The organism is Saccharopolyspora thermophila, assembly GCF_014646075.1.
Lineage (GTDB): Bacteria > Actinomycetota > Actinomycetes > Mycobacteriales > Pseudonocardiaceae > Saccharopolyspora > Saccharopolyspora thermophila.
Window position 1 is genome coordinate 80,200 of sequence record NZ_BMMT01000004.1, and the last position, 114,201, is coordinate 194,400.

Here is a 114,201-nt window from a genome sequence, read left to right on the forward strand (position 1 = left end):
GTGGTGCGGGAGCCAGCCGCTCCCGCCCCACGACCGTGCGAAGGGAGTCGACGTGTCCGTTGCAGCGGTAGCCGGTCCGGCGTCGCCGTTCGAACTCACCGACGACCAGCGAGCCCTCCAGGAGGCCGCCCGGGAGTTCGCCGCCGAGCAGCTCGCCCCGCACGCCGTCGAGTGGGACCAGACCAAGCACTTCCCGGTCGACGTGCTGCGCGCCGCGGGCGAGATCGGCATGGGCGGTGTCTACGTGGACGAGTCGGTCGGCGGCAGCGGGCTGAGCCGGTTCGACTCGGTGCTCATCTTCGAGGCGCTGGCCACCGGCGATCCGTCGATCGCCGCCTACATCTCCATCCACAACATGTGCGCGGGCATGATCGACCGGTTCGGCACACCCGAGCAGCGGGCCCGCTGGCTGCCCCGGCTGTGCTCGATGCAGCAGCTGGCCAGCTACTGCCTCACCGAACCCGGGGCAGGATCCGACGCGGCGGCGCTGCAGACCCGCGCGGTCCGCGACGGCGAGGACTACCTGCTGACCGGCGTCAAGCAGTTCATCTCCGGCAGCGGCAGCTCCGGGGTGTACGTGGTGATGGCGCGCACCGGCGAGCCCGGTGCCAAGGGCATCTCCACCTTCGTCGTCGAGGACGGGGTCGAAGGGCTGTCCTTCGGGGCCAACGAGAAGAAGATGGGCTGGAACGCCCAACCCACCAGGCAGGTGATCTTCGACGGCGTCCGGGTGCCCGCCGACCAGCGGCTCGGCGACGAGGGCATCGGTTTCAAGATCGCCATGGCTGGGCTGGACGGCGGTCGGCTCAGCATCGCGGCCTGCTCGCTCGGCGGCGCCCAGGCCGCGCTCGACAAGAGCCTCGCCTACGTGCGGGAACGCAGCGCGTTCGGGCGCAAGCTCAGCGAGTTCGAGGCGCTGCAGTTCAAGCTCGCCGACATGGCCACCGAACTGGAGGCCGCCCGGCTGCTGCTGTGGCGGGCCGCGTGGGCGCTGGACGTCGGGGACCCGGGCGCCACCCGGTTGTGCGCGATGGCCAAGCGGCTGGCCACCGACGTGGGGTTCGCGGTCGCCAACGAGGCACTTCAGATCCACGGTGGATACGGCTACCTTGCCGAGTACGGCTTGGAGAAGATCGTCCGCGACCTGCGGGTGCATCAGATCCTGGAAGGTACCAACGAGATCATGCGGCTGATCATCTCGCGGGGACTGCTGGGGGCCTGAGGGCCGCCGCCGGCGGGTGGCAGCGCGAAGACACGGGAGTCGCACCATGACAGAGCCCGAGATCCTGCTGCGCGAGCAGGGATCGCTCGGACGGATCACGCTCAACCGCCCCAAGGCGCTCAACTCGCTGACGCTGGGGATGGTGCGGGCGATGGCGCAGGCGCTGGAGCAGTGGCGCACCGCCGACCACGTCCAGGCGATCCTGATCGACGGGGCGGGGGAGCGGGGGCTGTGCGCGGGCGGTGACGTCCGCGCCCTGCACGACGCGGCCAGGGCCGGTGACGAGTCGCTGGCCGCGACGTTCTGGACGGAGGAGTACCGGCTCAACTCGGCGCTGGCGAACTACCCGAAGCCCGTCATCGGGATCATGGACGGCATCTGCATGGGCGGTGGGGTCGGCATCACCGCGCACGGCTCGCACCGGGTGGTCACCGAGCGCTCCAAGGTCGGCATGCCGGAGGTCGGCATCGGATTCATCCCCGATGTCGGCGGCACCTACCTGTTGTCCCGCACCCCCGGTGAGCTGGGTACGCACCTGGCGCTCACCGGCACCCCCGTGGGCGGTGCCGACGCCGTGTACTGCGGGCTCGCCGACTGTTACGTGCCGAGCGCGAACCTGCCGGAACTCGCCGACGCGCTGAGCTCCGGGGCGGTGGACGAGGTGCTGCGGAAGTTCTCCGAACCGGCCCCCGAGGCTCCGCTGGCCGCGCAGCGGGGGTGGATCGACGCGGCGTACGCCGCCCACAGCGTCGAGGAGATCCTGCGCCGCCTGCGGGAGCGCCCGGAGGAGGCCGCCCGGCAGGCCGCCGAGACGATCGGGCACAGGTCGCCCACGTCGTTGAAGGTGACGCTGAAGGCCCTGCGCACCAGCTACGAGTCGCTGGAGCAGGCCCTGATGCAGGAATACCGGCTGGCCATGGCGTGCGTGCGCATCGGCGACTTCGTCGAGGGCGTGCGGGCGACTCTGGTGGACAAGGACCGCAACCCGAGGTGGTCCCCGTCCAAACTGTCTGATGTGGACGATTCTCGGGTGCGGGAGTTCTTCGAACCGAAGCCGGACGAGCCCGTGCTCTTCGGCTGAGCGGCCGCGGCCTTGACGAGCACCAGCGCAGGAGGGAAATGACAATGGTTGTCATCGGTTTCATCGGGTTGGGCCACATGGGCGGTCCGATGTCGGCGAACCTCGTCAAGGCCGGGCACGTGGTGCAGGGCTTCGACCTGGTCCCGGCGGCGCTCGAGGTCGCCGAGCGGCACGGGGTGAACGTCGTGACGTCGGTGGCCGAGGCGGTGACCGGGGCCGACGCGGTGATCACCATGCTGCCCGGCGGCGAGCAGGTGCTGGGCTGCTACGACGACGTGCTCGCCGCCGCGAAGCCGGGCACCCTGCTCATCGACTCCTCCACCGTGGACGTGGCGGACGCCCGCCGGGCGCACGAGCGAGCCGCCGAAGCCGGTTTCGACGCCATCGACGCCCCGGTCTCCGGTGGCACCGCGGGTGCCGAGGCGGGCACCCTCACGTTCATGGTGGGCGGGTCTGCGGAGAACTTCCACCGCGCCGAACCGCTGCTGGAACCGATGGCGCGCAAGGTGATCCACTGCGGCGGGCCCGGCAACGGGCAGGTCACCAAGATGTGTAACAACCTCATCCTCGGCGCCTCCATGATCGCGGTGAGCGAGGCGTTCGTGCTGGGCGAGCGGCTGGGGCTGTCGCCGAAGGCGCTCTACGACGTGGCGTCGATCTCCACCGGGCAGTGCTGGGCGCTGACCACCAACTGCCCGGTGCCGGACCTGGTGGAGACCAGCCGCGCCAACCACGACTACCAGCCCGGGTTCGCCGCCTCCCTGATGCTCAAGGACCTCAAGCTGGCCGCCTCGGCGGCCGAGCAGAGCGGCACCGACATCGCCATCGGCCGGTTGGCCACCGAGCTGTACCAGCGGTTCACCGACGAGGGCGGTGGCGGCTACGACTTCGCGGCCATCATCAAGTCCATCCGCGAGCACTCCGAGCAGCGCTGAAGTCGAGCACTCCGAGCAGCGCTGAAACCATCGGGCCGATGGCGCGTCTGTCGGCGGGCGTGACGACGTTGTCGGCGGGTGGGTGCGTGGGGTGGCCGCCATTGGGGGCGGGGCCGCGGACGGGGGCCGCTGCGGCGCGCGTACCCTGGCGCTTTGTGTTGGAGTGGCTGGTCGAGTGGTACGACGGCGTCGAGTTGTGGCTCGTACAGCTCGCCTATCCGCTGCAGGTGACGCTCGTCCTGGCGGTCCTGCTGCCGGTCTGCTGGGCCCTGGCCCGGGTGGTCGACCGCGGCATCGACGGCCTCGGCGCGAAACTCACCCGGGTGCACGACGCCGAACCCCCGGTCGGCCGCCAGGACGGCGAGCGGAGCGAGAAGGGAACACCGGCGTGACCTCGCGCAAGCGCATCTCGGTGGCCCTGGTCGGCCTCATCGCCCTCGTCGTCATCGGCTGGTTCGTCCGCGACCACACGGGGCTCGGTACGCAGCGCGCCGTGCCGGGAGCGGAGTCCGGGCTGCCGGTGCGGGAGATGTCCGAGCTGCCGCCCGAGGTCGGCCGGACCTGGCAGCTGATCCTCCGCGGCGGGCCGTTCCCCTACCCGGGCAAGGACGGTTCGGTGTTCGGCAACCGGGAGGGCGTGCTGCCGCAGGAGCCCACCGGGTACTACCACGAGTACACCGTCCCGACCCCGGGCTCCCCCGACCGCGGCGCCCGGCGGCTGGTCACCGGCGAGCGCGCGGAGCTTTACTACAGCAGCGACCATTACGGATCATTTGTGGTAGTCGACCCCGCAGGTTGAGTGCGATGTTTGCGACGAAGTGGGCCAGCAGGCTGCGGAAGGAGCCGACGGTGAGCGAGCTGGAGCAGCCGTCCGCCGACATCACGGCGCGCGAGGCCGTGCAGCAGGCCGAGCAGCGCGGCGCGACCGCGCACGTGCTGGACGGTGCCGAGCTGGTGAGCAAGCGGACCACGCTGGACGGCATCGCGGCGGTGCTGAACTTCCCGGAGTGGGCGGGCCGCAACCTCGACGCCCTCTACGACTGCCTGACCGACCTGTCCTGGCTGCCCGAGGGCGAGCACGTGCTGGTCTGGTCAGGATTCCAGGCCCTCGCCGAGCACGACCCGAAGGCGTTCAGCGGCATCAGCGCGGTCCTGCGCGACGCGGCCGAACACCCCTTCTGCGGCCGGGAGTTCACCGCGGTCCTCACCCGCTCCTGATCGCCCGATAGTGAACGCGGGCGGCTCGTAATACTGGCTCCCGTGCAGAACTGGAGGCAGTATGGCTGTCGTGAACATGGGGGCGGACGAGCAGTACGTACCGATGACCGTCGACGACCTGGAGCGGCTACCCGACGACGGCCGCCGCTACGAGCTGGTCGACGGGAGGCTTGACGTGTCTCCCGCTCCGGTGAGCATTCACTCCCTCGCCGAGACTCGGCTGAGCCAGCACCTCGGGACTGTCGCACCCGACGAGTACGTGGTGCTCCAGGGCGCGGGGGTCGTGTTCAACCCTGATCGGACGCATTACCGCATCCCGGATCTCCTCGTCATCAAGGCGGAGGACTTCGACGATCCGTACCTGGTGAAGCCGCCAGTCCTGGCCGTCGAGGTCGTTTCACGCAGCAGCGTTTTCCGCGACTACAACACCAAGAGCCAGGAGTACGCCAGGTTCGGCATCCAGGCGTACTGGATCGTCAACCCGACGATGGATGAACTGCAGATTAACGAGTTGCGCCTCACCGACGGCGAGTACCGCGAGGTGCAGCAGGTAGGTGGCGAGAACGTCTTCCGGACGGACTTCCCCTTCCCCGTCGACATCGTGCCTCGTTGGCTCACGGTTCCGACCGGTGCGTGGCGCAGGCACATCGGCGGGCAGGACAGCTGAGCCCTACCGCAGGTTTTCCGGGACGCAGGACGGTGTGCGCTTCTCCGCGGGACGCGTGCATGCCTTCCTCTCCTCACCCGCTCCTGATCGCCCGATAGTGAACGCGGGCGGCTCGTAATACTGGCTCCCGTGCAGAACTGGAGGCAGTATGGCTGTCGTGAACATGGGGGCGGACGAGCAGTACGTACCGATGACCGTCGACGACCTGGAGCGGCTACCCGACGACGGCCGCCGCTACGAGCTGGTCGACGGGAGGCTTGACGTGTCTCCGTCGCCAGTGAGCCTGCATTCCCTCATCGAGGCCAAACTCTGCGGTTTCTTCAACTACGTCGTGGCGCCGAAGGGGTACCTCGCATTGCAGGGCGCGGGTATCAACTTCAATGCCGACCGGACTCATCACCGGATTCCGGACGTCGTTGTCATCAAGGCGGAAGAGTTCGTTCGACCGTATCTCGTGCGACCCCCCTTGCTGGTGATCGAGGTCGTCTCGGAGACCAGTGTTTTTCGGGACTACCACACCAAGCCGCGTGAGTACGCCGAATTCGGTATTCCTGCCTACTGGATCGTCAACCCGACGATGGCGGAACCCAGGATCGTCGAGCTCCGGCTGGACGACGGCGAGTACCGCGAGGTTCAACAGGCAACTGGCAAGGACCTCTTCACGACCACCTTCCCGTTCCCAGTCACGATCATTCCTGATCGCCTGCTGCACGCGGACGGACTGTGGAACCTCAGTGGCGAGGAGGACGACTGACCGGTCGTCCGGTCACCGCAGGTTTTCCGGAACCCAGGACGGTGTGCGCTTCTCCGCGAACGCGCGCATGCCTTCCTGGCCCTCCTCGCCCGCGAAGAACTCCGCCGAGAGTTCGAGCATCTGAGCGAACGCTTCGGACATCTTCGCCGGGCGCTGGGCGGTGAGCATTTCCTTGGTCGCGGCCAGGGCCCTCGGGCCGCCGAGGGCGAGCATGTCGGCGTAGCGCTGGACCTCGGCGTCCAGCCGGTCCGCCGCGACCGCGGCGTTGAGCAGGCCGATCTCGGTGGCGCGGTGGGCGTCGAAGGTCTCGCCGGTGAGGAACAGCTCGTGCGCCTGGCGGGCGTTGAGCCGGGGCAGCACGGTCACCGAGATCACCGCGGGCACGACGCCGATGCGCACCTCGGAGAAGGCGAACGTGGCGGTGTCGACCGCGACGGCGATGTCGCAGGCCGCGACGATGCCGACGCCGCCGGCGCGGGCCGGTCCGGCGAGCTTGGCGACCACCGGCTTCGGGCTGGTCCACAGCTGTTCCAGGATCGCCGGGAACTCCTGGACGCCCTGGTTCTGGGCGTCGGCGGAGCGAGACTCCTTGAGGTCCATCCCGGCGCAGAACACCGGCCCGGTGTGGTCCAGGACGATCACGCGCACCGCGTCGTCGGCGATGGCCGCCGACAGGTGCTCCCGTAGTTCCCGGCGCAGCTGCGCGGAAAGCGCGTTGCGGTTGTGCGGGGAGTCCAGCGTGATGGTGGCGATGCCGTTGTTCACTGCGCAGTGCACAAGTTCGTCCATGACAGGCACGTTAACCGCCGTTGACTGACAGCGGCCAGTGAGCCACGTCGCACTTCGCACGCTCAGGTCGGCGGGTAGCGGTCGCCCCAGTCCGGTGGGCGGGGCCCGAACTCCAGGACCGCGTCGTGCGCGAGGCGCTCGATGACCTCGTGCAGCTCCAGTTCCAGCGTCCAGCGCTCGGGGATCCGCGCCGCGCCGACGACCGCGCCGACCAGGCTGCCCGCCACCGCACCGGTGATGGCGCTGTTGCCGGAGTGGTTCACCGCCACCGGCAGCGCCGCGTCGAAGTCGCCGTCGCACACCAGCGCCGCGTACAGGCCGATGCCCAGCGCCTCGGCCGCCGTCGCCCCGGTGCCGATGCCGCGTTCCAGGTCCTCCGGTGCGGCGCTGCCGTCGCGCGCCAACCGGACCGCGGCCGTGATGCGGCGGGTGACGTCCTCGTGCCCGTTGTGTGGTGCGAGCTGGTCGAGCGCGGCGTCCACCGCCGCGCCCAGCGGTTCTCCGTGCACCAGCCGGGACACCACGAAGGCGAGCGTTCCCGCGCTGAGCAGGGCGCTCGGGTGGCCGTGGGTGAGCGCGGCGGTGTCCATGCCGACCTGGAACACCTCCGCCGGGTCGTTGCTCCACAGGGCGGCCGGCACCGCGCGCATGATCGCGCTGCTGTCCGGGGAGTCGCTGACCGGGTTCTCCGGGGTGCCCATCGCCTGCTGGCCCTTGGCGAAGGCGATCAGCGTGCGCATCATGGTGCGCCCCGGGTTGCGGATCTGGAACAGTGCCCGCTGGCCGACCAGCCAGCCGTCCGGTGCGGGGGTGCCGCGGAGGAACTCGCCCGCCGCGCGGGGCCAGCTCAGGTGCTGGGTGTGCAGCCAGCGCTGGTAGGCGTGCTGGATGTGCCGGGTCGGGCTGGTGGCACCGCCTTCGCGGCGGCTGACGTTCGCCCGGATCGTGCCTTCCAGCGAGAACAGCAGCAGTTGCGTGTCGCTGCCGAGCCGACCGGAGGGGTGGCCGGCCGGGACGTAGTCGGTCAGGCCGTCGGCGCCGTGCCGGGACCGGATCTCATCCCAGCTGTCGGCGGCGACGGGCATGCCGAGGGCTTCGCCGACCGCGCAGCCCACCACCGCGCCGACGAAGCGGTCGCGGGACGCAGCCAGCCGCGGCACCGCGGTCAGGCCGGTCCGGTAGTCCGCTGTGGACGGAGCGGTGGGCACGGCGGTGTCGGTCGGCGGGTACCGCTGCTCCCAGGCGTCGGATTCGTCCGGGTAGGGCCCGAACTCCGCTGCCGCGTCCTCGGCGATCCGTTCGACGAGCGAGGTGATCGGCAGCTGCTCCCGCCATCGCGCGGGGATGGCCGTCGGTCCGTGCAGCGCGCCCAGCAGCTGTCCGCAGATCACCGCCGAACTCGCGGGGTCGCCGCTGTGGTCGCTTGCCGCGCGGATGGCCGCGGCGAAGTCGTCCTCGCACGCCAGGGCGGTCCGAAAGGCGATGGCCAGCGCGTCCAGGCCGCTGCGGCCGGGGCGCATCGCGTCGAGCTGGGCCCGGCCGGGCCGCAACCCCGCGGGGCTGAGGCGGCCGAGCCGCACGGCATGCAGCAGCGCCGTTCGCCCGGACTGCCAACCGGTTGCCGCCTGCTGCAGCGACGTGCGCAGCCGGTCTCCGTGCAGCAGCGACAACACCGCCGTCGCGAGCACGCCGGCCGGGATGTGGCCGTGCGCGTGGCCGTGGGTCAGCGCGGCCAGGTCGCCGCCGAGCGCGAACACCGTTCCCGGGTCACCGGACCACAGCGCCGCCAGCGCGCCCAACGGCACGGCGGTGGCGGTGTCGGAGTTGGTGACCGGTCGCTGACGCGAGCCTGCCGGGTGCCCGGCCGCGACGCGGGCCAGCGCGGTGAGCATGGTCGGTTCGTCGGTGGCCGTGGAGTGCAGCGTGGCTTCCCGCACCAGCCAACCGTTCGGTCGTGGGGCGTCGGACCCGCAGTCGGCCCAGGGGACGCCGCGGGTGTGCAGCCAGCGCTGCAGGCCGCGCAGGACCGCGCCGACCGGGTCTCCGTCACCGGCGGACCGGGCCCGGGTGTGCGCCCGGATCAGTCCCTCCAGCGCGAACAGCACGGCGGCCGTGCGTTGCCCGACCCGGCCGTCGAGGGCAACGAACTCGCCGACCGCCCCGCCCAGCAGCATGCCGAGCAACCGGGCCGGTGCCTCGGGCAGCGGTCCGCGTCGGTTCGCCAGGCCGGTCGCGGGCGTCGGCGGCTCGGCTTCGGCGGTGAGCCGGTGCTGCAGCGCCGCGGCCCACAGTGGTCGGGTCGCCGGGTGCCGTCGCCACTGCCGCCAGGTGTCCAGTAACCGCTGCTCCACCGGGTCTCGGCGCCGGCTTTCCCGCCAGGCCCGCAGCAGTGCCCGTTCCGCCTCGTCCACGGGTTATCCGGGGTAGCGCAGCGCCCACTCGGGCAGCGGACCGTAGGTGGAGATCTCGGTCTGCGCGCGGTGCTCGTCGGCGACGAGCCCGGCCAGCACGTCCCGCAGCTCCAGCTCCGCCAGCCACTCCGCGGGGATCTCCCCGGCGCCCCGCGCGGTCCCGAGCAGGCTCCCGCAGATGGCTGCGGTGGCCGCCGTGTTGCCGGCGTGGGTGGCGGCCAGCGACACCGCGTCGGCGAAGGAGTTCGGATGCGACAGCGCCGAGGCCACCGCGATGGCCAGCGCCTCCGGCGCGTTCCAGCCCAACCCGAGCTCCTCGAACCGGGTCGGGGTGGCCGGACCATGGCTGGCGAGCTCGACCGCCGCGCGCAGCCCCTGCGCGGTGTTCTCGGCGCCTTCCATCTGGTCGAGCTCGACCAGCACCGCCTGCACCGCCTCGGCGAGGGTCTGCCCGTTGTGCAGCGCGCACACCAGACCCGCCAGCGCACCGGCGGGCAGGTAGCCGTCCGGATGCCCGTGGGTCACCACGGCGATCTCCGCCCCGACCGAGAGCGCGTCCTGCGGTTTCCCGGTCAGCAGGCCGACCACCGCACCGCGCACCGTGGCGGCCGCCGTGCGGGCCGCGTTCGGCGGGTTGGCGGGCGTGGGTGCCTCGCGGCGGTCGCTGGCCAGCGCGGTCAGCGTGGCCTCGTCGGGGAACCGCTGCACGCGCAACGCCGCGGTCTCGGCCAGCTCGCCGGGCTGCAACCAGGACATGGGCACCCGTGCGCCCTGGGTGTGCGCCCAGTGCTGCAACGTCCGGCGCACCATCGAGGGACGGTGCGCGCTGATGCCCCGCAACACCGAGCGGATGTGCGCGCGGATCAACCCGTCGAGCACGAACGCGGTCTGCTGGGTGTAGGCGGTGGCCGCGCCGCGCCTGCCGAACGCCTCGGCGAACTCGCGCACGCCTTCCGGGTTCGCGTTCAGGATCGTCCGCAGGTCGGCGAACAGCCAGGGCGCGCCGAGCGCGTCGCCGACGGCCGAGCCCAGCACGCAGCCCTCCACCCGCTGCTGGCGGGACAGCTGCACCTGGTTCTCGGCGGCGAGTTCGCCCGCGGGTTCCGCGGCGGCCTCGCCGATCAGCTGGGCCGCGCGCTCCTCGCCGAACGCCTCGACGAGCAGCTTGTGCAGGCCCTGCGTCAGGTCGGCGGAGTTGCCGTCCTCGTTGTCGCGGAACTTCCGCCACGCGGCGAGCAGCCGCAGCTCCTCCTCCGACAGGCCGTCGTCGGCGTCGTCCTCGGCCACCGGCTCGGCCACCGGCGCGGGCCCGGCGACCGGCTCCGCGGCTTCGGCAGGTGCCTGCGCGACCGGAACAGCGGTGTCCTCGACGACCGGTTCCGCGACGGGCTCGGGTTCGGGTTCCGCCTCGACCGGCTCCGGCGCGACCGGCTCGGGTGCCGGAGCCTCGACGACCTCCTGCTGCGGTTCGGCACTGCCCACCGGGTAGCGCTCCAGCCACTCCGCGTCGCGGGGCGGGTTGGCGCCGAACTCGCGGATGGCGTCGGCGGCCAGCGCCTCGATCACCTCGCGCAGCTCCAGCTTGTCGCGCCAGGTCCGCGGGATCGCCGCCGCGGTGTGCGCGGCGCCCATGATGTTGCCGCAGATCGCCGCGGTGGAGTCGCTGTCGCCGGAGTGGTTGGCGGCCAGCACCACGGCGTTGGTGAACGACTCGGGGTGGGTCAGCGCCGCGCACACGGCGATGGCCAGCGCCTGCTCGCCGTACGTGCCGACGCCCAGCACCTGCTCGATGCGCTCCGCCGTCGGGGTGCCCTCGGTGGCCAGCTCGATCGCCCGGCGCAGCGCCGCACCGGTCTCCTCGTGACCGTCCCAGGTGGACAGTTCGGTCAGCGCGCGGTCCACGGCCTCGGGCAGCGACCGACCCGCCAGCAGCTGCTGGACGATCACCGCCAGTGCCCCGGCGGGCAGGTAGCCGCTGGGGTGGCCGTGGGTCAGCACGGCGGTCAGCGCACCGACGCGGAACACCTCGGCGGCTTCGTCGGACCACAGCCCGGCCGGGGCCGCGCGCATCACCCCGGCGCAGCCCTTGGCGTCGTTGAGCCGGTTCGTGAAGGAGCCCTGCGGGTTGCCGTTGGCGTAGCCGTGCAGCGCCTGGATGCAGGTGCTCGCGGGGGCCCGGCGGACGAACAGGCCCTTCTGCTGGATCAGCCAGCCGTCCGGCGGGGAACCGGCGAGCGGGCCGCCGGCCTCCTTCCAGTCGAAGCCCTGCGTGTGCAGCCACCGCTGGTAGGCGTGCTGCACCTGGGTGGTGGGCTCGTCCTCGCCGAAGAGGCGGCGGCGGATGCTGGCCCGGATGAGTCCCTCGAGAGTGAACAGGGTCATCTGGGTCTCGTCGCTGATCGACCCGCCGGGCCGGTGCGCGTCGACGAAGTCGGTCAGCCCGGCCTCGCCGTACTTGCGCCGGATGTCGCGCAGCGAGTCGTCCTCGATCGGGTAGCCCAGGGCGTCCCCGACGGCACCGCCGAGCAGGAAGCCCAGGATGCGCTGCGACCACAGGTCCGCGTCGTTGTCCCCGGCGGGCGTGCTCTCCGCGGCGGTTGCCACGACCGGTTCCGCCGCAACGGGTTCGGGGGCGGGCTGCTCCGCCGGTGCGGCCTCGACCGGTGCCGCGGTCTCAGTCGCCTGGTCCACCGCGGGTGCCGCCTCGGCCGGCTCGGGCTGCGCGGCCTCGTCGCTGCCGGCGAGCGGCACCTGCGAGGTGAAGTCGAGGTCGCCGATGTCACCCGCGATCGGGTACCGCGTGCTCCACGCCTCGCCGGTCGGCGGGGTCGGGCCGAACTCCAGCAACGCGTCCTTGGCCAGCGCCTCGATGATCTCGCGGTGCTTGAGGTCGCGCAGCCACACGCCGGGCAGCGCGCGCGAGCCGTAGCGGGCGCCGACGATGGTGCCGCAGATCGCGGCGGTGGAGTCGCTGTCGCCGGAGTGGTTCACGGCCACCATCAGCGCGTTCGCGATGCTGTCGGTGCTCAGCGCCGCGCACACCGCGATCGCCAGCGCCTCGTGCCCGGCCCAGCCGCCGCCCAGGGTGTCCTTGAGTTCCTCGGGGCTGGGCTTGCCCCTGCGCGCCAGGTCCACGGCCGACTGCAGGGCGCGCTCGGTGTCCTGGTGGCCCGCGTACCGCACCAGCAGTTCCCGGGCCTGCCGCAGGGCGTCCTCCAGCGACTCCTCCCGCAGCAGCCGGTGCACGATGACCGCGAGCACCCCGGCCGGCAGGTAGCCGTTCGGCTTCGAGTAGGTCAGGGCCGCGGTGGCGGCGGCGAGCTCGAAGACCTCCCGCGGGTCGTCCGACCACAGCGCCACCGGCGCCGCGCGAACCACGCCGCCGCAGTCCTGGGAGTCGTTGATGGGCCGCGCGAACGTGCCAGGGGCGCCGACGGAGGCGAACTCGCGGAGCGCGGTGATGCAGCTGCTGTTGGGGGAGCGGACGGCGAACAGGTCGCGCTGCTCGATCAGCCAGCCGTTGGGCTTGGGGTGGCTCATCGCGAACGGGCCGGCGGCCCGCATCCACGCGTAGCCCTGGGTGTGCAGCCAGCGCTGGTAGGCCAGCTGCACCGCGGACAGCGGGCTGGTCGCCCCGGTGGTGCGGACGGCGATGTGCCCGCGGATGAGTCCTTCCAGCGTGAACAGGGCCATCTGGGTGTCGTCGGTGAACTCGCCCGGCTCGCCGCTGCGGTCGTACTCGGTGACGCCCATCGCGCCGAACCGGCTGCGGATCTGGTCCACCGGGTAGAACTCGACCGGCGCGCCGAGCGCGTCGCCGATCGCGCCGGCGAGCATCGAGCCGAGGAAGCGGCGGCCGAACTCGGTCTCGGTCGGATCGGTCTGCGGTTCGGCGGCGGGCGGTGCGGGCTGTGGGGGCGCGGGCGGGGTCGGTCCGGCGGCCGGGGGCTGCGGTGTGGTGCCGGGGACCACGAGCGGCATTCCGTTGGCCGGGGACACCGGCACCGTGGGGGTCTTCGGCGGGACGGCCGCGGCGGCCTTGACCAGCTCCTCGCCGGGCAACCGGGCCTTGACCGGGCTGGTGGGGTTGACCTGGATGTCGATGCCGCCGAGGTGGTGCCCGGCCAGCTGGCGGCCGGTCATCCGCTGCCAGGTGGTCCAGTTCGACGGCAGGAACGCCTCGGAGGTGAACACCTGCAGCTGGCGGCGGCCGGACTCGTGCTCCATGGTGAACAGCCCGCTGCCCTGCGGTTGGGCGAACAGAATCAGCTCGGCGTCCAGCATCGCGGTCAGCAGGGTGTGGCCCTGGGCGTAGCCGGTGGTGGTCAGCTGCAGCGCGCGCTCGACGTCGTTGGTCGGCGCGGGCAGCCGCAGTGCGACGGGGGAGGGCCGGTAGTTCGGGTTCGGCGAGAAGTCGTCGGTGATCTCGCCCTGCTCGTCGACCCGGTAGCCGCCGATGAACCCCCACGGCGGCACCTCGGCGTTCGGATCGGTGAAGATCGGGTCAACCACGTACAGCCAGCTGTTCGGCTGCTTGAGGGCCTGCTCCCGCATAGCCGGCGTGATGACCGGCCGACTCGGCTGCTGCGTGTTCATCTCGCGCTGTTGTCCCCGACTCCTCATCCAGCCTTGCATTGAACGCCCCCACACCGGCGGTCACGTGATAGCGCGAACCTGACGGGTAACGACGTGCACAGGGACCGGCCGGTTCCCGATGCCGACGCCGACTCAAACTCTCTCATGACCACTTGGGGTGAAGTTTAGGGTTCGCGAGAACGACTCAGAGTTAAGACAGCGTTTTTCCGGTCAGGCGCGCGGCTGCTCCGGGCGGACCACAGCGGCGGCGGCACCCGGTGGTCCGATCAGACGGACGAGTCGGCCAGCGCCGCGGCCATCAGGCAGCGCAGGCAGGGCATCCCGGCCGGGCCGTCCAGCGCCTCGGCCTGCCCGGGCATGATGTCGAAACCGCAGTACGCGCGGAGCACCGAGGGCAGCGTGCTGTCCTGCGGCAGCGGGAAGAAGTGGCAGGACCTGCCCCGCTCGCTGCGCGCGTACTCACTGCGCACCCGAGCGATCACGTGCGGTGGAGCGTCCATCTGGCCCCCAGGGAAACCGCGGTCAAGTCGGATCCGGCAGCGACCTGGGAGTCGGGGTGTCCCAGCCGCTGCCGGTCTTCGGTGAACCCAGCTGGATCACACGTGTCACATCATGCCCCGCAGGTTGCCCCCGATCCCGGATCTGTCGACTTTTGGCCACGTCGTGCGCCGCACCGCGGAGTTCTTGTCAGCGGTCCACCGATGCCACCAGGCTGGTGACACCACCCCCCGGATCATGCGTTCGACTGGGGGCGCAGGTCATGCCAGGCCCAGCGACCAGAGCTCTTGATCAGAGCCACGAAAGGTGTTGGGAGAGCGAGCACGGGGTTGGGAGCGCTCGTCACAGGGCGTGGGAGAGGTGTGGGGTCGTCGCGGCGGTGAGGGCTTCGGCGTAGCGGTCGAGGACCAGCTCCGCCACCTCCGGGGCGTCGGCCATCGGGGCCGCGATCAGCGGGTCGGCGGCCGACTCGCGCGCCAGGGCGGTGATCCGGTCCGGGAGCAGGCCGGGCGCCAGGAACCAGGAGGCGACCGCGAAGCGCCGGGCGCCGCGGGCCCGCAGCGCCGCGATCGCCGCGGGCACGTCCGGGTCCGCCGCCGCCGCGAACGCCGCCGAGGTGCCCGCCCACGACGTGCTCGCCCACCACCGCCGCGCCACGTCGGCGACCAACCGGTTCGCCGGGGCGTGCGAGGACCCGGCGCCCGCCAGGACCACGCCGAGCTCCGGGTCGTCGGGCCGGGCACCGGTGTCGGCCAGCCGCCGCCACGCCGCCCGGTCCAGTCGCGGGTCCGGACCGAGCACGTCCGCGACGTGCACCCGGAACCTCGGGTAGCGCCGCTCCGCCTCGGCCACCGCGGCCGGCACGTCGACGCGGGAGTGGAACGCACGGCCCAGCAGCAGCGGCACGACGACCGCGGAATCGTGCCCGTCGCCGTGCACCGCGCTGAGCACGTCACCCACCCGCGGCGCGGACAGGTCCAGGAACGCCGCGCGCACGTCCAGGTCCGGTCGCATCCACCGCACCACGTCCAGCAGGGCGTGCACGGTCGCGGCCGAGCGCGGATCGCGACTGCCGTGCGCGACGGCCACCAGCGGGGTCATCAGCGGCTCAGTCCGACGCGCGGGCATGAGCGGCGTTTCTCCGCCCTCTCATGACGGCTGACCGGCTGCGGATGCCGACTCCGCCAGCGGCGCCAGCGGCACGCCGATCAGCCCGGCGGCCAGCGTGGTGCCATCGGCCGGGTCGATCACCAGGAACGACCCGGTGCGGCGGCTGGCGGCGTACTCGTCCACCGGCAGCGGCTCCGCGGTGCGCAGCTGCACCCGGCCGATCTCGTTGAGCTGCAACTGCTCCGGGCTGTCCACGCTGGACAGTTGCTGCTCGTCGAAACGGGCCGACAGCTCGGTGACGATCGCCTGCACGGTCCGCGTGCCGTGCTTGACCAGCACCCTCGCGCCCGGCCTGAGCGCCTTCTCGGCCAGCCAGCACACCGTGGCGTCGAGCTCGTCGGTCAGCTGCGGGGCGGCGTCGGCGGCGGCGATCAGGTCGCCGCGCGAGACGTCCACGTCGTCGGCCAGCAGCAGGGTGATCGAGTGTCCGGCCGCCGCACGCGGCTTCGCGCCCCCCGGGGTGTCCACCTTGGACACGCGGGTGCGCACCCCGGCGGGCAGCACCACGACCTCGTCGCCTTCCGCGACCACACCGGCGGCGACCTGGCCCGCGTAGCCGCGGTAGTCCGGGTACTCGGCGGTGCGCGGGCGGATCACGTACTGCACCGGCATCCGGAACGGCGCATCGTGCGGGTCCGGCGCCACCGGCACGCTCTCCAGGTGCTCCAGCAGCGACGGCCCCTGGTACCACGGGGTGTTCGCCGAGCGCTCCACGACGTTGTCGCCCAGCAGCGCGGAAACCGGGATGGTCACCACGGAGTCGTCGCGGTAGCCCAGGGCTCTCGCGTGCTCGGTGAACTCCGCGGCGATGCGGGTGAACACCGCCTCGTCGAAGTCCACCATGTCGATCTTGTTGACCGCGAGCACCAGCTGCGGCACCCCGAGCAGCGCGAGCACCGCCGCGTGCCGCCGGGTCTGCTCCACCACGCCCTTGCGCGCGTCCACCAGCAGCACGGCCAGCTGCGCGGTGGACGCGCCGGTCACCGTGTTGCGGGTGTACTGCACGTGCCCGGGCGTGTCGGCGAGCACGAAGGTGCGCTTCGGCGTGGCGAAGTAGCGGTAGGCCACATCGATGGTGATGCCCTGCTCGCGCTCCGCGCGCAGCCCGTCGACCAGCAGCGACAGGTCCGGCGTGGCCAAGCCCCGGTCGGCGCTGGCCCGGTGCACCGCGTCGAGCTGGTCGGCCAGCACCGACTTGGTGTCGTGCAGCAGCCGCCCCACCAGGGTGCTCTTGCCGTCGTCGACGGATCCGGCGGTGGCCAACCGCAGCAGGTCGGTATGCACCGGCAGGGTCACCTCGGTGCCGCTGTCCGGTGCGGTGCGGGTGGTCGTCTCGCTCATTCTCGGGAACCCATTCCTGGATTGGGGAGTGCTCGTTCTGCGTGGCGGTGCGGGTTGCGGAACCTCGGACGCCTGCTCGCTGCCCGGCTACCGTCGATCCCTGCTCAGAAGTAGCCCTCGCGCTTGCGGTCTTCCATGGCTGCTTCCGAGAGGCGGTCGTCGGCGCGGGTGGCGCCGCGCTCGGTGAGGCGGCTGGCGGCGACCTCGGCGATCACGTCGTCCACCGTGTACGCCTCGGACTCCACGGCGCCCGTGCAGGACCCGTCACCCACGGTGCGGTATCGGACGGTCTTGACCACCGGCACCTCGCCCTCGCGCGGCCCGCCCCAGGGGCCCGCGGTCAGCCACATGCCGTCGCGCTGGAACACCTCGCGGCGGTGCGCGTAGTAGATCTCCGGCAGCTCGATCTTCTCGCGCTGGATGTAGCGCCAGATGTCCAGCTCGGTCCAGTTCGACAGCGGGAACACCCGCACGTGCTCGCCCGGCCGGTGCCGTCCGTTGTAGAGGTTCCACAGCTCCGGGCGCTGGCGGCGCGGGTCCCACTGCCCGAAGGCGTTGCGCAGGCTGAAGATCCGCTCCTTGGCACGGGCCCGCTCCTCGTCGCGTCGCCCGCCGCCGAACACCGCGTCGAACCGGTTGTCGCTGATGGCGTCCAGCAGCGGCGTGGTCTGCAGCGGGTTGCGGGTGCCGTCGGGCCGCTCCTGCAGGCGGCCGTCGTCGATGTAGTCCTGCACCGACGCCACCACCAGCCGCAGGTCGTGGCGTTCCACCAGCGCGTCGCGGAACGCCAGCACCTCCGGGAAGTTGTGCCCGGTGTCGACGTGCAGCAGCGGGAACGGCACCGGGGCCGGCCAGAACGCCTTGCGCGCCAGGTGCACCAGCACGGTGGAGTCCTTGCCGCCCGAGAACAGGATCACCGGGCGGTCGAACTCGCCGGCCACCTCGCGGAAGATGTGGATGGCCTCGGACTCCAGCGCGTCCAGGTTGTCCACCTGCGGCGGCGCCCCGGAGGCGTCCGGCAGCTCGACCTCGGCATCAGTTGCGGTCATGTCCCAAACCTCCGGAGATCTCAGCCGTGCAGGCCGCACTCGGTTTTCGCGGTGCCCGCCCACCGGCCGCTGCGCGGGTCGGCGCCCGGCGCGGGCTTGCTGGTGCACGGCTGGCACCCGATCGACGGGTAACCCGCGGGCACCAGCGGGTTCACCAGCACGCCGTGCTCGTCGATGTAACGCTGCATGTCCTCGTCCGACCACGCCGCAAGGGGGTTGATCTTGACGAGTCCGTTGCGCTCGTCCCAGGTGACGACAGGGGTGTTCGCGCGGGTCGGCGCCTCCACGCGGCGCACCCCGGTCACCCACGCCTCGTAGCTGGCCAGCGTGTTGCGCAGCGGCACGACCTTGCGCAGGAAGCAGCAGCGGTTGGGGTCGCGCTCGTACAGCCGCGGGCCCTCCGCGGCGTCCTGCTCGGCCACGGTCTGCGCCGGGTACGCGTTGATGATGGTGACGTCGTAGACCTGCGCCACGGCGTCGCGGGTGCCGATGGTCTCGGCGAAGTGGTAGCCGGTCTCCAGGAACAGCACGTCCACGCCGGGTTTGGCCTTCGCGGCCAGGTCGACCAGCACCGCGTCCTGCATGTTCGAGGCGACGATCAGTTTGTCGCCGAAGGTCTCCACGGCCCAGCGCAGCGCCTCCTCGGCGCTGGCCTCGGCCAGTCGCGGGGCGGCCTCCTCGACCAGTGCGCGCAGCACCTCGTCGCTGCGCCGGGTGCCGATGTTCGTGGTGGTGTCGGCAGTCATGGTTCTCCGTTCCCTCCGAGGGCCAGCCCGACGAGTCGCACGGTGAAGACCCGCCGGCACGACAGACACGTCCACGCCCCGGCGGGTTCGGCCTCCGGCGCGAGGTCCTCGTCACCGCAGTACGGGCAGTGCAACGGCACCGCCCGCTCCGGCTGGCTCACTTGAGGTCGTCCTCCTCGGCCCGCGCCACCCACTGGGCGAAGCGCTCGCCGTCACCGCGCTGCGCCAGGTAGCGGCGCACCAGGCGTTCCACGTAGTCGCCGAGTTCGGCGGAGGTGACCTTGTGCCCGCGGATCTTGCGGCCGAACCCGGCATCCTCGCCGAGGCCACCGCCCAGGTGCACCTGGAAGCCCTCGACCTGGTTGCCGTCGGCGTCGGGCACCATCTGACCCTTCAGGCCGATGTCGGCGACCTGGGTTCGGGCGCAGGCGTTCGGGCAGCCGTTGAGGTTGATCGTCACCGGGGTGTCGATGTCGCCCTGGATGTCGGCCAGCCGCTGCTCCAGTTCGTGGACCAGGTCGATCGCCCGCTGCTTGGTCTCGACGATGGCCAGCTTGCAGAACTCGATGCCGGTGCAGGCCAGCACGCTGCGCCGCCACGGCGACGGGTCGGCCTGCAGCCCGAGCTTGCCCAGATCCGCCACCAGCGAGTCCACCTCGGACTGCGGCACGTCCAGGACCAGCAGGTTCTGCTCCACGGTGGTGCGGACGCGGCGCGACCCGACCCGTTCGGCGGCCTTGGCGACCTCGACCAGGGTCGACCCGCTGACCCGGCCTGCCGGGGCCTTCACGCCCACGTAGTAGTTGCCGTCCTTCTGTGGGTGCACGCCGAGGTGGTCGCGGTGCCCGGTGGGGGTCTCCGGCGCCGGGCCGTCGATCAGCTTGCGGCCCAGGTACTCGTCCTCCAGTACCTGGCGGAACTTCTCCGGACCCCAGTCAGCGACCAGGAACTTCAGCCGCGCCCGGTGCCGCAGCCGCCGGTAGCCGTAGTCGCGGAAGATCTGCACCACCGCGTGCCACACCTCGGGCACCTCGTCCAGCGGCACCCAGGCGCCCAGCCGCACGGCCAGCTTCGGGTTCGTCGACAGGCCACCGCCGACCCACAGGTCGAAGCCCGGGCCGTGCTCGGGGTGCACCACGCCGACCAGCGAGATGTCGTTGATCTCCGGCACGGTGTCCCAGCGCGGCGAACCGCTGATGGCGGTCTTGAACTTGCGCGGCAGGTTCGACAGCGAGCGGTCGCCGATGAACCGCTCCGCGATCTGCTTGATCGCCGGGGTGGCGTCGACGATCTCGTCGGCGGCGATGCCCGCCACCGGCGACCCCAGCACCACACGCGGGCAGTCCCCGCACGCCTCGGTGGTGGACAGCCCGACCGCCTCCAGCCGCTGCCAGATCGTCGGCACGTCCTCGACCCGCACCCAGTGCAGCTGGATGTTCTGCCGGTCGGTGATGTCGGCGGTGTCGCGCGCGTAGGTCTGCGAGATCTCCCCGATGGTGCGCAACTGCTCGGTGGTCAGTGCGCCGCCGTCCACGCGGACCCGCAGCATGAAGTAGCGGTCGTCGAGCTCCTCGGGCTCGATCGCCCCGGTCCGCGCGCCCGGGATGCCCGGCGCGCGCTGGGTGTACAGGCCCCACCAGCGGAAACGCCCCCGCAGGTCGGCCGGGTCGATCGAGTCGAAACCGCGGTGGGCGTAGATCGTCTCGATGCGCTGGCGGACGTTCAGCGGGTTGTCGTCCTTCTTGGAGCGCTCGTTGGCGTTGAGCGGTTCGCGGTAGCCGAGCGCCCACTGGCCCTCACCGCGCGTCTTGCGCTTGCGGGCGGGACGAGCTGGGGCTTCCGTCGGGGGGACCATGTCCGACCTCCGGGACTGGGGCGCGGCGCCGCCGCGTGGAACACCGCCACCGTGGCGGTTCTCACTGATCGGCGTGCCCGGCGCCGACTGGACTTCACGGGTGCAACGCGGCGGCGGGATCAATCCGTGGTGCGGCAGAGCGCGCTGGACACCCGCCGCAGGTCCACGTAGCGGCGGGAGACCAGCAGCAGCCGCGGCAAGGTCGCACCCATGTCGGGCAGCCTGCCACGCACCCACCGGGTGGTCCAACACCATCCGAATGGTGAGACAGTGGGACCGTGCCTGCTCAGCTGCCCACCGGTGAACCCGCCCCGGCCGACGGGGAGCTGCCGCCCGACGCCCTCGCCGGGCTGGGCGAGCGGCCGTTCGGGGTCTACGTCCACGTGCCCTTCTGCGCCAGCCGCTGCGGGTACTGCGACTTCAACACCTACACCGCCGATGAGCTGGGCTCAGCTGCGGATTTCGGTAGCTGGCTGGACGGGCTGCGGGCCGAGCTGGACCTCGGCGCGCGGGTGCTGGCGGCCGGTGGCGGCCCCGTCCCGCGGGCCAGCACCGTGTTCGTCGGCGGCGGCACGCCGTCGCTACTGGGCGCGGCCCGGCTGGGCGAGGTGCTGGCCGCGATCCGCGGCTCCTTCGGGCTGGACGCTGAGGCAGAAATCACCACCGAGGCCAACCCGGAGTCGACCTCGCCGGAGTTCTTCGCCGGCATCCGCGAGGCCGGGTTCACCCGGGTGTCGCTGGGCATGCAGTCCGCCGCCGAGCACGTGCTGCGGGTGCTGGAGCGGCGGCACACCCCGGGCCGCGCCGCGGCGGCCGCCGCCGAGGCGCGGGCGGCCGGGATCGAGCACGTGAACCTGGACCTGATCTACGGCACGCCGGGGGAGACCGACGCCGATCTGCGCGCCTCGCTGGAGGTGGTGCTGGCGACCGGTGTCGACCACGTCTCGGCGTACTCGCTGATCGTGGAGGACGGCACCGCGATGGCCCGCAAGGTGCGCCGCGGCGAACTGCCGATGCCCGACGAGGACGTGCTGGCCGACCGCTACGAGATGGTCGACCACGTGCTGACCGGCGCCGGTCTGGGCTGGTACGAGGTGTCGAACTGGGCGCGCGGCGACGCGGCGCGCTGCCGCCACAACCTCGGCTACTGGCGGGGCGGCGACTGGTGGGGCGCGGGTCCTGGGGCGCACAGCCACGTCGGGGGTGTCCGGTGGTGGAACGTCAAGCACCCGGCCCGCTACGCCGCGCTGCTGGCCGAGGGGACGTCCCCGGCGGCCGGGCGGGAACTCCTCGACGACGAGGACCGCCGCATCGAGCGGATCATGCTGGAGCTGCGCCTGGCCGAGGGACTGCCGGTGGACGTGCTCGACGAACCTGGCCTGCTGGCGGCCAAGCAGGCCGCCGCGGACGGCCTGCTGCGCCCCGTAGCACTCGCGGCCGGGCGCTGCGTCCTGACCGACCGGGGCCGCCTGCTCGCCGATGGCGTCGTGCAACGCCTGATCGGCTGATCAGGCGGGCGAGCTGACCCGAATCCCGTTCGCCCGGGTCGCCTCCGCCAACCGCGCGTCGTAGGTGATCATCACGTCGACGTCGAGGGCGATCGCCGCGCCGAGGTGGATCGCGTCGAGCGAGGGGAGTCCGTTCGGATCAACCCTGCGGGCGAGATTCATGATGTCGAAGTCGAGGGGGTGCTCGGCGACGCCCAGCATCGCGTTGCGCAGATCCTCGGCCACGTCCTGGAACGTCGTGTTCCAGGCGTTGCGCAGGGCGCGCGCCACCTCGGTCCACGCCAGCGAGGTCGACACGAGCAACGCCTGCGCGCGGTGCAGCCGGTCGATCTCGTCGACCAGTGCGTCCGACTCCGCCTCGCGGACGACCCGCTTGATGAGCGCACTGCTGTCCAGGTAGACGCGCATCAGTTGCGGTCTTCTCGGTCGAGCAGATCGATCGTGCGCCGGCCCGCCGGCACCGTCTTCGTCGGAACGACCTTGCGGTAGGCGCCCCTGGGGAGCAGGACCTTGCCCGAGGTGATCAGGTGGTCCCACTCGTGCTGCGGTCCGGCGCCCGGGGTGAGGCCGAGATAGCGGTCCACGGCCTCGCGAAGGATCTCCTGCTGGGAACGCCCCGATCGTTCGGACTCGGCGCGCAGTGCGGCTTCCGCGTCGGCTCGAAGGCGCAGGTTGAGAGCCATACGGCGATGGTACCAATAGTGACGTCAAAGTTGGTACCATCTGCGCCGCATCGTTCTTGTGGCTATCGGCTCCGGTGAGAGAACACCGTAAACTCGATGGTGGTATCGAGGCCCCTGCCGGCCCCCTGGCGGCCCCGGGCCAGAAGGAGGTGGCGCGAGGTGAACGCGGAAGAACGCCGCTTCGAGGTGCTGCGGGCGATCGTGGCCGACTACGTGTCGACCAAGGAGCCGGTGGGATCGAAGGCGCTCGTCGACCGCCACAACCTCGGCGTATCCAGTGCCACGGTGCGCAACGACATGGCCGCGCTGGAGGAAGAGGGGTTCATCGTCCAGCCGCACACCAGCGCTGGGAGAGTGCCCACCGACAAGGGCTACCGGATGTTCGTCGACCGGCTGCACGACATCAAGCCGCTGACCGTGGCCGAGCGCCGCGCGATCCAGTCGTTCCTGGACGGTGCGCTGGACCTCGACGACGTGATGCGCCGCAGCGTGCGGCTGCTGGCCCAGCTCACCCAGCAGGTCGCCGTCGTGCAGTACCCGACCCTGACCCGTTCCACCGTGCGGCACGTCGAGGTGGTCACCATCACCCCGGCGCGGCTGATGGTGGTGCTCATCACCAACACCGGCCGGGTCGACCAGCGGGTGGTCGACCTCGGCGACGTGATCAGCGAGGACGACGTGGCCCGGCTGCGCACTATGCTCAACGGCGCGATGGCCGAGAAGCGGCTGGCCGACGCGTCCGCCGCGGTCGCCGAGCTGCCCGACCAGGCCCCGCCGGACCTGCGCAACGCGCTGGTGCGATTGTGCAGCGTGCTCATCGAGTCGCTGGTCGAGCACCCCGAGGAGCGGATGGTGCTCGGCGGCACCCCCAACCTGACCCGCAACGTCGCCGACTTCCCGAACTCCCTGCGCCAGGTCCTGGAGGCCCTGGAGGAGCAGGTGGTGGTGCTCAAGCTGCTCGCGGCCGCGCGTGACTCGGAGACCATCCGGGTCAGCATCGGCATGGAGAACGAGGCCAAGGAGATGCAGACGACGTCGGTGATTTCCACCGGCTACGGTTCTGATGGGATGGTGCTGGGGGGCCTCGGTGTCGTCGGCCCGACCCGGATGGACTATCCGGGCACCATGGCGGCGGTGCGCGCCGTCGCCGCCTACGTGGGTGAGATCCTGGTCGGTCGGTGACGTCCGCGCGACCGACGACAACTCGTTCAACGAGCAGAGGAAGTACGGAGAAGGTGGCCAGGGACTACTACGCGACCCTCGGAGTTGCCAGGGACGCGACACCCGAGCAGATCAAGCGGGCCTACCGCAAGCTCGCGCGGGAACTGCACCCGGACGTCAACCCCGATGCGGAAGCGCAGGAGCGGTTCCGGGAGGTGACGACCGCCTACGAGGTGCTCTCCGACCCCAAGAAGCGGCAGATCGTTGACCTGGGCGGGGACCCGCTGTCCAACGGCGGCGGCGCCGGTGCCGGGATGGGGGACCCGTTCGCCGGGTTCGGTGGTCTCGGCGACATCATGGATGCCTTCTTCGGCGGCGGTGCGGCCGGTGCCGGCCGCGGGCCGCGCAGCCGGGTCCAGCCGGGCTCGGACGCCCTGCTCCGCCTGGCGCTGACCCTCGAGGAGTGCGCCAGCGGCGTCAACCGCGACATCACCGTCGACACGGCGGTGCTCTGCGACGCCTGCGACGGCGGCGGCTCGCGGGCCGGCAGCGCCCCCTCGACCTGTGACACCTGTGGCGGTCGCGGCGAGGTGCAGTCGGTGCAGCGCTCCTTCCTCGGCCAGGTCATGACGTCCCGGCCGTGCCCGGTCTGCCGCGGCTTCGGCGAGGTCATCACCGACCCGTGCCAGCAGTGCGGCGGCGACGGCCGGGTCCGCGCCCGGCGCACCATCACGGTCAAGATCCCGGCCGGGGTCGGCGACGGCATGCGGGTACGGCTGGCCGGTGAGGGCGAGGTCGGGCCGGGCGGTGGTCCGCCCGGTGACCTGTTCGTCGAGGTCGAGGAGCTGCCGCACGACCGGTTCACCCGCGACGGCGCCGACCTGCACTGCACCGTGGAGGTGCCGATGACGGCCGCCGCGCTGGGCACCGTGCTGGTCCTGGAGACCCTTGACGGCGGTCGCGAGGAGATCACCGTCGAGCCCGGCACGCAGCCCGGCACCGAGCACGTGCTGACCGGTCGCGGCCTGCCGAAGTTGCGCTCCAACGGCAAGGTCAGCGGGCACGGCGACCTGCACGTGCACCTCGACGTGGTGGTGCCGACCCGGCTCGACGAGGCGCAGGCCGACCTGCTGCGCCAGCTGGCCGCGCTGCGCGGCGAGGAACAGCCGGAGCCGACGGTCACCGCGAACGGCAGCGGCAACCGGCACGGGTTGTTCTCCCGGTTCCGGTCCTTCGGGCACCGCTGAGGCCGGGCGTGACGACGCTGCCGGTCTTCTCCGTTGAGCAGCTCCCGGCCACCGGCGAGACCACCCTCGACGGACCGGAGGGCAGGCACGCGGCCACCGTCCGGCGGCTCCGGCCCGGCGAGCAGCTGCTGCTGTCCGACGGCCGCGGCGGGCTGGCGCGCTGCGCGGTGCTGGCGGCGGCCAAGGACTCGCTGCACCTCGAGGTGGCCGCGACCTGGCACGAGCCGCAGCCCGAGCCGCGGGTGCGGCTGGTGCAGGCCCTGATCAAGGGCGACCGCGGCGAACTCGCGGTGGAACTGGCCACCGAGGCGGGCGTGGACGCGGTGGTGCCGTGGCGGGCCGCCCGCTGCGTGGCGCGCTGGGACGACGGGCCGCGCGGCGCGAAGGCGCTGGCGCGGTGGCGCAGCACCGCCGCGCAGGCGGCCAAGCAGGCACGGCGCGCGTGGACGCCGCCGGTGGACGATCCGGTGACCACCCGCCAGCTGGCGGAGCTGGTCCGCGGCGCGGCCGTGGCCCTGGTGCTGCACGAGTCGGCGACCACGCCGCTGGCCGAGGTGGACCTGCCGACCAGCGGCGAGCTGGTCCTCGTCGTCGGCCCGGAGGGCGGCATCACTGACGACGAGCTCGCGGCGCTGGCCGCGGCGGGCGCGCACCCGGTCCGCCTCGGCCCGACTGTGCTGCGTGCCTCCACGGCCGCGGTGGTGGCGCTCGGCGCCCTCGGGGTCCGCACCGCCCGTTGGGCCTGATCGCATCCGGACGCACCAGGTCTGGTGACGGTCCGCGACGAAGATCAAAAATTTTTCCGGACTCGTAGCGCGAAGGTGTTACGGAGAGATACGCTCTGCGGTGCAGAGATCGCGGCGGGCTCCGGCCCGGCCGCACCGGTGCCGCACGGGGCATCGGACCCCAGCACTCGCCGGACACCTCCCCCCTCGGTCCGGCGAGAGCTGCGCCGCAACGGGACAACCCCCAGACCCGGTTGCGGCGCAGCGCGCCGGGGAGCAGCCGCGCTCGATCCGTCGGCCCCCGCGCCTCGGATAACCTTCCGGCATGAGCGACATGGACTCCCTGTTCCTGCGGATCATCGCGCGCGAACTGCCGGCCGACATCGTGTTCGAGAACGACCGGCTGATCGCGATCCGCGACATCAACCCCCAGGCGCCGACCCACGTGCTCGTGGTGCCCAAGAAGCGGTACCGCAACGCCGCCGAACTGGCCGCCGCCGACCCGCAGCTGCTCGCCGAGCTGATCACCACCGCGCACGACATCGCCGCCCAGGCGGGTATCGCCGAATCGGGCTACCGGCTGCTGTTCAACACCAACGCCGACGCCGGGCAGACGATCTTCCACGTGCACCTGCACCTTCTCGGCGGTGAGCCCCTCGGCGGGCTGACCGGAGGCCCGATCAAGGGCTGAACCGCCGAGCGGCCCGGTCCGGGGCCGAGCGGACCGCCCCGGACCGCCGCCCCCACGGACGGCGGCAAACTGATTGCCCGGTGGACTACCATCGACGCCAGGTAGACCTGACCGAACGACCCGCGCCCAGGCGCAGAAAGCAGGCCCGAAAACACGTGGCCGGTATCGCAGCGGGTGGCGCCGCCGCCCAGTCCGGAGAGCAGCCCCAGACCGCACGAGCCCGAGCTCAGTCCAAGGTGACGGTTCCCGACGACGTCGTGCTCACGCTGGTGGGCACCCGGGACGAGAACCTCCGAGTGGTGGAGGATCTGCTCACCGCCGACGTCCATGTCCGGGGCAACGAGGTGACCCTGTCCGGCGACCCCGCGGAAGTGGCCTTCGCCGAACGCGTCTTCGCCGAGCTGATCGCGCTGGTCGGCAAGGGCGGGCCGCTCACTCCGGACGTCGTCCGCCGCAGCGTGGCGATGCTTTCGGCGGACCACAACGAGTCCCCCGCCGACGTGCTCAGCCTGGACATCGTGTCCCGGCGCGGCCGGACCATCCGCCCGAAGACGCTCAACCAGAAGCGCTACGTCGACGCCATCGACCACCACACCGTGGTGTTCGGGATCGGTCCCGCCGGGACCGGCAAGACGTACCTGGCGATGGCCAAGGCGGTGCAGGCGCTGCAGGCCAAGCAGGTCAACAGGATCATCCTCACCCGTCCCGCGGTGGAGGCCGGCGAGCGGCTCGGGTTCCTGCCCGGCACGCTCTACGAGAAGATCGACCCGTACCTGCGGCCGCTGTACGACGCGCTGCACGACATGGTCGACCCCGAGTCGGTGCCGCGACTGACCCAGGCCGGCACGATCGAGATCGCGCCGCTGGCCTACATGCGCGGCCGCACCCTCAACGACGCGTTCATCATCCTCGACGAGGCGCAGAACACCACGCCCGAGCAGATGAAGATGTTCCTGACCCGGCTGGGCTTCGGTTCCAAGATCGTGGTCACCGGGGACGTCACGCAGGTCGACCTGCCCGGTGGGCAGCGCAGCGGGCTGAAGGTCGTGCAGGAGATCCTCACCGGCGTCGACGACGTGCACTTCGCCCAGCTGGACAGCCACGACGTGGTGCGGCACCGGCTGGTCACCGACATCGTCAACGCCTACGACCGCTGGCACGCGCTGGAGGACGCCGAGCGGAACCGCTCAGGGCGGCACAACGGGCAGCGACGGGGACGCGCATGAGCATCGAGATCGCCAACGAGTCCGGCATCGCGGTTCCCGAGGCGTCGATCGTCTCGGTCGCCCGCTTCGCCCTGGACAAGATGAGTGTCAGCCAGCTCGCCGAGCTGTCCATCGTGCTGGTGGAGCTGGACGTGATGGCCGACCTGCACGAACGCTGGATGGACCTGCCCGGCCCCACCGACGTGATGGCCTTCCCGATGGACGAGTACGACTCGGCCCGGCGGCCGGACACTGCCGGGGCCGGCCCGGCACTGCTGGGCGACATCGTGCTGTGCCCGGCGTTCGCCAAGGACCAGGCGCGCAAGGCCGGGCACAGCCTGCTCGACGAACTCCACCTGCTCACCGTGCACGGCGTGCTGCACCTGCTCGGCTACGACCACGCCGAGCCGGAGGAGGAGCGGGAGATGTTCAGCCTGCAGAACCGCATCCTGGCCGACTACCGCGCGGCCCGGGATGAGGCCGAGCGGGCCGCCGCGCAGCGCAACGCCGACGACCGGGTGCTCGGCGCCGTCGGACTGGACCAGCCGGAACCGCCGCCGGGCGGTCCGGTCCCGACCGACTAGGGGAGCCGGCGGTGGTGGTGACCGATTCCACCGCGTTCCTGGTGGTGGCGGTGCTGCTGGTGCTGGCGGCGGGGGTGTTCGCCGCCTCCGAGTCGGCCATCACGGTGGCCTCCCGCGCCCGCGTGGACGAACTGGTCCGCGAGGGCCGGGGCGGTGCCCGCCAGCTCGCGCAGCTGCTCGCCGACCGGCCCCGGCACGTCAACCTGCTCCTGCTGCTTCGGCTGGCCTGCGAGATGGGCGCCACCGTGCTGGTCACGGTGGTGGCGCTGCGGATCGCCGGCTCCGAGGCATGGGCGGTGGTGATCGCCGGGCTGGTGATGCTCGTGGCATCCTACGTGCTGGTCGGCGTCGGCCCGCGGACGCTGGGGCGGCAGCACCCGTACGGCATCGGGCTCAAGGTCGCCGCACCGGTGCGCATGCTGGCCCGCGTGCTCAACCCGCTGACCAGACTGCTGATCCTGGTCGGCAACATGATCACGCCCGGCAAGGGATTCCGGGAGGGGCCGTTCTCCACCGAGGTCGAGTTGCGTGAACTGGTCGACCTGGCCGGCGAGCGCGGTGTGGTGGCCGCGGGCGAGCGCGAGATGATCCACTCGGTTTTCGAGCTCGGCGACACCCTCGCGCGCGAGGTGATGGTGCCGCGCACCGAGATCATCTGGATCGAGCAGACGAAGTCCGCCCGCCAGGCGCAGGCGCTGTGCCTGCGCTCGGGGTTCTCCCGCATCCCGGTGATCGGCGAGAGCGTCGACGACATCGTCGGCGTGGCGACGTTGAAGGACCTGACGCGCGCGGTGCTGGAAAGCGGCGACCAGGTGGGACCGCCGGTGTCGGAGCTGATGCGCCCGGCGAGCTTCGTGCCGGACACCAAGCGCCTCGACGAGTTGCTGCGTGAGATGCAGCTGTCGCGCAGCCACCTGGCCATCGCCGTGGACGAGTACGGCGGCACGGCCGGGCTGCTGACCATCGAGGACATCATCGAGGAGATCGTCGGCGAGATCACCGACGAGTCGGACCTGGAGGAGCACCGGCCGGTCGAGAAGCTCGACGACGGCACGGTGCGGGTCAGTTCGCGGCTGCCGGTGGAGGACCTCGGCGCGCTGTTCGGCGTGCACCTGGACGACTCGGACGTGGAGACCGTTGGCGGGCTGTTGGCGCAGCGGCTCGGCCGGGTGCCGCTGCCGGGAGCGGAGACCGAGATCGCCGGGCTGCGGCTGCGCGCCGAGGGCGGCAAGGACCACCGGGGGCGGATCCGCATCAACGCGCTGCTGGTCCGGCCGGTGAACACGGACAGGGCACCGCTGCGCGGTGCGGATCAGGAGGGAAGCAACACTCGTGGCTGAGCACGTCGAAACGGCCGCCCCGCAGGAGCTGGACCCCGAGGACGCGAAGATCGTCACGCTGGCCCGGTCGTCCCGGGCCCGCACCGGAGCGGCCGAGGGCGCGGCGGTACGCGACACTGACGGCCGGACCTACGCGGCGTGCACGGTCGCGCTGCCGTCGCTGCGCCTGACCGCGCTGCAGGCGGCGGTGGCCGCGGCGGTCGCCAGCGGCGCCGAGGGCCTGGAAGCGGCCGCGGTGGTCACCGATGCGGACGGCGTCGACGCCGACTCGGTGGCGGCGGTCCGCGACCTGGCCCCGGCGGCACCGGTCTTCCGGGTGAACTCCGGCGGCGACGTGGCAGCGGTCGTCCGGCCCTGACACGCGCACGCGATTCCTCCGGGTGAAGGGCACCGGGGACCGGGCAGGCACCCAGGTTGAGGCACATCCGGAAACCCCCGCCGGGGTGGGCACCAACTTCAGGCACATTGGGGAACACCCCGCCGGGGTAGCGCCCTTGACCGGGAAGGGTGGTGCGCCGGGGCGCGAGCGGGCCGGTCACAATGGGGTGGTGACCACCTCAGACGTGCATCGCTCCGGGTTCGCCTGCTTCGTCGGCCGCCCCAACGCCGGGAAGTCGACCCTGACGAACAGCCTGGTCGGCACCAAGGTGGCGATCACCTCCAGCAAGCCCCAGACCACCCGGCACGCCATCCGCGGCATCGTGCACCGGCCCGACGCGCAGCTGATCATCGTCGACACCCCCGGTCTGCACCGGCCCCGCACCCTGCTCGGCCGGCGGCTCAACGACCTGGTGTACGAGACCTGGTCCGAAGTGGACGTGGTCGGGTTCTGCGTGCCCGCCGACCAGAAGATCGGTCCCGGTGACCGGTTCATCGCCGAGCAGCTCGCGAAGGTGGGCCGCCGCACCCCGGTGCTCGGCATCGTCACCAAGACCGACCTGGTCGGCAAGGAACAGGTGGCGCAGCAACTGCTGGACCTGCAGCGGGTGATGGACTTCGCCGACCTAATCCCGGTATCCGCAGTGGATTCCTTCCAGATCGACCTGCTGGCCGATCTGCTGGTCCAGCAGCTGCCCGAGGGACCGCAGCTGTACCCGGACGGCGAGCTGACCGACGAACCGGAGACCACGCTGGTCGCCGAGCTGATCCGGGAGGCCGCGCTGGAGGGCGTGCGCGATGAACTGCCGCACTCCCTGGCCGTCACCGTCGAGGAGATGACGCCCCGCGAGGGCCGCGACAACCTGGTTGACGTGTACGCGGTGATCCACGTCGAACGCGCCAGCCAGAAGGCCATCGTGATCGGCCGCGGCGGCGAGCGGCTGCGGGCGGTCGGTTCCCAGGCCCGCCGCCACATCCAGGCGCTGCTGGGTAGCAAGATCTACCTCGACCTGCACGTCAAGGTGTCCAAGGACTGGCAGCGCGACCCGAAGCAGCTGCGGAAACTGGGGTTCTGATCACAACTTCGCCGCGAATTGGCCGGAACCGACCACGCCCACAGGCCGTCTCAGGTACGTTGCTGGCCGTCTTCGCGTACGGCCGAGGACACATCGGCTTCTGTTGGAAAGTTGAAGGAAGACATGACTAATCCCTATGGCGGCCCGCCTTCCGGACCGAATCCGCAGGACCCCTACGGTCAGCAGCAGCCGGGCGGCTACGGCCCGTCGTCGGGGCCCGTGCCGCAGCAGCCGTACGGGCAGCCGGCCTACGGCCAGCAGCCCGGCTTCGGCGGGGCCCCGCCGAACAACAACATCGGCTGGGGTATCGGCTCCATCTTCCTGTGCTGGCCGTTCGCGATCCCGTCGCTGATCAAGGCCACCTCGGTGCAGAACCTGTGGGCCCAGGGCCAGTACCAGCAGGCCCAGGAGGCCGCGAACGAGGCCAAGAAGTGGGGCAAGATCGGCATTATCGTCGGTGCCTGCGGCTACGGCCTGCTGATCCTGTTCTACGTGATCGGCATCATCATCGCGCTGGCCGCGGCCAGCAGCTACTGATCGAACGGCGCGTTGCGGGCGGTCCCGGGCCGCCCGCAACGGTACCTCTTGGCGGAGGGGAAGCATGACCGAGCAGTCCGGGCCGAACGAGGTTCCGTCGCAGCAGCCGCAGCAGGTGCACCTGCCCGCACCGATGCCGCCGCACTCCTACGCCGCGCAGTTCGGGCTCAGCGCGGTGCCGGTGAACAACAACCTCGGATGGGCCATCGCGGGCCTGCTGGTGTGCTGGCCGTTCGGCATCCCGTCGCTGATCAAGTCCCTGCAGGTCAGCTCGCTGTGGGCGCAGGGGCAGTTCGACCAGGCGCAGCAGGCCGCGGACGAGGCCAAGAAGTGGGGCAAGATCGCCGTCATCGTCGGTGCCTGCCTGCTGGGTCTCTACATCCTCGCGGTCATCGCGTACTTGGTGGTCGTGCTGCTGGCCTTCGGCGCGGTCGCCGTCGCGGGCACATGACGGCGGCACGACTGCGCCCGATGCTGCTCCCGGCCGCCACCGTGCTGGCCGGGTGCGCGGCGGCGGCTGTGGTGCTGGCCGCCGATCCGACTTCCGACGCGGGCTTCCCGCTGCCGCCGTGCCCGATCCGCTGGCTGACCGGTTTGGACTGCCCGGGCTGCGGCGCGACGCGCATGTTCTACAGCCTGCTGCACGGCGACCTGCTGTCGGCGCTGCACTACAACGCGCTGGCGGTCGCGTTCATCCCGTTCTTCCTGTGGACCTGGGGCGGCTGGGTGGTCGGCCGCTGGCGCGGTCGACCGGTCCGTACCTGGGAGAACTGGCGCTGGTCCCCGCTGGTGTGGCTGGTCCTGATCGCCGCGTGGTCGGTGATCAGGAATCTCCCCTTCCCGCCGTTCTCCTCCCTCTACGTCTAGCCGTGCACGGAGTCTTTCGGGGCGCGCCCCGAAAGACCGCGCGATCAGTAGTAGCTCGCACAAACCCTCACGTACCTCGCGATGGAGAACACGACCGGCGGTGCGTTACGAGTTGAGCCAGTCGTAGAGGTCGGGGCCGAGCACCCCGGTTCCCGCGAGAATGAGAAACAGGATGAAGGCGAGCCAGAGGCCGGGCACCAGCCAGCCGACGATGATGCCGACCTTGGCCATGCTGCGGTTGGTGTACCGCTGCGGGTTCTGGTTGATCTCGCGCATCGCGACGTGCCCGAGGATGGCGCCGACCGGCCCGATCAGGATCGCGCCGTAGCAGGTGAAGATCGCGGCCAGGGACACGCACATGGAGGCGATCGCCATGCCGTTGTTGCGCGGTCCCATCGGAACGCCCGGCCCGTAGGGGTACACCTGCGGCGGCTGGTATGGGTTCGGGTTCTGCGGGTCGTGCGGGTAGGTCATCTCTTCCTCTCAGCGATGGGCTCGCGCTCCTGAGACGTCCCCGGAGGCGAACCGGACTCCCGAATTCACGCCTGGACGGCCGGGCGCCGTGCCCGAGGTGCGACGATGGGGGCGTGAGCCTCTACCGGGATACCGCGGTCGTCCTGCGGGTGCAGAAACTGGGCGAGGCGGACCGGATCATAACGTTGTTGACCCGCCGGTACGGCAAAGTTCGCGCAGTTGCCAAGGGGGTGCGCCGGACGACGTCGCGGTTCGGGGCGCGCGTGGAGCCGTTCTGCCACGTCGACGTGCAGCTCTACACCGGTCGCACGCTCGACGTGATCACCCAGGTGCAGACCATCGACGCCTTCGGCGCGCACATCGTCGACGACTACCAGCGCTACACCGCGGCCTGCGCGGTCCTGGAGACCGTCGACCGGCTCGCCGCCGAGGAGGGCGAGCCGGTGCTGCGGCTCTACCTGCTGGCCACCGGGGCGCTGCGGGCGCTGGCCGGGCGGGAACGCGACTCCTCGCAGGTGCTGGACGCCTTCCTGCTGCGCGCGATGTCGTTCGCGGGCTGGGCACCCGCGCTGGTGGAGTGCGCGCGCTGCGGGGCGGCCGGGCCGCACGCGGCGTTCAATGTCCAGGCCGGTGGGGCCGTGTGCGTGCGGTGCCGCCCGCCCGGATCCGTGCGGCCCTCGGCGCACACGCTGCCGCTGATGGAGGCGCTGCTGCACGGCGACTGGGAGACCGCGGAGGCGGCGCCCGGCGCGGTCCGGCGGGAGGCCAGCGGGCTGATCGCCGCGCACCTGCAGTGGTACATGGAGCGGCAGTTGCGTTCCCTGCCGCTGGTCGAGCGGACCGTGCCGGAGCTCATCCGGGAGCGCGCGGGAGACGCGCCCCTGGTCACGGTGGGGGAGGACGTCCCGGGACGGGCGATGGACTGATGGTCGACCCGGGCGAGGACAATGGGTGCCTCACGCCGAGCAGTCCGAAGGAGAACTCGTTATGTTGCGACGCCGTGGGCGGGGCAAGAACGACCCGACCGTGCGGCCGCCCGAACCGCACCCCTCCGGGGCGAAGCCGCCGGCGTTGGCGCCCGAATTCGTGCCCAACCACGTCGCCGTCGTGATGGACGGCAACGGCCGGTGGGCCAACGAGCGCGGCCTGCCGCGCATCGAGGGGCACAAGCGCGGCGAGGCCGTCGTGCTGGAGCTGGCCCGGGGTGCGATCGAGATCGGCGTCAAGTGGCTGTCGCTGTACGCGTTCTCCACCGAGAACTGGAAGCGGAGCCCGGACGAGGTGCGGTTCCTGATGGGCTTCAACCGCGACGTGATCCGGCGCCGCGTGGACGAGCTCGACGCGATGGGTGTGCGGGTGCGGTGGGCCGGCCGCAAGCCACGGCTGTGGCGCAGCGTGGTCAACGAGCTGCAGTCGGCCGAGGTCCGCACCAGGAACAACGAGGTGCTCAACCTCACCATGTGCGTCAACTACGGCGGGCGGGCCGAGATCGGCGACGCGGCGCGGGAGATCGCCCGGCTGGCCGCGGCCGGGAAGATCAACCCGGACCGGGTCGACGAGCGGACCATCGCCCGCTACCTGTACCAGCCGGAGATGCCGGACGTGGACCTGTTCATCCGGCCGTCGGGGGAGCAGCGAACCTCGAACTTCATGCTGTGGCAGTCCGCCTACGCCGAGCTCGTCTTCCAGGACACGCTGTTTCCGGACGTGGACCGGCGGCACCTGTGGCGGGCGTGCGAGGAGTACGCGCGCCGGGACCGGCGGTTCGGCGGAGCCATCGACCGGGCGGCGGTCGGCGCGTCGGCCGGCACCGTCCAGGAGGGCGATCGATGACCCAGGAGGCGGCGACCACCGCGCGACTGCTGACCGCCGCGAAGGAAGCGCTGGAGACCTACCACGACGTGCACGTCGACGACGACGGGGCGTTGACGTTCCGGCACGCCGACGTGCCCTGCGCGGTGCAGGCCATGCAGCTGGCGGAGGGCCTGACGGTGCTCAGCCTGAGTTGCGTCGTCGCCTGGGACCTGCCGGCGAGCGACGAGCTCGCGCAGTCGGTCGCGGAACGGGCCGGGCAGGGGCTGTTCGGCACCCTCGGTGTGGTGCGCACGGCGCGGGGGATGGATGTGACCCTGCGCTACGCCTTCCCGGCGGAGGGCATGACGACGACACCGCTGGGCACCCTGCTGATGCTCGTGGTGGCCACGGCCTCCCAGCTGCGCACCGAACTGCTCACCGAACCCGAGGGCACCTCGAAGTAGCGCTGCCTGGCGAGGTGGCGGGCGCTGGGGCCCGTCACTCCCACGGGGGACCCGCCGGTGTGTCGGCACATGCCCCGCGAACAGCGGTTCCGCGCCGCGGCGCGGGCCGCTGGGGGACTCTTGCGAACGATTATCACTTCGTGCTGGCACGATGGTCGGGTGACCAAGATCGCCGACCCACCGCGCCCCCGACGGCGCGTCGTCACCTCCCTCGAGGTGCTGTGCGCCCTGCTGGTGCTGGCGGTGCTGTTCCAGCAGCAGATCAGCGCCCTGCTGGACGTGCCGGCGCTGCGCACCGGTTCGACGGTCTTCGTCGCGGTGTGCGTGCAGGCGATGCCGTTCCTGGTGCTGGGCGTGCTCATCAGTGGACTGATCGCCGCCTTCGTGCCACCGGAGCTGCTGCGCCGCATGCTGCCGGCCAACACCGCAGTCGCGGTACCGGTCGCCGGTGTCGTCGGCGTGGCGCTGCCCGGGTGCGAATGCGCGTCGGTGCCGGTGGCGCGCCGCCTCATGCGGCAGGGCGTCGCCCCGGCCGCGGCGCTGGCGTTCCTGCTGGCCGCCCCCGCGGTGAACCCGATCGTGCTGGTGTCCACCGCGGTCGCCTTCCCCACCGAACCGCGGATGGTGCTGGCCCGCTTCCTCGGCTCCCTGCTGACCGCCTGCGCGATGGGCTGGCTGTGGACGCGGCTGGGTCGCGCCGAGTGGCTCGCCGAGCGGGCGCTGCGCCGGGTCGAGGCGCACCGCGCCGACGGCGGCCGGTGGGTGGTCTTCGCCGAGTCCGCGCGGCACGACCTGGTCGAGGCCGGGGGCTTCCTGGTGCTGGGTGGGCTGACCTCGGCGGTGTTCAACGTCGCGGTGCCCGCGCAGTGGCTGGAGCCCCTGGCCGGGCAGTTGGTGCTGGGTGTGCTGGTGATGGCGGTGCTCGCCGTGGTCCTCGCGCTGTGCAGCGAGGCCGACGCGTTCGTGGTGGCGTCGATGCCGGGCCTGCCGCTGCTGCCGAAGCTGGTGTTCCTGGTCGTCGGCCCGGCCGTGGACCTGAAACTGATCGCGCTGCAGTCGGGCGCGTTCGGCCGCCGCTTCGCGGCCCGGTTCGCGCCCGCGACGTTCGTGGTGGCGATCGTGTGCTCGGTCGCCGTCGGTGCGCTGCTGCTGGGAGGTGCGTGATGCGCCGGGAAACGCAGAACCTGCTGTTGCTGCTGCTGGGCGGTGCGCTGCTGAAGATCGCGTTGGGCGGCACGTACCTGCGTTACGTCAAGCCGTCGCTGCTGCCGTGGCTGGTGCTGTCCGGCGTGGTCATGATCGGGCTGGGGGCCTTCGCCATCCTGCGTGACGTCCGCGCCGGTGGAGCCGCCGACCACCACGAACACGCCTCGCGCAGCCCGTGGCTGTTGCTGCTGCCGGTGTGCGCGATCTTCCTGGTCGCCCCGCCCGCGCTCGGCTCCGACTCGGTCACGCGCGACCGGGTGGCGGCGCCCCCGCCGCCGCCGACGGAGTCGCTGTTTCCGGAACTGCCCGCGGAGCAGGCCCCGCTGCTGAGCATGTCCGAGTTCGTCACGCGCGTGATCTGGGACGACAGCGGCGCGCTCAACGGCCGCACCGTGCGTCTGCAGGGCTTCGTCGTGCACCCCGCGCCGAACGCCACCCAGCTTGCCCGCATGCGGATCAACTGCTGCGCCGCGGACGCGGCACCGGTCAAGGTCGACCTCGCCGGTCCGGCTGCGGGCCAGGTCACCGGCCTCCCGGCGGACACGTGGATCGAGGTGACCGGCACGCTCCGGCCGGGCTCGGCCACCGACGCCAACGGCCGGGTCCCCACGGTGGACATCACGACAGTGCGGCCGATCCCCACACCGCAGGACACCTACGAGTACTGAGAGCTACCGGCCCTGGGCGGCGCAGTCCGGGCAGGTGCCGACAATCTCCACGGTGTGGCTGACCTGGGAGAACCCGTACTCCTGGCCGATCCGCTCGGCCCAGTTCTCCACCGGCGGGTCGGCGACCTCCACGGTCCGCCCGCAGTGCCGGCACACCAGGTGATGGTGGTGGTGGCTGGAGCACCGGCGGTACACCGCCTCCCCGGACGGGGTGCGCAGCACGTCGACCTCGCCCGCGTCGGCCAGGGTCTGCAGCGTGCGGTACACGGTGGTCAGGCCGATGCCCTCGCCCTGCCGCCGCAGCTCCTCGTGCAGTTCCTGCGCCGAGCGGAAGTCGTCGATCTGGTCCAGCAGGTTCGACACCGCTGCTCGCTGCCTGGTGGCCCGCAGGCCCGGTACTCCGACCGCGGGACGCTCGCCGGTGGTCACGCTGTCTCCGCCTCCTGTCGGCCGTCGGTTGCGATGGAACGTGGTGCCGGACCCCGCGAGCGGGCGCTGGCGATCTCCTCCGCGTGCGCGGCGGCGTCCACCACGATGTGCGCCAGGTGCTCGTCGACGAGCCGGTAGACAACCTCCCGCCCATGCCGCTCGCCGTGGACCACCCCGGCGGACTTGAGCACCCGCAGGTGCTGGCTGATCAGCGGCTGGGCAACGCCCAGCGCGTCGACCAGCTCGTGCACACACCGCTCCGAGGCCCGCAGCTGCAGGACGATCGCGATGCGCACCGGGGCGGCCAGCGCCCGCAGCAGCTCCCCAGCCTCGACCAGGACCCGCTGGTCACGCAGCGGCACCGGACGCGAATCCCGTTCCGGGGAGTGCACCTGCTCCTCGGGATGGTCCAGCTGGCCGGTGTCCGCGGTCGACCGGGAGGACCGGGAATCCGGGCTGACGGCGGGCATCTCGTCCTTTCCGGCGGCCGCAACGCAGGGGCGCGCCTTCATGCGTGGTCACCTGCTGCGCCGGCGGCGGCCCCATGGCACTCGGTCACCGTTTGGCACATGGCCCACCGCGCGGGCGCAGCCCACAACACCCCATCCTACGGGTAGCGGTGGCGGGGTTCGTCACATCGACACCGCGGGCACCACCACCCGACGGTGCGCGGCCCGGGCGACCACGGTGGTCACCGGGCTCGGTACGCTGGGAAACTCCAGCCCGACCAGCTGGTCCCACGTATCCAGTGATGATTTCCGGAGTGAACGTGCCCGCCGACCAGATCGACACGATCGTCAATCTCTGCAAGCGCCGCGGTTTCGTCTACCCGTCCGGCGAGATCTACGGCGGTACCCGGTCGGCCTGGGACTACGGACCGCTCGGCGTCGAGCTCAAGGACAACATCAAGCGCCAGTGGTGGAAGGCCATGGTGCAGGGCCGCGAGGACGTCGTCGGCCTGGACTCGTCGGTGATCCTGCCCCGGCAGGTCTGGGAGGCATCCGGGCACGTCTCCGCCTTCCACGACCCGCTGGTGGAGTGCACCTCCTGCCACCACCGGTTTCGCGCCGACCAGCTCGCCGAGGAGTACGCCGAGCGCACCGGCAAGGAGGTCGCCGAGGACGACCTGTCCGACGTCCCGTGCCCGAACTGCGGTACCCGCGGCCAGTTCACCGAGCCGCGCGAGTTCAACATGATGCTCAAAACCTTCCTCGGCCCGGTGGAGAGCGAGGAGGGGATGCACTACCTGCGGCCGGAGACCGCGCAGGGCATCTTCGTCAACTTCGCCAACGTGATGACCACGGCGCGCAAGAAGCCGCCGTTCGGCATCGGCCAGATCGGCAAGTCGTTCCGCAACGAGATCACGCCCGGCAACTTCATCTTCCGGACCCGTGAGTTCGAGCAGATGGAGATGGAGTTCTTCGTCGAGCCCGGCGAGGACGAGCAGTGGCACCAGTACTGGATCGACGAGCGCATGAAGTGGTACGTCGACCTGGGCATCAGCCGCGACAACCTGCGGGAGTACGAGCACCCGAAGGAGAAGCTGTCGCACTACTCCAAGCGCACGGTCGACATCGAGTACCGGTTCCGCTTCGGCGGCCAGGAGTGGGGTGAGCTGGAGGGCATCGCCAACCGCACCGACTTCGACCTGACCACGCACTCCAACCACTCGGGCGTCGACCTGTCGTACTTCGACCAGGCCAGCAACTCCCGGTACCGGCCGTACGTGATCGAGCCGGCGGCGGGCGTGGGGCGGCCGATGATGGCGTTCTTGATCGACGCCTACCACGAGGACGAGGCGCCCAACGCCAAGGGCGGCGTGGACAAGCGCACGGTGCTGCGGCTGGACCGCCGGTTGGCCCCGGTGAAGGTGGCCGTGCTGCCGCTGTCGCGCAACGCCGAACTGTCGCCGAAGGCCCGTGACATCGCCGCGCAGCTGCGCCGGAACTGGAACGTCGACTTCGACGACGCCGGCGCGATCGGGCGCCGCTACCGGCGGCAGGACGAGATCGGCACCCCGTTCTGCGTGACGGTCGACTTCGACTCGCTGTCCGACCACGCGGTGACCGTCCGCGAGCGCGACAGCATGGCGCAGGAGAGGGTGGCCATGGACAAGCTGGAGGAGTACCTGGCGGTCCGCCTCGTCGGCTGCTGAGGCACCTCGACATCGCACCCGGGTCCGTCGTCCGCGCGAGTGGGCGGCGGACCTGATCTCGTTCCGAGGCGTCTGCGAGGATGCGAACGTGAGTCTTCATCAAGCCCGTCGCGTCCGGGTGCTGGGACGCGCGCTGATCGGTTCGCTGCTGGTGGCCCTGCTGGTGGTGGGCGGCACCGCGTTCCGCGTGTGGCAGGTGGCCCGCGCCGACGACCGCCGACCAGTGGACATCGCCGTGGTGCTCGGCGCCGCGCAGTACCACGGCAAGCCCTCGGACGTGCTGGAAGCGCGGCTCATGCATGCGCTGGAGCTCTACGAGGAGGGCTACACCCGGTACATCGTCACCGTCGGTGGCCGCAGGGCCGGTGACACCTACACCGAGGCGGAGGCGGGCAAGAACTGGCTGACCCGCAACGGGGTGCCTGACGACAACGTCGTCGACGTCGACGTTGGCAACGACACGCTGAGCAGCATGCAGGCCGTCGCGCAGCTGGCGCGCGAGCGCGGCTGGCGGACCGCGCTCATCGTCAGCGACCCCTGGCACTCGCTGCGGGCGCGGACGATGGCCAACGACTTCGGCCTGGCGTCCTGGGCGTCACCGGTCCGGTCCGGTCCGGTCGTGCGGACCCGCGAAACCCAGTTCCGCTACATCGTCCGCGAGACCGGGGCCCTGCTGTACTACCGCCTCACGCACGCGTCCGCGGAGCTGTCCGGCGACGGCCTGGGCTAGAGACCGTTGACGGGCGCCACGGGGCTGCGGACCCCGGCTGCCCCCGCCGAGGTGAGGTGCCGCGTCGGGATGTGGCCGTAGTCTGGGCCCGATGACCTCGCGAAACGGTTACGACGCGCACGATGTCCGGCGGCTGCTGCCGGAGCCGCCGAAGACCGCGGTGCCCGCCGGGGCCCGGTCCGACGACCGGTCCCCGTTCGCCCGCGACCGCGCGCGGGTGCTGCACTCCGCGGCGCTGCGCCGGCTGGCGGGCAAGACGCAGGTGGTCGGTCCGGAGGAGGGCGACGTGCCGCGCACCCGGCTGACCCATTCGCTGGAGGTCGCGCAGATCGGCCGCGGTATCGCCACCGCGCTGGGCGCCGATCCCGATCTGGTCGACACGGCCGGGCTGGCGCACGACATCGGGCACCCGCCGTTCGGACACAACGGCGAGCGCGCGCTCGACGCCCTGGCCGACGGCTGCGGTGGTTTCGAGGGCAACGCCCAGACGCTGCGCATCCTCACCCGGTTGGAACCGAAGTCCGTCGAGTCGGGTGACGTCGGGCGCGGGTTGAACCTGACCCGGGCGTGCCTGGACGCGGCGACGAAGTACCCGTGGCCGAAGCGGCCCGGCGAGGCCAAGTTCGGCGTCTACCCGGACGACCTGCCGGTGTTCCGGTGGCTGCGTGAGGGCGCGCCGGAGGGCCGCCGGTGCCTGGAGGCGCAGATCATGGACTGGTCCGACGACGTGGCCTACTCGGTGCACGACGTGGAGGACGGCGTGCTGTCGGGCCGCATCTCGCTGCGGTCGCTGACCCACGGGGACGAGCGCGCCGAGATCGTGCGGATGGCGGCCGAGCACTTCTGGGGCGACGGCGGCGACCGGACGGAGCTGCTCGACCAGGCGGCCGCGGAGCTGGTGCGCTGGCCGGTGGTGGCGGCCGTGCTGGACTACGACGGGACCTTCCGCGCGCAGGTCGCCCTCAAGCGGCTGACCAGCGAGCTGGTCGGGCGGTTCGTGGCGGCGGCGGTGACCGGCACGCGGGAGCGGTTCGGCCCGGGTCCGCTGACCCGGTACCGGGCGGACCTGGTGGTCCCGGAGTCGGTGGTGGCCGAGGTGGCGGTGCTCAAGGCGGTTGCGCTGCGCTACGTGATGAGCGACCCGCAACGGCTGCGCAGGCAGGAGCGGCAGCGCGCCGCGCTGACCGAGCTCGTGGAGGCGTTGCTGGCGCGGGCACCGGAGTCGTTGGACCCGGCGATGGCGGCGGCCTGGCGGCGGGCGGCCGACGACGCGGCGCGGCTGCGGGTGGTGCTGGACCAGGTGGCGTCGCTGACCGATGCCCAGGCGGTGGCGTGGCATCGAAAGCATGTACGGAATGTGTTCGACCCGGTGTGACATTCATCCGAACGGGGAGAGTTGATCTGGGTTTTGCCGCCAAAATCCTTACTTAGTGTGTTGCTCGGTCCTCCCGAAGCCGACAGCACCAGACCCCGATCCCCGTTCGGTTGTCCGCGCGCAGCGACAACCCGCGGCCCGGCCCCCGAACCCGCCGGGCCGCTAGGAGACCCCGATGCGCAACCGGCACTACATCCAGAAACTCGTCGTCGGCGGCGAGCCGTACGTGAACACCGACAACCTGGCCGACTGGGTCACCGACCTGCGGTGGCAGGACCCGGCCGCCGAGCGGGCGGCCCGCTACATCGCCCAGGAACTCCGCCTGATGGGCCTCTCCGACATCGAGGAATCCCTCCGGTAGGAAGGCCCGCGTCCGCCCCGATCGGGACTGCGGGCCCTCACCTGGAGGGGTGAGGGGTGGTGAGCGCGTGACCGGGCCGCGGCCCGGTCACGCGCTCACGTCCCCACGGCCGCCGTCCGGCTGGCAGACTCGGGATCAGTCCGAGGCACCAACCGACGCGGGAACGGAGCCCAGCGGCCGTGAGCGAACACCACCTCGACTTCAGCCTCTCCCTGCACCGACGCGTCGCGCCGCCGGTGGACCGCTCGTTCTGCTGGTCGCCGTACTCGGTGGCCAGCGCCCTCGGCCTCGCCGCCGCGGCGACCGGCGGCGAGACCCGGCAGGAGCTGGTGACCGCACTGCGCGACGAGCCGGCCGGGCTGCTCAAGCTGCTCGGCGGCGCCACCGAGCTCGACACCAGGAGTCCGGCCCCCGAGCCACCGGTGCTGGCCGTCGCCAACACCCTGTGGGCCCACGAGGACCTGCCGGTCGACGACGCCTACCTCCGCACGCTGCGCGACTGGCCGGGCAGCGCGGTGCGCCACGCCCCGTTCCGCACCGACCCGGAGCGGTCCCGGCAGCTGATCAACGCCGACGTCGCGGAGACGACCCGCGACCTGATCCCCGAACTGCTGCCCACCGGCTCGGTCGACGCCGAGACGGTGGCTGCCCTGGTCAACGCCCTCTACCTGAAGGTGGCCTGGCGGGATGCCTTCGACCGCAAGGCCACCACGGCGCGCACCTTCCACGCCCCGACCGGGGACCGCGAAGTGCCGACGATGCACGTCACCCGCCGCCTCGGCTACGCCGCCGCGGAGGGCTGGCAGCTGGTGAGCCTGCCCGCCGTCGGCGGCGTCGAGGGCGTGGTGCTGCTCCCCGACGACGGCCTGGAGGCGGCGGAGCCGGAACTCGACGCCGCGCGCCTCGGCCGGCTGCTGGCCGCGGCCGAGCAGCAGCGGGTCGAGCTGTTCCTGCCGAGGTTCGACGCCACCGGCGACGCCGAGCTGAGCTCGCCGCTCGGCGCGCTCGGCGTGCGGCAGCTGTTCACCAGGGCCGCGGACTTCTCGCCGCTGACCGACCAGCCGCTGCGGGTGTCGACGATCGTGCACCAGTCGGTGTTGAAGGTCGACGAGGCCGGCCTCGAAGGGGCCGCGGCGACGGCGGTGATGATGCGGCTGACCGCGATCGTGCGGGAACCCGACCCGATCCGGGTCGAAATCGACCGGCCGTTTTTGTTCCTGGTACGCCACCCGGGCAGCGGCGCGCTGTACTTCCTCGCCCGCGTCACCGACCCGAGCTGAGTGGCGGCCGCCTCACCAGGTGAGGTGGCCGAGCTTGTCGGGGTTGGCGATGTCGAAGACCGCGGCCGTCCGACCGTCGCGAACAGCGATCGCCACCGCCCGCGGGCCGAGCCGGTCGGCTGGGGAACCGGGGAACAGCAGGCCGAGGTCGCCGTTGACCAGCACCGGCCGAGCCTGAGCCAGTAGCGTGTCGTCGTACTTCCGCAGGAGGCCGACGATGAAGCGGGCCACCTTGTCGACACCGGCGACCGGGCGTCGCGCGGTGCGGGTCCTGCCGCCGCCGTCGCCGTAGACCACGACGTCCGGGTGCAGCACGCGGGCGATCGCGCCGATGTCCCGGGACGCGACCGCGGTGAGGAACTCCTCCAGCACCCGCTGCTGCTCGGGCAGCGGGACACGCGGCGGCGGCTCGGCCTCGGCCATCGCCCGCCGCGCCCGCGAGGCGTGCTGGCGGGCCGTCGGCACGCTGCACCCGAGCACCTCGGCGATCTCGGCGAACGGCACGTCGAACCCGTCGTGCAGCACGAACGCCAGCCGCTGGTCCGGCGGCAGCTCGTGCAGCACCCGCAACGCCGCGATCCGCAGGTCGTCCTGGTCGGCGACGATCTCGCCGGGGTCCGAGTCCAGCGGTGTCACCAGCGGCTCCGGCAGCCAGGGGCCGACGTACTGCTCGCGCCGCGCCGCCGCCGACCGCATCCGGTCCAGGCACAACCGGCTGACCACGGTGGTCAGCCAGCTGCCGAGGTCGCGGATCTCGTCCCGGTCGGCCGCCACCAACCGGAACCAGGCGTCCTGGACGGCGTCCTCGGCGTCGGCGAGCCGCCCGGTGAGCCGGTAGCCGAGGCCGATCAACCGGCTGCGGTGCTGGTCGAACTCCGCGGCGAGCGCGGCGGTGCTGGCGGTCACGACGGTGATTGTGCCGCACCGGCATGCCACCCGGGCATTGACGATCACGGTGCCCCTAGACTGGACGCGTGGCAGGGAGGATCCGGGAGAGCGACATCGCCGAGGTGCGCGAACGCAACCGGATCGACGACGTGGTCGGTGAGTACGTCGCGCTGCGCAACGCCGGTGGTGGCGCACAGAAGGGCCTGTGCCCGTTCCACGACGAGAAGACCCCGTCGTTCAACGTGCGGCCCAGCCACGGCACCTTCCACTGCTTCGGTTGCGGCGAGGGCGGCGACGTCATCGCCTTCCTGATGAAGATCGAGCACATCGGCTTCGTCGAGGCCGTCGAGCAGCTGGCGGACCGGGTCGGCGTCCAGCTGCGGTACGAGGGCGGCACGCCGGGCCCGAAGCGCGACCGCGGCACCCGGGCGCGGATGGTGGAGGCGCACCGCATCGCGGCCGAGTTCTACGCCGAGCAGCTGCGTTCGCCCGAGGCGCTCAAGGCTCGGGAGTACCTGGCACAGCGGGGTTTCGACGAGGCGGCGGCCGCGCGGTTCGGCTGCGGGTTCGCCCCCGCGGGCTGGGACAAACTCACGAAGCTGCTGCTGTCCAAGGGGTTCGAACTCGACGAGTTGATCAGGTGCGGGTTGTCCAGGGAGGGGCGGCGCGGGCCGATCGACCGGTTCCACCGGCGGCTGCTGTGGCCGCTGAAGGACCTCAGCGGTGACGTGGTCGGCTTCGGGGCGCGACGCCTGTTCGACGACGACCCGATCGAGGCGAAGTACGTCAACACCGCGGCCACCCCGATCTTCAACAAGTCGCAGGTGCTGTTCGGTATCGACCTGGCCAAGCGGGAGATCGCCAAGCGCCGGCAGGCGGTGGTGGTCGAGGGCTACACCGACGTGATGGCCATGCACCTGGCCGGGGTGCCGACGGCGGTGGCGTCCTGCGGCACCGCGTTCGGCGACGACCACATCTCCGTGCTGCGCCGCCTGATGATGGACGACGACTCCTTCCGCGGCGAGGTCATCTTCACCTTCGACGGCGACGAGGCGGGGCAGAAGGCGGCACTCAAGGCGTTCGACGGCGAGCAGCAGTTCGCCGGGCAGACCTACGTGGCGATCACCCCGGACGGCATGGACCCGTGCGAGCTGCGCGAGGCCCGGGGCGATGCGGCGGTGCGCGACCTGGTGGCGCGGCGCCGACCGCTGTTCGAGTTCGCCATCCGCAGCCTGCTCACCGAGTACGACCTGGATTCCGTGGACGGCCGGGTGGCGGCGTTGAAGCGCACCGTGCCGCTGGTCGCCCAGATCAAGGACCCGGCGAGCCGGGACGGATACGCCGCGAAGCTCGCCTGGTGGGCGGGCTGGAACGACGAGAACCAGGTGGTGCGCCGGGTCCGCGAGAGCGCGGGCACGCCGGTGCGCCAGCGGCGTAGATCCCGCCCGAACGAGGCCCAGCAACCGCTGGGCATGGAGATGGACCTGCCGAAGCGCCCGCCACGCCACGATCCGCGCTGGCTGCAGCGGGAGGCGCTGAAGGCGGCCCTGCAGGTGCCGTCGCTGGCCGGGCCGCTGTATGACTCGCTGCCGGAGGAGGCGTTCACCGAACCCGTCTACGCCGAGCTGCACCGGGCGCTGCTGTCCGCGGGCGGCACGATGTCCGGTCTGGGCGGGGCGGCGCTGGTGGACGCGGTGTCGCAGCAGTGCGAGAGCCAGGTGGCGCGCAGCCTGCTCACCGAGCTTTCGGTGGAGCAGCTGGAGGTGCAGTCCGAAGAGGACCCCCGCTACGTGGCGGCGGTGATCGCCCGCCTGCAGGAGCGGCTGGTCAGCAGGCAGATCGCGGACATCAAGTCGCGGGTGCAGCGGATGTCGCCGCTGGAGGACCCCGAGGAGTACAACGCGCTGTTCGGTGACATGGTCGCGTTGGAGGGCTACCGGAAGGCGCTGCTGGAACAGGCGATGAGATCGCTGTGATCTCCTGGCTGCGGCGGCTGGTCGCGCGGCTGGGCGGCACGGGGGACGTGCCGCCGGACTTCCCCGGTGCCCTGGAACCGGACGAGCACGTCCTGGCGGTGGCCAGGACGTCCGAGGGAGCGCTGGTCGCCACCCACCTCGGCCTGTGGCTGGCCGAAGGGCGCCGCGTCGGCTGGCATCTGATCAGCAAGGCGACCTGGCAGGGCGGGGTCCTCACGGTGGTCGAGGCGGAGGAGACCGGCACGGCGGGCGGCGCGGTCCTGCTGCGCGACCGGCCGGGCGTCCGGTTGCCGCTGACCGAGCCCGGCCGCCTGCCCGACGTCGTGCACGAGCGCGTCACGCGCTCGATCCGGTCCCGCCACCACCGGGAACTGCCAGGCGGAGGAGCGTGGTTCGTGCAGCGCAGGGTGCCGGGGCGTGACGGCATCGTCCTGCAGGTGCGGCCCGATCGCGGCACGGACGAGCAGGTCGTCGCGGAGTTCGCGGCCACCGTGGTGGAGAAGCTGCGGCAGGCCAGGGGAACCGACCGCGGCTGAACGCTCGACGGCATCCCGCGCCACATATACAGTACAAGCGTACTGTTGAGGGAGGTGTGGCGTGTGGGACCCGCAGAAGTACCTGTCCTTCAGTGACCACCGCGACCGGCCGGCGCACGACCTGGTGGCCAGGATCGGCGCGAAGACCGCCCGCCGCGCAGTGGATCTGGGGTGCGGCGCGGGCAACCTGACGCCCCTGCTGTCGGCCCGCTGGCCCGAGGCCGCCATCGAAGCCATCGACGCCTCGCCGGAGATGGTGCGGGCGGCGCGTGACCGTGGCATCCCGGCGAGCCTGGCGGACGTCCGCGACTGGAAGCCGCAACCGGACACCGACGTGGTGCTGTGCAATGCGGTCCTGCAGTGGGTGCCGGAGCACGTCGACCTCCTGCGCAGCTGGCTGCCGCAGCTTCCGGCCGGAGCGTGGTTCGCCTTCCAGGTCCCGGGCAACTTCGAGTCGCCGTCCCACGTGGTGATCCGGGAACTCGCGTCGGCCCCGCGCTGGCGGGACCGGGTGAGCGGCGTCCTGCGCGCGGACGCGGTCCGGACGCCGCTGGGCTACGCGGACGCGCTGGCGGACCTCGGCGCGGAGGTCGACGCCTGGGAAACGACCTACCTCCACGCCCTCCACGGCGAGAACCCGGTGCTGGAATGGGTGACGGGCACGGCCCTGCGTCCGGTCCGGGCGGTTCTCGACGACGCCGACTGGCAACGGTTCCGAGCGGAACTGGCGCCGAGGCTGGCGGAGGCGTATCCGCCCCGCGAAGACGGGGTGACCTGGTTCCCGTTCCGCCGCGTCTTCGTCGTAGCACACCGCCGCTGAACTGCGGAAACGCAACGCGGATCAAGAACAGGGGGGTCCCGTGAACGCCCCGGAGCGCATACGCTAAAGTAGTCCACGTCAGCGCGACAGGGCTGACAGGGACAACAACATTCCTCCGTAGCTCAATTGGCAGAGCATTCGGCTGTTAACCGAAGGGTTGCTGGTTCGAGTCCAGCCGGAGGAGCAAAAGCCCCAGGCCAGATGGCCTGGGGTTCTTCTTTTGGGCCGGTTTCGGCCCCGAGGGTGCAGAATCGCGACGCCGCGCCGCTATCGTGAGCGCTTGCGTCCGTCTCGTTACCGGAACGTGTCAGGGGGCGGTGGCCGTTTCGGTTGTTGGCCGTCATCCGTCGGGCTCGCCGTCGTCATAGCGCTGTTCGATCTCGTCGTCGTCCTCGCCGTGCGGGTCGGCGATGCCGGGGATGAACGGCTCGTGGGGATACTCGAAGTCGATGACCTCGATCTGGTCGGCGATGTCCTCGGGCATTTCGTTGTCGGCCAGGATCACCTGGAAGGAACGTGTGATGCTTCCGCGTGCGCCGATCTGGTTGAGGAAGTTGCGGTAGATGCGGTGGGCCAGCGCGCGATCTTCGACGTTGTTGCCGACGTTCTTGCGTGGGGAATCGATGACCAGCAGCATCGGTAGATCACATGGCCCGTAGCTGATGGCGTAGGACATCAGCGCGACGCTGTAGGCTACGGCGACCGCGCACTTGACGCCACCTCCGAGATCGCGGAACGACTGGCCGTCCACCACCGGCAGATACGTGTTGGGGTCCAGCCGTGCTCGCCCGGCGTACCAGGGGAGTTTCTGTTCGCCGATGGCTTTGCGGAACTCCCCGTCCAGCGTCGCGAACAACTGATCTTTGTTGACCACGAGGGGATCGAACTCCTCACGGCGGGCGTGCAGCTCGTCCAACTCGTCCTGCAGCACCAGGATTTCGTCCTGCATGGCCCGGATCCGCTCATGCGGCTCCTGTAACCGGGGCAGCATCCCAAGTCGGGTCCGAATAGCCGCCAAATCAGCGGTGGCTTGGGCGATGGCGTCGGTGAACGGTGCCAGCGCCGCGGCTGAGCGTTGGTCCAGCTCCTGACGCAGCCGGGCCACCTCGGCCTGGGCCTGTTCGGCCTCGGTACGAGCCTGCTCGGCACGAGCCTCAGCCTCGGCCACGGCCTGGGAGGCGTTCTCGCGGGCCGCGCGGTGTTGGGCAGCGTCGGCCGGTTCGAGTGGGGCGAGCGGCTGGGTGCACAGGCCGCAGTGGTTCGGTTCGACCGGTCGCTTGGCGAGGTCGGCCGAGCAGGCCGGGCAGCGCTCAACCGACGCGGTCGCTTGGTGTTGGTCAGCGAGCTCGTGGTCGATCGCGGCGAGAGCCCGCCGGGCCCTGCGCACGTGGGCGCGGTGCTCGTCGACCCGCTTCTCAGCCGCGTCGGCTGCGGACCGTGCGGCGGCGAGTTGTCTGCGCAGGTCCTCACCGGCGGTGTCGGCTGCGCGAGCGTCGGCTCGAAGGCGCGTGAGCCGGGCGACGGCATCTGCCTCGCGGCGTGTGAGCGTCGCCACCTCGGACGCCAGGGCATCTGCGTTGGTGGCCTCGGAGTCGGCCAGGAACTCCTGGAAGCGCCGCACCTTGGTCCTGGCGGAGCGGATCTGCCCCTCGACGCGACGGATGTCGCCCTGCAGCTTCTCCGATTCCGGATTGGTCAACCCAAACAACAGCTCGAACAATGCCCGTCGCCGATCATCCTGGCCATCCGGGAAGAGGATGAACTGATCAAGCGAGTCCTGCGGCAGATACAGGTACCGCAGCAGATCGTCGAATCCGAGCTGCGAGGAAGCACTGCGGCCCAGCCGCACGGCGGCGAACCCACCACGCAGCCCGAGCAGCTCAAGCAGCCAGTCCGACAGGGTCTCCGGGTGGGTGGCGGTGGCCCGGACCGGTAGCCGTTGCAGCAACGTCCCAGCTTGGTCGCGTACTTCGACGAGGTTCTTGCGGCTGCCTTGAGCCCGGCGCAGGCGGACGACCTCGTCCCCGACAAGCGCGGTCAGCTCAATGGCGCGCACGTGACGGCGCATCGCCTTGCGGAACGGGACGTCCCGCCCCAGGCAGTACATGCACGAGTCAAGCAAAGAGCTTTTCCCAGTGTTGACGGGGCCAACGATTCCCAGTACTTGGGCATCCAGGTTTCGCTCATGCCAACCGGTGTCGGTCTCAATTGCGAGTTTGAGAAAGCGCAGCGTGACAGGCACACCATGATCAACGGCACAGTCGATCGAGCTGTTGATCGGCCGTTCGGGCGTCGAATGGTGCGACAAACTGATCAGATCGTCGCTGATGTCGAGGCGGAGTTGGCCGCGGTCGAGTCGGCCGAGCGTGGCGAGCTGTCTGGTCGTGCTCGGCAGGCCGTGCAGTTGACCCGAGCCGACGCCTCTCCGCTGCAGGTCGCCGCCGCCGACGTCATGCTCAACGAGGAGCCGTTGGGCAGGTTGCGTTGTTCAGCGAGGTCGATTCCACGGCAGCGTCGGTGGCTGCGGCGCATTGGCTGCAGGCCGCTGCCGACGTGGTCGCTGAGGTCGCCGACACCGATCCGACTTCCCAATTTGCCTGAACTTGGAAGTGACAAACCCCCAACATTAAGCAAACTTGGTGGTCGGTCTCGGCGATAGGGCTCCCAATTTTAGGCGAACTTGGTAGTCGGTCCGTGCGGTAGAGCTCCGTGGGGTGATGCCCGTGGTCGTGGTGAGTAGTTTTCCGCTGTCTGCGAGCTGATCAACTTCAGTACAGTCCGACGTATGAGATCAATTCGCATTACGGTCACTGCTTTGGTAGCCGCTGTATTCCCGTTGCTCGCCACTGCAGGCGCTTCGGCGGCACCCGGTGCAGGGGTGCAGCCTGTGGCCTCGGGCGCTGGAGTCAGGACACCCGGCCAGATCGCTGACTGCCTCGCCAATCCAGCGATTTCACCGGAACAGGAGGTCGACCGCACCACCGTGTTCCCCAAACCTGGCGTGCCGCAGCAGGACATCGTGCTCAAGTGCGGCAACGTCGAGGTCTTCGGTGCCCGCCACATCCACGCCGGTCACCCGATCAACAATCCGGTGACCTTCGGGGAGTGTTACTCCACCGCACTGGCAGCCGATGAAGCACCAACCCCTGGCTCCAGCCCGGACTCCTTGGAATGGGACTACCAGTACGGTCCCGGTTTGTCGGTGGTGGTTATCACGGACACGATCGATCGCGACGTCATCACCGCATACACGACCGGCCCGAACAGCGCCGACTGGGACGGCTGCGCGGCAGCGATCCCCGGCCCGTGATCACCTCCTGTGGCATACCCGGGTGTTCCGGGTATGCCACACTGATCCACGGTGAACGCATTCCAGTCACGACCAACCGCTGAGCAGATTTCCGCCTTACCAGGCGAGCTGCGCGTCCACGCTGTTGCGGTACCCCGCGACGACTCGATCGCCGAGATGGTGTCCTGGTTCCGCTCCGAGCGCACCAAGGGCGGCGCCGAGCTCGCCGGGTTCCACATCGCCGAGCACCCCGTGTTCGACTGGTTCGCCTCGCGCCGCCAGTTGAACGATCAGGCTCTGATGAGCGCGGTACTGACGCGTCCGGCCGTGCGTGAGTCTCTACCACAGTTCCACATCACCGACCCGCTGACCTACAACCCCCACACCGGTCGATCGCCACGCGGATGGAGCCAGGTGTGGCCGCTGCAACTCCCTGGGGAATGGGCGACCTACCTCGACGCCGGCGGCGTATACACCAGACCGGACGAGCTCGCGCCTGCCGACCGCAACGCCCGTAGCAGCGCCGCACTGAACACTGCCAGGCGCGCGTACACGGCCCTGGTCGGCGACCGCTACCACCCCGCCATCACCGTCTACCGCACATCAGACCCGTGGTGTGCCTGGTTCCCCGGCCTGCTCAACGGCACCTGGATCATCTACGACCTCGACCAGCGCCTGATGTGGCTGCTCGCCATCACCGACACCGACTGACCGTCAGATCGAATCGGGGTCTTGAAGGTTCAACTACTACGATAATGCGCAACACTGATCACGATTCCCAGAACGGAAGGGCGCGGGAAACCGGAATTCAGATCCGTGTGCGATGTCGGACAGGATTGCGGGGATGGTGCTGGCAAGGTCAACCCGGCCACCAGCTACACCGGCACCGGAAGCGACACCAGTTCGCCACGCACGTCGTCGGGTTCCGTCGACCCCACCGGGTCGGTGCCCCCGGCCGGGCAGTCGTCGACGAGTCCGACACCGCAGTCCCCGGCCCAGTCCAGTGCGGCGTGGGCAACCCCGCCCGCAGCCGGACCGACTCCCGCGCCGACGGTCGGAGCGCCAGCCCCAGGATCGGGCGCTGGCCCTTCACTTCCCCCAGGAGCCCGCGGCCGGCACCAACCCCAGTACCCGGTTGGATTTTCCACTGTGGACTGATAGTCAGACACGAAAGCTCCAGAGGTCCTGAGACCGGCACGCGGGACGTCAGGGCAGGGGGGCCGACCACAGCAACCGGGTGCCGCCACTCGCGACACTTTCCACCGTGCACTGCCCTCCGGCGTCGGCGGCTCGCTCGGCCATGTTCCTCAGGCCGCTGCGCTCGACCGAGTCCGGGATGCCGATGCCGTTGTCGGTGACGTCGATGACCAGGTCGTCGTCCAGAGTGACGGTGATCGACAACTCGGTCGCCTGTGCGTGGCGCACTGCATTGCTGACTGCTTCACGGACCACCGCCTCGGCATGTTCGGCGAGCGTCACGGGCACGTCGAGCGGCCCGGACATGCTCACCGTCGTGCTGATCGCGGTGTTGGCCGTCAGCTCGTTGATGACGGTCTGCAGCTTCGGGCGTAGCCGGACCGAGGGTGGCGTGTTGGTGTGCAGCTCGAAGATCGCCGTGCGGACGTCCTGGATCACCTCGTGCACCTGGTTGATGTGTTCGTCCAACCGGTCGGCAATGTCGGGGGACTTCGTCCGGCGGAGGGTGCTCTGCATGGCCAGGCCGGTCGCGTACAACCGCTGGATGACGTGGTCGTGGAGCTCACGGGCGATCCGGTCGCGGTCGGCCAGGACATCGAGTTCCCGCCGCGCGACCTGCCCCTCGGCCTGCCGCAGGGCCAGCGCGGCCTGGTCGGCGAACAAGGAGACGACCAGGAGCTGATGCTCGTCGAAGGCGAGTGCCCCGAGCGCACGCGCCGCCAGCAGTACGCCGGAGATCCTTTCCTCCGCGCGCAGCGGCACCGCGAGTGCGGGGCCGAACTGCACCCCGTGGCCCAGTTCGAGGCTGGGGACGTTGCGGGGGATCCGCTCGTGGAACACCTGGCCAACGGTGGAACGCGTGATCGGGATTCTTTGGCCGGTCAGGGCACAGGCTTCCAGGCCGGCGCACACGGTCACGACGAGCTCGGTGATCTCCGCGGGGTCCTCCTCAGGGTCCTCCGGCACTGCGATCACCGCGTAGTCCGCGTCGGTCAGCTCCAGGGCACGACCGGCGATCAGGTGCAGGGCATCAGTCGGGTCACTGCCTCCCAGGAGCTTCGCGGTCACCTCGCCGCTGGCCTCCAGCAACCGTTCCCGACGGCGGACCTCCTCGAACAGCCGCGCGTTGTCCACGGCGACGCTGGCGGCGCTGGCCAACGCCTGCACCACGGCCTCGTCGTCCTCGGTGAAACTTCCACCGCCGCGCTTGTCCGCCAGGTAGAGCCGTCCGAACACCTCGCCGCGTGCCCGGATCGGGACGCCCAGGAAGGTGCGCATCCGGGGGTGGTGTGGCGGAAAGCCCACCGACGCCGGGTGAGCCGTCAGATCGTCCAGACGCAGCACCTTGCCCCCGTCGATCACCGCACCCAGCAGTCCCAGACCGCTGGGCGGCGATCCGATGCGTTCTCGGGTGGCCTCGTCGATACCTTCGTACACGAACCGGCCGAGCCTGGCGTCCTGGCCAAGCACGCCGAGCGCGCCGTAGCGGGCGTCGACCAGGTTGACCGCGGCGTGCACGATCCGCCGCAGCGTCGCATCCAGCTCCAGCCCGGCCGAGACGGCGAGCATCGCCGCCATCAGCTCGTCCGAGCGATCCCGGATGTGTTCCGCCAGCTCGTGCCGTTCCTCGGCTCCCACGTGCAACTTCCTTACCAGCGCCTCGCCCACGTCCTACCGTCCATGGGCTACCCCCTTTTGAGGGTCCGCCTTGTCCGGTCTCCATCGTGGCATGCGCACGTCAACGCACTGACCAGGGCGCAGGTCGCCCAGGTCAGCTGGTGACGGCGGACCACGGGTTGGTGACGTTGGGCACTTTCCCGACCACGCCCGCGATCTGGAGAGTGAACGCAGGACGCGCGAGGACGAGGGAGGAACGTGTGGTGGACGCTCGCAGCGTTCGGGTGGGCAGTCTGACGGCTGACCAGGTCGAAACGGCCGTGCTCCAGGCTACGGCTGCCCCCTCGTTGCGCAACTGCCAGCCCTGGCTGGTGCGCAGCACGCCACACGGCATCGAGCTCCACGCGGATCGCACCCGGATGGCGCCGGTGGCCGACGGCGACTGCCGGGAGCTGATGCTCGCCTGCGGGGCGGCTCTGATGAACCTGCGACTGGCGATCGGGAGCTTCGGTCGCTACCCCGAGGTGCACACCTTCCCTGATCCGGCCCGGCCGGACCTGCTGGCGGTCGTACTCCCTGGGGGTCCACGCCCCGTGGCGCCGATCGACCGAGCGCTCGCGGCGGAGATCCCACGGCACCGCACGAACCGGCGTCCCTTCGCCCCCGTCCCCGTCCCGGCTCCGCTGCGCAGGGAGCTCCAGATGGCCGCCGAGACCGAGCGGGCATGGCTGGCCATCGTCGACCCGGCACGGTTGTCCGCGTTGCATGAGCTGGTGCGCGAGGCACACCGCAGGCAACTCGACGATGCGCGGTCCAGGGCCGAATGGACGCCCCGGACCGGCGGGGTGCCTGCCCAGTGCGGCGGGCCGCTGGCCGAACCGCAGGACGAGTGGGTCCTGCGGGACTGCAGCGGCGGTCGAGCGGCGCCCGGCGAGCACGTCGATCCGTTGATCGTTGTCCTCGGATCCTTCCAGGACGGGCCCGCTGCGCGTCTGCAAGCTGGGCAGGCCATGCAACGGGTCCTGTTGACCGCCACCGCCGCGGGGCTGTCGGCATCGTTGTTGTCCCAGGTCGTCGAGGTAGCGGCCACGCGTGAACAACTGCGGGCGCTCATCGGTGGCGGGCTGTGGCCGCAGACCGTCCTGCGGATCGGTTACGGCTTACCCGTACCCGCGACACCTCGTCGGGGCGTGGCGGACGTGGTCCTGGTGGACGAGTACGCATCCGCTCGCGGTGGCCGCACGGGATGACCCCGAAGGGCGGTGCCGATCATTCCGCGGTGCGTTGCAACTGGCCCTGCAGACGGGCAGCCAGCACCGCTGCCTGGGTGCGGTTCTTGCCCAGCTTGGTCAGCAGGCGGGACACGTAGTTCTTCACCGTCTTCTCGGACAGGAACATCCGGGCGGCGATCTCCCGGTTGGTCAGCCCTTCCCCGATGTGGCCGAGCAGGACACGCTCCTGCTCGGTGAGCCCAGCCAGCGGCTCCGGCTGATCAGCTTTGGCACGCAACCGCGCGAGCACCGCCGCGGTGGCCCGGCTGTCCAGCAGCGAGCCCCCTGAGCCGACCGTGCGGATCGCCGACAGGAGTTTCGCGCCCTTGATGTCCTTGAGCACGTGACCGGCGGCCCCGGACAGGATCGCATCCATCATGGCCTGCTCGTCGGCATAGGACGTCAACATCAGGCACTTCAGATCGGGGAGTTCGGCACGCAACTTCCGGCACAGCTCCACACCGCTGGCATCGGGGAGCCGGACGTCCAGCACAGCCACATCCGGCCGCAGGGCCGGGATGCGGACCAACGCCTCGGACGCCGAGCACGCCTGACCGATCACGCGTAGGTCGGGCTCTTCGTTGAGCATCTCAGCCACGCCGCGCAGCACGACCTCGTGGTCATCGACGAGGAAAACCGTGATGACGCGCGGCTCCTGGTCCACCTCCGTGTTCACGGGCCCAGGCTATGACCATGCACGACCGGTTTCACCGGGACCAAAGTCATGCCTGAACGGACCGAAGTCACCTCTGGGCGGGCAGTGGGTACGCCGATTGTCGGCGCCGCGACGGCTGGCGGTCCCGCCACGGTAACCATCCAGCCCCAGCGATCCCTCCTGCCACAGCGACAACTCCGGCAACCACCCCGCACGCGGCAACGGCGTGTTCGGCCGGATGGCAATGCCGAACACGCCGCCCTAGCCGCACCCGTCAGCGGCTCCGCTCGAGCGAGTCTGCGTGACGCAGCGTCTTGCCGGTCAAACTGACGTGGGCCTCCAGTCGGAGCCGTTCGCTCAGGTGGGGGTAGTGCAGGTCGAACGCCGGACGCTCGGAGCGGATCCGGGGCAGTTCGAGGAAGTTGTGCCGTGGCGGCGGGCAGGGCGTCGCCCACTCCAGCGAGTTGCCGAAGCCCCACGGGTCGTCGACCGTGACGACCTCGCCGTAGCGGTAGCTCTTGACGATGTTGTAGAGGAACGGCAGCAGCGAGGCGCCGAGGATGAACGCGCCCACCGTGGAGATCATGTTGAGCGTGGTGAAGCCATCGGACACCAGGTAGTCGGCGTAGCGGCGCGGCATGCCCTCGTTGCCCAGCCAGTGCTGGACGAGGAAGGTGCCGTGGAAGCCGATGAAGGTCAACCAGAAGTGCAGCTTGGCCAGGCGCTCGTCCAGCATGCGGCCGGTGATCTTGGGGAACCAGAAGTAGATGCCGGCGAAGGTGGCGAACACGATCGTGCCGTAGAGCACGTAGTGGAAGTGCGCGACCACGAAGTAGGTGTCCGAGACGTGGAAGTCGAGCGGTGGGGAGGCCAGCAGGACGCCGGTGAGACCACCGAAGAGGAAGGTGACCAGGAAGCCCACCGAGAACAGCATCGGCGACTCGAAGGTCAGCTGGCCCTTCCACATGGTGCCGATCCAGTTGAAGAACTTCACCCCGGTCGGCACCGCGACCAGGAACGTCGCGAAGGAGAAGAAGGGCAGCAGCACGGCTCCGGTGGCGTACATGTGGTGCGCCCACACCGTGACCGACAGCATCGCGATCGCCATGGTCGCCCAGACCAGGCCCTTGTACCCGAAGAGGGGCTTGCGCGAGAACACGGGGATGATCTCGGAAACGATCCCGAAGAACGGCAGTGCCAGGATGTAGACCTCGGGGTGGCCGAAGAACCAGAACAGGTGTTGCCACAGCACCACGCCCCCGTTGGCGGGGTCGAAGACATGCGCCCCGAGGTGCCGGTCGGCGAGCAGGCCGAGGCCCGCCGCCGTCAGGACCGGGAAGACCATCAACACCAGGATGCTGGTGATCAGGATGTTCCACGTGAAGATCGGCATCCGCCACATCGTCATCCCCGGCGCCCGCAGGCACACCACCGTCGTGATCATGTTGACCGCAGCCAGGATCGTCCCCAGGCCACCCACGGCCACACCGACGATCCACAGGTCGGCGCCGACACCCGGCGAGTGGACCGCGTCCGACAACGGGACGTAGGCGAACCAGCCGAAATCCGGAGCACCACCAGGGGTGACGAAACCGGACACCGTGATCAGGCCGCCGAAGAGGAACAGCCAGAAGGACAGAGCGTTCAACCGCGGGAAGGCGACATCCGGTGCACCGATCTGCAGGGGCAGCACGTAGTTGGCGAAGCCGAACACACTCGGTGTCGCGTACAGCAGCAGCATCACCGTGCCGTGCATGGTGAACAGCTGGTTGTACTGCTCCTGCGACAGGAACTGCAAGCCGGGTTGCGCCAGCTCTCCGCGCATGAGCATCGCCATGGCCCCGCCCAGCACGAAGAAGGCGAAGGTCGCGACCAGATACATGACACCCAGCTGCTTGTGGTCGGTCGTGCCCAGTGACCGCAGCAGGCTGGTTCCTTTGACGCGCCGGCGCTTCGGGGATGTGCTGGGGGCGATCGGCGTAGGGGCTGTCGCCGTCACGGTCTCTCCTCTTCCACTGTTCCGATGCAGGTCAGTCTTTGTGACAGCGGAACCGGCGGTGAAGAGTCCGGGGTACTCATGATTGGTGACGAAGGTCCTCCCCGAGGCGCCTCCTTTCGGCATCCGCATCGCGGAGTGAAATCGCCCGACACGTGCTCCCGAGTTGCTTCGGTCCCCACGAATGAGGACCTGGGGTCCTAGCCGACAGCGTTCTCGTCGAGCCATCGTGTCCCGGGCTGCCCCGACCAGTGTGCCCGGGTCAGCCGGCGCAAGGACTCGAAACCGAGGTGGAACATGGGCCGAGTGATCGGCGTGGAGGAGTTGGGCCGGTCCAGGCGGCGGTTCCGCGGACCGCTGCTGGCCTGGGGGAACGTGTTCGTCCTGGGGTGGCTCGGCATTGCGGCGCTACTGGTCGTCCTGCACGACGGACTGGGGCTGCCGTGGTGGCTGGCGCTGCACGCGTTGCTGCTCGGTGCCGTCACGAACGCCATCGTGATCTGGTCGGAGCATTTCGTGACGACGTGGTGCCGCGTGCCCGCCCCACCGGAACGCCGGGTGGCGGTGGGGTTGTCCGTGCTCAACCTCTCCGTGGTGCTGGTACTCGTGGGAGTCGTCGCCGACTGGCACTGGGTGTCGGGGACCGGAGCCGGCGGGGTGTCCGTCATCGCGATCGTCCACAGTGTCCACTTGCTACGGATCAGGCGCCGGGCGCTGGCCACGCGGTTCGGACACCTCACCGCCTACTACGCAGCTGCGTCGATGTCGTTGGCCGTCGGGGGAACGCTCGGCGGGAGCATGACCGCGGGCGGCATGGGGTGGTACGACCGGTTGTGGTCGGCGCATGTGCATCTCAACCTGCTCGGCTGGCTCGGCCTGTCGGTGCTCGGGACGTTGTTCGTGCTGCTCCCGACCACGCTGGGCATTCGGGTTCGGCAGGACATGGCCGTCTGGGGGCGCGGCATCTGGTGGCTGCTCGTGACGGGACTGGTCCTGGTGAGCGTGGGTTCCCTCCTGGCCACCACGTGGTTGCTCATCGCCGGACTGCTCAGCTATGGGGCCGGTGTCGCGGCGTTGCTGGTGTCATTGCGCACGGGGGTGCCCCGCCGAGCAGTTCGTCAACCGGCGCCGTGGTTCCTGGTGTGCGCCGTGGGGTGGTTGCTCGTCTCGCTCCTGGTGGAAACCGGTTGGCTGGTGCGCTCGCCGGACAGCCTGTCGCTGGTGATCGACCGGCTGTTGCCGGTATTGGCGGTGGGTTTCGGTGCCCAGGTCCTGGTTGGCGCGCTGACCCAGTTGCTTCCGGTCGTCCTCGGTCGTGGTCCGCTCGAGAGCCGTCGCGTCGCTGCGGTGTTGCACCGCGGCTGGCTGCTGCGGGTGATCGCCGCCAACGTGGGGATTCCGTTGCTCGCCTTCGACCTGCCCAGGCCGGTCTCGGTAGCCGGTTGGGGACTGGAGATCGCCAGCGTCGGTACGTTCGTCCTGCTGGCGCTGTCGGTGGCGGTCCCGGTCGCGCACCGCGGCGGGTTGCCCACCGTCGGTTCGGGAAGTGGCGCCGTGCCCGGGATCGCGGCGGGACTCGCGGTGACACTGGTCGCGGTGTTCTTCGCGGTGAGTGGGGGCGAGCAGCCCGAGGTGGCCGGCCCCGCCCGGACCGTGGACGTCGTGTTGGCCAACATGCGCATCGAGCCCGCCGTGGTCACCGTCGCGGAGGGCACCCATCTCGTGCTCCGGGTGACGAACCGGGACGCCATGGCACACGATCTGCGGTTGGCCAACGGGGCGGCGACCGAGCGGCTGGCGACCGGCGACACGCAACTGCTCGACGTCGGGGTGGTCCGCGGGCCCCTGGCGGGATGGTGCACGGTCGCCGGGCACCGCGCCGCCGGGATGACCATGGAAGTCCGCACCGCTGGGAGCAGCCACTCCGCTGGGCACGGCGTCGAGCGAACCCATCTGCCCAGCGCTGACTGGCGACCGAGGGACGCGACGGTGCCTCCGGCGAACGCGACAGCGGTGCACCGGATCGAACTGCACGTCACCGAGCAGCTACTGGAAGTAGCGCCGGGCAAGCGGGAGCGGCGGTGGACCTTCGGCGGCACGATGCCTGGTCCCACGCTGCGCGGGAAGGTCGGGGACCGGTTCGAGATCACCCTGGTCAACGACGGGAGCATGGGGCACAGCATCGACTTCCACGCCGGTTCGCTCGCGCCGGATGGGCCGATGCGCACGATCGAGCCCGGTCAGCGGCTGATGTACGCCTTCACCGCCGAGCGCGCCGGGGCGTGGCTCTACCACTGCTCCACGGCACCGATGTCGCTGCACCTGGCCAACGGGATGTACGGGGCTGTCATCATCGATCCGCCCGACCTGCCGCCGGCGGCACGGGAGTACCTGCTCGTCAGCGGGCAGTACTTCGACGGTGCCCCGGACAGCGACGCACTGCTGGACAAGATCCGGCAGGGCAGGCCGGACGGCTGGCTCTTCAACGGGATGCCGGGGCAGTACGACCACGCGCCGCTGACGGCCAAGGTCGGCGAGCGCGTTCGGTTCTGGATCATCAACGCCGGTCCATCGGATTCGGTGAGCTTCCACATCATCGGCGGCCAGTTCGACACCGTCTACAAGGAAGGTGCATGGCTGTTGCGCCCTGGGGCGAGCGGCGGGTCGCAGGCGTTGGACCTCGCACCCGCGCAGGGCGGTTTCGTCGAGTTGACCTTTCCCGAACCGGGTCGCTACCCGTTCGTCGACCACGACCTCCGCCATGCCGAGAACGGTGCGCACGGCTTCGTGGATGTGACGCGATGATCGATCTCTGGGTTGCCGTCCGCTTCCTGCACGTGCTGGGTGCCGCGCTGTGGGTCGGCGGGCAGATCACCATCAGCCTCGTCGCGCTGCCGGTCGTGCGCGCGGTGCTGGACCTCCACCACCGTGCCACCGTGTTGAGAGCCGTCGGCAGGCGGTTCGCCCGAATCACCATGGCCGTGTTCGTCCCGCTGCAGATCACCACCGGAGTGCTGCTGGCGTGGCAGGCCGGGGTGACCTGGCAGTCGCTGCTGGAGCCGGGCTACGGCCGTGTTCTGGTTGCGAAGCTCGCCCTGTTCGTGCTGGTCATGGTGGCCGCGTCGGGGCACGGCATGCTGCACCGCAGGGGTTCGCCGAGAATCGCCAAGGCGGCCTCAACGGCGGCCATCGTCGGCTCGCTCGGAGTCGTGTTCCTGGCCACGTGCCTGGTACAGGCGTAGTCAGGTCGATCCTCCACACAGGACTCGTCCGGTTCCGCTGGTTCACCGCCAGCCGGGCCACCCACGCCGCGAGGGCCTGGGCCGGTGTGATACCGGGGCCAGGCCCTCGCCACCTGGAGTCCATCATGGACACCCGCGGCCGCCCTGGGAGCCCCGCGGACTCCCAGGGCGGAAAACGGATCAGTTCGGCGCGGAGGTTTGTTCCTGAGCCAGCCAGAGGTCCGGGCCGAAGACCTCGTAGTGGATGTTCGACGCGGGCACACCGCGCTCCAGCAGCTGTGCGCGGATGGCTCGCATAAAGGGCAGGGGGCCGCAGATGTAGGCGGTGGCGTCCTTCGGGATGTCCAGCTCCTCGAGGTCGACCAGGCCGGTCCGCTCGGCGGGCCACGGCTCGTGCGGCTCCTCGTACCAGACGTGCACGGTGGCGTCGGGCAGCTTCTCGGCGAGCTGTTCCAGGTCGGCCCGGAAGGCGTGCGTGTGCTGGCTGCGGTCGGCATGCACGGCGATGACCCGGCGCGGCGAGGCCGTGGTCGCCAGGTGGCTGAGCATGCTGATCAGCGGCGTGCAGCCGATGCCCGCCGAAATCAGCAGTACCGGGTTGGCACCCTCGTCGAGGACGACATCGCCGAAGGGTGCGCTGACCCGCAGGACGTCTCCCTCGACGCAGTGCTCGTGCAGGTGGTCGGACACCTCGCCGTCGACTCGCTTGACGGTGATCGCCAGAGCGTTGGCCGAGGTGCCGGAGATGCTGTACTGGCGGATCTGGTGGGCGCCGTCGGGGAGCTCGACCTGGACCGAGACGTACTGGCCGGGGCGGAACGGCGGTAGTGGCGAGCCGTCGGCTGGTTCGAGCAGGAAGGTGACGGTGTTCTCGGCTTCCGGGTAGCGGCCCACGACGCGGTACTCGCGCCAGATGTTGCCGTCCGGAGCGTTGGCCTCGGCATAGAGCCGGGTCTCGATGGTGATCAGCGCGTCGGCCATCAGCCAGTAGACCTCGTCCCAGGCCGCGGCGACCTCCTCGGTGACCGCCTCACCCAGCACCTCGGCGATCGCGGCGAACAGGTGAGTGTGGACGATCTCGTACTGGTCCCTGGTCACGCCGAGCGAGGCGTGCTTGTGGGCGATCCGGTTGAGCATCGCTTCCGGCGGAACGTCGGGGTGCGTCACCAGCGACCGGGCGAACGCGACGATGGATCCGGCCAGCGCCTGCCGCTGTTCCCCGTTGGCCTGGTTGCCGCGGTTGAACAGGTCACGCAGTAACTCGGGGTGAGCGGTGAACATCTTGCCGTAGAACACCGCGGCGATCTCATCAATCGCGGCGCTCACGGCAGGTAGGGTCGCGCGGACAGTGTCGGCCGACTTGGGGGACAGCATCGCCGATCTCCTGTTCTGGTATCTCAGATTCGTGTTTTCCGGCGTGCCGCACCGATGCAGGTGCACACCGAGATCAGCTGGTGGCGGGGAGTTGCGACAGACCGGCCGGTCCGGTCGGCGAGTCCACCAGTTCGTCGATGATGATCAGGTCCAGTGCGACGTGGAAAACGTTGCGGGCCAGTCGCTTCGCGATGCGCAGCGCCGGGTCCGTTCCCTTCGCCCGTCGCACACCTTGACCATAAGAAATACGAACCTGCGATTCCAATTTTGTGTAGGGCACGTCATACCGCCGTGGTGTGTCGGGCACGTCATACCGTCGTTCTTGGCTGGTGTTAGGAAGATTCTCGGCGGAATGATCGAGAACTGGTGCGGCTGCGCAATTACAGGTCGTTGCCCGCGTAGGAGAGGTTGAAGCTCTTGTTGGTCAGGGGGAAATCCGGGACGATCGTGTCGGCCAGGGCGACCGGCAGCGCAGGCCAGTTGAAGAAGCTCGGGTCGACGACCTTGACCCGGGTCAGCGTGCCGTCCTCGGCGAGTTCCACCCGGTGCACGGTGGTGCCGCGCCAGCCCTCGACGATGCCCACCCCGGAGCGGGCCGTGCCGCTCTCGGGCGGTGCTGCGGTCGCGCTCGTGCCCCGGTGGTCCAGCCTGCCCAGGAGATCGGTGATGTGCGCGATGGCGGCGGTGATCTCCTCGGCGCGCACCAGGAACCGGGACAGCACATCGCCGTCGGTGCGGGTGTGCCGGGTGCGCGGAAGTTCGTCGGGCAGGAACGGGTGGTCGTGCCGGGCGTCCACGGCGTGACCGCTGGCGCGCGCGACGTAGCCGAGCGTGCCCAGGTCGTACGCCTGTTGCGCGGTGAGGATGGCGGTGCCGGCGAAGCGGTCGCGGACGACGGTGTGGCCCAGCGCCAGGTCGACGATCTCGGCGGTGTCGCGGCCGATGGCCGCCAGCTGCTCGGGGTCGGGAAGCGTGACGGTGGTGACTCCGCCGGGTACGATGGCGCCGCGCAGCAGCCGGTGACCGGTGGTTTGGTCGTTGATCCGCAGGAGTTGTTCGCGGATGCGCTGGGCGTGGGCGTTGAGGATGCCGTGACCGACGTCGTTGCACAGCGCGCCGATGTCGGTGATGTGGTTGTAGAGTCGTTCCAGCTCCAGCAGGATCGCGCGGATGCGCTGCGCGTCGGGCGACACGGTCACCTCGAGGGCGTCCTCCACGGCCAGGCAGAAGGCCAGCGCGTGCCCCACGGCGGTGTCACCGCTGATGCACTCGGCCAGCGGGACCGCCTGTTCGGGGCGGCGGCCCTGGAACAACCTTTCAAGTCCTTTGTGGACGAACCAGAGGCGGGCCTTGAGGTTGAGGATGGTCTCGCCGACCACGGAGAACCGGAAGTGCCCCGGCTCGATCATCCCGGCGTGCACCGGACCCACCGGGATCTCGTAGACCCCGGGACCTTCGACGGTGCGGAACGGGTACGGTCCGGCGACGTCGCCGAACTCCGGCGGGTCGCCGGCGTCGGCGCGCATCGGATACCAACCCTGCGGCCAGTGGAAGTGCCGGACCAGCCGGCGCGGTAGCGGGTGCTCGGTGGGCACGATGCCGAACAGGTCGCGCATCTCCCGCTCGAACCGGCCGGCGGGAAACGACAGCGCGGCCAGACTTGGCACCCGCGGATCGTCGCGGTCCAGCGGAACCCGCAGCTCCACGCGGCGGTCCGGATCAGCGGCGGTGAACAGGTACACCGCCCGCAGCCGGTCGCCGTCGTCGTGACCGGCGACCAGCGCGACCCGGAACCCGTCGGCCAGCAACGATTCCGCGTGCGTGGGAAGCTCCTCGGGCGTGATGGTCAGGGCGGTGCGGTGAGCACCGACCGTCTCGCCAGCGGTCATCGGGCGCCTCCCAGCAGCTGAGCAGCGTCGGTGAGCAGGGGTGTGAGGGGAGCAGCGGTGACACCGAGTGCGGCGCAGGCCACGAGGCCGCCGACCAGCGCGATGCCGATCGACACCGGCACCCGGGACACCGCGGTGGCGGCACCGGGCCCCTCCGGTGGGGTGCCAAGCAGCATCCGGCTGGTGTGACCGATCAGCGCGGCGGCGATCACCAAAACCAGCAGCAGCGCGGCGGCGATCGCCCAGCCCAGGGACGTGGTGAAACCGGCCCGGGCGATGCCCAGCTCGCTGGCGAACAGGCTGAACGGGGGCAGGCCGATCAGCGCCAACACCCCGAGCCCCAGGCACCCGGCGAGCAGCGGACTCCGGGTGGCCAGGCCGCGGACTTCGTCGATCCGACTGGTGCCGGTCAGTTGCAGGACCCGGCCGGCGCCGAGGAAGGCGACGCCCTTGGCCAGCCCGTGCCCGAGGATGTGCAGCAGTGCGGCGGCCAGCGCCAGCGGCGTGCCGATCGCGGCGCCCAGTGCGACCAGCGCGAGGTGCTCAATGCTGGAGTAGGCCAGCATCCGCTTGTAGTCGCGCTGGGCCAGCAGCAGCGATGCGGCCACCAACAACGAGGCCAGTGCCATGCCGACCAGCAGTGCCCGGGTGAACCCGGTGCCGAGCGCGGCGTCGGCGATCACCTTGATGCGCAGGATCGCGTAGAACGCGACCGAGAGCAGCACCCCCGACATCAGCGCGGACACCGGTGCCGGGGCCTGGCTGTGGGCGTCGGGCAGCCAGGCGTGCAGCGGCGCGAGCCCGGCCTTGGCGCCGAACCCGATGATCAGCAGCACGACCGCGATGCGGGTGACGCCGGGGTCGAACTCTGCCGCGTGCGCGGCCAGGTCGGCCAGTTCCAGCCCGGCCGCGCCGGGAGCGTGCGCCGCGGCGTAGTTGAGCAGGAAGGTGCCCAGCAGCGCCACGGCGATCCCGGCCGAGCAGATCACCACGTACTTCCAGGCCGCCTCGACCGCGGCGCGGGTGCGGCGGTGGCCGACCAGGAAGGCGGTGATGATGGTGGTGGCCTCGATCGCCACCCACAGCACGCCCAGGTTGGCGGCCAGCACCGCGGCGACCATCGCGGCCAGGAACAGCTGGACCAGCACGCTGTGCCGGGTCGCGCTGCGCGGGGTGGCCCGCCCGGCCGTGATCTCACCGCGCAGGTAGCCGGGCATGGCGGCGGTGGACAGCGAACCGACCGCACCGATCACGATGAGCATGAACGCCGAGAGCGCATCGATCCGTACCATGCCGCCGAGTGCGGTGAGCGGGCCGATGCGGTGCACCTCGACGGCGAGGGCGGCCGCGGCGGTCAGCACCAGCACCGCGCTGGCGACGCTGGTCCAGCAGGTCGCCCTGCGCCAGCCCGCGCCGAGCTGGGCGAGCGCGCCCAGGACCGGCACCGCGACAGCAGCGAGCATCAACACCGTGGTCATCAGTCGCGCAACTCCCGCAGCTCGTCCAGATCGGTATCGCCGAACGCCTCCCGCATCCGGGCGGTCAGGATCTGCAGCACCAGCACCGCGAACAGCACGTCCAGCGACGCCCCGAGTTCCACGATCAACCCCGCCCCGGCGGTGGTGAGGAATCCGACCGCGGTGATCCCGTTGTCCAGCAACAGGAAACCGACCAGCTGTGAGAGCGCCAGCCGCCGGGTGACCAGCACGAAGAACCCGATCAGTGCCACGGCCATCGCGACCGGGATCGCCTGGGTGGCGGGTGCGGGAGCCAGGGCGACCAGCGGCCGGGACACCGCGTGGGCCAGCAGCGTCAGCACCGCCGCGGCCAGCAAGGATGCCGCGACGTTGACCAGCGGCCGGGTCTCGCGCCGCTGGTCGCCCGCGCTGGCCAGCGCGCGGCGCAGCAGCACGGGCAGCACGCCAGCGCGCAGCAGCAGGACGCTGGCGGAAACCACCCACAGTTCGGTGGAGTTCTCGTGCGCGGCGAGGATCGCGACGAGCACGGCCAGGGCGACGCCCTGGGCGGCGAACACCCGGATGATGACGGCCAGTTCGCGGCGCCACAGCACCAGGACCGCAGTCAGCAGCAGCGCCCCGCACGCCAGGTCGAGCAGTTGCACGGAGAGCGTCTCGTCCATCCGCATCCTCCTCGTCAGGCCAGGAAGAACGAGGCGCCGACGGCCAGCAGGGCGAGCAGGAACGAACCGGCCAGCAGCTCGGGTACCCGGAACAGCCGCAGCTTGGCCAGGAACACCTCGCCGGCGGCCAGCACCGAGCCGAGCAACCCGACCTTGACCACCAGCGCCAGCACACCGACCAGCAGCGCGACCGGGGTGAGCGTGGTGGCGATGCCCCAGGGCACGAACAGGTTCGCCAGCAGACCGAGCAGGACGCTCAGCCGCATCGCCGAGGCCCACTCCACCAGCGCCAAATCCCGGCCGGCGTACTCCAGGACCATCGCCTCGTGCACCATGGTCAGTTCCAGATGCGTGGACGGGTTGTCCACCGGCAGGCGCCCGGTCTCGGCGATGATCACCACGATCAGGGCGACCGCCGCCAGCAGGCTGACCGGGGAGATCACCCGGGCCGGTTCGTGCAGCATCGAGGACACGATCGCGGCGAGGTTCGTCGACCCGACCGGTACCGACAGCGCGAAGATCGCCGCCAGCAACGTGGGTTCGACCAGCGCGATGATGGTCATCTCCCGGCTGGCACCCATCCCGCCGAACGCCGTGCCGGTGTCCAGCCCGGCCAGCGCCAGCGTTGCGGTGCCCATCGCCAGCAGGGCCACCACCGCGAACAGGTCCCCCACCGAAGCGATCGCCGACGCGGTCGTGACGAACGGCGTGACCACCGCGACGACCAGTGTGGTGGCCACCAGGAAAAGCGGCGCGATGCGGAACATCTCGCTGGTTCCGCGTGGCGTGACCGGTTCCTTGCGGAGCAGCTTGCGCAGGTCCCGCCACGGTTGCAGCACACCCGCACCCTGGCGGCCCTCGAGCTTGGCCCGGACCTGCCGCATGGCACCGACCAGCAGCGGCGCACCACCCACGACCAGTACCGCCTGCACGACGCCGCCGACCACAGCAAGCATGCTCACCGGGTCACCGCCAGCAGGATCAGCAGCGCGCAGATCGTGTAGAAGCCGTAGCCGAGGTAGCGGTGCACGCTCCCGGTCGCCAACCGGCGTCCCCAACGACCCAAGGCCGACACGGCTGCGAGCACCGGTGCGTACAGGCGGCGTTCGATCCGGTCGGGCACCCGCCGCCGGAACTCCACGGCCCGCACCAGGTACCGGGACTCCTCGTAGTGGCTGACATCCACGTCCTGCTCCGGTTGCACCACGTTGTCGAAAACCCGTTGCAGCGGCTCGGCGAACGACGTCGCCGTGTACTCCATCCGCTCCGACAGCGGCCCCGCACCGCAGTCCCACAACCGCGCGGCACGACGGGCTCGGCGAGCCGACACCACCCGGACGACCACCAGGGTCAGGGCGGCCGCGACCAGGAGCGCGAGGGTGAGCATCAGCGGGGACAACGCCCCGGCCACCCCGGTGAGCTGGAGGGTTGCCGTGCCGGTGACCGCGGGATCGGCCGTGCCCAGCGCGCTCCCGCCGGCCGCCGACACCGCGGGCAGCACGAGCGTGGGGACCAGCGCCAGCACCGCGCAGGCCAGTCCGGCGAGTGCCATCCCCGCGAGCATGCTGGTTGGGCTCTCGTGCGCGGCCGCCGCGGCGCTGCTGCGGGGCCTGGCGAGGAACCCGACGCCGAACGCCTTGACGAAGGTCGCCACCGCCAGCCCGGCGGTGAGCGCGACCGCGGACACCGCCACCGGCAGCACGACCGCTTCCACGGTGCCCGAAGCGGGCAAACCGTGGATCAGCGCCTGCAGCAGCAGCCATTCGGACACGAACGCGGTACCCGGCGGCAGCGCGGACGCAGCGAGTGCTCCCCAGCCGAATGCCGCGGTGGTCAGCGGCATGCCCGTGCGCAGTCCGCCCAACGCGTCCAGATCACGGGTGCCGGTGGCGTGCAGGACGGAGCCCGCTGCGAGGAACAGCAGCGTCTTGAACGCCGCGTGGTTGCAGATGTGCAGCAACGCGGCGGCCAGCGCCACCCCCGCCAGTACTCGATCGCCGTTGGCGGAGAACAGTCCGGCTGCGCCGATGCCGATCAGCACCAGCCCCATGTTCTCGGTCGTCGACTGCCCCAGCAGGCGCTTGAGGTCGGTGCTCATCGCCGCCTGCAGGATCCCGTACACCGCGGAGACCGCACCCAGCGCCAGCACCAGCAGCCACCACCACTGCGGGCCGCCGTGGAGCAGGTCGAACCCGACCCGCACGATCCCGTACACGCCCAGGTTGACCATGGCCGCCGACATCAGCGCCGACACGTGGCTCGGGGCCTCCGGATGTGCTCGGGGCAACCAGGCGTGCAGCGGAAGGATGCCGGCCTTCGACGAGAAACCCACCAGCGCCACCACGAAGACCAGGTTGGCCAGGGCGGGGGAGAGCTCGGCTGAACGCAGGGCCGAGAACGCATCACCCCCGGCCGCCGCCGCGAACACCAGGAGCCCGATGAGGACGGCCACGAAACCCAGGTGGGTCATGACCGCATACCAGCGCCCGGCCGAGGCCACTTCGGGCCGGCGCCGATGCTCGGCCACCACGAGCAGTAACGAGGTCAGTGCCATCAGTTCCCAGCACACCAGGAACGTGCCCACGCTCGCCGCCGTCGGCACCAGCAGCATGGCCACGCCGAACAGCGGGAGCACCGCCTGCACCGGACGCGAGGACGAACCGCCGGACCGGCCGTAGGAGATGCCGTAGATCCCGGCGACGACCGCGACACCACCGGTCACCGCGGTGAAGAAACCGCCCAGCGCATCCAGCGCGATCGACACACCGGCCAGCGGCAGCAGCTCGGGCAGCGCGAGTGCGAAACCGGAGCCTGCCATCGCCGCGGCCCCTGCGATCACCCCGGCTGCTCCGGTCAGCGCGGTGGCGCACCCCGCTGCCGCAGCCCGGGCGCGGGTCGGCAGTGCGAGGGCGACCACAGCACCGAACACACCGATGGCCACGGCAGCGCCGAGCGCTGTTGCTGCGAGGTTCATCGACCGGTCAGCTTCCGCACTCCGTCGACAATGGCTTCCGGGCGCGGCGGGCAACCCGGGATCTCCAGATCCACCGGCACGACGTCGCGCACCGCACCCACAACCCCGTACGCACCGGCGAACACGCCGCAGTTGCGCGCGCAGTCACCGACCGCGACCACGGCCTTCGGGCCCGGGACGGCTTCGTAGGTGCGGCGCAACGGTTCGGCCATGTTCCGGGTGACCGGCCCGGTCACCACCAGCGCGTCCGCATGCCGCGGCGAGGCCACCAGCCGGGCTCCGTAGCGCTCGGCGTCGTAGACCGGGCCGAACGCCGAGCCGATCTCCACCTCGCAGCCGTTGCACGAGCCCGCGTCGACATGCCGGATCTGCACCGAACCACCAAGCTCGGCTGTGACCGGCAACGTCTCGCTCGCGGGCTGCGCGGGCGCGGGCTCGGCCACCCGACCGGTCCTGCGGATCTTCCGCCACAATCCCAGCACGTCGTTGCTCCTGATCCGGGAGGTGCGGTCGCCGCGCCGAAGGGAGGGAACAGCGCGGCGACCGCGGGTCACTCACGCTGTCGGCCCACCCCGCCGCTGGCGTTCGCTCGTCGAGGTGGACGCGGTGCGCAGGTCTTCGAGCAGCTCGACCTGGCCGGACAGCACCCCGGTGAGGATCTGCCGGGCGACCGCCAGCAGTTCCGCCACGTGCGGGCTCGTCAGCGAGTAGAAGACGGTCGAGCCTTCCTTACGTGTCACGACCAACCCGGCACGCCGCAGCACCGCGAGGTGCTGCGAGAGGTTGGCGGCCTCGATCCCCACGTCGGGCAGGATCTCGGCGACCGCGTGCTCGCGTTCGCTGAGCAACTCCAACACCCGAATCCGCACCGGATGCCCGAGCGTTTTGAAGAAGTCCGCCTTGACCTGGTAGAGGGGCCTGCTCATCAACACCCCTCCTCCTGACGTCGTGACGGACAACCCGGGCCATGGCGATCGATCGTGGTCATACCGCTGATCCTCCCTCATCGGTCCTCGCCCGAGGCGAGGGCGAGCCGGCGCGCCGCCCGCGAGGTTCAGCAGTTTCGAACCTTAGCAATTCCGAAGAGCCTTGGGTGGTGTCCTCCACCACACCGGGACGAGGGCGACGTACCCAAACCGGACGGCGCGGACGTGATGGCCACAGCTCCGCTGCGCCGACGTGCTCGGCTTCAGGTGCCAGTTGATCAGGTTCAGCTGCACCCACGGACCGTCCGCGAGCGTCGGCCGCACCAGATCCGGCGAACCCGCCGCCCAGACGACCAGCGTGACGACCACCAGCACGAGCGCCAGCGCGGGCAGCAGCCGACGAATCCGCCGCTCCAGAAGGCGACCAGCGACACCGTCCCCGTCGCCTCGACCTCCCGTAGCAGCAGACCGGTGATGAGATATCCGGACAGGGCGAAGCACAGGTCCACCTCGAGGAATTCGCCGGACAGGTGTCCGGTGTGGAACAGCAACACCGCGAGGACCGAAACCCCGCGCAATCCATCCAAAGAGGACAGATGTACCCGGCCCCCGCTGCCAACCTTGCTCAGGGCTTGCACACGCGTCATGGTCAACACCACTGGCTGTCCGGTTTCGTGCCAGGCGGCCAGGGCACGGCCGGTCGGTGTGTGGTCGTCACCCCGCAGGCCCAGGGTCAACACGGTGCTGGACACGTCGTCACGCAGCAGGCCGACCGACGCCCATACCTCGCGGCGCCATTCGGCGCGTCGGACACCGCGTCGGCGTGCGGATCGGCTCAGTCCACCGCCGGGGTGAGCACCGCGTTCAGGTTCACCGACGCAGGTTCGCCGATCCGCAGCAGGACGTCGTCGGTGTCCGCGGCACGAACCTGGCGAGTTCCCCGGCCGCGGCATGACCGGTGGCGCTTACCGCCGTCGTGATTGGGTTCGGTCCGGCGAGCGTCTCGACCCACAGCTGGAGTTCGGCCATGACGGTGGCAAGAGGTGGTCGATCAGGCGGTCCTTGTAGGCACGGAACGCGTCCAGGTCGGCGTCGTGCAGATCGATGGTGCGCTACAGCGAACTCATGAACGCCTGTGCGTTGTCGGCGAGATCGGTGAAGCGGTCAACGAGTGACCGCAGTGACAGATGCATTTTCGCCGGGTCAGGATCATCCTGCTGCGCCATTTCCAGCAGGACGCGCAGCTGCGTTGCGATGTCGGTGAGCGCAACGGCCTGCAGTGCCCCGCGTCTGCCGAGGGCCTCGTCATAACTGGCGAGCGCCTGCTCGGCGGCCTCGCCCGCATGCGTGAGCTGGTAGAGGAACCGAGCGCGGTGGAAATCCTCGACCGTGGTGACGCGACTGGTGTCCGGATCGGCGCGCAGATTTCCCCACTCCACCAGCCTGGAAAGCGCATCGACGATGGCGGGCACATCCCCGCCGATGGACTCGTGGACATCCTCGGGCCGAAGATGCACGATGAACCGGCGCTTGGCCTGCACGAAAGAGCCCATGATGCGGCGGTACAGCTCAGCATTGGGTGCACTGAGATGGGCGAACGGACGGAAGTCGACCCCCGTCAAGTGGGTACCCTCTCTCGACGGCCGCCGTCGAGGGTACTGCAGGCCCCAGGACGCGAGCGCCGCCCATCGAGGGCTCCGGGAAGTCCGATGATGGCGAGGGCATCACTGGCCCAAAGCCGACGAGCACAGGCGTACCGGTGGAGAACTGTTCAGGAAGGAGTTCCGGGGCTGGTCCGGATTCCTCGGACAGGTCTCGTCACAGCGAACCGGTGCGGAATCGCTGTGACGAGACCCTCCAGGACCAGGTGGTGATCGGCAAGCGTGCTACCGCGCAGACCTCCCGAAGGGCGGGCATCAACAGTGCCACCCCCTGCGACACCTCATCGGAGATCGCGCCAGCACGAACGGCCTGTCGATCACGGCCTGTTGCCAGGCCGAACTGTCGAGACACGCCCTGGGATCAGGCCGAGGCCTTACGAGCGACCTTGCCCTTCTTCAGGCACGAGGTGCACACCTTCAGCCGAACCGGGGTTCCGTTGACGACTGCCTTCATCGGCTGGAGGTTCGGGTAGAACATCCGGGACGAGCGGCCCTTGATCCGCCGCTTCTGGGCGCGAACACCGAGACGCGCCACCCGCCGACCGAAGGAAGGCGCCTTGTCGCAAACATCACAACGCTTAGACATCGAGCTCTCCGTATCGATACGTGTCGCGGGCGCAGAGCTGGCCTTCCCCATGAAGGACGCCGCTGAGCCCGTCCCATCCTAGCCCCCGCTGACCGGCACCGTTCGGCCCCCTGGCTGGACCGTGGCTGCCCGCGAGCCGGTCGAACGGTCGGACTATCGCCGTACCGGCCGCCACCGGGATCGGTCACGAGCGGCCCGGAAGCTGGCGCATGGTTATGCAACTCGGCTCAACGGCATTCGGCGACGACGGTCACCTCGTGCCTGTTGTGGTGCAGCTGCCTCGCGGCGCGCACACGGTAGCGCTGACGCAGCAGATCGAGGCACTCCCGCACCACCTTCACCGACCTGTGCCCGGAGAGTTTCAACGTGACGACGGCCAGTGCGCTTGGCCGCAGCAGCTGGGCCGCGTCCAGCATCAACCGGCACGAGAGTTCCGGATCCATCTTCATGTCGTTGACGACCATGTCGAACCGGCGGTGCTCGCTGCGGAAGAAGGCTCCCGCGGTCATCTGGATGTGCCGCACACCACGATCCCGGCGGAGTCTGTCGTCAAGATCCCCGGGGTCGATCGCCCACACGGTGATCCCGGAACGGCGCAGAACACGTGTCCAGCCACCCGGGCTCGCGCCCAGATCGAGTGCCGTCCCGGACGACGGGGGGCGAATCCCGAACGTCTGGAACGCCTCCTCCAGCTTGAACTCGGCACGGGAGACCTGGTCGTCGCTGCGGGCCAGCCGGGTCCGGCCGCCCGGCCAGTCGCTCAGCTGCTCGGCTGCGGAGGCGAGACCGATCGACAACCCGGCCCTGGTGAGGCAGAGCGACAGCGTCTTCGGCATGTTGGCGCGCCCGGTCGTCTTCCCCATGCCGGTCAGGGCCGCCATGCAGCGCCGGGCGAGCTCCGCGGAGCCATAGGATGCGGGGTTCTGCCCGCTCACCCAGGACTGGACCGCGAGTTTGTCCGCATCGACCTCGGCGGCCACCCGCTGTACGTGGTCGACCGCGGCGTCCAGGTCGCCGACCGCGGACAGCGGTAGCTCGGCGCGCTCGGCGGTGAGGTGCTTCACGAAGGCCACCGGCCGGTCCTCGCAGACCCGGGCGAGATGCCCGATGCGGACCCCCGGGCCGGACAGCCTGCCGAGGTCCGGCCCGAGCCGCTGCACGCTGACCGGCCCGGTCTGGTTTCCCGCGTAGACGTCGAGCAGTTCCGCCTTGGCGGCTTGGAAGTACTCCGGAGAGGTCGAGAACAGCACTCGTTCCCCGTCTTGGACCACGGGGGGACATGCTAGTCGGCATCAACCGACCGGCCCCGGTGAACCCCGTCCGCACCGTCGTCCCTCCGCTGCGCCGCGGTCGTCGAGAAGCCGAACTGGGCAGGTCGCTGCGGCAGCCAGCAGGCGATCACGGCGCCGACCGCGGTGGTGGCGACCAGCAGCCCGAAGGCCGCCGTGTAGGAGAACCGGTCGACCAGCCAGCCCATCAGCAGCGGGGCGATGGCGGCCGCGACCTGGCCACCCAGGTTCAGCATGCCCATCCCGATCCCCGCATGCTCGGTCGGCAGCACCCGCATCGGCAGCCCGAACAGGCACATCGACCCCAGGCTGGCCACCCCCAGCGCGATGGTCTCGTACACCGTGAACTGCACCGCGCTGGACGCGGTGAGCATCAGTGCCAGGAAGATCGCGGTGACCGCGACGATCGGTACCAGGAACCACCTGATCCGGTCGTGGAAGAAGCGGTCGAACAGCCAGCCACCGAGGATGGTGGTGCCGACCGTGACCAGCATCGGGATCGCGGCGAGCACCCCGGTGGTCTGTATCGAGAGGTTCCGGCTCTCCAGCAGGTAGCTGGGCACCCAGCTGACCAGGCCGGAGACGAGCAGGTTCATCGCACAGAACAGCGCGGCGAACTTCCACACCTGCAGCGACCGCAGCACCTCCCGGCGCGAGGCGGTGGTCGTCCGGCCTGCCGCGTCGACGGCCCTGGTCAGCGCGGCAGGCAACGGCCGGGGCAGCAGCGCCCAGAGCAGGACACCGATCGCCGCCCCGCAGGCGGCGAGCCAGAGGAAGGAGCTCCGCCAGCCAGCGGCGGCGATCAGCGGCGCGACGATCAGCGGCGCGATTCCGGGCCCGAAGCCGCTCGCGGACATCACCACGCCGGTGACGGTGCCCCGGTTCTTCGGGGTGGTCCGCTCGGCGACCGCCTTGAACGAGGCCGGCGGGAAGCAGCCCTGCGACGCGCCGAACAGTGCCCGTACCGCGAGCAGTCCCGCGAAGGTCCCCATCAGCCCGGTCAACCCGGTGAAGGCCGACCACAGCACCAGGGTCGTCAGCATCAGCCCGCGGGCGCCGAACCGGTCGGCGAGGTAGCCGGCCGGTACCTGGCAGAGGAGGTAGACCACGGAGAACGTGGTGAACAGCAGGCCCTGCATGGTCTTGCTGAGGCCGAACTCCTCGCCGATGAAGGGCATGGCCATGCTGATGGCGAACCGGTCGACGAAATCGATCGTCCAGGCCAGCAACAGCACGACGATCGTGAGGTACGCGGTCCGGCGGACCCGGTTCGCCGCGGGCGCCGGGTCCAGCGTCGCCGAAGATCGCAGCACCGGCATCACCGTCCTTCCTCACCGGCTGGCCGCTGACTGGGCCGCCCGCGCCTTCATGTAGTCGTTGTCGTGCGCGATGCCCAGCGCCTGGGCGCTCAGGAAGTCGACGCCGTCGGGGTAGGTGTAGGGCTGCATGAACCAGCCGGCCCGGATGTCGCGGTAGAGCCGGGAGAGCGGATGGGTGTTGACGTACGTCGAGCCGCCCACCACGGTGAGGCAGTCGTTGACGATCTTGAGCCCGAGCTCGTTGACGATCATCTTCGCGTACTGGAACGCCCGCATCATCCGCCGCCCGCGTTCCGCCAGGTCGCCGCTGAGGTCGGCGGACAGCAGGTCGGCCTCGGCCAGCGCCGTGCCGGTCGTCGAGCGCAGTGCGAACAGGCGCGCGTCGATCTCGGCGACCAGCGTGCGGATCGCCGCGGCCGGGGCCGCCGAGCGTTTGCCGCAGGTGGCGACGGCGATGTCGCGGGCGGCCTGCGCGATGCCCGCATAGATCCCGAGCATGGTGATCGAGCTGACGGTCTGCCCGGCCAGCGCCGCGTCGTCGGCCGCGTCGATCGGGCCGCGCATGAGGACGTTCTCGGCGGCCACCGGGCAGTTGTCGAACACCACGTCCAGCGTCCCGGAGGCCCGCATGCCGAGCCCGTCCCAGTTGTCGAGGACCGTGAGCCCGGGCGCCTCGCGGGAAACGACCGGGGCGGTCAGCATGATCGGCCCGTCCTCGGACCGCCACTGCGCGTAGACGACGAAGTCCGTGGCGATGGGAGCCATGCTCACCAGGGTCTTGCGTCCGGACAGCAGCCAGTCACCGTTGCCGTCCGGGGTCAGCGTGGTGACCGCCGACCAGTGGTCCTTCACCGCCCCGCACACCAACGTCTCCCCGGTGGCCATCCCGCGCAGCAGGCGTTCCGCCAGCGCCTGCGCCTGCGGTGCGCCGTGCTGCCATTCGTAGGTCAGGGTCAGCCCGCGGCTGAACTGCACGTGCAGCGCGAGCGCCGTCGAGGCGTCGACCTCGGCCAGGGTCAGCAGGGCGAGTGCCACGTCGTACAGCCGGTCGACGCCGAGACCACCCAGTTCCTTGGGCACGGTCGCGCCGAGCACGCCGTCCTTGCGGAAGGCATTGAAGACGTCAGTCGGGAAAAGGCCGTCGCGGTCGTTGTCCGCGGCTCCGGCGGCCACTTCGGGCAGGCGCGCGGAGAGCAGTTCGACGAGGTTGCGTCCCTCCTCGGTGACCGGTTCCCGCAGGTACGCCGGCGAGATCTGGTGCTCGCTGTTGTTCATCATGGGCATTCCACTTTCCTCTGACACCGATTGGGCTCGTCCGCGGCGGCGAAATCCACGCGTAATCACTCTGTTTCCGGGGCGCCGGTCAACGCGGCAACGGTGCGCTCCAGCCCCTCCGCCAGAGTTGTCTCGGGGCGCCATCCGGTGACCGCCCGGAAGGCCGAGGAGTCGACCACCATGCTGCACAGGTCCGTGGGCACGGCATCGTCCGGAGGCGGCACCGAACGGACCGGCACTTCGGGTTTTCCGGTGTAGGCGGCGACCAGTTCGGCGACGCGGCCGAAGACGTCGCGGAGGCGTTCGCCCCGGCCGGTACCGATGAGCCAGTGCCGCCCGGACAGCGCTGCCGCGTGGTCGATCGCGGCCACGAAGGCCGCCGCCACATCGCGCACGTGGACGAAGTCGCGCAGCACGGTGCCGTCGTGCCACATCGTGAGCGCTTCACCCGCGATCGCGCGCCGCACCATCGTGGTCAGCACACCGGGATCCGGCGGACCGGACGCCGAGTCCTGGCCGAAGACCGTCGACAGCCGCAGCGTGATCCCGCGGACCGCACCCTCGGCGGTGGCGGCGGCGAGGAGCTCCTCGGCGGCCTGCTTCTGCCTGTCGTAGGGGGTATCTGGCCGGTCGGGCTCGGAACCGTCGACCGGCACCGCGGGCGGCACGCCGACCTGCGACGACGAGCCTGCGAACACCACGGCGGGTGGGGGCCCGCAACCGGCGTGCGCGCGGAAGTGGTCCAGGAGATCACGCATCACGCCGACGTTCACCCGCTCGCTGCGCGGCGTTTGCTCGACCCCGCGCCAGCCCGCGGAATCCTTCACCAGGTGGATCACCGCGTCGGAACCGGCGAGCACGCCGCGGAGATCCACCGGCTCGGTGAGATCGGCGGTGCGGACCTCGATGCGTGCCCGGGCGTGCGGGGGCACCGGAGTCGGGCGGCGGGCAACGACCCGCAGCCGGATCGGTCGGTCCGAAAGCGCCGCCACGATCGCGGAGCCGACGAAACCGGAGGAACCGAGGATGGTCACCAGGGGCTGGGCGGCCCGCGATTCCCGACTCGACATGACTGCTTCCTTCTGCCGGTGTGCGGGCTGGTCAGGGCACATCGCGCCGGTAGAGGGCCTGCCAGTAGTAGCTCCACGGCCGCGCCCTGCTGTCGGCCACGTCGGTCCACCTGGGCCCGGGCCGGTACGCGGCGACGAACCTGGTGGCGTGCTCGGCCACCTCGGCACTGTCGTGGATGTCGAGGACATCGCGCAGCAGCCCGGTGCTCAGCGCCATGCTGACCAGTTCGGCACCCTGCGAATGGCTGTCCAGGGATTTGTCGAGGTACTTCCCGACGGGGTTCTTGACGTAGCAGTACCGGCACGTCCGGTCGATGAGGGCCAGGTACTCCAGGACGGTGTCGGCGTCCATCTCGGCGAACGAGTCGATGTTGACGCAGAGGTCGAACCGCGCGGTCGCGAAGGCTTCCTCGACGTCCTCGTTGCGCACGAACCTGACCTTGGCGAACTGGTCCTCGGGGAGCACCGCCTGCAGGTACGCCCTGGCCAGCGTCAGCGAGTTGTCGAGGTCGACGATGTGGTAGGCCGCAATGTCGTGATTGGACAGCACGGCGTGGCAGGTCCGGCCGTACCCGGCGCCGATCTCCAGCACCTCGGCGCCATCCAGGTCCACGTGGCCGCTGATGTACTCGAGCTCAAGAACCGCCTGGAGGTAGTCGAGGCAGACCGTCTCGCCGCCCACGCGGACCGTGATCGGGTCCCCGACGTCGCGGTTGCTGATGCGCCGCAGGGCGTCGAACGCGGCCGGACTCAACTGCTCGGCCAGGTTGTAGATCAGGGCCTTGAGGTACCGCACGCCGTTCGGCCGGGGATCCCACAGCGCCAACTTGAAGTTGGGTGCGCTGGACTTGAACCCGGCCAGGTCGGTGACGGGCTCGCCGGTGACGTGCGTCCTGTTGTAGTGCTCCCAGAGCGCGCTCCGGCCGTACTTTCCAGTCATTCGGGTGTTCCTCTCTGGGGAACTCGTCGTCTCCGGCGGCGTTCAGCCGACCTGGGCGGGGCCGGGGACCGCCCGGCCGAGACCCGGACGGCGCCTGCCGCGTTTCCGGTCGGTACGGCGCAGCCACCAGTGGACCAGCGCGAGGTTGATCATCCAGCTGAGCCACGGTCCCTCGACCTGGAACCGGGTGAAGGAGATGATGTCCGGCCCGATTCCCGGCAGGTAGAGCACGAAGTAGGCGACCGCGCGGCTGGTGATCACGTTCGTCGCCATCGCGAAGCTGTAGAGCATCCACCGCCGATGCTCGGCGAACCTGCGCTGGCGTACCCGCACGAAACCCATGACCGTGGTGAAGATCGAGAGACCGGCCCAGATGGCGGTGCCGATCTGCCCGAACACGGTCAGCGGGCCGGCGAGGATGAGCCCCAGGGACAGCAGCGCCGAGGGGATCATGCCCGCGAAGACGTACAGCCTGCCGCTGTACCGGTGGATGGCGGGATGCCTGGCGCGCAGCCATGGCCACAACTGCAGGCACACGGTGACGAACGTGATCACACCGAATCCGATGTGGAGCGTCATCATCGCGTAGTGCAGCGGCACCTCGGGGTTCATCGGAATCGGGGACCGCTGCGGGTCGAAGTTCAGCCATGGCGGAACCTTCCACACCACAAAGGCGCCCAGGAGCACGGCGAGCGGGATGATCCACGGCCGGTTCCACCATCGCCGGGCACGCCGGGCGGCGGGTGGGCTTACCGGGGACTGGGCCATGACCGTTCCTCTCTCGGCATGTCTCGGTTCACCACGGGCACAGCGCTGCCTCGATGGCCAGTGACTTCTCGTAGTCCGGAAGCAGTCCCGTGCGTTTGGCCTCCGCCAGCGTCGGTGCCTGCTGATCCCGGGCCGACAGGATGGGTTCGACGTCCTCCGGCACGGGAAGCGCGAGCCCGGGGTCGAAGGGGGAGATCGCCAGTTCGTTGGCGGGCACGTACTCCGAGGACAGCAGGTAGGTCATCACCGACTCGTCCTGCAGTGCCACGAACATGTGCGCGACACCCACCGGCAGGTACACCGCGCGTTGGCTTTCGTCGCCGAGCAGGACCGACTCCCAGCGGCCGAAGGCGGGGGAGCCCAGGCGGAGGTCGACCACGACGTCGAGCACCCTGCCCCGGGGTGAGTACACGTACTTGGCGACGCCCGGCGGCGTCCGGGTGAAATGCGGACCGCGCACCACGCCCCGCCGGGAAACGCTGTAGCTGACCTGCGCGACCGGGAAGGGAGGGTGCCCGACCGACTTGGTGAATTCCGATTCCTCGAAAGGGGATACGAAGAACCCGCGGTCGTCCGGAAAGGACTCCGGTTCGAAAACGAAAGCTCCGGGAATCGCCAGTTCCCGAGAAATCATGCTGACCCCTCTCGTCGGGTGTCACGATGCGCGGAACTCAGACAATCCTGACCGTCGGCACGTAGAGGATCCAACGCCCGCCGGCCTCCCGGAAGCCCTGTTCCTTGGCAATGATTTCTTCCGCGTGGTTCCAGGCGAACAGAACGGCGTAGTCGGGGTAGGGATCGCTGAAGGCCCCGGGCGGTTTCACCGGGATGTGCTTGCCGGGAGTCAGCCGCCCCTGCTTGGCCGGTGTGGAATCGCAGACGAACGACACCAGTTCGGCGTCGATTCCGCAGAAGTTGGTGACCGTGGCGCTCTTGGCCGTGGCGCCGTACCCGACGACCCGGCGGCCTTCCGCGCGCAGGGAGCGGAGCAGGCGCACGAGGTCGTCCCGGACAGTGGCCACCGCGCCGGCGAACGACCGCAGCGTCTCCGGTGCCGTCAGGCGCTGGTCGGCCTCCTCGGCGAGCAGCGCGTCGACGGCCGGGCTGGGTTGGCGAGCGCCGGCCCGGGCGATCGTGTAGCGGACTTCGCCACCGTGCACGGGCAGCCGTTGCGCGTCGACCAGCTCGAACCCGAACCGTTCGGCCGCGGCCCGCACGGAGCGAGCCGTGAAGAAGAAGAAATGCTCGTCGTAGATCTGGTCGAACGAGGTCTTGCGCACGATGTCACCGAGGTAGGGGTCCTCGAAGACGAACACCCCGCCGTCGGAGAGCAACGCGTCCACGCCGCGGAAGATCGAGTCCAGGTAGGGGATGTGGCAGATCGTGTTGGCCGCGTAGATGACGTCGGCCGGGCCGTGCTCGTCGCGCACCTCGACCGCCGTGGCCTCCTCGAAGAAGTCGGTGCGCACGTTCACCCCGTGCGACCGGGCCACCTCGGCGACGCCACCGGAGGGCTCGAACCCCAGGTGCCGGACACCGGCCTTGCTGATGGTCTTCAGCATGATCCCGTCGTTGCAGCCGATCTCCACGGCGAACGGGTCGGGCCCGGTGAGCTCGGTCTCCAGGAAGTGCTGCGCGGTCTGCTCGAAGTGTCGGCGCATCGTCGTGGAACCCGACGAGTAGTACGGGTAGTCGTGGTGGAACATGCGTTCCCGCGGCACTTCCTCGAGCAGTTGCACCATCGTGCAGGACTCGCAGTGGCCGACGGCGAGCCGGTAGAAGAACTCCCGCTCGATGTCCGATGGCGTGAGGAAAGCGTCGGACAGCGGTTGTCGTCCGAGATCCAGAAACTCCGTGACTCTGTTCCCACACACCTTGCACGCTGTCGTCATGCGGCTCCTCCGGTCGTCGTTGCGGCGTCGTGGCGGTGGCACCTGGGGGACGTCACAGCTGGGCCACCACCTCGCGGAGCGCGGCGATCACCTTGTCCTGCACGTTCCTGGGCAGCGACGGGTACATGGGCAGTGAGAAGATCTCGTCGGCCAGCCGTTCGGTCACCGGGAGCGAGCCACGCTGGTAACCGAGATGCGCGAAGCCGCTCATGGTGTGCACCGGCCACCGGTAGCTGACGTTGAGCCAGATGTCGTAGCTCTGCAGCCGCTCGATGATCTCGTCGCGGCGCGGGTGCCGCACCACGTACAGGTAGTACACGTGCTCGTTGCCCTCGGTCACCGACGGCAGGACGAGCCCGCCGGGACCGGTCAGATCGGCGAGCCCTTCGGCGTATCGCTGCGCCACCGCGCGGCGCCCGGCGATGTAGCTGTCGAGCCGTCCGAGCTTGCGACGCAGGATCTCGGCCTGCACCTCGTCGAGCCGGGCGTTGTGACCGGGGACGGCGACGACGTAGTAGCGCTCCTCCATGCCGTAGTACCGCAGTCGCCGCAGCCGGGCGGTGACGTTCTCGTCGTCGGTGATGACCGCGCCGCCGTCACCGTAGGCGCCGAGGACCTTGGTCGGGTAGAAGGAGAAGGCGGCGGCGTCGCCGAAGGTTCCCGCTATCCGGCCGTGGTGGCGGGCGCCGTGCGACTGGGCGCAGTCCTCGAGCACCACCAGGCCGTGCTCCTTCGCCAGTTCCATGAGCGGTGCCATGTCGACGCACTGGCCGTAGAGGTGCACCGGGAGCAGTGCCTTGGTCCGCGGCGTGATGGCCTCGGCCACCAAGCGGGTGTCCAGCAGGTAGTCGTCCTCCCGCACGTCGACGAATTTCGGTATGGCGCCGACGGAATCGATGGCCACCACGGTCGGTGCCGCGGTGTTGGCCACCGTGATCACCTCGTCCCCGGGGCCGACTCCCAACGCCTGCAGCCCGAGCTTCAAGGCGTTCGTGCCGTTGTCGACCGTGACGCAGTGCGCCGCACCGTGACAGCCGGCGAACTCCGCCTCGAAGCCGCGGACGCTGTCGCCGAGAATGAGCTGGCCGGATTGGAACACGGTCTCGACCGCGTCGAGGATGTCAGCCCGCTCGTTCTCGTATTCCGCGAGGTAGTCCCATACGCGAGTAGCCATCTACACCTTCCGACATACCGGTATTTGTCGTGTCACCACAGGGCGTGCGTGTGCAGTGCGGCCAGCAGGCTCCGCGCCTCCACGTTGAAGTAGTTCCCGTGCTGGTTGAGGTCGATGATCTGTCGAGCGGTGACCCAGATGAAGTCGTCGGGCACGTCGATCGGGAAGTCGTCGTCCGCCTCGATCACCAGGTAGCGGTTCTGCGCGTGGTAGAACCGGCCGCCTTCCTCCGAGTGGATGACGTCGTAGCGGATCTGGTCGGGTCGCGCGGTCAGCACGTAGTCGAGAAAGTGCGGACGCGGATCGCCGCTGCCTTCGCCGAGGTTGTCCGGTGCGCAGTGCACCGTCGGTGCCATTTCGACGACGTCATAGGTACCCGCCCCCGTGCGGGCCTGGACCAGGACGTGCAGCACCCCGTCGATGTTCTTGGTGATGAACGCGAGAATTCCCTGGCTGCGCGGCGCGAGCAAGGGTTGTGCCCAATGCGAGACCTCGCGATTGGTGGCTTCGACGTCCACTCCGAGCACGGTAAAGTACTTGCCCTGTTCGTGGTGGATGCCCTCGGCGGTGCGGATCCAGTTCCTGAGCTTTCCCAAGGGAATGAGGCGCTGGGTGAGGACGTGCCGCGCCTTGAACTCGGTGAACCAGCTGAGCAGGCCCGGCCGGTCGTGCAGGGCCCGGGAACTGCTGCTGAGCGAGTTGGCCAACGCCGCGCCGAAGGAATCGGAGTCGGGTGTGGACAGTCGGTCGGTCGGGGTGGCGAACGGGATGCAGGACAGCACCGTCCGCGCGTCCATGTTCACCAGATTGTCGATCCGCATGAGTTCGTGCAGCTGCCCGATGCTGAGCCAGCAGAAGTCCTCGTGCAGCGGGATGTCCTCCGTGGTTTCGATGACCATGTTGCGGTTGCGTTTGCGCAGGAACCAGGAACCCTGCTCAGACTGCAGCGCGTCGACCAGTACCCGGCCGCGCCGCGGCGACAGGAAGTGCTTCAGATACGGAATCGAGTTACCGCCGTGCACTCTCGTGTAGTTGCTGTACGTCGCCTGGATGGTCGGGGAGAGTTGCAGGGTGTTGACGTTGCCCGGTTCCATCTTCGCCTGCATCAGGCAGTGCAGGACGCCGTCAAACTCCCTGACCAGTATCCCGAGGATGCCGATCTCCGGCTGCACGATGATGGGCTGGGTCCAGGTGTGCACCTCGCGGCGGTCGGTGTTGACCTCGATCCCCTGCACCGAATAGAAGCGCCCACTGCGGTGCACGAGGTTCTGGGTGTCCGGCTCGAACGACCATCCGTCCAGCTGCGCGAAGGGAACTCTGGTGACGCGGTAGTCGTTTCGCCGGCGGCATGCGGCGAACCAGTCGTGGAAGTCCGCTGTGGGCATGACCGGACTGTCCCGCACCGCAGCGGACTCGCTGAATCTGCGAGCGATGTCGTCATCGGCGGTCCTGAGGCGCGTACCGCTGTCCGCGGTACCAGATACTGACACCGAAGTCTCCCATCGTCGTCACACGTTCCGATGTCGGGATGACTCGTTACCCCCATGCGGTCTCGCCCCGTATCCGGCAGCAATTTACTGAACCGGGTGACGCAGGGCCACCCCGCGCGGTGTAAACGGCATTGCCGGTCGGTTGTCGGTGTTGTTGCATTGACCATGACCGGGGACCGACCCGGCCGCGCCGACCGGTTGCCGATCAGCGGTTGACCGGACCGGCGCAGCCGTTCACCCGATTGTTCCCCTGTTCAACCGAGCGTTTTGCTCAGTTGAACACCCAGTACCTCTTGGTTCGCGCGCACGCGTGATCACCGGCGAAGAACTTGCAGCCAGATCGTCAGCCCAGCACGGTGAAGGGCGTGGAAGAGAAAGGAAACGGCCGCGCGCATGAGTGATCTGACGGGGGATCTGGCGATTGAGACAGCGGGCCTGGTCAAGATATTCGGCGACCGTCGCGCGGTGGACGGCGTCGATCTCGCCGTTCCGGCGGGCACCGTGTACGGAATGCTCGGCCCGAACGGCGCGGGCAAGACCACGGTGGTCCGGATGCTGGCGACCCTGCTGCGGCCCGACGGCGGCCAGGCCAGGGTGTTCGGCCACGATCTGGTGCGGGAACCCGACGCGGTCCGCAGGAGGATCAGCCTCACCGGCCAGTACGCCTCGCTCGACGAGGACCTGACCGGCGCGGAGAACCTGCAGCTGATCGGCAGACTCCTCGGGCACCGCAAGGCCGCGGCGCGGGAGCGGGCCGACGAGTTGCTGGCGGCCTTCGACCTGGCCGAGGCCGCGGGACGACCGGTGAAGAACTACTCCGGCGGCATGCGCCGCCGACTGGACATCGCCGCGAGCGTCCTGAGCACGCCGGATCTGCTCTTCCTCGACGAACCCACGACCGGGCTGGATCCCCGCAGCCGCAACTACGTGTGGAACATCGTCCGCGCGCTGGTCGCGCAGGGCACCACGGTGCTGCTGACCACGCAGTACCTGGACGAGGCCGACCGGTTGGCGTCCCGGATCGCGGTCCTGGACCACGGAAAGGTCATCGCGGAGGGCACCAAGGGCGAGTTGAAGTCCTCGGTGGGGGTCGGCGTGGTGCGTCTGTGGCTGCGCGCGCCGGACCAGCGCTCCACCGCCGAACGCGTGCTCGTCGACGCGTTGGGCGCCGCGGTCCAGATCGACCCCGACCCGTTCGAGCTCACCGCGCGGCTGTCACCGCAGGGCGGCGAGCAGGACGTCGGCGAGCTGTCGTCCCAGGCGCTCACCGCGCTGGCCCGCGCGGGGATCACCGTCGACTCGTTCTCGCTCGGGCAGCCAAGCCTGGACGAGGTTTTTCTCGCCCTCACCAACCGTTCCGCAACGAGCGAGGAGGAGGCCGCGGTATGACCACGACCGCCGGTCAGCAGCCGGACGCCGCACTGATCGCGCCCAGCACGGAGCGGCTCGTCGCCGTGCTGGGGGCCGGTCGGCGCCCGCCGCGTCCGGGCGCGCTGTCGAACTCGCTGGCGTTCGGCTGGCGAGCAATGCTCAAGATCAGACATGTTCCGGAGCAGCTGATCGACGCCACCGCGTTCCCGATCATGCTGACGTTGACCTTCACCTACCTGTTCGGTGGCGCGATCGCCGGCTCGTCCGCGGCGTACCTGCAGTACCTACTGCCGGGGATCATGACGACCAGCGTCCTGCTGATCACCATGTACACCGGTGTCTCGCTCAACACCGACATGTCGAAAGGCGTGTTCGACCGCTTCCGTACCCTGTCGATCTGGCGTCCGGCCCCGATCGTCGGCTACCTGCTCGGGGACCTCGTGAGATACCTGATCACCGCCGTGGTGATCATGGTGGTCGGTCTGATCCTCGGGTTCCGGCCGGCGGGCGGGCTCGGGGGCGTGGCCGGTGGCATCGCACTACTGCTGCTGTTCTCGTTCGCCTTCTCCTGGATCTGGACCATGTTCGGGCTGCTGCTGCGGTCGGAGAAGTCGGTGATGGGGGTCAGCACGATGCTGCTGTTCCCGCTGACGTTCGTCAGCAATGTCTACGTGGACCCGGAGACGATGCCGAGCTGGCTGACCGTCGTGGTCGACGTCAATCCGGTCGCCCACCTGGTCTCCGCGATCCGGGCGGCGGTCGCCGGGCGGTGGGACGGCGTCGAGATCGCCTGGGTGCTGGCGAGCTGCGTGGTGCTCGTCGCCGTCTTCGGCACGGCCACCATGCGGCTGTACAACCGCAAGTAGTCGAGGTGTACCGCCGATATTGTGGGAAAGACGGGGCTATCTGTGAAACCGACCAGGTCGCCTGTTAATGAAATGGCAAGTTGACCTTGTATCAGAGAGGTGCTATTCAGTTGACTGTTTGGTCGAACTATCACGGATGCACCAACTTGCTGGGGGAGGATCGGTGACTTCGCCGCGAAGATAGTCGCAGCATGCTCTGGTTTACGCGGCTGCTGATGTGTTCCGCCAGGTGGCCCAGCCGTCCAATTCCGTGTCGTCGGCGTCGGGAGAACTTCTGTGCAATGGAGAATCAGAGCTCATGGCGAAGTTACGAAAAATTATTGCTCGTCGGCCGTGTTTCGGGTAGGTCGTCATCCGAGCACAGCGGCCGTCGCGGCGTCGCCTGATCGCAGGAAGTCTCGTTCCGCTCATCGCTCTGCCACCACGTCCACGCCCTCTGCCGCTGCCATGTCCACACCGGGGGAACGCCCAGTTCGGGGGAAGTTATGAACAGCGTGCCGGCGCCTCGTGGCGCAGTGCCCGAAACGGAGGCCGGATTAGCAGCCCGCGACCAGTGGGTGAAGGAACAGCTGGACAACTGCCCGATCACCGTGGTGGACATCGATTCGCTGTTGCCAGCGGATTCGCCGCGGAGCTCGGGGGTGGACGCCGAGCACACGCATGCGCTGGCCGAGGGAGACGACGAGCTGCCGCCGATCGTGGTGCACGGACCGACCATGCGGGTCATCGACGGCATGCACCGGTTGGCCTCGGCGCGGGCTCGCAAGCAGCGCACGATCGAAGCCAGGATCTACGACGGGGACGACCGGGACGCCTTCGTCCTCGCGGTCCGGCTGAACGTGACCCACGGGCTGCCGCTGTCCCGCGCCGACCGCGCCGCGGCCGCCGCCCGGATCGTCGTCTCGCATCCGCACTGGTCCAACCGCATGATCGCGACCATGACCGGCATCGCCCCGGCCACTGTCGGCCGGATCCGGAAACGCTCGACCGGTCAGGCCGCCCAGTCGGACACCCGCGTGGGGCAGGACGGCCGGGTACGCCCCCTCAACGCCTCCGCCGGCCGCCAGCGCGCCTTCGAACTGCTCATCCAGAATCCCGACGCTTCCCTGCGCGAGGTCGCCCGGCAAGCGGGAGTCTCCCCGGCCACCGTGCACGATGTACGTCGTCGGCTCCAGGAAGGCGAGGAACCGACCCCCGCCCGCCAACGCCGCGGATCGGGCTCCGGTGGACGCGGACCCGAGCCTCGCCCCGCGGCCGGTTCCGCCACCCCGCACAGCAGACTCGGTGTCATCCTCGCGGACCTGAAGAAGGACCCCGCGCTCCGGTTCAACCAGAAAGGCCGTTCGCTGCTGCGCTGGCTCGACCGGCATTTCGCCGGGATGAACGCGTGGCGCCAGGTCATTTTCGACATCCCGGCGCACCGGCGGGACACCATCGCGGAGTTCCTGCGCATCTACGCCTCCGCGTGGACGGAACTGGCCGACGACATCAAGGAAACCGCACGAAACTCTGCCGAGAACACCTCCGAAACCACGCCGCGGAAGGGCTTTTCCCTGCTCGCCAACGAGCCGTCTGCCCTGCCGTGCGAGAGGTGACAAGCGACCAGATCGAACGCGTCACTGTCGACAGCCCAAGTGCGAGGGCACTGGAACCGAACTCGAAGGGTTTATTCGACATGGACTTCACCTGGCCTGAAGAATCCGAACGGGTCTACAAGCAGATCCTGACCGCCACCCAGAGCTGGCCCGCGCCGGAAGGGGCGCGGCCGTTCACGCGCGAGCAGTGGCGGCAGTGCGCCGAACTCGGCCTGCTCGGCCTGTCGGTGCCCACGCAGTACGGCGGTCAGGGATACGGGTTCCGCACCGCCGCGCGGGCGGTGGAGGCGTTCGGCGAAGGGTGCCAGGACCTCGGGCTGGTCTTCTCGGCCACCGCGCACCTGTTCGCCTGCACGATGCCTGTCGTCGAATACGGCAACCCCGAGTTGCGCGAACGGGTGCTGCCCAAGCTCTGTCGCGGCGAGTGGGTCGGCGCCAACGCCGTCACGGAGGAGGACGCCGGTTCCGACGCGATGGCCGGGAAAGCCCGCGCGATCCGGGACGGTGACGGTTACCGGATCAGCGGAACCAAGTCCTTCGTCAGCAACGGCCCGGCCGCGGACGTGTTCATCGTCTACGCGCACACCGAACCGAAGTTCGGCCACTTGGGACTTTCCGCGTTCGTCGTCGAGCGCGGGGTCGAGGGCCTCACGGTCGGCGAGTCGTTCGACACGCTCGCCTTCGAGAGCTGTCCGACGAGCGCTGTCACGCTCGAGGACTGCTGGGTCCCGGCCGAGTGCCGGCTTGGTGCGGAAGGCCAGGGCTCGGAGGTCTTCCACGCCTCCATGCGGTGGGAGCGCAGCTGCCTGTTCGCCGCCTACCTCGGCCAGATGACCCGGCTGATCGACCGGTGCGTGCGCCACGCCAGACAGCGGAAGCAGTTCGGCAAACGCATCGGCGCCAACCAGGCCGTGTCGCACCGCATCGCGGAGATGCGGACGCAGCTGGAAGCGGCCCGGTTGCTGCTGTACCGGGCCTGCTGGCGGCTGGAACGGGGCGAGCCGGCGACGATGGACATCGCCATGGCGAAACTGGCGGTGAGCGAAGCCGCGGTGCAGACCGCGTTGTCGGCCGTGCGCCTGTTCGCCGGCCAGGGAGTGCGCACCGATGTCGGGATCGAGCGGGAATTCAGGAACGCGGTGCCCAGCACGATCTTCTCTGGCACCTCGGAAATGCAGCTCGAGCGCATCGCCCGGGAGCTGGGGCTGTGAGCACCGGGCCGTTCAGCCGGCTGCACGACCTGGTGGTCGCCGCTGCCCGGCGGTTCCCGGACCGGCTCGCGGTGTCCGCTTCGGACGGTCAACTCACGTACCGGCAGCTCGACGAACTGGCGAACAGGATCGGCTGGGCGCTGCGGGCGCGTGGGGTGCGGCGTGGTGACCGGGTGGCCATCTGGCTGGACAAGTCGGTGCGGCTGGTCGCGACGATGCAGGGCGTGCTGCGGGCGGGTGCCGGGTACGTGCCGATCGATCCACTCGGGCCGGTCGACCGGGCGGCCAGGGTGATCAGCGACTGCGCGGCACGAGCCGTGGTGACCACGCCCGCTCTCGCCGACGCCCTCCGCGCGCACGGCCTGTCCCTCGACGGAGCGGACACGACCTGCCTCAGCGCATGGTCGGACGTGCTCGCATCACCGTCCGAACCACTGCCCGACCAGGGCGGTGGGGCAGACGATCTCGCCTACATCCTCTACACCTCCGGCTCCACCGGAACCCCGAAGGGGGTCTGCCTCTCGCACACCAACGCGCTGGCCTTCGTCGAATGGGCCGCCACCGAGCTGCGCGCCGTGCACACCGATCGGTTCGCGAACCACGCGCCACCGCAGTTCGACCTTTCGGTGCTGGACATCTACGCGGCCTTCCGCGCGGGTGCCTCGGTGCATCTGGTGCCGCACGAACACGCCTACGCCCCGGAAAAGCTGGTGTCGTTTTTGCACCAACAGGACATCACCGTCTGGTATTCGGTGCCGTCGGCATTGATGCTGATGACCAGGGAAGGCGGGTTGTGTGACGAGAAACCAGCGCGGTTGCGGGCGGTGCTGTTCGCCGGCGAACCATACCCGGTGCGGCAGCTGCGCGAATTGCGCAACCGGTGGCCGCAGGTGCGTTTCCTCAACCTCTACGGGCCCACCGAAACGAACGTCTGCACCTGCTACGAAGTTCCGGTGCTGCCGGACGACGATGACGACCAGATACCGATCGGGCGGGCCTGTTCCGGCGACCGGGTCTGGGCCGAGCGGGATGACGGGCACAAGGCGGGTGTCGGAGAAGAGGGTGAGCTCGTGGTGGCCGGGCCGACGGTGATGCTCGGCTACTGGGGCCACCCGCCCCAGCAGGACCGGCCATATCGGACCGGAGATCGGGTCGTGCTCGGCGCCGACGGGGCGTACCGGTATCTCGGCCGCCGTGACGGCATGGTGAAGGTTCGTGGTCATCGGGTGGAGATCGGTGAGGTCGAAGCCGCCCTGCACGCACACCCGGGGATCGCCGAGGTGGCCGTGACGGTGGTGGGCGAGGGGCTCGCGGCACGACTCGTCGCCTGCGCGGTGGCCAGCGGCGCGCAGGTTCCCGACCTGCTCGACATCAAACGGCATTGCGCGCGGTCGTTGCCCCGGTACATGATCGTGGACTCGGTCCGCTGGGTTGACGCATTGCCGCGCAACCACAACGGAAAGGTTGACCGAAAGCGGTTGCTCGCGTCCGTCGGCTGATTCGGCGCACGTGCGAATGTGGACAGTGACATCTTCTCGAATCCCATGGAAGAATCATGCCGGCAGGTCGGTCTGATCATTCTTGCGCCAGCGCTGTCGGCACCTGCGGTCCAGGCATCAGTGAACTCCGATCTCGGGTGAGGAAGATCCATGAAAGTTATTGCGAGTGCCGAGGCGTTCGGCTACGGGCCGGCGTCAAAACTCCACGCGATATGCTCGGAGATCGGCCGCAATGGTGGCGCCAGTCATTTCTTCGGTCATGACGTGGCGCTCACCTTCGCCCAGTCGAACAGCGACACCTACGCGTCGATCACGCCGGTGGACAGCATGAGCGACCTGGCCGCGGTCTCGCCGGACGACTTCGACGCGGCGATCAGCGTCATGGATCCGTTCCTGGTGGCCTGGGCCGCGTACCACCGCCTGCCCTGCGTCTATGTGGACAGCCTCTACTGGTTCTGGGACTGGTCCGGGATCTCGGAAACGGAGATGGGCCGGACCGCGGAGGCGATCACCGGTGCGGCGAGTGCGAACCAGGCGCTGCGGGTCATGGCTGACGTGCCGATGCATCCGAGCCAGTACCTCGCCCACCACCTGTGCACCACCGCGTGCGTGCAGCTGGCGCCCGGTGCGTCGGCGCGCGCGGAGGCTCTGCGCGGACATCCGAACGTGCGCACCGTCGACCCCGTGATCGACCTTGGCCATCGGGCACCCGCTCAGCCCGACTCCTGGCTGGTGACCACGAGCGGGTTGCTGAGCCCCGTTGTGTCCATCGACCTCGCGGTGTCCTGGATCCAGTCGGCCTGCGAGCTGGTGGACGAGGCCGCCCGGCTGATCGGCGCCGACGAACCGATGGTGGTCACCGGCAACCCGGAGGTGCTGGCCCACGTTGCACCGTTGCTGCCCGCCCGGTTCGAGGTGGTGGCGCTGAACCACGAGGGCGTCCTGAAGAGCCTGAACCACGCGATCGCGTGCCTCACCCCACCAGGGCTGACCACGATCCTGGAAGCGGCGGCCTACGGGACTCCGGTCGTGTTCCTGCCCGAGCAGCACTACGCGCACCTGGCGAACTACCAGCTGGTCAGCCCGGACTCGGGTCGGCCGAGGTACGCCGAGGCGCTGTTGAACACCCGGATCGACCGCAGCGCCGACGGCGACATCTCCGTCGAGACCAAGTCACTCATCGCCCAGCTGGCAGCCCACCGCACCGAGCGGACCGCGGCCTGGTCGGCGATGGTCCGCTCCCTCGCCGACGGCATGGCCGACGCCCGCGAGCACCGGTCCCGCGTCGCCGCAGCACAGAACGACCTGATCCGCGCCCTGTTCGGCGGTCATTCCGGCGCGGAGGAGGTCCGCCGCACCCTCGAGTCGGTCGTGAACACGGTGGGAGTCGTGGGATGAGCGCGGGCACAAGCGGTGCGCCGATCCGCGTCGGGATCGCGGGGCTCGGGCGCGCCGGATGGCATCTGCACGCGGGCACGCTGGCCGCGCTGCCGGCCGAGTACCGGGTGGTGGCGGTGCACGACCCGATGCCCGACCGGATGGCGGAGGCGGTCGCCGAGTTCGGCTGTGCCTCGTATCCGGACTACGCCGATCTGGTGGCCGCGGACGACGTCGATGTCGTGGTCGTCGCGAGTCCCAGCGCCACGCACGCCGAGCTAGCCGTGCGGGCGCTGGAACACGGCAAGCACGTCGTCGTCGAGAAGCCGTTCGCCACGTCGCTCGCCGAGGCCGACGAGATGATCGCGGCCGCGCGAACGGCCGGACGAATTCTGCTCGCCAGCCAGAACCAGCGCTACAGCCTCCTGTTCCAGACCGTCCGGGACGTCGTGTCCTCCGGCCGGCTCGGGCAGATCGTCGAGGCCAAGACGCACTGGCACGCGTTCCGGCGGCGGTGGGACTGGCAGACCATCCCCGAGCTGGGCGGCGGGACGCTGAACAACGACGGCAGCCACGCCGTCGACCACGTGCTGGCCCTGTTCGGCGGTGCCGGGGAGCCGGAGGTGTTCTGCCGCATGCGGACCACGCCGCTGTCGGCCGGCGGCGCCGAGGACCACGTGAAGATCGTGCTCGCCTGGGACGAACTCGTCGTGGACGTCGAGCTGACCAACGCCTGTGCCTATCCGCAACCGAAGTGGCTGGTCCTCGGCACGAACGGCACGCTCGTCGCCGACGGGGACGTGGTCCGCTGGCGTTACGTCGACCCAGACGCGCTCACCCCCCGGGTCGCCACCACCACACCCACCGAAGGCCGCCGCTACAACACCGAAGAACTGCCGTGGGTGGAGGAGGAGCGCAGCGTGGCGGGCGATGCGTACGCGGACAGCCACCGGCGCATGTACACCGAACTCGCACCGGCGCTGCGCGGTGGCGCGCCCGTGCCGATCCCGCTCGACGACATCCGGCGCCAGCTGGCCGTGCTGGACCAGTGCCGGGCGACCACGACGAAGACCCCGATCGCGGAGGATGTTCGATGAAGCTCGCGTACAGCACGATCGCCTGCCCGAGCTGGTCCTGGCAGCACGCCATCGACCAGGCCGCCTTCTTCGGGTATGACGGCATCGAATGGCGCCTGATCGACGGGGCCCCGGTGAGCGCCGACTTCTCGCTGGAGGCGGCACGCACCATCGGCAAGGCCACGGCCGCGGCCGGTCTGGGCGTGCCGGCCCTGGACAGCAGCATCCAGCTGACCGCCGAGCCGGGCGAGGCCAGGGACCGGATGCTGGAGGAGTCCCGGGGCATGCTACGGCTCGCGGCGGCGTTCGGCGCGGAGCACCTGCGCTTCTTCGCCGGGACCTACCCGGAGTCGGTGTCCGACGCCGACGCGCTCCGGTGGACTCAGGACGCGCTGGTCGCGCTGCAGCCGGTGGCCCGCGACACCGGCGTGCGGATGGCGTTGGAGCTGCACGACTGCGGCTGGGACCGGGTCGGCACCCGCGGCATCACCTCCAGCCGATTCCTCGCCGACGTGCTGTCCGGTGTGGACGTTCCGGAGGCATTGCTGCAGTGGGACCTCGCCGGGCCGTTCGTCGAGGGAGAACCGGCGGACAGGACGTGGGAACACGTGCGGTCCAGGCTCGCCTACCTGCAGATCAAGGACATCTCGTACAACGCCGACGGGACGTGGCGGTACGTGCCCATCGGTGCGGGCGAGATGCCGGTCGGCGACATCGTCGGCATGGTCACCGCCGACGGGTTCGACGGCTGGTTCTCCTTCGAGTGGGAGAAGTGGTGGCACCCCGAGCTCGCCGAGGCGGAGACCGTGCTGCCCGGTTTCCTTGCCCAGATGAACTCCTACCGCCGAGGCTGAACGGAGCGCCGGACGATGCCGACTCACGCCATTATCGGGTGCGGGCGCGTGGCACCGAACCACGTCGACGGGTTCCGCGCGCTGGACGACTACGACCTGACCTGGGCCTGCGACCGGGATGCCGTGCTGGCCAAGGAGTTCTCCGCCGAGCACGGCATTGCGCGCTGGTCGTCCTCGGTCGACGAGGTTCTCGGCGACGCCGAGCTGACCAGCGTCTCGATCGCCGTGGACCATGCGCAGCACGCGGAACTCGCCGAGCGCGCCCTGCTCGCCGACAAGCACGTCCTAGTGGAAAAGCCGCTGTGCCTGTCGGTGTCCGACGCCAAACGGCTCGCCGAGCTCGCCGCCGCCCGCGGCCTGGTGCTGTCCGCGGTGTCCCAGCACCGCTACGACCCGGTCGTGCTCGCGGTCCGCGAGTGGCTCCGCGACGGGCTGCTCGGCCGCCTGCTGTACGTCCGGGCGTCGCTGGAGGCAAGCCGCGAGCCGGAGTACTACACGGAGAGCTACTGGCGGGGTACCCGCGCCGGGGAGGGCGGTTCCGCACTGATCAACCAGGGCTACCACTGCCTCGACGTGACGCGGTTGCTGTGCGGCGAGCTGGAAGTCCGCGCCGCGGTGGCGAACACGACGGCGCTGGCCGGCACGATCGAGACCGAGGACACGCTGGCGGCGCTGTTGGTGGCCGGCGACACCCCGGTCAGCCTGCACGTCACGGTCGGCAGCACCACCCAGTGGCGCACGCGGATCGAGCTCGTCGGTGACCGCGGCACCGCGAGCTTCGACATCGACCACCCCGGCGCCGTGCACCGCGCGTCCGGCAACGCGGAACTGGAGCGCCGCGCCGAGGCCGTCCGCAACCGGGAGGTCGAACCACCACCCCCGGGAATCGGTTACTACGGCGTCTCGCACCGGCGCCAGATCGCCGACTTCGCCGCGGCGGTGCGCGACGGGACGCCGATGGCCGCGTCCGCCGAGGCCGGTGTCGGGATGGTGCGCCTGCTGACCGCGTTGTACGCCGCGGCCGGCGCGGCCTGACGCATGTCTTTTCTCTGCGAGGGGACACCATGCACGCGCTGCTTCTTTCCGGGCTCGGCCCGACCTACAAGACGTCCGACTACTTCGGCGAGTCGTCCCTGTTCCGGGCGCGGCCGGACGAGCGAATCCAGGCGATCCTGGCGCGTTCCGGCGTGCCCCAGCTCAGGCTGTCCCATCTGTCGTTCGTCCAGGGCGGCCAGCGGCGGCCGCTGCTGCGCCCACCGGGGATGAACCCGCACCTGACCACGTTCACGTTGGAGTCCATCCTGCAGGGCGCCAAGCAGGCGTACACCCGGATCCCGTTGGAGGAGATCTGGGCGGGCAACGACGTTGCGGCGCCCGCGAACACCGACGTGGTGCTGATGTCCACGACCTACATCTGGAACAAGCAGATGTTCGCCCTCGTGATGGGCTGGATTCGGGACAACTGCCCCGGCGTACCGATCGTCGTCGGCGGGCAGTACACGAACCTCAAGTACATGGTGATGATGCAGGCGTACCCGGAGATCACCGCGACCGTCCGGGGCGACGCGGAGATCGCCCTGCCGATGCTGCTGGACGAGATGCGGGTGTCCGGCGATCTGTCCAAGGTGCCGAACCTGGTGTGGCGGGACCGCGAGCGGATCCGGATCAATCCCATCGAGTACGTGGACCTCGACGCGTTCCCCTCGCCGTCGTTCCCGCACACCTTCGACGTCGCGCCCTACGAGTCGATGCGTGGCTGCCCGTTCGACTGCAAGTTCTGCTCGTTCCCGGCCGCTTCACCGAAGTGGCGGTACAAGTCGGCGCAGAAGATCAAGGACGACTGGCTCCGGTACGCCGGTGAGAACGGCGTCACCCAGATCTCGGCCATGGACTCGACCTTCACCGTCCCGCCGACCCGGCTGCGGGAGCTGCACCGGATCCTGCCGGGTTCGGGCGTGCCCCAGTGGTCGTGCTTCTCGCGGGCGAACTCGGTCAAGAACACCGAGTTCATCGAGGGCATGATCGCGTCCAACTGCACGCACCTGGAAATCGGCTTCGAGTCGATGAACGAGCAGACGCTCAAGCGGATGAGCAAGCGGGTGACGGCGAAGCAGAACCGGCGCGCCTTCGAACTGCTCAGGGCGAGCGACATCGGCTACGGCATGTGCTTCATGGTCGGTTATCCCGGCGAGGACGAGGAGGCATTCGAGGACACCCGTCGCTTCCTCGTGGACGAATTCGAAGGCCGCTTCGGTCTGTACGTGTTCTCGGTGAACGACGAGACCATGCCCCTGTGGGAGGACCGCGAGGCGCTGCAGATCACCGTCGATGACCCGCTTTCTCCGGACACCGCGTGGTCGCACATCGGCATGACCAGCGAGGACGCCAAGCGGCTGCAGATCGAGACGCTGGACGAGGTGCGCCGCAAAAACGATCACGCCGTGGTGTCGTTGTGGCAGCGCGAGTACGAGCGTCCACTCTTGCCAACCGCGGACCGAAAAGGCAACCTGGTCGTGGAAAAAGCGCTCGAGCGGCTGGCCATGGTGCCACGCGACTACAGCGACGTGGCGGAGGCCGCAGACTGCGTGACACGGCAGCTGGACGTGCTGCGCAGCAAGGGCGTCGAGTTCGATCCCGGGATGGAAGAGCTTCCCGGAGACGAAAATTCCGCACCGTGAGCGAATGACGACTCGCTTCGAAGATCCTGCGTCCTGGAAGGGGCCTTCATGGAGCACGCGGACGTGCTGGAAACCATCCGGAAATATCTCGTCGACGAGGTGCTGGAAGACGCGAACGCGAACCTGACCGGGGACACCCCGCTGCTGGAATGGGGCGTGCTCAGCTCCATGTCCACCATGCGGCTGGTCAGCTTTCTCTCCGAACGGTTCGGGGTCGCGGTACCGACCGACGAGGTGGTCGGCCAGAACTTCAAGGACCTCGACAGCATCACCCGGCTGGTGCTGCGGATGCGGGCCGAGTCGACCGAGGCCGACGTGGCGGCGCAGGCGGGAAGGTCGTGATGAGCGACCCCAGACGGTACGAGGCCGAGGTCGGAATCATCGGCGGCAGCGGCATTTACGAGCTGGACGCGCTGACCGACGTGCGGCGGGTGCGTGTGAGCACGCCCTACGGTGACCCGAGTGGCGAACTCGTCCTCGGTGAGCTCTCCGGCACGAGGGTCGCGTTCGTGCCCCGGCACGGCGCGAGACACCACATCCTGCCGTCGCGGATCCCGGCCCGGGCCAACATTCACGCACTGAAGAGCCTGGGGGTCCGGCAGATCCTCGGCATCAGCGCGGTGGGCAGCCTGCGCGAGGACTACGCGCCGGGCGATCTGGTGGTGCCGGACCAGATCGTCGACCGTACCCGCGCGGACCGCGGCGCGACGTTCTTCGACCAGGACGTGGTCGTGCACGTGGCGTTCGCCGAACCGTACTGCGGGCGGCTGCGGCAGTTGCTCATCGAAGCCGCCGGGCGGGCGACCATGGCCACGGTGCACGACTCGGGCACGTACTGCTGCATGGAGGGCCCGCAGTTCTCGACGCGAGCGGAGTCCGAGATGCACCGGCGCCTGGGCTTCGACCTCATCGGGATGACCGCGGTGCCCGAAGCCAAGCTGGCCAGGGAGGCGGAGCTCTGCTACGCGGCCCTGTGCCTGGTCACCGACTACGACTGCTGGTTCGACGGGCACGAGGACGTCACGGCGCAGGCGGTCGTCGACGTGATGCGGCGCAACAGCGAGGCGGCGAAGGCCACGCTCACCACCCTGCTCGCGAAGAAGTCCGTTGATCCGGAGTGCGCGTGCCAGAACGTGCTCGCCTCCTCGATCAACACTCCTCTCGAGGGCCTGCCCGACCGCGCTGTCGAACGCTACGCGCTGCTGCTCGGGAAGTACCTCCCGGCCAGCGCCTGACCCGGCAAGACTCCTGACGAACGTGTGACGAGGTGGTGGCAGTGAACTCCGTGCCACGCCGGGCCGCGCTGATGGCGATGTCCCGCGAGGAAGTTCCCCCCGACCTGCGGGACCGCGTCGAGCGCGCGGTGCGGCCGATCTGGGACCCCCGCTGGACCGCTCGCCACGGCACCCGGCCCGACGTGGAGATCCTGGTGACCGCGCACACCGACACCGACCTCACCCCGGAGCATCTCGCCGCCCTGCCCGGACTGCGGACCATCCTGACCACGAGCACCGCGGTTGACTACATCGACAGCACATACTGCAGGCAGCGCGGGGTGAGCCTGCACAACACACCCGACTACACCGGTTCCTCGGTGGCCGAACACGCCATCGCGCTGATGCTCGCCGTGCTCCGGCACATCCCGCGGCTGGACACGGCGGCCCGCTCCGGTGCCGACACCACCAGCCTCGTCGCCCGCGAACTGTCAGGCATGGTCGCCGGCGTGGTGGGGCTCGGCGGAATCGGCACCCGGATCGGCAACCTCGTCCGGGGCCTCGGCATGAGCCTGGTGTACGTCAACCGAAGCCGGCGCGAACACCCGGGTGCGCGCCAGGTCGACCTCCCGGACCTGCTCGCTGCGGCGGACGTCGTGTTCCTCAGCCTGCCGTTGGCCGCCGGCGCGGGCCCGCTGCTCGGCCCGGCGGAGTTCGCGGTGATGAAACCGTCGGCGGTGGTGGTGAACATCTCGGCGGACGGGCTGATCGACCGCACCGCGCTCGCCGCCGCGCTCACCGAGGGCCGGATCGCGGGTGCCGGGCTCGACGTGATCGGCGATCCCGCCCGGTACGCGGACCTGCCGAACACGGTCCTCACCCCGAGGCACGCCTGGTACACGCGGGAGGCGGTGCGGCGTCGCGCGCAGACCTGGGTGGACACGCTGCAGGGGCTGGTCGAAGGCCGGGAGGTGCATCGAGTGCTGTGACCGCGCGGGTGTTCGGGGACCAAACCACCACTGGGCTCGACGAATGGGGATCTGATCGATGACGCTGTTTGTGGCGTCCTGGGGCGCGAACGACCAACTGCGGGCACGAGCCCGCGACGTGCTGCGGGACTACGCCGGTTGTTTTCCGGAGTTGGCGGAATGCGGCGTCCGCGAGACCGGGTGGACCGGGCCCGTGCACGTCGCCTGGTTGCACGGGGCAGGACCGGTCACCGGCGAGCGGGCTGGTGCGGACCGGGTCACGCTGGTGGACGGGGTCGCGATCCGCGGCTTTGGGGATGCGGTGGTCACCGCCGAGGCGGTGGCGGCCCGGCCCTTCGGTGAGCTGGCCGGTGACAGCGAGCTGGACGGGCAGTTCGCCCTGCTCGACGCGATGCCCGACCGGCTCGGTATCGCGACCGACACGCTCGGGATGTACACGCTGCACTGGTGCCGCACCGCGGACGGCTGGCTCGTGTCCAACAGGGTCGAGCCGCTGGCCCGTCTCGTCGGTGCGGACGCGATCGACGCCGACGCCGCCGCCGCGTTCGTGGCGGTCGGCTGGGTGACCGGGGAGCGGACGCTGGCCGACGGGGTGCGCACGGTGCCAGGCGGCGCGCACTGGTACTGGACCCCCGACCGGGAACCCGTGTTCTCCCGCCCCCGGGACCCGTGGCGGATCGTCACCGCGCCGCGGACGCGGGTCGACATGTCCGCGCTGCGCGACGCGCTGGTCGCCAGGTGCGCGGCCGTCGGGGACTGGGCGGGCAGCGTGGAATCGGGCCTGACGTCCGGCCTGGACTCGCGGTTGCTCTTCATGTTGCTGCGGGCAGCCCAGGTCAAGACGATCTACATCACCGCCGGCCATCCGCAGAGCCCGGACGTCCTCGTCAGCCAGCGCATCGCGGAGACCTACGGCGTCGACCGCCGGCACATCCCGCCGTTCTCCGAGGAGGAGGTCCGCGATCAGTGGCAGACCCTCGCCCGCCAACTCGTCGTCCAGAACGACGGGATGGTCAGCCTCTGGCAGAACATCGACCTGATGCGGCCCCCGGTCGCCGCCCCGGTCTCGTTCTGGGGCGTCGGCGGCAACATCGGCCGGTCGTTCTACGGCACGCCGCGCGACCTGGCCACGGTCCGCACAGCTGCGCAGCTGGCCCGGTTCAAGGCGGCACGAACGGCCAACGGCCACGGCCTGGTCACCGCCGACGGGCTGGCCGCCAGCCGCCGCCAGGTCGATGAGTTCGTGAACACGGCCATCGCGCAGGGAACGTCCCCCGCGGACGTGCCGGACGCGTTCAGCGCGCTGGAACTCATCGGCCGGTGGTCCGCCCCGAACACCCGCAAGATCTACCCGACTCCGGTCTTCGGGCCGCTGTCCACGCGCCCCTACCTGCGAGCGACCTTCGCGTTCTCCCCGGTGCGGCGCTACTCGGAACCACTGCACTACCACCTGTTCCGGATGCTGGCGCCCGGGGAGGAGATCGCGAATCACCCGTCGGGCAAGTGGCGTCCGCAGATTCCCTACCTCAACCTCCTGTTCGGACGAGCCCGCCAGCGCGTGATGCAGAACGCCGGGCGCGACCCGCTCGGTATCCGCTACCGCATCCTGGAACTGCTCCGCGCGGAACTCGCTGCCCGGTGCCTCGACCGCACGTCCTCCCCGCTGTGGCAGGTGATCAGCCGGCCCGCGTTCGAAGCCGCGATGTCCGGCACGAGCGAAGCCGACGCCGAACGACGCACCACGCTGGCCAAACCGATTCTCGCGGTCCTCACGCTGTTCGAGTACGAGGCGATGCGCAGTGAGGGACGCGCATGACGGCGGGCACCCGGCCGATGCGGATCCTGGCCGCTCACCTGGACAGCCCGAACGGCGGCAATCCGGATCTGCCGCTGTTGTATTCGGCGATCCGGGCGGCGGGTGACGTGGTCGTCGAGCCGTTCTCGCTGAGCGCGCTGCGCCGGGGGCGGTGGGACGTGGTGCACGTCTACTGGCCGGAGTGGTGCATCCGACGCAACCGGGGTGCGGCCGTCATGGCGGTGGACGCCGCGCGGCTGCTGCTGGAGCTGCGTGCCGCCCGCCGGCGTGGCACGAAGATCGTCTGGTCGCTGAACAACCTCCGTCCACATGAGACCGACGGGTTCGGGATCGTGGACACCTACCTCGCCGCCTTCTCCCGCCTGGTCGATCTCGTGGTGTGCACCTCGCAGACCCTGCTCGAGGAGTTCGTCCGGGAGTACCCCGCCATCCGGGGTGCGGAGAGCCGGGTCATCCGGCCGGGCAGCTACCGGGACGTGTACCCGGACGACGGCGTGTCCGCGGCGGATGCCCGGGCGAAACTCGGGTTGCCGCAGGATGCGCGCATCCTGCTCTCGCTCGGCATGGTCCGCCGATACAAGAACATCGTCCCGCTCATTCGCGCCCACCGGGAGATCAGCGATGACACCGGCGATGCATTCCTGGTGATAGCGGGGGAAACGCTCGATCGCGAGTTCGCGCGGCGGGTGTGCGAGGAGTGCCGCGGGACCAGCTCGGTGCGGCTGGACCTGGGCTACATCGACGACGCCAGCATGCAGTACTACCTGCGCGCGGCCGACGCATTCGTCCTGTCCGCCGCCGGCGCGTCGTATTCCGGGAGTGCGATGCTCGCGCTGTCGTTCGACTGCCCCGTCGTCGTACCGCACCGGGGCACCTTCATCGAAATGCGGGAGGCGCTGGGTGCCGAGTGGGTGCGCACCTACGAAGGCGGTATCCGCAGCGCCGTGCTGCGTTCCGCGTCCCAGCAGGGCCGGCCACCGGGCCGTCCCCCGCTGGAGCGGTTCTACGAATGGTCCGCATGCGGGCAGGAGCATCTGCGCGCCTACCGGGAAATCACCTCGTGATGGACGTCTCGCCCCAGCGAACAGCGGTGATCGGAGCCGGTTACGTCGGCCTGACCACCGGTGCCTGCCTCGCCTCGCTCGGCCATCACGTGGTGTGCGTGGACGTGGACGAGGCCAAGATCGCCCGGCTCCGGCAGGGCCGGGTGGACATCCTTGAACCGGACTTACCCGAGCTGGTCGCCGCGGGGCTGACCGACGGGCACCTCGACTTCACCGGCGACGTGACCACGGCGGTGCGTGCGGCCGAGGTGGTGTTTTTGTGCCTGCCGACGCCGATGGCCGCCGACGGGCGGGCGGACCTGTCCGCGGTCGAGTCGGTGGTCGCCGAACTGGGCCCGTCGTTGCCGACGGGCTGCGTCGTGGTGAACAAGTCGACCGTCCCGGTGGGGACCGCCGCGTGGGTGCGGCGGATGCTCGATCGGGACGACCTCGCGGTGGTCAGCAACCCGGAATTCCTCCGCGAGGGCTCCGCGGTGCAGGATTTCCTCAACCCCGACCGGATCGTGGTCGGCTCCGACGACGAGGACGCCGCCCGGCGGGTCGCTGACCTGTACCGCCCGCTGCGCGCGCCGGTCGTTCGCACCGACGCGGCCAGCGCCGAGATGATCAAGTACGCGGCGAACTGCTTTCTGGCGGTCAAGCTGTCGTACGTCAACGCCATCGCCGAACTGTGCGAGGTGTTCGGCGCCGACGTCGACGCGGTGACGACGGGGATGGGGCACGACCCCCGGATCGGGCGGGCATTCCTGCGGCCCGGCCCCGGCTGGGGCGGGCCGTGCCTGCCCAAGGACTCCTCCGCGCTGCTGCGGATGGCGGACACCGCGGGAGTCCGGTTCGACCTGCTGCAGGCGGCCGTCGACGACAACACCCGCCAGGGCGAGCGCGTGGTCCGGCGACTGGCCGAGGAACTGGGCTCGTTACACCGGGCCCGCATCGGCCTGCTCGGCCTGGCGTTCAAGGCGGGCACCAACGACCTGCGGGGTTCACCCGCGCTGCGCAGTGCCGAGCTGCTGGTCGCCGCGGGAGCGGAGGTGACGGCCTACGACCCCGCGGTCAGCCTCGACCTGCACCACATCGCCGTCGTCGACGACGCCTACCAGGCGGTCAAGGAAGCCGATGCGGTGCTGCTGGCCACCGAGTGGCCCGAATTTCGCGCGCTGGACTGGACCGCGATCGCCGAGCTGATGAACGGCACGCTGGTTTTTGACGCCCGCAACCACCTCGACCCTGCGGCCATCGACGAAGCCGGTCTCACCTGGCGTGGCATCGGCCGCATGGTCACCGCCGGCTCGCCCGATCGCCGAACGCCTTCGACCAAAGGGGAGCGAAGTGAGCGAACTGCATGATCTGACCGCCGTCGAACAGGTGCGGGCGGTGCGTGCCCGGCGGGTTTCTCCGGTGGAGCTGGTGGAGCACTACCTGGACCGGATCGACCGGTACGACGGTGATCTGGCCGCTTTCGTGACCCTGACGCCGGATTCGGCTCGCGCGGCGGCCCGGGAAGCCGAACGGCGGGTGATCAGCGACGACCCGGAAGAGCTGCCGATGCTGCACGGCGTGCCCATCGCGTTCAAGGACCTGACGGTGACCGCAGGCGTGCGCACCATGTTCGGTTCGGCCGCACTCGCCGACAACATCCCGCCCTACGACGCCGACGTGGTGACGCTGCTCCGCGAGGCCGGGGTGATCAGCCTGGGCAAGACGGCGACCAGCGAACTGGGGATCTCGATCTCCTGCGAGCCGGACATCGCCCCGCCGACGCGCAACCCGTGGCGGCGCGACCTCATCGCGGGTGGTTCCTCCGGGGGCGCCGCCGTCGCCGTCGCCACCGGCTTCGTGCCCTTCGCCCAGGGCTCCGACGGCGGCGGCTCGCTGCGCGTCCCCGCGGCGCTGTGCGGGCTGGTCGCCCTCAAGCCGACTCGTGGCCTGGTCTCCCACGGGCCGCTGCACTCGGGGATGTTCGGCATGCCGATCAACGGTCCGATCGCGCGGACCGTCGCCGACGCCGCTGCGCTACTTGACGCGATGGCGGTGCCGATGCCGGGCGAACCGTACTTCTCGCCCCCGCCGCCGCCTTCGGGTTCCTACCTCGCCGAGCTGGGGCGCCCGTTGCAGCGGGCGGACGGGCGGCGGTTGCGGGTGGGCATGCACGCGCAGCCACTGCTGGCGGAATGCTCGGTGGACCCCGAGGTGCTCCGGGTGTGGGAGCACACCGGCAAGTTGCTCGAGTCGCTCGGCTGCGACGTCTTCGACGTGCCGGCACCGTTCGACCCCTCGCTCGGACCGGCTTTCCAGCAGGTGTTCGGCGTGCTGGCTGCGATGCCGATCCCGGCGGAGAAGGAGAAGCTGCTGCAGCCGCTCACCCGCTACGTGCGGGAGCAGGCCGCCCCGATCTCGGCGGTCGGCGTGCTCGGCATACTCAGCCAGCTGCAGAACGCGGCCCGGGCGGCCATGCGCGCCCTCGTCGACGTGGACCTCGTGTTGACCCCGACCCTCGCCGCGGTGTCGGCGCCGATCGGGTACTTCACCGAAGGCGGTGACCCGGCCGTCCACCTGGAGCGGCAGCGGCGCTTCTCGCCCTTCTGCGCGCCCTACAACCTGACCGGCCAGCCCGCGGTGTCGCTGCCGCTGGGCGCGACGCGGGACGGCTTGCCGATCGGCGTGATGCTCGCCGCCCAGCCCGGACAGGATGCCACGCTGCTCGCGGTGGCGGCGGCGCTGGAACAGGCGAGCCCCTGGGCCGACCGGCATCCGCCCGCGTGGTGAACACCGAGTGCACGATGAGGGTTCCGCCGCGTGCGGAACCCTCATCGCGTCACCTCGCTCAACCCACGAGGCGTTCGAGTTTGGTGATGACCGCGGCGGGGCTCGGCATCCGCGCGATCTCGTCGGCCACCTCACCGGCAACCTTGGCGAACGCCGGTTCGTCGAGCAGCCGCCGGACCGTGGCCTGCGCCTGGGCGACCGTCAGCGTTTCCGGATCGTGCTGCAGGGCCACCCCGCGCCGGGTCAACTGGTCGGCGGATTCGCGGTTTTCGCCGTACGCCGGCAGGACCAACTGCGGAACGCCGTAGGCGAGGCACGCCGCGATCGTGCCGGCACCACCGTGGTGGACGACCAGGGAGCAGCGCGGCAACACCGTCGAAAAGGGCAGGAAACCGGTCGGCACCACGTTCTCGGGCAACTCGCCCAGCTCGGTCAGGTCGGCGTTGCCGGCCGCGAGCACCACCTCGACATCCATGGTGGACAGCGCGTCCAGCGCGACGGTGAGGCTGGAGAACCCGGCGAGCAGGGGCACCGTGGTCCCCAGGGTGACGAGCACCCTGGGCCGCGCAGGCGGAGCGAAGACCCACCCGGGAGCAAGGACACCGCCGTTGTACGGGACGGACCGCATCGGCCACCATGGCCTGCCGTCGATCTCGTCGACCTCGTCGTCGACGATGCCGCCGAGACTCGGGGCCCGCGGGTCGATCCCGGCGAGCGGCACCGGCTCGGCAGCGGTGAGGTCCAGTCGCTCCCGCAGCAGCCTGGTGAGCGTGGGGTCGTTCAGGATGCTCGGCTTCTCGCGGAACTCCCGATCGCGCATCGCCCAGGCCATGCGGTTACCGACGTCCAGTGCGGGCACCCCGAGCTTGGCCGCGACGAACGGCCCCGAGCGGAAATCGGAAGCGTACACGACCAGGTCGGCACCGAAATCGCGACCGGCTTCGACGGTGGCGCTGATCGTCTTCCACGCGACATAGCCGTATGAGTTGTTCGACTCGATGATCGCGCGGACATCATCGGATTCGAAAGATTCACCGTGTTCTGCGATCTCGGCAAATTCCGCCCAGATGTCGCGGTCCGGATAGGTATCGACAACCTGCAGGCCGGCGTCGGCGAGCACCTTCGCCATCGGATTGGCACTGGCGAACAACACGTCGTGGCCGGCGGCGCGAGCTGCCCAGGCGAGTGGAACCAGTGGTAGCGACAGTCCATAGGCCGGCAGCGCGGTAAACAGCATCCTCACGAGCGAGAACGTAGCCACAAGTCGAGTTCCGGGCCAATACCGCGAATTGAACACCCCGGCTCGGCGCGAATGCGAAAAACCTGTACTGCGCCCGCGGATCGCTGATAGGGTCGTCGAGAAGATCTTCGAGCTGGTCGCTATCGCGTTCAGCCCCGCCGGGTACTGGCGTCTGCAATGACGAGCGTCATGCGGTGGCCCATTTCGCGGGGCATGGCGCGTCGCAGCTTCCCTGGCGCGAGGGTGCCGGAACCAATCGGCGGCGGACGCCGCGAGCTTCGTCGAACGACGCCCGAGGTTCGGGTTCGTTACTGGGGGCGACGGTCCGTCGTGCAGCCGCCGGCCGGCCGGGTCCGGTGCCACGCGCTCGCCATCGCCCGAACCGTCGATAAGCGGGGCCAACGGGTCTGCGGCGTGCCTGGCCGGTCCGCGCTGCCACGGGGCGTCAACGAGCTGCGGCGCACCGGCACCGCCATGGTGATCAGCTCCCTCGAGCGCATCGACCACCGGGAGGAATGCGATGACCGGCCCCCACACCTTTCAGGCCGCTCTGGCCGCCCTTGGCCTGCCGCCCGAGTGGCGGGTCGAGGTGGCGATCCGTCCGCGGCGGCGCACGACCGGCATCCAGGTCAAGGCGGGGGGCCGGGTCGCCGTGCTGATCCCGCCGGCGGCCGAACCGGAGCAGGTCGCGCGCTTCGTCGGCAGCCGCCGCCGGTGGATCACCGAGAAGGTGCGCACCGCCGCTGCGCTGGCCCCGAATCACGCGGTCAAGGAGTTCACCGACGACGAGGAGTTCGTCCTGCTCGGCCGACGCTGCCGGCTCCAGCTCGTCGACGCGCCGCCCGCAGAACGGGGTGGGTGTCCCGAGATCACCTCCGACGGTGCCCTGCGCGTGCGCAGACAACGGCCAGAGCTGGTCCGCCGGGCGGTGATCGGCCTGTACCAGCAGGTTGGGCTGGCGTGGCTGCGACGCGAGGGCCGCAAGTACGAAGTGGACGGCCACATCACCGGGCTGAACTACGTCGTGCGGGATCTCGGGCGTCGACGCTGGGGGATCTACGAGGGGCGACCGAAGCACACCACGACGCTGCACTGGGCCGCGTTCGGCCTGCCGATGCGGCTTGTCGAGTACGTGCTCGTCCATGAACAGGCGCACGCCACCCAGCCCGGCGGACCGGCGCACGGCCGCGAGTGGCAGCGGCGGATGAACCTCTGGATGCCGGACTGGCAGCAGCGCCAGACCGAGCTCACCGAGATCGGCCGTCACGCCTGGCTCGGCGACTGGAAGCGCACGTCGTCATCGACGGACCGTCCGTAGTCGGTCAAGATCGGGGGTGGCCGACGTCGGGACGGCCCCGCGCGACCGCGGATATCCGCTGGTCAGACCGCCGGGAAAAATCAGACGATGTCCTATCACAGGTGTGATAGGAATGGTTCGTGGTTCTTGGTTCGGTGCGGCGGCGGGTGATCGATGCCGTATTCCGGTTGGTCGTCCGGGGCGGGGTGGGGGAGGCTTCGCTGCGGAAGGTGGCCGACGAGTCCGGCGTCAACATCGGGTCCGTCCGGCACTACTTCGGCAGCCACGAGGCGTTGATGGTCGCCGCCGCCGAGGAGGTCGGGGCGCGCATGGAGCAGCGTCTGACCGCGGCGCTGCGGGCGACGCTCGACGCGTCGGACGTCGTCGGCCGGCGGGCCTTCGTCGAGGACGTCTGCCGGGCGGTGCTGCCGTTCTCCGAGCGTGACGAGCTCGTTCTGCTCGCAGAACTACTCACCGCCGCGCGGTTGCGGCCCGAGTTCCGGTCGCTGGCGACCCGGATGGGCACCGACCTGCGCGCCGTCCTACGGGAGGCGCTACGGACGGCGCGGGTCGCCGACGCCGACCTGGAAGCCGAGCGGTTGACCGCCCTCGTCGGCGGTCTGACGTTCGAGCTGGTGTACCCGCACGGCGCGACCGACAGCGCGCGCCTGGCCGAAGTCCTGCGCCGCCACATCGCCGAACTCATCCCGGCCTGATCCGTACTCCAGGAAGTTCCCGTGGGGGCGGGTTCGGGAGTCCCCCGAACCGGTGTGGGGTGTGTGACGAGCTCGGGCCCTGCTCCTTGGCAGGCTGTCGCCCGGCGAGGGTACGATGATCGGTGAGGCGTTCGTGGTGCGGCACAGCCGGTTTCGGCTGAGCGGGCTGCTGGTCCGGGCACCGTCGAGAGCGTGGCGGAACGGACCCGGGCCGTCGGCGTCCACTCAACCCACCACGACACGCGCATCACCTGTCCGAGGGATTCAGGCATCGGGTCGGATAACGATCCCGGGTCACCGTGCGATCTGGTCCTTGTCCGGCTCGCGGGTTTCGGCATGGCCGCGGATGATGAGTCCAGGCCGCGCGATCCACGAGCCGGCAACGACCGACCGCGTGGTTGATCCGCTCGATTGCTGACCGAAACGAACTCGTGATGCGTCGCGCGCAACGGGTTTCCGGGGCGCTTCGTCTCTTGAGCAGTGGTGTACGTCCAAGGGGACTGGTTTACAGGACGGGGGAAGTCAGGATGTCCGCACCAGGAATCAGCAAGGAATCGCAGTTCTCGCTGGACTTCGCATCGGTGACCCGACTGCCGAAGCCGATCAAGGCGATCGTCTACCTGATGATGCTGTCCGTCATGACGGTCGCAGCCATGGGCGCGCTGCTCGCCACCATCGCGATCATCGGCCAGCTGACCGGAGCGTTCGACGTCTTCCAGTTCATGAGCTGACGCGACCCGAAAAGCCGGGGTCGGTGCTCCGACCCCGGCTTTTCGCTGCCGCCGGGACCCCGGTAGGCCGGTCGGCGCAACGCCGCCGCACCGGACGTTCGGCCGGTCCGCCCAACCGCCCCGTAGGCCGCTCGGCGGCTCCACCCGGCGGCCCCGAACCCCCACGAGCTCGCTACGATCGCCCGTGTTGCCGATGCCACGGGGGCAGTAGCTCAGCAGGTCAGAGCAGCGGACTCATAATCCGTCAGGTCGTGGGTTCAAGTCCCACCTGCCCCACCATCTCCGCAGTTCAGAGCAGGTGCCGATCCGGCCCGTGGTCGACAGAGTGCTCGGTCCGCGGCATCGGGGAAGGCGCCGACCCCGTGAGGCCGCGAGGATCTGCTGGTGCGAGCACTCGACCACTGACCAGACAGACGAGACCGCCCCCAGGATCGGAAGGGGCGGCTCTGCTGTTGCACTGCTGTTGTCTGTGGGACTTACGCAGCATCCACAGTTGTGGTACCGATCGTCGACGGCTTCGGTATGGGCTGACTGTCCTCTCTCAGGTCCTCGATATGCAGCGCCATCGCCTCACGCATCTCCGCAACCGACTCGTCGTATGTGTCGCCAAGAGCGACGCATCCGGGCAGGTCAGGAGCCCACGCGCCATATCCGCCGTCTGCGGTGCGTTCGATCAACACCACATAGGTACTCACTCCAGCCTCCCCGTAAGCCCAGCTTGCTTGAGGATGCTCCGTTCGAGGCCCGGTGACAAGTCTCGGCTCGGCTTGCCGGGGACGGTCACCCGCCCTGGCTTGATAGGGTGTTAGTACTGCCGGTGGCTACCGCGGACCGTTACCAGGTACCACCCGTCCTGTTCGAGCCGCGCAATGATCTCCCCAACTTTCAGTGGCACGTGAATCCTCGTCTCAGATACCGGCAGGCACTTGAATCCCCCCGACCTGGATCCGACGTTGCGGGAGATTATGACAGAGGGTGATCAAACGGATTCGTGGGGTGGTCGGTTTGCTGTACGGTACTGGCTGCGATCAGCCCGGGGTTCAGTTCCACAGCAACGCTCCGCGCCTGCTGTCGCCCATCTGTGGCCCTCCATTCGGCCGCCGAAATGGAAAGAGGCCGCACGGCTCGGCCACCCAGGGGGAGCAATCCCCCAGTGATGGGTATTGCCCACTTGCCCACACAAACGGTGAGCATGTGTGGGAATCGTATGTTGAGAATCGGACGCCGGGAGCATGGCGGATCTTCTGAACGTACGGACCTGAGGCGGACGAGTTGACGATCATCACTGTCGGCCCGCATCCGTGAGTAGGTGCTTGCGTTGGACGGTCCCGCATCCCCGGACGGCAGCGGTTGCGCCTTGCCCAGTTCATCGATCGAGGGCTCCATGCCGCCCGCCGGCTCAGCGAGCTTCGCCGGATCAATCCAGACTCTCACGTGATTCTTCCCCTTGATCACGCTGCGTCGATCAACGGAGACGGTATCGGACACGATTAAGTAGGCACTCCGCGTTTCTATTCATTCCGCTCTGCGATCACCTGGACAGCGCAAGGTGAGTCGGTGATCACAAGCCGATCTTCGTGGCGACCTCCTCGCGACTCTGCACGTGACATGACCAACACGGATGAAGAGAACGCCCGAAATCTCGACCGTGAGAGCTGATGATTTGATGAGGCCCATGCGAACAACGCGATCCTCAGCCGTTGTAGGTGTGCTTGCCGCTGGACTCCTCCTCGGTGGCTGCGGGGGCGGTGGAGGTGACAAGGCCGCTCCGACCAGCGAGGCCCCGTCGTCGGGGCTGGCGAACTTCGACGTTTGCACGGTGCTGTCGCCGGAGGAGCTGCGCGGGTTTGGTGTGGACCCGGACAACAAGCGGGATGCCGATCAAGGCCTCGGCGACGTGGGCTGCAAATACATGGGTGACCCGTTCGTCCTCGGACTCTCGAAAGCCGAAGGCGACGACCTGGCTTCCTGGGAGCGGAAGCGGAGCAACTTCGACCGGCTGGAGCCCAACAGTGTCGCGGGCCGTGAGGGGCTCGTCGGCATCACGAAGGGTTCGACCGGCAAGGGGATCTGCCGACAGATCCTGGCTGCGGGCGGGGGCTCGGTCACGGTGCAGGTGACGTACACCGATCCGGACACGGGCTCCACCTCCGACCCGTGCGCCGACGCCACGAGGGTCGCGGAGCTCGTCGCGCCCAAACTGCCGTAGCTTTCGCACGTGCCTGCCGGAGGGGCGGATCACACGAGCACGCGCCAGTGTGAAGCGATCGCCACCCGCGAGGGAAACTTTCCCGATGTCGGGACCACCCAGGGGCGGAGTGCGGCTGAAGCGCGCGAGATGGCCAAGGATCTCGTCACTGCGATGCTCGACGTTCCGTTGGAATCCGTTGAGGTTCCCGTGACGTTGAAGCTCCTGACAAGCTTCGCGACGAAGTCAACGCTGCCCGTGAGGCGACACGTCAAGTGGCTTTGGCTCAGGAAGAGGCTGCGGCCAAGTCTCGGAGGGCCGTGGCTGACCTGAAAGCTGCCGGTCTGTCGGGAGCTGACATCGCTGCGGTTCTTGATCTGTCACCACAGCGTCTTTCACAGCTCGCCGAGCGCACGCCAGAGGATGATCATAAACGTGCTGAGTCAGTCCTGTCGTGGGCCCGCGAACGTGCTAAACCCCGCTCCACGGTCAAGGTGGCACAGCCCGGGTGCTTCCGCGTCAGCAAGCCGTCGAGGACGGCAGGGGCCAAACGATCGAACCAACTTGCCGCCGCCAAGGCGCGGAGAGCCGCGAAGTCGTAATGCTGATCGCCCCGGTCGATGCCCGGGGCGCTCTCATATCCACTTCATGCGCGCCCAACAGCCCGAGCGAACGCACCCCACCACTCTCCCGGTGACACCGCCAAGGCGGCCTGGGCTAGTGCCTTCCCTGTTGCTGTGGTCATCGCTCCTACACTTGACCGCACCCATTCGTCCAGTTGCTTGTAGCCCTCCTGCTAGTACTCCCGTGCTTGCAAAAGGAGCTCCAGCTTGTCGGCATCCCGGGAGCAACGGGACTCAGGCGTGGCCTCTGGCGTCTTCGCCGACTCGTGCTCGTCCACTGCGGCGACGATCCGCGCCGCCAGGTCCTCGGGAAGCCCCGCGGTCTGGTCGGTCACGATGTCGTGCGGTGCTGCCGTCTGGACGTACTTCTTCCCGACGCTGGGGATATCCGCGATCCGGGTCTCCGGAAGATCATGGAACAAGCCAAGGGTTGCCGCTCTCTCCGGATTGGCGCCTTCGCACGCGGCGATGACGAACGCGAGAATGCCGACCCTGTAGGAGTGTTCAGCGACGGATTCCGGGTTGCGCACGCCGCCGAGGAGCCACCCGGACCGGACGGTCTGCTTGAGGTGGCCGGTCTCGTGGGCGAACGCGATGATCTCGGCAAATCGCTGGTCAGGCATTACTCCTCCACGGCATAGGAAAGCTGGTCGAGCTTACGGACGGATTCACGGGTGACGAGGGGGCGCCCCTATGCTCGATGAGGTGTCCAGGGAGAGTACTTCCGGGCCTGGAAAGCGCTGAAAGTGGCTGCCCCGAGGAGACCATGATCATTTCCAGCGCTGACCCAGCGGGAACTCTTTGGCGAGTGGGTCAGCCGGGCCGCGCGAGGACAATCGACGGACGGTACGGGACAGGTACGAGCAGTTTGCGGCGCACGAGGTCAGACGACTCGTAATCCGTCAGGTCGTGGGTTCAGTCCCAGCTGCCCCACCTGTCCGTTCACGCACCACGCCCGGATGCGACGGGCCGTACCCGGCGCCAGGCCGTCACCACTGGCGGATGGCCACCTCACGCGCGGTAGTCGAGGGATGCGAACCAGTCGTCGCGGCCCTGGCGGGTCAGGTCGAGGATGTGCCACACCGGGCTGAGCAGGTCGATGCCGCGCTGGTCGATGTCGTCGGCCATGCGCGGGTGCGTCGAGTAGAAGTGGTGCACTGAGCCGTACTCGTCGCGGGTGAACACCGACACCGTGGAGTCCTGGTTGCCGTCGGCGTCCTCGCTGCCCAGGTCGAACTTGAAAGTGCTCTTCGCGGCGCTGAGCAGGCGCAGGTCCGTCCACCGACGGTTGCGGGCGTGCTCGCGCAGCTCGGGCAGCTCCGCGGCGGCGACGATCACCAGGTCGGCGTTCTGCGCGACATGGTGGGCGACACCGTTGAAACCGTCGATCCACATGGTGCACATGGGGCACGGCTGGGTCTGCCGCTTGCCGTACATGAGGTGGTAGACGACCAGATCGCGGTCCGGTCCGGTGAAAAGCTCACTCAGCCGCACCGTCTGCACCGGCTCGTCGCCCGCGTCCAGGTCACCCGGCCCTTCCTCGAACACGTAGTCGTCGACCACCGGTCCCAGCGGCAGACGGCGGCGCTGCTCGGCGACCCGTTCCCGGTGGTGCATCAGCTCGATCTCGGCCAGGCGCAGTTCCTCGCGGGCGCTGAGGTACTCGTCCGTCTCCCCGGTGAGATTGGTGTGGCGCATGATGGCCTCCTCGGCCGGGCCTGGTGCGGCTGCTCCGGCCACCATCGTCCGCCCGCCCCCGTGGGAAGCGCCACCTCGCGGAGGCCGCGCGTGCGAGCCGGCGCCGAGTCGGCCGGTGGCGCGTCCTCGACGGCGTGGCGGGAAGCCGGTGCTGGAGCCGGTCAGCGCAACGCTTCGGCGAGCCTCGCGAGGGACGTCGAGACGTCGTCGCCGAGGAACTGGACGGCCACGTGGTTCGCACCCGCCTGCAGGTGCGCCTCGACACCGCGGGCGACCTGCTCCGGGGAACCGTGCAGGGCGAGCGAGTCGATCAGGCGGTCGCTGCCCGGGACGGCGAGGTCGTCCTCGGTGAAGCCGGTGCGCCGCAGGTTGCGGGTGTAGTTGTTCAGCCGCAGGTACATCTCCACGGTGCCGCGACCGGTGGCCCGGGCACGCTCCGGATCGGTGTCGAGTACCACCTTCTGCTCCGGGGCCAGCAGCGGCCCCTCGCCGAGGACCTCCCGGGCGCGCTTGGTGTGCGCCGGGGTGGTCAGGTACGGGTGCGCGCCCGCCGCCCGCTCACCAGCGAGCCGGAGCACCTTCGGGCCCAGCGCGGCCAGCACCCGTCCCGAACTCGGCACGCCCGACGCGTCCAGTTCGTCCAGGTAGTCCACCAGCGCCTGGTAGGGCCGCGCGTAGGAGTCGGTGACCTCCCGATGGCCCACGCCGATGCCGAGCAGGAACCGGTCCGGGTGCTTCGCGGTGATCCGGTGGTAGGACTCGGCGACGGCCCGGGCCGGGGAGTTCCAGATGTTCACGATGCCCGTGGCGATGCTGATCCGGTCCGTGGCGTCCAGCAGCTGCTCCGCGATCGCCAGGTCCGCCGGTGGCGAGCCGCCGACCCAGATCGTGCCGTAGCCGAGGGACTCCGCCTCACCCGCGAGGTCGGGCCCGAGCTCCCAGGCCGGTCGCCAGATGCCGATCTTGCCGAGTTCCACCGCCATGCCGATGACCAACACCAGGAACGGAACCGGCATTCCCGGGAACACCCGATCGGGTCGCCGCCGACCACGGCTGCCAGCGGTCCGGATCAGCGGTACCCGGGACCGACTCAGGCGTCCTTGCGCCAGACGTAGGCCGCGGAGACCGGGTGGTTGCGGAACCGCTCCCACTTCGGTTTCACCGCCAGCCAGTCGTCGTCGATGACGCCCTCGCGCAGCTCCACCAGCCGCCAGCCCGTGGCCAGCGCCGCCGCGACGTGGTCGCTGATGAGGTGCACGTTCGTGGTGATCGCCACCGGTTCGCCGGTGCTGCTGGTGTAGTGGGTGGGCATGCCGGAGTCATGATGAAGTGCGGGTGGAACGCGACCAGCACGAACGCCGCCTTCGGTGCGGCCAGCCGCCACGCCTCCCGGTACAGCGGGCGCAGGTCGTCGAGGTGCTCGTCGATCAGCGACGAGATCACCAGGTCGTAGCTGCCCGTCGGCAGCCCGGTGGCGGCCACGTCCGCCTCCACCAGCCGGTCGTGGGCGCCGCGGCGCTCGGCGACGGCCAGCATCTCCGGGGTCAGGTCCACCCCGTCGATCGTCGGAACGCCCTTGTCCCGCAACCACTGCCCGGTGCGGCCGGTGCCGCAGCCGAGGTCGGCGGCGCGGGACACGGTCGCCCAGGACGGCTCCTGCAGGCGGTCGAGCAGCGCGATGTCCATCGCGTCCTCGACGGTCTGTTCGTAGTTGGTGACCCACTCGCCGTACCCGGTGCGCACGTCCACGGTGCGATAACCACGGGCGTCGAAGTCGCTGAAGTCCATGCGGCCGATCATCCTGCCCA

Annotated in this window: 110 protein-coding genes and 2 tRNA genes; 62 read left to right on the plus strand and 50 right to left on the minus strand. The window is 69.9% G+C overall.

The window, feature by feature from the left end; genetic code table 11:
- Nucleotides 1–52 precede the first annotated feature (52 nt).
- The 8 genes from IEY17_RS08115 (at nt 53) to IEY17_RS08150 (ending at nt 5,877) form a co-directional block, all read left to right on the plus strand.
- Nucleotides 53–1,222 (plus strand): isobutyryl-CoA dehydrogenase, encoded by a 1,170-nt coding sequence (locus IEY17_RS08115; protein WP_188986695.1) that lies wholly within the window; start codon nt 53–55, stop codon nt 1,220–1,222.
- A gap of 46 nt (nt 1,223–1,268) precedes the next feature.
- A complete protein-coding gene (locus IEY17_RS08120; protein ID WP_188986696.1) occupies nt 1,269–2,303 on the plus strand; it encodes an enoyl-CoA hydratase/isomerase family protein in 1,035 nt (344 codons plus the stop codon).
- 38 nt (nt 2,304–2,341) lie between these two features.
- Complete coding sequence (gene mmsB / locus IEY17_RS08125) at nt 2,342–3,238, plus strand: 3-hydroxyisobutyrate dehydrogenase (RefSeq protein ID WP_308423959.1); 897 nt, start codon at nt 2,342–2,344, stop codon at nt 3,236–3,238.
- Nucleotides 3,239–3,393: 155 nt separating this feature from the next.
- Nucleotides 3,394–3,630: a hypothetical protein gene (locus tag IEY17_RS08130; RefSeq protein ID WP_188986697.1), complete on the plus strand. Its 237-nt coding sequence runs from the start codon at nt 3,394–3,396 to the stop codon at nt 3,628–3,630.
- Nucleotides 3,627–4,037, plus strand: a complete 411-nt coding sequence (locus IEY17_RS08135; RefSeq protein WP_188986698.1) for a guanyl-specific ribonuclease — start codon at nt 3,627–3,629, stop codon at nt 4,035–4,037. The genes IEY17_RS08130 and IEY17_RS08135 overlap by 4 nt, the downstream gene beginning before the upstream one ends.
- Before the next feature lie 50 nt (nt 4,038–4,087).
- Nucleotides 4,088–4,456 (plus strand): barstar family protein, encoded by a 369-nt coding sequence (locus IEY17_RS08140; protein WP_229679940.1) that lies wholly within the window; start codon nt 4,088–4,090, stop codon nt 4,454–4,456.
- A gap of 61 nt (nt 4,457–4,517) precedes the next feature.
- A complete protein-coding gene (locus tag IEY17_RS08145) occupies nt 4,518–5,123 on the plus strand; it encodes a Uma2 family endonuclease (protein WP_188986700.1) in 606 nt (201 codons plus the stop codon).
- Between the two features lie 148 nt (nt 5,124–5,271).
- Complete coding sequence (locus tag IEY17_RS08150; RefSeq protein WP_188986701.1) at nt 5,272–5,877, plus strand: Uma2 family endonuclease; 606 nt, start codon at nt 5,272–5,274, stop codon at nt 5,875–5,877.
- Between the two features lie 12 nt (nt 5,878–5,889).
- On the opposite strand, the gene IEY17_RS08155 is transcribed toward IEY17_RS08150, so the two are convergent.
- From IEY17_RS08155 to IEY17_RS26050, 11 genes are all read right to left on the minus strand, one after another.
- A complete protein-coding gene (locus IEY17_RS08155) occupies nt 5,890–6,666 on the minus strand; it encodes an enoyl-CoA hydratase-related protein (RefSeq protein WP_188986702.1) in 777 nt (258 codons plus the stop codon).
- Nucleotides 6,667–6,728: 62 nt separating this feature from the next.
- Nucleotides 6,729–9,077 (minus strand): ADP-ribosylglycohydrolase family protein, encoded by a 2,349-nt coding sequence (locus tag IEY17_RS08160; RefSeq protein ID WP_188986703.1) that lies wholly within the window; start codon nt 9,075–9,077, stop codon nt 6,729–6,731.
- Nucleotides 9,078–9,080: 3 nt separating this feature from the next.
- Nucleotides 9,081–13,673 (minus strand): type VII secretion system-associated protein, encoded by a 4,593-nt coding sequence (locus IEY17_RS08165; protein WP_188986704.1) that lies wholly within the window; start codon nt 13,671–13,673, stop codon nt 9,081–9,083.
- A 266-nt stretch (nt 13,674–13,939) separates the two neighbouring features.
- Entirely contained in the window at nt 13,940–14,173 is a 234-nt protein-coding gene (locus IEY17_RS08170) for a hypothetical protein (RefSeq protein WP_188986705.1), read from the minus strand.
- Between the two features lie 340 nt (nt 14,174–14,513).
- Nucleotides 14,514–15,299 carry a sirohydrochlorin chelatase gene (locus tag IEY17_RS08175; protein WP_229679941.1) on the minus strand — a complete coding sequence of 262 codons (786 nt, stop codon included), beginning with the start codon at nt 15,297–15,299 and terminating at the stop codon, nt 14,514–14,516.
- Between the two features lie 21 nt (nt 15,300–15,320).
- Nucleotides 15,321–16,682, minus strand: a complete 1,362-nt coding sequence (locus tag IEY17_RS08180) for a sulfate adenylyltransferase subunit 1 (protein WP_188986706.1) — start codon at nt 16,680–16,682, stop codon at nt 15,321–15,323.
- A gap of 104 nt (nt 16,683–16,786) precedes the next feature.
- Nucleotides 16,787–17,731 carry a sulfate adenylyltransferase subunit CysD gene (gene cysD, locus IEY17_RS08185; protein ID WP_188986707.1) on the minus strand — a complete coding sequence of 315 codons (945 nt, stop codon included), beginning with the start codon at nt 17,729–17,731 and terminating at the stop codon, nt 16,787–16,789.
- 20 nt (nt 17,732–17,751) lie between these two features.
- Nucleotides 17,752–18,477: a phosphoadenylyl-sulfate reductase gene (locus tag IEY17_RS08190; RefSeq protein ID WP_188986708.1), complete on the minus strand. Its 726-nt coding sequence runs from the start codon at nt 18,475–18,477 to the stop codon at nt 17,752–17,754.
- Complete coding sequence (locus tag IEY17_RS08195) at nt 18,474–18,638, minus strand: hypothetical protein (RefSeq protein WP_188986709.1); 165 nt, start codon at nt 18,636–18,638, stop codon at nt 18,474–18,476. The genes IEY17_RS08190 and IEY17_RS08195 overlap by 4 nt, the downstream gene beginning before the upstream one ends.
- Nucleotides 18,635–20,332, minus strand: a complete 1,698-nt coding sequence (locus IEY17_RS08200) for a nitrite/sulfite reductase (protein WP_188986710.1) — start codon at nt 20,330–20,332, stop codon at nt 18,635–18,637. The genes IEY17_RS08195 and IEY17_RS08200 overlap by 4 nt, the downstream gene beginning before the upstream one ends.
- A 119-nt stretch (nt 20,333–20,451) precedes the next feature.
- Nucleotides 20,452–20,544: a putative leader peptide gene (locus tag IEY17_RS26050; protein ID WP_346073747.1), complete on the minus strand. Its 93-nt coding sequence runs from the start codon at nt 20,542–20,544 to the stop codon at nt 20,452–20,454.
- A 66-nt stretch (nt 20,545–20,610) separates the two neighbouring features.
- On the opposite strand from IEY17_RS26050, the gene hemW reads away from it, so the two are divergent.
- Nucleotides 20,611–21,840: a radical SAM family heme chaperone HemW gene (gene hemW, locus IEY17_RS08205; protein ID WP_188986711.1), complete on the plus strand. Its 1,230-nt coding sequence runs from the start codon at nt 20,611–20,613 to the stop codon at nt 21,838–21,840.
- Here hemW and IEY17_RS08210 read toward each other — a convergent pair whose 3' ends face one another.
- Nucleotides 21,841–22,248 carry a type II toxin-antitoxin system VapC family toxin gene (locus IEY17_RS08210; protein WP_188986712.1) on the minus strand — a complete coding sequence of 136 codons (408 nt, stop codon included), beginning with the start codon at nt 22,246–22,248 and terminating at the stop codon, nt 21,841–21,843. It abuts the gene before it with no gap.
- Nucleotides 22,248–22,523, minus strand: a complete 276-nt coding sequence (locus tag IEY17_RS08215; RefSeq protein WP_188986713.1) for a ribbon-helix-helix domain-containing protein — start codon at nt 22,521–22,523, stop codon at nt 22,248–22,250. Before IEY17_RS08215 ends, IEY17_RS08210 begins: the two co-directional genes overlap by 1 nt.
- 159 nt (nt 22,524–22,682) lie before the next feature.
- On the opposite strand from IEY17_RS08215, the gene hrcA reads away from it, so the two are divergent.
- From hrcA to IEY17_RS08275, 12 genes are all read left to right on the plus strand, one after another.
- Nucleotides 22,683–23,705, plus strand: coding sequence for a heat-inducible transcriptional repressor HrcA (hrcA, locus tag IEY17_RS08220; RefSeq protein WP_188986714.1), 1,023 nt, complete (start codon nt 22,683–22,685; stop codon nt 23,703–23,705).
- Nucleotides 23,706–23,758: 53 nt separating this feature from the next.
- The gene (gene dnaJ, locus IEY17_RS08225; RefSeq protein ID WP_188986715.1) at nt 23,759–24,931 is read left to right on the plus strand and encodes a molecular chaperone DnaJ; all 1,173 of its coding nucleotides are present in this window, start codon (nt 23,759–23,761) and stop codon (nt 24,929–24,931) included.
- An 8-nt stretch (nt 24,932–24,939) separates the two neighbouring features.
- Complete coding sequence (locus tag IEY17_RS08230) at nt 24,940–25,677, plus strand: 16S rRNA (uracil(1498)-N(3))-methyltransferase (protein ID WP_188986716.1); 738 nt, start codon at nt 24,940–24,942, stop codon at nt 25,675–25,677.
- A 304-nt stretch (nt 25,678–25,981) separates the two neighbouring features.
- Nucleotides 25,982–26,347: a histidine triad nucleotide-binding protein gene (locus IEY17_RS08235; RefSeq protein ID WP_188986717.1), complete on the plus strand. Its 366-nt coding sequence runs from the start codon at nt 25,982–25,984 to the stop codon at nt 26,345–26,347.
- A gap of 155 nt (nt 26,348–26,502) precedes the next feature.
- Nucleotides 26,503–27,573 carry a PhoH family protein gene (locus tag IEY17_RS08240; protein WP_373289855.1) on the plus strand — a complete coding sequence of 357 codons (1,071 nt, stop codon included), beginning with the start codon at nt 26,503–26,505 and terminating at the stop codon, nt 27,571–27,573.
- A complete protein-coding gene (gene ybeY, locus IEY17_RS08245) occupies nt 27,570–28,136 on the plus strand; it encodes an rRNA maturation RNase YbeY (RefSeq protein WP_188986718.1) in 567 nt (188 codons plus the stop codon). Before IEY17_RS08240 ends, ybeY begins: the two co-directional genes overlap by 4 nt.
- A 17-nt stretch (nt 28,137–28,153) precedes the next feature.
- Nucleotides 28,154–29,476 (plus strand): hemolysin family protein, encoded by a 1,323-nt coding sequence (locus IEY17_RS08250; protein ID WP_188986719.1) that lies wholly within the window; start codon nt 28,154–28,156, stop codon nt 29,474–29,476.
- Entirely contained in the window at nt 29,469–29,834 is a 366-nt protein-coding gene (locus tag IEY17_RS08255; protein ID WP_188986720.1) for a cytidine deaminase, read from the plus strand. The genes IEY17_RS08250 and IEY17_RS08255 overlap by 8 nt, the downstream gene beginning before the upstream one ends.
- Before the next feature lie 190 nt (nt 29,835–30,024).
- Nucleotides 30,025–30,930 (plus strand): GTPase Era, encoded by a 906-nt coding sequence (era, locus tag IEY17_RS08260; RefSeq protein WP_188986721.1) that lies wholly within the window; start codon nt 30,025–30,027, stop codon nt 30,928–30,930.
- 123 nt (nt 30,931–31,053) lie between these two features.
- Complete coding sequence (locus IEY17_RS08265; RefSeq protein ID WP_188986722.1) at nt 31,054–31,467, plus strand: CD225/dispanin family protein; 414 nt, start codon at nt 31,054–31,056, stop codon at nt 31,465–31,467.
- Nucleotides 31,468–31,531: 64 nt separating this feature from the next.
- Complete coding sequence (locus IEY17_RS08270; protein WP_188986723.1) at nt 31,532–31,918, plus strand: CD225/dispanin family protein; 387 nt, start codon at nt 31,532–31,534, stop codon at nt 31,916–31,918.
- Nucleotides 31,915–32,334: a DUF2752 domain-containing protein gene (locus IEY17_RS08275; RefSeq protein ID WP_188986724.1), complete on the plus strand. Its 420-nt coding sequence runs from the start codon at nt 31,915–31,917 to the stop codon at nt 32,332–32,334. Before IEY17_RS08270 ends, IEY17_RS08275 begins: the two co-directional genes overlap by 4 nt.
- A 105-nt stretch (nt 32,335–32,439) precedes the next feature.
- On the opposite strand, the gene IEY17_RS08280 is transcribed toward IEY17_RS08275, so the two are convergent.
- Nucleotides 32,440–32,808, minus strand: coding sequence for a DUF4190 domain-containing protein (locus IEY17_RS08280; RefSeq protein WP_188986725.1), 369 nt, complete (start codon nt 32,806–32,808; stop codon nt 32,440–32,442).
- A gap of 113 nt (nt 32,809–32,921) precedes the next feature.
- Here IEY17_RS08280 and recO point away from each other — a divergent pair, with 113 nt between their 5' ends.
- The 5 genes from recO (at nt 32,922) to IEY17_RS08305 (ending at nt 36,940) form a co-directional block, all read left to right on the plus strand.
- Nucleotides 32,922–33,734 (plus strand): DNA repair protein RecO, encoded by an 813-nt coding sequence (gene recO / locus IEY17_RS08285; RefSeq protein ID WP_188986726.1) that lies wholly within the window; start codon nt 32,922–32,924, stop codon nt 33,732–33,734.
- 61 nt (nt 33,735–33,795) lie between these two features.
- Nucleotides 33,796–34,641: an isoprenyl transferase gene (locus IEY17_RS08290; RefSeq protein WP_188986727.1), complete on the plus strand. Its 846-nt coding sequence runs from the start codon at nt 33,796–33,798 to the stop codon at nt 34,639–34,641.
- Nucleotides 34,638–35,066: a hypothetical protein gene (locus IEY17_RS08295; RefSeq protein ID WP_188986728.1), complete on the plus strand. Its 429-nt coding sequence runs from the start codon at nt 34,638–34,640 to the stop codon at nt 35,064–35,066. Before IEY17_RS08290 ends, IEY17_RS08295 begins: the two co-directional genes overlap by 4 nt.
- A gap of 159 nt (nt 35,067–35,225) precedes the next feature.
- Nucleotides 35,226–36,230 (plus strand): permease, encoded by a 1,005-nt coding sequence (locus IEY17_RS08300; RefSeq protein ID WP_229679942.1) that lies wholly within the window; start codon nt 35,226–35,228, stop codon nt 36,228–36,230.
- Nucleotides 36,230–36,940 (plus strand): TIGR03943 family putative permease subunit, encoded by a 711-nt coding sequence (locus tag IEY17_RS08305; protein WP_188986730.1) that lies wholly within the window; start codon nt 36,230–36,232, stop codon nt 36,938–36,940. Before IEY17_RS08300 ends, IEY17_RS08305 begins: the two co-directional genes overlap by 1 nt.
- 3 nt (nt 36,941–36,943) lie before the next feature.
- Here the strand turns inward: IEY17_RS08305 and IEY17_RS08310 are convergent, their stop codons facing one another.
- Nucleotides 36,944–37,369, minus strand: a complete 426-nt coding sequence (locus IEY17_RS08310; RefSeq protein WP_188986731.1) for a Fur family transcriptional regulator — start codon at nt 37,367–37,369, stop codon at nt 36,944–36,946.
- A complete protein-coding gene (locus IEY17_RS08315; protein WP_188986869.1) occupies nt 37,366–37,839 on the minus strand; it encodes an ArsR/SmtB family transcription factor in 474 nt (157 codons plus the stop codon). Before IEY17_RS08315 ends, IEY17_RS08310 begins: the two co-directional genes overlap by 4 nt.
- Nucleotides 37,840–38,138: 299 nt before the next feature.
- Here IEY17_RS08315 and IEY17_RS08320 point away from each other — a divergent pair, with 299 nt between their 5' ends.
- From IEY17_RS08320 to IEY17_RS08340, 5 genes are all read left to right on the plus strand, one after another.
- Nucleotides 38,139–39,524, plus strand: a complete 1,386-nt coding sequence (locus IEY17_RS08320) for a glycine--tRNA ligase (protein WP_188986870.1) — start codon at nt 38,139–38,141, stop codon at nt 39,522–39,524.
- 88 nt (nt 39,525–39,612) lie between these two features.
- On the plus strand, nt 39,613–40,254 hold the full coding sequence (locus IEY17_RS08325; protein ID WP_229679943.1) for a YdcF family protein: 642 nt from the start codon (nt 39,613–39,615) through the stop codon (nt 40,252–40,254).
- Between the two features lie 91 nt (nt 40,255–40,345).
- Nucleotides 40,346–41,629: a deoxyguanosinetriphosphate triphosphohydrolase gene (locus IEY17_RS08330; RefSeq protein ID WP_188986732.1), complete on the plus strand. Its 1,284-nt coding sequence runs from the start codon at nt 40,346–40,348 to the stop codon at nt 41,627–41,629.
- Between the two features lie 175 nt (nt 41,630–41,804).
- Nucleotides 41,805–41,990 carry a hypothetical protein gene (locus tag IEY17_RS08335; protein WP_188986733.1) on the plus strand — a complete coding sequence of 62 codons (186 nt, stop codon included), beginning with the start codon at nt 41,805–41,807 and terminating at the stop codon, nt 41,988–41,990.
- Nucleotides 41,991–42,169: 179 nt separating this feature from the next.
- Nucleotides 42,170–43,270 carry a serpin family protein gene (locus IEY17_RS08340; protein ID WP_188986734.1) on the plus strand — a complete coding sequence of 367 codons (1,101 nt, stop codon included), beginning with the start codon at nt 42,170–42,172 and terminating at the stop codon, nt 43,268–43,270.
- A 12-nt stretch (nt 43,271–43,282) separates the two neighbouring features.
- On the opposite strand, the gene IEY17_RS08345 is transcribed toward IEY17_RS08340, so the two are convergent.
- A complete protein-coding gene (locus IEY17_RS08345; RefSeq protein WP_188986735.1) occupies nt 43,283–44,176 on the minus strand; it encodes a sigma-70 family RNA polymerase sigma factor in 894 nt (297 codons plus the stop codon).
- A gap of 68 nt (nt 44,177–44,244) precedes the next feature.
- Here IEY17_RS08345 and dnaG point away from each other — a divergent pair, with 68 nt between their 5' ends.
- The 4 genes from dnaG to IEY17_RS08365 all read left to right on the plus strand — a co-directional run bounded on the left by dnaG (nt 44,245) and on the right by IEY17_RS08365 (nt 47,674).
- Complete coding sequence (dnaG, locus tag IEY17_RS08350) at nt 44,245–46,134, plus strand: DNA primase (RefSeq protein ID WP_188986736.1); 1,890 nt, start codon at nt 44,245–44,247, stop codon at nt 46,132–46,134.
- Nucleotides 46,131–46,670, plus strand: a complete 540-nt coding sequence (locus tag IEY17_RS08355) for a hypothetical protein (RefSeq protein ID WP_188986737.1) — start codon at nt 46,131–46,133, stop codon at nt 46,668–46,670. Before dnaG ends, IEY17_RS08355 begins: the two co-directional genes overlap by 4 nt.
- Nucleotides 46,671–46,731: 61 nt before the next feature.
- On the plus strand, nt 46,732–47,490 hold the full coding sequence (locus tag IEY17_RS08360; RefSeq protein ID WP_188986738.1) for a trans-aconitate 2-methyltransferase: 759 nt from the start codon (nt 46,732–46,734) through the stop codon (nt 47,488–47,490).
- 111 nt (nt 47,491–47,601) lie between these two features.
- Nucleotides 47,602–47,674: transfer RNA gene (locus tag IEY17_RS08365), tRNA-Asn, on the plus strand.
- Nucleotides 47,675–47,830: 156 nt separating this feature from the next.
- Here IEY17_RS08365 and IEY17_RS08370 read toward each other — a convergent pair.
- Nucleotides 47,831–49,798, minus strand: coding sequence for a hypothetical protein (locus IEY17_RS08370; protein WP_229679944.1), 1,968 nt, complete (start codon nt 49,796–49,798; stop codon nt 47,831–47,833).
- Nucleotides 49,799–50,377: 579 nt separating this feature from the next.
- On the opposite strand from IEY17_RS08370, the gene IEY17_RS08375 reads away from it, so the two are divergent.
- Complete coding sequence (locus IEY17_RS08375) at nt 50,378–50,800, plus strand: hypothetical protein (protein WP_188986740.1); 423 nt, start codon at nt 50,378–50,380, stop codon at nt 50,798–50,800.
- A gap of 51 nt (nt 50,801–50,851) precedes the next feature.
- Nucleotides 50,852–51,490: a hypothetical protein gene (locus tag IEY17_RS08380; protein WP_188986741.1), complete on the plus strand. Its 639-nt coding sequence runs from the start codon at nt 50,852–50,854 to the stop codon at nt 51,488–51,490.
- 495 nt (nt 51,491–51,985) lie between these two features.
- Here IEY17_RS08380 and IEY17_RS08385 read toward each other — a convergent pair whose 3' ends face one another.
- Nucleotides 51,986–53,614, minus strand: a complete 1,629-nt coding sequence (locus IEY17_RS08385; protein ID WP_229679945.1) for a sensor histidine kinase — start codon at nt 53,612–53,614, stop codon at nt 51,986–51,988.
- A gap of 242 nt (nt 53,615–53,856) precedes the next feature.
- On the opposite strand from IEY17_RS08385, the gene IEY17_RS08390 reads away from it, so the two are divergent.
- The gene (locus tag IEY17_RS08390; RefSeq protein WP_229679946.1) at nt 53,857–54,843 is read left to right on the plus strand and encodes an Acg family FMN-binding oxidoreductase; all 987 of its coding nucleotides are present in this window, start codon (nt 53,857–53,859) and stop codon (nt 54,841–54,843) included.
- 19 nt (nt 54,844–54,862) lie between these two features.
- Here IEY17_RS08390 and IEY17_RS08395 read toward each other — a convergent pair whose 3' ends face one another.
- Nucleotides 54,863–55,540, minus strand: a complete 678-nt coding sequence (locus IEY17_RS08395) for a response regulator (protein ID WP_308423960.1) — start codon at nt 55,538–55,540, stop codon at nt 54,863–54,865.
- 253 nt (nt 55,541–55,793) lie between these two features.
- Nucleotides 55,794–57,518, minus strand: a complete 1,725-nt coding sequence (gene ctaD, locus IEY17_RS08400; RefSeq protein ID WP_188986742.1) for an aa3-type cytochrome oxidase subunit I — start codon at nt 57,516–57,518, stop codon at nt 55,794–55,796.
- 294 nt (nt 57,519–57,812) lie between these two features.
- Between ctaD and IEY17_RS08405 the strand changes: the two genes are divergently transcribed.
- Entirely contained in the window at nt 57,813–60,320 is a 2,508-nt protein-coding gene (locus IEY17_RS08405) for a multicopper oxidase domain-containing protein (RefSeq protein WP_188986743.1), read from the plus strand.
- Entirely contained in the window at nt 60,317–60,757 is a 441-nt protein-coding gene (locus IEY17_RS08410) for a CopD family protein (RefSeq protein WP_188986744.1), read from the plus strand. The genes IEY17_RS08405 and IEY17_RS08410 overlap by 4 nt, the downstream gene beginning before the upstream one ends.
- Before the next feature lie 180 nt (nt 60,758–60,937).
- Here the strand turns inward: IEY17_RS08410 and IEY17_RS08415 are convergent, their stop codons facing one another.
- The 22 genes from IEY17_RS08415 to IEY17_RS08525 form a co-directional block, all read right to left on the minus strand.
- Nucleotides 60,938–62,083, minus strand: a complete 1,146-nt coding sequence (locus tag IEY17_RS08415) for a globin domain-containing protein (RefSeq protein WP_308423961.1) — start codon at nt 62,081–62,083, stop codon at nt 60,938–60,940.
- Between the two features lie 121 nt (nt 62,084–62,204).
- Nucleotides 62,205–62,360: a hypothetical protein gene (locus IEY17_RS08420; RefSeq protein ID WP_188986746.1), complete on the minus strand. Its 156-nt coding sequence runs from the start codon at nt 62,358–62,360 to the stop codon at nt 62,205–62,207.
- A 151-nt stretch (nt 62,361–62,511) separates the two neighbouring features.
- Nucleotides 62,512–64,020, minus strand: coding sequence for a hydrogenase large subunit (locus tag IEY17_RS08425; protein WP_188986747.1), 1,509 nt, complete (start codon nt 64,018–64,020; stop codon nt 62,512–62,514).
- Nucleotides 64,017–65,498 carry a proton-conducting transporter transmembrane domain-containing protein gene (locus IEY17_RS08430; protein WP_188986748.1) on the minus strand — a complete coding sequence of 494 codons (1,482 nt, stop codon included), beginning with the start codon at nt 65,496–65,498 and terminating at the stop codon, nt 64,017–64,019. The genes IEY17_RS08425 and IEY17_RS08430 overlap by 4 nt, the downstream gene beginning before the upstream one ends.
- Entirely contained in the window at nt 65,498–66,160 is a 663-nt protein-coding gene (locus IEY17_RS08435) for a hypothetical protein (RefSeq protein ID WP_188986749.1), read from the minus strand. Before IEY17_RS08435 ends, IEY17_RS08430 begins: the two co-directional genes overlap by 1 nt.
- Nucleotides 66,161–66,174: 14 nt before the next feature.
- Nucleotides 66,175–67,116 carry a respiratory chain complex I subunit 1 family protein gene (locus IEY17_RS08440; protein ID WP_188986875.1) on the minus strand — a complete coding sequence of 314 codons (942 nt, stop codon included), beginning with the start codon at nt 67,114–67,116 and terminating at the stop codon, nt 66,175–66,177.
- A gap of 2 nt (nt 67,117–67,118) precedes the next feature.
- Nucleotides 67,119–69,134, minus strand: coding sequence for a proton-conducting transporter transmembrane domain-containing protein (locus IEY17_RS08445; RefSeq protein ID WP_188986750.1), 2,016 nt, complete (start codon nt 69,132–69,134; stop codon nt 67,119–67,121).
- Nucleotides 69,131–69,616, minus strand: coding sequence for an NADH-quinone oxidoreductase subunit B family protein (locus tag IEY17_RS08450; RefSeq protein ID WP_229679947.1), 486 nt, complete (start codon nt 69,614–69,616; stop codon nt 69,131–69,133). The genes IEY17_RS08445 and IEY17_RS08450 overlap by 4 nt, the downstream gene beginning before the upstream one ends.
- Nucleotides 69,617–69,688: 72 nt before the next feature.
- Nucleotides 69,689–70,060: an ArsR/SmtB family transcription factor gene (locus tag IEY17_RS08455; RefSeq protein ID WP_188986751.1), complete on the minus strand. Its 372-nt coding sequence runs from the start codon at nt 70,058–70,060 to the stop codon at nt 69,689–69,691.
- A 284-nt stretch (nt 70,061–70,344) separates the two neighbouring features.
- Nucleotides 70,345–71,013, minus strand: coding sequence for an acyltransferase family protein (locus IEY17_RS08460; RefSeq protein ID WP_268240312.1), 669 nt, complete (start codon nt 71,011–71,013; stop codon nt 70,345–70,347).
- 159 nt (nt 71,014–71,172) lie between these two features.
- Nucleotides 71,173–71,682: a TIGR02677 family protein gene (locus tag IEY17_RS08470; RefSeq protein ID WP_229679948.1), complete on the minus strand. Its 510-nt coding sequence runs from the start codon at nt 71,680–71,682 to the stop codon at nt 71,173–71,175.
- Nucleotides 71,683–72,082: 400 nt separating this feature from the next.
- Nucleotides 72,083–72,358 (minus strand): 50S ribosomal protein L28, encoded by a 276-nt coding sequence (gene rpmB, locus IEY17_RS08475; RefSeq protein WP_308423962.1) that lies wholly within the window; start codon nt 72,356–72,358, stop codon nt 72,083–72,085.
- A 176-nt stretch (nt 72,359–72,534) separates the two neighbouring features.
- Complete coding sequence (locus IEY17_RS08480; RefSeq protein ID WP_229679950.1) at nt 72,535–73,578, minus strand: SAM-dependent methyltransferase; 1,044 nt, start codon at nt 73,576–73,578, stop codon at nt 72,535–72,537.
- Between the two features lie 11 nt (nt 73,579–73,589).
- Entirely contained in the window at nt 73,590–74,915 is a 1,326-nt protein-coding gene (locus tag IEY17_RS08485; protein WP_188986753.1) for an MFS transporter, read from the minus strand.
- Between the two features lie 12 nt (nt 74,916–74,927).
- Entirely contained in the window at nt 74,928–76,193 is a 1,266-nt protein-coding gene (locus tag IEY17_RS08490; RefSeq protein ID WP_188986878.1) for an acyl-CoA dehydrogenase family protein, read from the minus strand.
- Nucleotides 76,194–76,255: 62 nt separating this feature from the next.
- Nucleotides 76,256–77,260 carry an NAD-dependent epimerase/dehydratase family protein gene (locus IEY17_RS08495; RefSeq protein ID WP_188986754.1) on the minus strand — a complete coding sequence of 335 codons (1,005 nt, stop codon included), beginning with the start codon at nt 77,258–77,260 and terminating at the stop codon, nt 76,256–76,258.
- Between the two features lie 31 nt (nt 77,261–77,291).
- Entirely contained in the window at nt 77,292–78,200 is a 909-nt protein-coding gene (locus IEY17_RS08500; RefSeq protein ID WP_188986755.1) for a putative sugar O-methyltransferase, read from the minus strand.
- A gap of 42 nt (nt 78,201–78,242) precedes the next feature.
- On the minus strand, nt 78,243–78,968 hold the full coding sequence (locus IEY17_RS08505) for a DUF2306 domain-containing protein (RefSeq protein WP_188986756.1): 726 nt from the start codon (nt 78,966–78,968) through the stop codon (nt 78,243–78,245).
- Nucleotides 78,969–78,996: 28 nt separating this feature from the next.
- Nucleotides 78,997–79,602: a dTDP-4-dehydrorhamnose 3,5-epimerase family protein gene (locus IEY17_RS08510; RefSeq protein ID WP_188986757.1), complete on the minus strand. Its 606-nt coding sequence runs from the start codon at nt 79,600–79,602 to the stop codon at nt 78,997–78,999.
- A 37-nt stretch (nt 79,603–79,639) separates the two neighbouring features.
- Nucleotides 79,640–80,860, minus strand: coding sequence for a class I SAM-dependent methyltransferase (locus IEY17_RS08515; protein WP_188986758.1), 1,221 nt, complete (start codon nt 80,858–80,860; stop codon nt 79,640–79,642).
- A 52-nt stretch (nt 80,861–80,912) separates the two neighbouring features.
- Nucleotides 80,913–82,034 (minus strand): DegT/DnrJ/EryC1/StrS family aminotransferase, encoded by a 1,122-nt coding sequence (locus tag IEY17_RS08520; protein ID WP_188986759.1) that lies wholly within the window; start codon nt 82,032–82,034, stop codon nt 80,913–80,915.
- Nucleotides 82,035–82,066: 32 nt separating this feature from the next.
- Nucleotides 82,067–83,419 carry an NDP-hexose 2,3-dehydratase family protein gene (locus tag IEY17_RS08525; protein ID WP_188986760.1) on the minus strand — a complete coding sequence of 451 codons (1,353 nt, stop codon included), beginning with the start codon at nt 83,417–83,419 and terminating at the stop codon, nt 82,067–82,069.
- A 498-nt stretch (nt 83,420–83,917) separates the two neighbouring features.
- Here IEY17_RS08525 and IEY17_RS08530 point away from each other — a divergent pair, with 498 nt between their 5' ends.
- The 17 genes from IEY17_RS08530 to IEY17_RS08610 all read left to right on the plus strand — a co-directional run bounded on the left by IEY17_RS08530 (nt 83,918) and on the right by IEY17_RS08610 (nt 103,900).
- The gene (locus tag IEY17_RS08530) at nt 83,918–84,913 is read left to right on the plus strand and encodes an ATP-binding cassette domain-containing protein (RefSeq protein WP_188986761.1); all 996 of its coding nucleotides are present in this window, start codon (nt 83,918–83,920) and stop codon (nt 84,911–84,913) included.
- Nucleotides 84,910–85,761, plus strand: a complete 852-nt coding sequence (locus IEY17_RS08535) for an ABC transporter permease (protein WP_188986762.1) — start codon at nt 84,910–84,912, stop codon at nt 85,759–85,761. The genes IEY17_RS08530 and IEY17_RS08535 overlap by 4 nt, the downstream gene beginning before the upstream one ends.
- Nucleotides 85,762–86,276: 515 nt before the next feature.
- A complete protein-coding gene (locus tag IEY17_RS08540) occupies nt 86,277–87,356 on the plus strand; it encodes a winged helix-turn-helix transcriptional regulator (RefSeq protein WP_229679951.1) in 1,080 nt (359 codons plus the stop codon).
- An 80-nt stretch (nt 87,357–87,436) separates the two neighbouring features.
- Entirely contained in the window at nt 87,437–88,567 is a 1,131-nt protein-coding gene (locus IEY17_RS08545; protein WP_188986764.1) for an acyl-CoA dehydrogenase family protein, read from the plus strand.
- Entirely contained in the window at nt 88,564–90,066 is a 1,503-nt protein-coding gene (locus tag IEY17_RS08550; RefSeq protein WP_229679952.1) for an amino acid adenylation domain-containing protein, read from the plus strand. Before IEY17_RS08545 ends, IEY17_RS08550 begins: the two co-directional genes overlap by 4 nt.
- 150 nt (nt 90,067–90,216) lie before the next feature.
- A complete protein-coding gene (locus IEY17_RS08555; protein ID WP_188986765.1) occupies nt 90,217–91,464 on the plus strand; it encodes a hypothetical protein in 1,248 nt (415 codons plus the stop codon).
- On the plus strand, nt 91,461–92,540 hold the full coding sequence (locus IEY17_RS08560) for a Gfo/Idh/MocA family protein (protein ID WP_188986766.1): 1,080 nt from the start codon (nt 91,461–91,463) through the stop codon (nt 92,538–92,540). The genes IEY17_RS08555 and IEY17_RS08560 overlap by 4 nt, the downstream gene beginning before the upstream one ends.
- Nucleotides 92,537–93,373 carry a sugar phosphate isomerase/epimerase family protein gene (locus tag IEY17_RS08565; protein WP_188986767.1) on the plus strand — a complete coding sequence of 279 codons (837 nt, stop codon included), beginning with the start codon at nt 92,537–92,539 and terminating at the stop codon, nt 93,371–93,373. The genes IEY17_RS08560 and IEY17_RS08565 overlap by 4 nt, the downstream gene beginning before the upstream one ends.
- Nucleotides 93,374–93,388: 15 nt before the next feature.
- Nucleotides 93,389–94,408 carry a Gfo/Idh/MocA family protein gene (locus tag IEY17_RS08570; RefSeq protein WP_268240313.1) on the plus strand — a complete coding sequence of 340 codons (1,020 nt, stop codon included), beginning with the start codon at nt 93,389–93,391 and terminating at the stop codon, nt 94,406–94,408.
- 29 nt (nt 94,409–94,437) lie between these two features.
- On the plus strand, nt 94,438–96,051 hold the full coding sequence (locus tag IEY17_RS08575; RefSeq protein WP_188986769.1) for a B12-binding domain-containing radical SAM protein: 1,614 nt from the start codon (nt 94,438–94,440) through the stop codon (nt 96,049–96,051).
- A 48-nt stretch (nt 96,052–96,099) separates the two neighbouring features.
- On the plus strand, nt 96,100–96,393 hold the full coding sequence (locus IEY17_RS08580) for an acyl carrier protein (protein ID WP_188986770.1): 294 nt from the start codon (nt 96,100–96,102) through the stop codon (nt 96,391–96,393).
- Entirely contained in the window at nt 96,393–97,286 is an 894-nt protein-coding gene (gene mtnP, locus IEY17_RS08585) for an S-methyl-5'-thioadenosine phosphorylase (protein ID WP_188986771.1), read from the plus strand. Before IEY17_RS08580 ends, mtnP begins: the two co-directional genes overlap by 1 nt.
- Nucleotides 97,287–97,327: 41 nt before the next feature.
- Nucleotides 97,328–98,254 (plus strand): 2-hydroxyacid dehydrogenase, encoded by a 927-nt coding sequence (locus IEY17_RS08590; protein ID WP_229679953.1) that lies wholly within the window; start codon nt 97,328–97,330, stop codon nt 98,252–98,254.
- Between the two features lie 58 nt (nt 98,255–98,312).
- Nucleotides 98,313–100,070 carry an asparagine synthetase B family protein gene (locus tag IEY17_RS08595; RefSeq protein WP_188986772.1) on the plus strand — a complete coding sequence of 586 codons (1,758 nt, stop codon included), beginning with the start codon at nt 98,313–98,315 and terminating at the stop codon, nt 100,068–100,070.
- Nucleotides 100,067–101,134: a glycosyltransferase family 4 protein gene (locus IEY17_RS08600; RefSeq protein WP_188986773.1), complete on the plus strand. Its 1,068-nt coding sequence runs from the start codon at nt 100,067–100,069 to the stop codon at nt 101,132–101,134. Before IEY17_RS08595 ends, IEY17_RS08600 begins: the two co-directional genes overlap by 4 nt.
- Nucleotides 101,134–102,480: a UDP-glucose dehydrogenase family protein gene (locus IEY17_RS08605; protein ID WP_188986774.1), complete on the plus strand. Its 1,347-nt coding sequence runs from the start codon at nt 101,134–101,136 to the stop codon at nt 102,478–102,480. The genes IEY17_RS08600 and IEY17_RS08605 overlap by 1 nt, the downstream gene beginning before the upstream one ends.
- On the plus strand, nt 102,464–103,900 hold the full coding sequence (locus tag IEY17_RS08610; protein ID WP_188986775.1) for an amidase: 1,437 nt from the start codon (nt 102,464–102,466) through the stop codon (nt 103,898–103,900). Before IEY17_RS08605 ends, IEY17_RS08610 begins: the two co-directional genes overlap by 17 nt.
- A 58-nt stretch (nt 103,901–103,958) precedes the next feature.
- Here the strand turns inward: IEY17_RS08610 and IEY17_RS08615 are convergent, their stop codons facing one another.
- Nucleotides 103,959–105,647 (minus strand): nucleotide disphospho-sugar-binding domain-containing protein, encoded by a 1,689-nt coding sequence (locus tag IEY17_RS08615; protein ID WP_229679954.1) that lies wholly within the window; start codon nt 105,645–105,647, stop codon nt 103,959–103,961.
- 13 nt (nt 105,648–105,660) lie between these two features.
- Here IEY17_RS08615 and IEY17_RS08620 point away from each other — a divergent pair, with 13 nt between their 5' ends.
- From IEY17_RS08620 to IEY17_RS08635, 4 genes are all read left to right on the plus strand, one after another.
- Nucleotides 105,661–106,458, plus strand: coding sequence for a M48 family metallopeptidase (locus IEY17_RS08620; RefSeq protein WP_188986776.1), 798 nt, complete (start codon nt 105,661–105,663; stop codon nt 106,456–106,458).
- 146 nt (nt 106,459–106,604) lie between these two features.
- Nucleotides 106,605–107,153, plus strand: coding sequence for a TetR/AcrR family transcriptional regulator (locus IEY17_RS08625; protein ID WP_229679955.1), 549 nt, complete (start codon nt 106,605–106,607; stop codon nt 107,151–107,153).
- A gap of 527 nt (nt 107,154–107,680) precedes the next feature.
- Nucleotides 107,681–107,884, plus strand: coding sequence for a hypothetical protein (locus tag IEY17_RS08630; protein WP_188986778.1), 204 nt, complete (start codon nt 107,681–107,683; stop codon nt 107,882–107,884).
- Nucleotides 107,885–108,085: 201 nt separating this feature from the next.
- Nucleotides 108,086–108,163 (plus strand) — tRNA-Ile (locus IEY17_RS08635).
- A 197-nt stretch (nt 108,164–108,360) separates the two neighbouring features.
- On the opposite strand, the gene IEY17_RS08640 is transcribed toward IEY17_RS08635, so the two are convergent.
- Together IEY17_RS08640 and IEY17_RS25945 are read right to left on the minus strand one after the other, a co-directional pair.
- Nucleotides 108,361–108,579, minus strand: coding sequence for a type II toxin-antitoxin system HicB family antitoxin (locus IEY17_RS08640; RefSeq protein ID WP_188986779.1), 219 nt, complete (start codon nt 108,577–108,579; stop codon nt 108,361–108,363).
- The gene (locus IEY17_RS25945; RefSeq protein WP_308423964.1) at nt 108,576–108,683 is read right to left on the minus strand and encodes a type II toxin-antitoxin system HicA family toxin; all 108 of its coding nucleotides are present in this window, start codon (nt 108,681–108,683) and stop codon (nt 108,576–108,578) included. The genes IEY17_RS08640 and IEY17_RS25945 overlap by 4 nt, the downstream gene beginning before the upstream one ends.
- Nucleotides 108,684–109,559: 876 nt before the next feature.
- Between IEY17_RS25945 and IEY17_RS08650 the strand changes: the two genes are divergently transcribed.
- Nucleotides 109,560–110,093: a DUF3558 domain-containing protein gene (locus IEY17_RS08650; protein WP_229679966.1), complete on the plus strand. Its 534-nt coding sequence runs from the start codon at nt 109,560–109,562 to the stop codon at nt 110,091–110,093.
- A 775-nt stretch (nt 110,094–110,868) separates the two neighbouring features.
- Here IEY17_RS08650 and IEY17_RS08655 read toward each other — a convergent pair.
- The 4 genes from IEY17_RS08655 to IEY17_RS08670 all read right to left on the minus strand — a co-directional run bounded on the left by IEY17_RS08655 (nt 110,869) and on the right by IEY17_RS08670 (nt 114,181).
- A complete protein-coding gene (locus IEY17_RS08655) occupies nt 110,869–111,318 on the minus strand; it encodes an HD domain-containing protein (protein WP_188986781.1) in 450 nt (149 codons plus the stop codon).
- A gap of 388 nt (nt 111,319–111,706) precedes the next feature.
- Entirely contained in the window at nt 111,707–112,393 is a 687-nt protein-coding gene (locus IEY17_RS08660) for a DUF899 family protein (protein WP_188986782.1), read from the minus strand.
- Nucleotides 112,394–112,554: 161 nt separating this feature from the next.
- Entirely contained in the window at nt 112,555–113,376 is an 822-nt protein-coding gene (locus tag IEY17_RS08665) for an LLM class F420-dependent oxidoreductase (protein ID WP_188986882.1), read from the minus strand.
- 175 nt (nt 113,377–113,551) lie between these two features.
- Nucleotides 113,552–114,181 carry a class I SAM-dependent DNA methyltransferase gene (locus tag IEY17_RS08670; protein ID WP_229679956.1) on the minus strand — a complete coding sequence of 210 codons (630 nt, stop codon included), beginning with the start codon at nt 114,179–114,181 and terminating at the stop codon, nt 113,552–113,554.
- Nucleotides 114,182–114,201: the final 20 nt, after the last annotated feature.

What these genes read in the sequence shown, in the direction of transcription:
- IEY17_RS08120 (WP_188986696.1), top strand. Translation starts at nt 1,269, where the DNA reads ATGACAGAGCCCGAGATCCTGCTGCGCGAGCAGGGATCGCTCGGACGG.
- mmsB (WP_308423959.1), top strand. Translation starts at nt 2,342, where the DNA reads ATGACAATGGTTGTCATCGGTTTCATCGGGTTGGGCCACATGGGCGGT.
- IEY17_RS08145 (WP_188986700.1), top strand. Translation starts at nt 4,518, where the DNA reads ATGGCTGTCGTGAACATGGGGGCGGACGAGCAGTACGTACCGATGACC.
- IEY17_RS08150 (WP_188986701.1), top strand. Translation starts at nt 5,272, where the DNA reads ATGGCTGTCGTGAACATGGGGGCGGACGAGCAGTACGTACCGATGACC.
- IEY17_RS08155 (WP_188986702.1), bottom strand. Translation starts at nt 6,666, where the DNA reads ATGGACGAACTTGTGCACTGCGCAGTGAACAACGGCATCGCCACCATC.
- IEY17_RS08165 (WP_188986704.1), bottom strand. Translation starts at nt 13,673, where the DNA reads ATGAACACGCAGCAGCCGAGTCGGCCGGTCATCACGCCGGCTATGCGG.
- IEY17_RS08170 (WP_188986705.1), bottom strand. Translation starts at nt 14,173, where the DNA reads ATGGACGCTCCACCGCACGTGATCGCTCGGGTGCGCAGTGAGTACGCG.
- IEY17_RS08175 (WP_229679941.1), bottom strand. Translation starts at nt 15,299, where the DNA reads ATGCCCGCGCGTCGGACTGAGCCGCTGATGACCCCGCTGGTGGCCGTC.
- IEY17_RS08180 (WP_188986706.1), bottom strand. Translation starts at nt 16,682, where the DNA reads ATGAGCGAGACGACCACCCGCACCGCACCGGACAGCGGCACCGAGGTG.
- cysD (WP_188986707.1), bottom strand. Translation starts at nt 17,731, where the DNA reads ATGACCGCAACTGATGCCGAGGTCGAGCTGCCGGACGCCTCCGGGGCG.
- IEY17_RS08190 (WP_188986708.1), bottom strand. Translation starts at nt 18,477, where the DNA reads ATGACTGCCGACACCACCACGAACATCGGCACCCGGCGCAGCGACGAG.
- IEY17_RS08200 (WP_188986710.1), bottom strand. Translation starts at nt 20,332, where the DNA reads ATGGTCCCCCCGACGGAAGCCCCAGCTCGTCCCGCCCGCAAGCGCAAG.
- IEY17_RS26050 (WP_346073747.1), bottom strand. Translation starts at nt 20,544, where the DNA reads ATGGGTGCGACCTTGCCGCGGCTGCTGCTGGTCTCCCGCCGCTACGTG.
- IEY17_RS08210 (WP_188986712.1), bottom strand. Translation starts at nt 22,248, where the DNA reads ATGCGCGTCTACCTGGACAGCAGTGCGCTCATCAAGCGGGTCGTCCGC.
- IEY17_RS08215 (WP_188986713.1), bottom strand. Translation starts at nt 22,523, where the DNA reads ATGGCTCTCAACCTGCGCCTTCGAGCCGACGCGGAAGCCGCACTGCGC.
- IEY17_RS08235 (WP_188986717.1), top strand. Translation starts at nt 25,982, where the DNA reads ATGAGCGACATGGACTCCCTGTTCCTGCGGATCATCGCGCGCGAACTG.
- ybeY (WP_188986718.1), top strand. Translation starts at nt 27,570, where the DNA reads ATGAGCATCGAGATCGCCAACGAGTCCGGCATCGCGGTTCCCGAGGCG.
- IEY17_RS08265 (WP_188986722.1), top strand. Translation starts at nt 31,054, where the DNA reads ATGACTAATCCCTATGGCGGCCCGCCTTCCGGACCGAATCCGCAGGAC.
- IEY17_RS08270 (WP_188986723.1), top strand. Translation starts at nt 31,532, where the DNA reads ATGACCGAGCAGTCCGGGCCGAACGAGGTTCCGTCGCAGCAGCCGCAG.
- IEY17_RS08275 (WP_188986724.1), top strand. Translation starts at nt 31,915, where the DNA reads ATGACGGCGGCACGACTGCGCCCGATGCTGCTCCCGGCCGCCACCGTG.
- IEY17_RS08280 (WP_188986725.1), bottom strand. Translation starts at nt 32,808, where the DNA reads ATGACCTACCCGCACGACCCGCAGAACCCGAACCCATACCAGCCGCCG.
- IEY17_RS08290 (WP_188986727.1), top strand. Translation starts at nt 33,796, where the DNA reads ATGTTGCGACGCCGTGGGCGGGGCAAGAACGACCCGACCGTGCGGCCG.
- IEY17_RS08295 (WP_188986728.1), top strand. Translation starts at nt 34,638, where the DNA reads ATGACCCAGGAGGCGGCGACCACCGCGCGACTGCTGACCGCCGCGAAG.
- IEY17_RS08305 (WP_188986730.1), top strand. Translation starts at nt 36,230, where the DNA reads ATGCGCCGGGAAACGCAGAACCTGCTGTTGCTGCTGCTGGGCGGTGCG.
- IEY17_RS08315 (WP_188986869.1), bottom strand. Translation starts at nt 37,839, where the DNA reads ATGCCCGCCGTCAGCCCGGATTCCCGGTCCTCCCGGTCGACCGCGGAC.
- IEY17_RS08330 (WP_188986732.1), top strand. Translation starts at nt 40,346, where the DNA reads ATGACCTCGCGAAACGGTTACGACGCGCACGATGTCCGGCGGCTGCTG.
- IEY17_RS08335 (WP_188986733.1), top strand. Translation starts at nt 41,805, where the DNA reads ATGCGCAACCGGCACTACATCCAGAAACTCGTCGTCGGCGGCGAGCCG.
- IEY17_RS08405 (WP_188986743.1), top strand. Translation starts at nt 57,813, where the DNA reads ATGGGCCGAGTGATCGGCGTGGAGGAGTTGGGCCGGTCCAGGCGGCGG.
- IEY17_RS08410 (WP_188986744.1), top strand. Translation starts at nt 60,317, where the DNA reads ATGATCGATCTCTGGGTTGCCGTCCGCTTCCTGCACGTGCTGGGTGCC.
- IEY17_RS08425 (WP_188986747.1), bottom strand. Translation starts at nt 64,020, where the DNA reads ATGACCGCTGGCGAGACGGTCGGTGCTCACCGCACCGCCCTGACCATC.
- IEY17_RS08430 (WP_188986748.1), bottom strand. Translation starts at nt 65,498, where the DNA reads ATGACCACGGTGTTGATGCTCGCTGCTGTCGCGGTGCCGGTCCTGGGC.
- IEY17_RS08435 (WP_188986749.1), bottom strand. Translation starts at nt 66,160, where the DNA reads ATGGACGAGACGCTCTCCGTGCAACTGCTCGACCTGGCGTGCGGGGCG.
- IEY17_RS08440 (WP_188986875.1), bottom strand. Translation starts at nt 67,116, where the DNA reads ATGCTTGCTGTGGTCGGCGGCGTCGTGCAGGCGGTACTGGTCGTGGGT.
- IEY17_RS08445 (WP_188986750.1), bottom strand. Translation starts at nt 69,134, where the DNA reads ATGAACCTCGCAGCAACAGCGCTCGGCGCTGCCGTGGCCATCGGTGTG.
- IEY17_RS08455 (WP_188986751.1), bottom strand. Translation starts at nt 70,060, where the DNA reads ATGAGCAGGCCCCTCTACCAGGTCAAGGCGGACTTCTTCAAAACGCTC.
- IEY17_RS08460 (WP_268240312.1), bottom strand. Translation starts at nt 71,013, where the DNA reads ATGCCGCGGCCGGGGAACTCGCCAGGTTCGTGCCGCGGACACCGACGA.
- rpmB (WP_308423962.1), bottom strand. Translation starts at nt 72,358, where the DNA reads ATGGGGAAGGCCAGCTCTGCGCCCGCGACACGTATCGATACGGAGAGC.
- IEY17_RS08485 (WP_188986753.1), bottom strand. Translation starts at nt 74,915, where the DNA reads ATGCCGGTGCTGCGATCTTCGGCGACGCTGGACCCGGCGCCCGCGGCG.
- IEY17_RS08490 (WP_188986878.1), bottom strand. Translation starts at nt 76,193, where the DNA reads ATGATGAACAACAGCGAGCACCAGATCTCGCCGGCGTACCTGCGGGAA.
- IEY17_RS08495 (WP_188986754.1), bottom strand. Translation starts at nt 77,260, where the DNA reads ATGTCGAGTCGGGAATCGCGGGCCGCCCAGCCCCTGGTGACCATCCTC.
- IEY17_RS08500 (WP_188986755.1), bottom strand. Translation starts at nt 78,200, where the DNA reads ATGACTGGAAAGTACGGCCGGAGCGCGCTCTGGGAGCACTACAACAGG.
- IEY17_RS08505 (WP_188986756.1), bottom strand. Translation starts at nt 78,968, where the DNA reads ATGGCCCAGTCCCCGGTAAGCCCACCCGCCGCCCGGCGTGCCCGGCGA.
- IEY17_RS08510 (WP_188986757.1), bottom strand. Translation starts at nt 79,602, where the DNA reads ATGATTTCTCGGGAACTGGCGATTCCCGGAGCTTTCGTTTTCGAACCG.
- IEY17_RS08515 (WP_188986758.1), bottom strand. Translation starts at nt 80,860, where the DNA reads ATGACGACAGCGTGCAAGGTGTGTGGGAACAGAGTCACGGAGTTTCTG.
- IEY17_RS08520 (WP_188986759.1), bottom strand. Translation starts at nt 82,034, where the DNA reads ATGGCTACTCGCGTATGGGACTACCTCGCGGAATACGAGAACGAGCGG.
- IEY17_RS08525 (WP_188986760.1), bottom strand. Translation starts at nt 83,419, where the DNA reads ATGCCCACAGCGGACTTCCACGACTGGTTCGCCGCATGCCGCCGGCGA.
- IEY17_RS08530 (WP_188986761.1), top strand. Translation starts at nt 83,918, where the DNA reads ATGAGTGATCTGACGGGGGATCTGGCGATTGAGACAGCGGGCCTGGTC.
- IEY17_RS08535 (WP_188986762.1), top strand. Translation starts at nt 84,910, where the DNA reads ATGACCACGACCGCCGGTCAGCAGCCGGACGCCGCACTGATCGCGCCC.
- IEY17_RS08545 (WP_188986764.1), top strand. Translation starts at nt 87,437, where the DNA reads ATGGACTTCACCTGGCCTGAAGAATCCGAACGGGTCTACAAGCAGATC.
- IEY17_RS08555 (WP_188986765.1), top strand. Translation starts at nt 90,217, where the DNA reads ATGAAAGTTATTGCGAGTGCCGAGGCGTTCGGCTACGGGCCGGCGTCA.
- IEY17_RS08560 (WP_188986766.1), top strand. Translation starts at nt 91,461, where the DNA reads ATGAGCGCGGGCACAAGCGGTGCGCCGATCCGCGTCGGGATCGCGGGG.
- IEY17_RS08565 (WP_188986767.1), top strand. Translation starts at nt 92,537, where the DNA reads ATGAAGCTCGCGTACAGCACGATCGCCTGCCCGAGCTGGTCCTGGCAG.
- IEY17_RS08570 (WP_268240313.1), top strand. Translation starts at nt 93,389, where the DNA reads ATGCCGACTCACGCCATTATCGGGTGCGGGCGCGTGGCACCGAACCAC.
- IEY17_RS08575 (WP_188986769.1), top strand. Translation starts at nt 94,438, where the DNA reads ATGCACGCGCTGCTTCTTTCCGGGCTCGGCCCGACCTACAAGACGTCC.
- IEY17_RS08580 (WP_188986770.1), top strand. Translation starts at nt 96,100, where the DNA reads ATGGAGCACGCGGACGTGCTGGAAACCATCCGGAAATATCTCGTCGAC.
- mtnP (WP_188986771.1), top strand. Translation starts at nt 96,393, where the DNA reads ATGAGCGACCCCAGACGGTACGAGGCCGAGGTCGGAATCATCGGCGGC.
- IEY17_RS08595 (WP_188986772.1), top strand. Translation starts at nt 98,313, where the DNA reads ATGACGCTGTTTGTGGCGTCCTGGGGCGCGAACGACCAACTGCGGGCA.
- IEY17_RS08600 (WP_188986773.1), top strand. Translation starts at nt 100,067, where the DNA reads ATGACGGCGGGCACCCGGCCGATGCGGATCCTGGCCGCTCACCTGGAC.
- IEY17_RS08605 (WP_188986774.1), top strand. Translation starts at nt 101,134, where the DNA reads ATGGACGTCTCGCCCCAGCGAACAGCGGTGATCGGAGCCGGTTACGTC.
- IEY17_RS08620 (WP_188986776.1), top strand. Translation starts at nt 105,661, where the DNA reads ATGACCGGCCCCCACACCTTTCAGGCCGCTCTGGCCGCCCTTGGCCTG.
- IEY17_RS08630 (WP_188986778.1), top strand. Translation starts at nt 107,681, where the DNA reads ATGTCCGCACCAGGAATCAGCAAGGAATCGCAGTTCTCGCTGGACTTC.
- IEY17_RS08650 (WP_229679966.1), top strand. Translation starts at nt 109,560, where the DNA reads ATGCGAACAACGCGATCCTCAGCCGTTGTAGGTGTGCTTGCCGCTGGA.
- IEY17_RS08655 (WP_188986781.1), bottom strand. Translation starts at nt 111,318, where the DNA reads ATGCCTGACCAGCGATTTGCCGAGATCATCGCGTTCGCCCACGAGACC.
- IEY17_RS08660 (WP_188986782.1), bottom strand. Translation starts at nt 112,393, where the DNA reads ATGCGCCACACCAATCTCACCGGGGAGACGGACGAGTACCTCAGCGCC.
- IEY17_RS08665 (WP_188986882.1), bottom strand. Translation starts at nt 113,376, where the DNA reads ATGGCGGTGGAACTCGGCAAGATCGGCATCTGGCGACCGGCCTGGGAG.
- IEY17_RS08670 (WP_229679956.1), bottom strand. Translation starts at nt 114,181, where the DNA reads ATGGACTTCAGCGACTTCGACGCCCGTGGTTATCGCACCGTGGACGTG.